106 protein-coding genes (1 of these 106 running past the window's edge) are annotated in these 115,343 nt (G+C 42.8%); 56 read left to right on the top strand and 50 right to left on the bottom strand.

Annotation, left to right across the window (positions count from 1 at the left end):
* Positions 1-52: 52 nt before the first annotated feature.
* The 3 genes from KXQ82_RS02485 to KXQ82_RS02495 all read right to left on the bottom strand — a co-directional run bounded on the left by KXQ82_RS02485 (position 53) and on the right by KXQ82_RS02495 (position 1,383).
* Positions 53-328, bottom strand: a complete 276-nt coding sequence (locus KXQ82_RS02485) for an ArsR/SmtB family transcription factor (RefSeq protein WP_219486474.1) — start codon at positions 326-328, stop codon at positions 53-55.
* A gap of 53 nt (positions 329-381) precedes the next feature.
* Positions 382-801 carry an RDD family protein gene (locus KXQ82_RS02490; protein WP_219486475.1) on the bottom strand — a complete coding sequence of 140 codons (420 nt, stop codon included), beginning with the start codon at positions 799-801 and terminating at the stop codon, positions 382-384.
* A 90-nt stretch (positions 802-891) separates the two neighbouring features.
* Positions 892-1,383 carry a cupin domain-containing protein gene (locus tag KXQ82_RS02495; protein ID WP_219486476.1) on the bottom strand — a complete coding sequence of 164 codons (492 nt, stop codon included), beginning with the start codon at positions 1,381-1,383 and terminating at the stop codon, positions 892-894.
* Positions 1,384-1,457: 74 nt separating this feature from the next.
* Here KXQ82_RS02495 and KXQ82_RS02500 point away from each other — a divergent pair, with 74 nt between their 5' ends.
* Positions 1,458-2,300: a ThuA domain-containing protein gene (locus tag KXQ82_RS02500; RefSeq protein ID WP_219486477.1), complete on the top strand. Its 843-nt coding sequence runs from the start codon at positions 1,458-1,460 to the stop codon at positions 2,298-2,300.
* 81 nt (positions 2,301-2,381) lie between these two features.
* Here KXQ82_RS02500 and KXQ82_RS02505 read toward each other — a convergent pair whose 3' ends face one another.
* From KXQ82_RS02505 to KXQ82_RS02560, 12 genes are all read right to left on the bottom strand, one after another.
* Complete coding sequence (locus tag KXQ82_RS02505; protein ID WP_219486478.1) at positions 2,382-3,575, bottom strand: glycoside hydrolase family 88 protein; 1,194 nt, start codon at positions 3,573-3,575, stop codon at positions 2,382-2,384.
* Positions 3,576-3,582: 7 nt separating this feature from the next.
* A complete protein-coding gene (locus tag KXQ82_RS02510) occupies positions 3,583-4,683 on the bottom strand; it encodes an alginate lyase family protein (protein ID WP_219486479.1) in 1,101 nt (366 codons plus the stop codon).
* 37 nt (positions 4,684-4,720) lie between these two features.
* Complete coding sequence (gene bglX, locus KXQ82_RS02515) at positions 4,721-6,961, bottom strand: beta-glucosidase BglX (RefSeq protein WP_219486480.1); 2,241 nt, start codon at positions 6,959-6,961, stop codon at positions 4,721-4,723.
* 149 nt (positions 6,962-7,110) lie between these two features.
* Complete coding sequence (locus tag KXQ82_RS02520; RefSeq protein ID WP_219486482.1) at positions 7,111-7,968, bottom strand: hypothetical protein; 858 nt, start codon at positions 7,966-7,968, stop codon at positions 7,111-7,113.
* Positions 7,969-7,979: 11 nt separating this feature from the next.
* Complete coding sequence (locus KXQ82_RS02525; RefSeq protein WP_219486484.1) at positions 7,980-9,620, bottom strand: RagB/SusD family nutrient uptake outer membrane protein; 1,641 nt, start codon at positions 9,618-9,620, stop codon at positions 7,980-7,982.
* Positions 9,621-9,630: 10 nt separating this feature from the next.
* Positions 9,631-12,825 carry a SusC/RagA family TonB-linked outer membrane protein gene (locus KXQ82_RS02530; protein ID WP_219486486.1) on the bottom strand — a complete coding sequence of 1,065 codons (3,195 nt, stop codon included), beginning with the start codon at positions 12,823-12,825 and terminating at the stop codon, positions 9,631-9,633.
* A 461-nt stretch (positions 12,826-13,286) separates the two neighbouring features.
* Positions 13,287-15,206, bottom strand: a complete 1,920-nt coding sequence (locus tag KXQ82_RS02535; RefSeq protein WP_219486488.1) for a 7TM diverse intracellular signaling domain-containing protein — start codon at positions 15,204-15,206, stop codon at positions 13,287-13,289.
* A gap of 242 nt (positions 15,207-15,448) precedes the next feature.
* Complete coding sequence (locus KXQ82_RS02540) at positions 15,449-17,191, bottom strand: cellulase family glycosylhydrolase (RefSeq protein ID WP_219486489.1); 1,743 nt, start codon at positions 17,189-17,191, stop codon at positions 15,449-15,451.
* Positions 17,188-18,654, bottom strand: a complete 1,467-nt coding sequence (locus KXQ82_RS02545) for a glycoside hydrolase family 30 protein (RefSeq protein ID WP_219486491.1) — start codon at positions 18,652-18,654, stop codon at positions 17,188-17,190. Before KXQ82_RS02545 ends, KXQ82_RS02540 begins: the two co-directional genes overlap by 4 nt.
* Positions 18,655-18,660: 6 nt before the next feature.
* Positions 18,661-19,830, bottom strand: coding sequence for an alginate lyase family protein (locus tag KXQ82_RS02550; RefSeq protein ID WP_219486493.1), 1,170 nt, complete (start codon positions 19,828-19,830; stop codon positions 18,661-18,663).
* Positions 19,831-19,832: 2 nt separating this feature from the next.
* Positions 19,833-22,286, bottom strand: coding sequence for a glycoside hydrolase family 2 TIM barrel-domain containing protein (locus KXQ82_RS02555; RefSeq protein ID WP_219486495.1), 2,454 nt, complete (start codon positions 22,284-22,286; stop codon positions 19,833-19,835).
* Positions 22,286-23,473 carry an alginate lyase family protein gene (locus KXQ82_RS02560; RefSeq protein ID WP_219486497.1) on the bottom strand — a complete coding sequence of 396 codons (1,188 nt, stop codon included), beginning with the start codon at positions 23,471-23,473 and terminating at the stop codon, positions 22,286-22,288. The genes KXQ82_RS02555 and KXQ82_RS02560 overlap by 1 nt, the downstream gene beginning before the upstream one ends.
* Before the next feature lie 526 nt (positions 23,474-23,999).
* On the opposite strand from KXQ82_RS02560, the gene KXQ82_RS02565 reads away from it, so the two are divergent.
* A complete protein-coding gene (locus KXQ82_RS02565) occupies positions 24,000-24,905 on the top strand; it encodes a hypothetical protein (protein ID WP_219486499.1) in 906 nt (301 codons plus the stop codon).
* Positions 24,906-24,948: 43 nt separating this feature from the next.
* Here KXQ82_RS02565 and KXQ82_RS02570 read toward each other — a convergent pair whose 3' ends face one another.
* On the bottom strand, positions 24,949-25,644 hold the full coding sequence (locus KXQ82_RS02570; protein ID WP_219486501.1) for an SGNH/GDSL hydrolase family protein: 696 nt from the start codon (positions 25,642-25,644) through the stop codon (positions 24,949-24,951).
* A 33-nt stretch (positions 25,645-25,677) separates the two neighbouring features.
* A complete protein-coding gene (locus KXQ82_RS02575; RefSeq protein WP_219486503.1) occupies positions 25,678-27,099 on the bottom strand; it encodes a family 43 glycosylhydrolase in 1,422 nt (473 codons plus the stop codon).
* A gap of 180 nt (positions 27,100-27,279) precedes the next feature.
* Here KXQ82_RS02575 and KXQ82_RS02580 point away from each other — a divergent pair, with 180 nt between their 5' ends.
* Both KXQ82_RS02580 and KXQ82_RS02585 read left to right on the top strand, forming a co-directional pair.
* A complete protein-coding gene (locus KXQ82_RS02580; protein ID WP_255563368.1) occupies positions 27,280-27,825 on the top strand; it encodes a peroxiredoxin in 546 nt (181 codons plus the stop codon).
* A 77-nt stretch (positions 27,826-27,902) separates the two neighbouring features.
* Positions 27,903-28,487: a carboxymuconolactone decarboxylase family protein gene (locus KXQ82_RS02585; RefSeq protein WP_219486506.1), complete on the top strand. Its 585-nt coding sequence runs from the start codon at positions 27,903-27,905 to the stop codon at positions 28,485-28,487.
* Positions 28,488-28,533: 46 nt separating this feature from the next.
* Here KXQ82_RS02585 and KXQ82_RS02590 read toward each other — a convergent pair whose 3' ends face one another.
* From KXQ82_RS02590 to KXQ82_RS02605, 4 genes are read right to left on the bottom strand one after another with little or no spacing between them, the layout of a single operon-like run.
* Entirely contained in the window at positions 28,534-29,697 is a 1,164-nt protein-coding gene (locus KXQ82_RS02590; protein WP_219486507.1) for a chromate transporter, read from the bottom strand.
* Positions 29,698-29,700: 3 nt separating this feature from the next.
* Positions 29,701-30,222, bottom strand: coding sequence for a hypothetical protein (locus tag KXQ82_RS02595; RefSeq protein WP_255563369.1), 522 nt, complete (start codon positions 30,220-30,222; stop codon positions 29,701-29,703).
* A 56-nt stretch (positions 30,223-30,278) separates the two neighbouring features.
* Complete coding sequence (locus tag KXQ82_RS02600; RefSeq protein ID WP_219486510.1) at positions 30,279-31,139, bottom strand: chromate resistance protein ChrB domain-containing protein; 861 nt, start codon at positions 31,137-31,139, stop codon at positions 30,279-30,281.
* A gap of 6 nt (positions 31,140-31,145) precedes the next feature.
* Entirely contained in the window at positions 31,146-32,789 is a 1,644-nt protein-coding gene (locus KXQ82_RS02605; protein WP_219486512.1) for a S8 family serine peptidase, read from the bottom strand.
* A gap of 441 nt (positions 32,790-33,230) precedes the next feature.
* Here KXQ82_RS02605 and KXQ82_RS02610 point away from each other — a divergent pair, with 441 nt between their 5' ends.
* The 7 genes from KXQ82_RS02610 to KXQ82_RS02640 all read left to right on the top strand — a co-directional run bounded on the left by KXQ82_RS02610 (position 33,231) and on the right by KXQ82_RS02640 (position 39,296).
* The gene (locus tag KXQ82_RS02610; protein WP_219486514.1) at positions 33,231-34,634 is read left to right on the top strand and encodes a tetratricopeptide repeat protein; all 1,404 of its coding nucleotides are present in this window, start codon (positions 33,231-33,233) and stop codon (positions 34,632-34,634) included.
* Positions 34,635-34,761: 127 nt separating this feature from the next.
* Entirely contained in the window at positions 34,762-35,523 is a 762-nt protein-coding gene (locus tag KXQ82_RS02615; RefSeq protein ID WP_219486515.1) for a phosphosulfolactate synthase, read from the top strand.
* A 60-nt stretch (positions 35,524-35,583) separates the two neighbouring features.
* The gene (locus KXQ82_RS02620; protein ID WP_219486517.1) at positions 35,584-36,384 is read left to right on the top strand and encodes a shikimate dehydrogenase family protein; all 801 of its coding nucleotides are present in this window, start codon (positions 35,584-35,586) and stop codon (positions 36,382-36,384) included.
* Positions 36,381-36,959 carry a gliding motility lipoprotein GldD gene (gldD, locus tag KXQ82_RS02625; protein ID WP_219486519.1) on the top strand — a complete coding sequence of 193 codons (579 nt, stop codon included), beginning with the start codon at positions 36,381-36,383 and terminating at the stop codon, positions 36,957-36,959. Before KXQ82_RS02620 ends, gldD begins: the two co-directional genes overlap by 4 nt.
* Positions 36,960-37,061: 102 nt before the next feature.
* The gene (locus tag KXQ82_RS02630; RefSeq protein WP_219486521.1) at positions 37,062-37,700 is read left to right on the top strand and encodes an MBL fold metallo-hydrolase; all 639 of its coding nucleotides are present in this window, start codon (positions 37,062-37,064) and stop codon (positions 37,698-37,700) included.
* Positions 37,701-37,707: 7 nt separating this feature from the next.
* The gene (locus tag KXQ82_RS02635) at positions 37,708-38,922 is read left to right on the top strand and encodes an FtsX-like permease family protein (protein ID WP_219486523.1); all 1,215 of its coding nucleotides are present in this window, start codon (positions 37,708-37,710) and stop codon (positions 38,920-38,922) included.
* A gap of 11 nt (positions 38,923-38,933) precedes the next feature.
* Positions 38,934-39,296 carry a hypothetical protein gene (locus KXQ82_RS02640; RefSeq protein WP_219486525.1) on the top strand — a complete coding sequence of 121 codons (363 nt, stop codon included), beginning with the start codon at positions 38,934-38,936 and terminating at the stop codon, positions 39,294-39,296.
* A gap of 29 nt (positions 39,297-39,325) precedes the next feature.
* On the opposite strand, the gene KXQ82_RS02645 is transcribed toward KXQ82_RS02640, so the two are convergent.
* Entirely contained in the window at positions 39,326-41,773 is a 2,448-nt protein-coding gene (locus KXQ82_RS02645) for a DUF5686 and carboxypeptidase regulatory-like domain-containing protein (RefSeq protein WP_219486527.1), read from the bottom strand.
* A gap of 129 nt (positions 41,774-41,902) precedes the next feature.
* On the opposite strand from KXQ82_RS02645, the gene KXQ82_RS02650 reads away from it, so the two are divergent.
* The gene (locus tag KXQ82_RS02650) at positions 41,903-42,079 is read left to right on the top strand and encodes a hypothetical protein (protein WP_219486529.1); all 177 of its coding nucleotides are present in this window, start codon (positions 41,903-41,905) and stop codon (positions 42,077-42,079) included.
* A 1-nt stretch (position 42,080) separates the two neighbouring features.
* Here the strand turns inward: KXQ82_RS02650 and KXQ82_RS02655 are convergent, their stop codons facing one another.
* Positions 42,081-42,908 carry an N-acetylmuramoyl-L-alanine amidase gene (locus KXQ82_RS02655; protein WP_219486531.1) on the bottom strand — a complete coding sequence of 276 codons (828 nt, stop codon included), beginning with the start codon at positions 42,906-42,908 and terminating at the stop codon, positions 42,081-42,083.
* A gap of 69 nt (positions 42,909-42,977) precedes the next feature.
* On the opposite strand from KXQ82_RS02655, the gene KXQ82_RS02660 reads away from it, so the two are divergent.
* The 19 genes from KXQ82_RS02660 (at position 42,978) to ppnP (ending at position 60,514) form a co-directional block, all read left to right on the top strand.
* Entirely contained in the window at positions 42,978-43,670 is a 693-nt protein-coding gene (locus KXQ82_RS02660) for a YjjG family noncanonical pyrimidine nucleotidase (RefSeq protein ID WP_219486532.1), read from the top strand.
* A complete protein-coding gene (locus tag KXQ82_RS02665; protein WP_219486533.1) occupies positions 43,667-44,191 on the top strand; it encodes a DinB family protein in 525 nt (174 codons plus the stop codon). Before KXQ82_RS02660 ends, KXQ82_RS02665 begins: the two co-directional genes overlap by 4 nt.
* 269 nt (positions 44,192-44,460) lie before the next feature.
* Complete coding sequence (locus KXQ82_RS02670) at positions 44,461-45,315, top strand: UDP-2,3-diacylglucosamine diphosphatase (protein WP_219486534.1); 855 nt, start codon at positions 44,461-44,463, stop codon at positions 45,313-45,315.
* A 40-nt stretch (positions 45,316-45,355) separates the two neighbouring features.
* Positions 45,356-46,339 carry a glycosyltransferase family protein gene (locus KXQ82_RS02675; RefSeq protein WP_219486535.1) on the top strand — a complete coding sequence of 328 codons (984 nt, stop codon included), beginning with the start codon at positions 45,356-45,358 and terminating at the stop codon, positions 46,337-46,339.
* 52 nt (positions 46,340-46,391) lie between these two features.
* Positions 46,392-47,378 (top strand): DUF6427 family protein, encoded by a 987-nt coding sequence (locus KXQ82_RS02680; protein WP_219486536.1) that lies wholly within the window; start codon positions 46,392-46,394, stop codon positions 47,376-47,378.
* A gap of 45 nt (positions 47,379-47,423) precedes the next feature.
* Positions 47,424-48,116 carry a phosphoribosylformylglycinamidine synthase subunit PurQ gene (gene purQ / locus KXQ82_RS02685; RefSeq protein WP_219486537.1) on the top strand — a complete coding sequence of 231 codons (693 nt, stop codon included), beginning with the start codon at positions 47,424-47,426 and terminating at the stop codon, positions 48,114-48,116.
* A gap of 1 nt (position 48,117) precedes the next feature.
* A complete protein-coding gene (locus tag KXQ82_RS02690) occupies positions 48,118-48,861 on the top strand; it encodes a type III pantothenate kinase (protein WP_219486538.1) in 744 nt (247 codons plus the stop codon).
* Positions 48,854-50,182 (top strand): BamG family beta-barrel-assembly machinery protein, encoded by a 1,329-nt coding sequence (bamG, locus tag KXQ82_RS02695; RefSeq protein ID WP_219486541.1) that lies wholly within the window; start codon positions 48,854-48,856, stop codon positions 50,180-50,182. Before KXQ82_RS02690 ends, bamG begins: the two co-directional genes overlap by 8 nt.
* 9 nt (positions 50,183-50,191) lie before the next feature.
* On the top strand, positions 50,192-50,776 hold the full coding sequence (gene lptC / locus KXQ82_RS02700) for an LPS export ABC transporter periplasmic protein LptC (protein ID WP_219486543.1): 585 nt from the start codon (positions 50,192-50,194) through the stop codon (positions 50,774-50,776).
* Between the two features lie 113 nt (positions 50,777-50,889).
* Entirely contained in the window at positions 50,890-52,989 is a 2,100-nt protein-coding gene (locus tag KXQ82_RS02705) for a peptidylprolyl isomerase (protein WP_219486545.1), read from the top strand.
* A 72-nt stretch (positions 52,990-53,061) separates the two neighbouring features.
* Positions 53,062-53,577, top strand: a complete 516-nt coding sequence (locus KXQ82_RS02710) for a DUF2480 family protein (protein ID WP_219486546.1) — start codon at positions 53,062-53,064, stop codon at positions 53,575-53,577.
* Positions 53,578-53,607: 30 nt separating this feature from the next.
* Complete coding sequence (locus KXQ82_RS02715; protein WP_219486548.1) at positions 53,608-54,378, top strand: DUF3108 domain-containing protein; 771 nt, start codon at positions 53,608-53,610, stop codon at positions 54,376-54,378.
* A 5-nt stretch (positions 54,379-54,383) separates the two neighbouring features.
* Positions 54,384-54,956, top strand: coding sequence for a DUF3109 family protein (locus KXQ82_RS02720; RefSeq protein ID WP_219486551.1), 573 nt, complete (start codon positions 54,384-54,386; stop codon positions 54,954-54,956).
* Between the two features lie 79 nt (positions 54,957-55,035).
* The gene (rfbA, locus tag KXQ82_RS02725; protein WP_219486552.1) at positions 55,036-55,908 is read left to right on the top strand and encodes a glucose-1-phosphate thymidylyltransferase RfbA; all 873 of its coding nucleotides are present in this window, start codon (positions 55,036-55,038) and stop codon (positions 55,906-55,908) included.
* Position 55,909: 1 nt separating this feature from the next.
* Positions 55,910-56,269, top strand: a complete 360-nt coding sequence (locus tag KXQ82_RS02730) for a Rossmann-fold NAD(P)-binding domain-containing protein (protein WP_219486553.1) — start codon at positions 55,910-55,912, stop codon at positions 56,267-56,269.
* Positions 56,270-56,326: 57 nt separating this feature from the next.
* Entirely contained in the window at positions 56,327-56,896 is a 570-nt protein-coding gene (locus KXQ82_RS02735; RefSeq protein WP_219486554.1) for a thiamine pyrophosphokinase, read from the top strand.
* Between the two features lie 69 nt (positions 56,897-56,965).
* Positions 56,966-58,780, top strand: coding sequence for a M61 family metallopeptidase (locus tag KXQ82_RS02740; RefSeq protein WP_219486555.1), 1,815 nt, complete (start codon positions 56,966-56,968; stop codon positions 58,778-58,780).
* Between the two features lie 7 nt (positions 58,781-58,787).
* Positions 58,788-60,128, top strand: a complete 1,341-nt coding sequence (locus KXQ82_RS02745) for a M20/M25/M40 family metallo-hydrolase (protein WP_219486556.1) — start codon at positions 58,788-58,790, stop codon at positions 60,126-60,128.
* Positions 60,129-60,226: 98 nt separating this feature from the next.
* Entirely contained in the window at positions 60,227-60,514 is a 288-nt protein-coding gene (ppnP, locus tag KXQ82_RS02750; RefSeq protein ID WP_219486557.1) for a pyrimidine/purine nucleoside phosphorylase, read from the top strand.
* A gap of 46 nt (positions 60,515-60,560) precedes the next feature.
* Here the strand turns inward: ppnP and KXQ82_RS02755 are convergent, their stop codons facing one another.
* From KXQ82_RS02755 to KXQ82_RS02765, 3 genes are all read right to left on the bottom strand, one after another.
* Entirely contained in the window at positions 60,561-61,079 is a 519-nt protein-coding gene (locus KXQ82_RS02755; RefSeq protein WP_219486558.1) for a DinB family protein, read from the bottom strand.
* Positions 61,080-61,188: 109 nt separating this feature from the next.
* Positions 61,189-63,735 (bottom strand): ligase-associated DNA damage response DEXH box helicase, encoded by a 2,547-nt coding sequence (locus tag KXQ82_RS02760; RefSeq protein WP_219486559.1) that lies wholly within the window; start codon positions 63,733-63,735, stop codon positions 61,189-61,191.
* 93 nt (positions 63,736-63,828) lie between these two features.
* Positions 63,829-65,289, bottom strand: coding sequence for an OmpA family protein (locus tag KXQ82_RS02765; protein ID WP_439650932.1), 1,461 nt, complete (start codon positions 65,287-65,289; stop codon positions 63,829-63,831).
* Between the two features lie 78 nt (positions 65,290-65,367).
* Here KXQ82_RS02765 and KXQ82_RS02770 point away from each other — a divergent pair, with 78 nt between their 5' ends.
* The gene (locus KXQ82_RS02770) at positions 65,368-66,660 is read left to right on the top strand and encodes an aminopeptidase P N-terminal domain-containing protein (RefSeq protein ID WP_219486560.1); all 1,293 of its coding nucleotides are present in this window, start codon (positions 65,368-65,370) and stop codon (positions 66,658-66,660) included.
* On the opposite strand, the gene meaB is transcribed toward KXQ82_RS02770, so the two are convergent.
* From meaB to KXQ82_RS02805, 7 genes are all read right to left on the bottom strand, one after another.
* Entirely contained in the window at positions 66,644-67,522 is an 879-nt protein-coding gene (gene meaB, locus KXQ82_RS02775; protein WP_219486562.1) for a methylmalonyl Co-A mutase-associated GTPase MeaB, read from the bottom strand. The two genes, KXQ82_RS02770 and meaB, sit on opposite strands and share 17 nt — an antisense overlap.
* Before the next feature lie 250 nt (positions 67,523-67,772).
* Complete coding sequence (locus tag KXQ82_RS02780; protein WP_219486564.1) at positions 67,773-69,563, bottom strand: acyl-CoA dehydrogenase FadE; 1,791 nt, start codon at positions 69,561-69,563, stop codon at positions 67,773-67,775.
* Between the two features lie 39 nt (positions 69,564-69,602).
* The gene (locus tag KXQ82_RS02785) at positions 69,603-69,959 is read right to left on the bottom strand and encodes a four helix bundle protein (protein WP_219486566.1); all 357 of its coding nucleotides are present in this window, start codon (positions 69,957-69,959) and stop codon (positions 69,603-69,605) included.
* Positions 69,960-69,994: 35 nt separating this feature from the next.
* The gene (locus KXQ82_RS02790) at positions 69,995-71,176 is read right to left on the bottom strand and encodes an acetyl-CoA C-acyltransferase (RefSeq protein WP_219486568.1); all 1,182 of its coding nucleotides are present in this window, start codon (positions 71,174-71,176) and stop codon (positions 69,995-69,997) included.
* Between the two features lie 3 nt (positions 71,177-71,179).
* Positions 71,180-73,585 (bottom strand): 3-hydroxyacyl-CoA dehydrogenase/enoyl-CoA hydratase family protein, encoded by a 2,406-nt coding sequence (locus KXQ82_RS02795; RefSeq protein ID WP_219486571.1) that lies wholly within the window; start codon positions 73,583-73,585, stop codon positions 71,180-71,182.
* Positions 73,586-73,639: 54 nt separating this feature from the next.
* Entirely contained in the window at positions 73,640-74,074 is a 435-nt protein-coding gene (locus tag KXQ82_RS02800) for a MarR family winged helix-turn-helix transcriptional regulator (protein ID WP_219486573.1), read from the bottom strand.
* Positions 74,075-74,205: 131 nt separating this feature from the next.
* The gene (locus KXQ82_RS02805; RefSeq protein ID WP_219486575.1) at positions 74,206-75,969 is read right to left on the bottom strand and encodes an AMP-dependent synthetase/ligase; all 1,764 of its coding nucleotides are present in this window, start codon (positions 75,967-75,969) and stop codon (positions 74,206-74,208) included.
* 226 nt (positions 75,970-76,195) lie between these two features.
* On the opposite strand from KXQ82_RS02805, the gene KXQ82_RS02810 reads away from it, so the two are divergent.
* Positions 76,196-76,684, top strand: a complete 489-nt coding sequence (locus tag KXQ82_RS02810) for a hypothetical protein (RefSeq protein WP_219486576.1) — start codon at positions 76,196-76,198, stop codon at positions 76,682-76,684.
* Positions 76,685-76,780: 96 nt separating this feature from the next.
* Here the strand turns inward: KXQ82_RS02810 and KXQ82_RS02815 are convergent, their stop codons facing one another.
* Positions 76,781-80,539, bottom strand: a complete 3,759-nt coding sequence (locus tag KXQ82_RS02815; RefSeq protein ID WP_219486577.1) for a S8 family peptidase — start codon at positions 80,537-80,539, stop codon at positions 76,781-76,783.
* A 164-nt stretch (positions 80,540-80,703) separates the two neighbouring features.
* Here KXQ82_RS02815 and KXQ82_RS02820 point away from each other — a divergent pair, with 164 nt between their 5' ends.
* Positions 80,704-80,967 carry a hypothetical protein gene (locus tag KXQ82_RS02820; protein ID WP_219486578.1) on the top strand — a complete coding sequence of 88 codons (264 nt, stop codon included), beginning with the start codon at positions 80,704-80,706 and terminating at the stop codon, positions 80,965-80,967.
* Between the two features lie 57 nt (positions 80,968-81,024).
* On the opposite strand, the gene KXQ82_RS02825 is transcribed toward KXQ82_RS02820, so the two are convergent.
* Positions 81,025-81,471: a DUF1569 domain-containing protein gene (locus KXQ82_RS02825; RefSeq protein ID WP_219486579.1), complete on the bottom strand. Its 447-nt coding sequence runs from the start codon at positions 81,469-81,471 to the stop codon at positions 81,025-81,027.
* Between the two features lie 148 nt (positions 81,472-81,619).
* Between KXQ82_RS02825 and KXQ82_RS02830 the strand changes: the two genes are divergently transcribed.
* Positions 81,620-82,096 (top strand): response regulator transcription factor, encoded by a 477-nt coding sequence (locus KXQ82_RS02830; RefSeq protein WP_219486580.1) that lies wholly within the window; start codon positions 81,620-81,622, stop codon positions 82,094-82,096.
* A gap of 102 nt (positions 82,097-82,198) precedes the next feature.
* The gene (locus tag KXQ82_RS02835; RefSeq protein WP_219486581.1) at positions 82,199-82,735 is read left to right on the top strand and encodes a DUF4199 domain-containing protein; all 537 of its coding nucleotides are present in this window, start codon (positions 82,199-82,201) and stop codon (positions 82,733-82,735) included.
* A gap of 332 nt (positions 82,736-83,067) precedes the next feature.
* On the opposite strand, the gene KXQ82_RS02840 is transcribed toward KXQ82_RS02835, so the two are convergent.
* Positions 83,068-84,729 (bottom strand): NAD+ synthase, encoded by a 1,662-nt coding sequence (locus KXQ82_RS02840; RefSeq protein WP_219486891.1) that lies wholly within the window; start codon positions 84,727-84,729, stop codon positions 83,068-83,070.
* 64 nt (positions 84,730-84,793) lie between these two features.
* On the opposite strand from KXQ82_RS02840, the gene gldB reads away from it, so the two are divergent.
* Both gldB and KXQ82_RS02850 read left to right on the top strand, forming a co-directional pair.
* On the top strand, positions 84,794-85,837 hold the full coding sequence (gene gldB, locus KXQ82_RS02845) for a gliding motility lipoprotein GldB (protein WP_219486582.1): 1,044 nt from the start codon (positions 84,794-84,796) through the stop codon (positions 85,835-85,837).
* Positions 85,812-86,630, top strand: a complete 819-nt coding sequence (locus KXQ82_RS02850; protein ID WP_219486584.1) for a patatin-like phospholipase family protein — start codon at positions 85,812-85,814, stop codon at positions 86,628-86,630. The genes gldB and KXQ82_RS02850 overlap by 26 nt, the downstream gene beginning before the upstream one ends.
* A gap of 8 nt (positions 86,631-86,638) precedes the next feature.
* Here KXQ82_RS02850 and KXQ82_RS02855 read toward each other — a convergent pair whose 3' ends face one another.
* Positions 86,639-86,830, bottom strand: a complete 192-nt coding sequence (locus KXQ82_RS02855; RefSeq protein ID WP_219486585.1) for a hypothetical protein — start codon at positions 86,828-86,830, stop codon at positions 86,639-86,641.
* A gap of 162 nt (positions 86,831-86,992) precedes the next feature.
* On the opposite strand from KXQ82_RS02855, the gene KXQ82_RS02860 reads away from it, so the two are divergent.
* On the top strand, positions 86,993-87,517 hold the full coding sequence (locus tag KXQ82_RS02860) for a YciE/YciF ferroxidase family protein (protein WP_219486587.1): 525 nt from the start codon (positions 86,993-86,995) through the stop codon (positions 87,515-87,517).
* Between the two features lie 10 nt (positions 87,518-87,527).
* Here KXQ82_RS02860 and KXQ82_RS02865 read toward each other — a convergent pair whose 3' ends face one another.
* Positions 87,528-88,208, bottom strand: a complete 681-nt coding sequence (locus KXQ82_RS02865) for a GNAT family N-acetyltransferase (RefSeq protein WP_219486589.1) — start codon at positions 88,206-88,208, stop codon at positions 87,528-87,530.
* A gap of 194 nt (positions 88,209-88,402) precedes the next feature.
* Between KXQ82_RS02865 and KXQ82_RS02870 the strand changes: the two genes are divergently transcribed.
* Positions 88,403-88,903 carry an FKBP-type peptidyl-prolyl cis-trans isomerase gene (locus KXQ82_RS02870; RefSeq protein WP_219486591.1) on the top strand — a complete coding sequence of 167 codons (501 nt, stop codon included), beginning with the start codon at positions 88,403-88,405 and terminating at the stop codon, positions 88,901-88,903.
* A gap of 10 nt (positions 88,904-88,913) precedes the next feature.
* A complete protein-coding gene (locus KXQ82_RS02875; protein ID WP_219486593.1) occupies positions 88,914-89,846 on the top strand; it encodes an FKBP-type peptidyl-prolyl cis-trans isomerase in 933 nt (310 codons plus the stop codon).
* Here KXQ82_RS02875 and KXQ82_RS02880 read toward each other — a convergent pair.
* The 7 genes from KXQ82_RS02880 to KXQ82_RS02910 form a co-directional block, all read right to left on the bottom strand.
* A complete protein-coding gene (locus tag KXQ82_RS02880; RefSeq protein ID WP_219486596.1) occupies positions 89,843-91,147 on the bottom strand; it encodes a cryptochrome/photolyase family protein in 1,305 nt (434 codons plus the stop codon). The two genes, KXQ82_RS02875 and KXQ82_RS02880, sit on opposite strands and share 4 nt — an antisense overlap.
* Positions 91,148-91,264: 117 nt before the next feature.
* Positions 91,265-92,611 (bottom strand): DUF4097 family beta strand repeat-containing protein, encoded by a 1,347-nt coding sequence (locus KXQ82_RS02885; RefSeq protein ID WP_219486598.1) that lies wholly within the window; start codon positions 92,609-92,611, stop codon positions 91,265-91,267.
* Entirely contained in the window at positions 92,592-93,158 is a 567-nt protein-coding gene (locus tag KXQ82_RS02890; RefSeq protein ID WP_219486600.1) for a hypothetical protein, read from the bottom strand. The genes KXQ82_RS02885 and KXQ82_RS02890 overlap by 20 nt, the downstream gene beginning before the upstream one ends.
* A complete protein-coding gene (locus KXQ82_RS02895; RefSeq protein ID WP_369412420.1) occupies positions 93,155-93,676 on the bottom strand; it encodes an RNA polymerase sigma factor in 522 nt (173 codons plus the stop codon). Before KXQ82_RS02895 ends, KXQ82_RS02890 begins: the two co-directional genes overlap by 4 nt.
* A 99-nt stretch (positions 93,677-93,775) precedes the next feature.
* Complete coding sequence (locus KXQ82_RS02900) at positions 93,776-94,309, bottom strand: AAA family ATPase (RefSeq protein ID WP_219486604.1); 534 nt, start codon at positions 94,307-94,309, stop codon at positions 93,776-93,778.
* The gene (pnuC, locus tag KXQ82_RS02905; protein WP_219486607.1) at positions 94,306-94,929 is read right to left on the bottom strand and encodes a nicotinamide riboside transporter PnuC; all 624 of its coding nucleotides are present in this window, start codon (positions 94,927-94,929) and stop codon (positions 94,306-94,308) included. Before pnuC ends, KXQ82_RS02900 begins: the two co-directional genes overlap by 4 nt.
* Positions 94,930-94,931: 2 nt before the next feature.
* Positions 94,932-95,174 (bottom strand): helix-turn-helix domain-containing protein, encoded by a 243-nt coding sequence (locus KXQ82_RS02910; protein WP_219486609.1) that lies wholly within the window; start codon positions 95,172-95,174, stop codon positions 94,932-94,934.
* Positions 95,175-95,622: 448 nt separating this feature from the next.
* On the opposite strand from KXQ82_RS02910, the gene KXQ82_RS02915 reads away from it, so the two are divergent.
* Complete coding sequence (locus KXQ82_RS02915; RefSeq protein WP_219486611.1) at positions 95,623-96,762, top strand: acyl-CoA dehydrogenase; 1,140 nt, start codon at positions 95,623-95,625, stop codon at positions 96,760-96,762.
* Positions 96,763-96,836: 74 nt separating this feature from the next.
* On the top strand, positions 96,837-98,081 hold the full coding sequence (locus tag KXQ82_RS02920) for a peroxiredoxin family protein (RefSeq protein WP_219486612.1): 1,245 nt from the start codon (positions 96,837-96,839) through the stop codon (positions 98,079-98,081).
* Positions 98,082-98,085: 4 nt separating this feature from the next.
* On the opposite strand, the gene KXQ82_RS02925 is transcribed toward KXQ82_RS02920, so the two are convergent.
* Positions 98,086-98,433, bottom strand: a complete 348-nt coding sequence (locus KXQ82_RS02925; RefSeq protein WP_219486614.1) for a phage holin family protein — start codon at positions 98,431-98,433, stop codon at positions 98,086-98,088.
* A gap of 101 nt (positions 98,434-98,534) precedes the next feature.
* On the opposite strand from KXQ82_RS02925, the gene KXQ82_RS02930 reads away from it, so the two are divergent.
* Positions 98,535-98,903 (top strand): hypothetical protein, encoded by a 369-nt coding sequence (locus tag KXQ82_RS02930; RefSeq protein ID WP_219486615.1) that lies wholly within the window; start codon positions 98,535-98,537, stop codon positions 98,901-98,903.
* Here KXQ82_RS02930 and rsmA read toward each other — a convergent pair.
* Entirely contained in the window at positions 98,900-99,679 is a 780-nt protein-coding gene (gene rsmA / locus KXQ82_RS02935) for a 16S rRNA (adenine(1518)-N(6)/adenine(1519)-N(6))-dimethyltransferase RsmA (protein WP_219486616.1), read from the bottom strand. The genes KXQ82_RS02930 and rsmA overlap by 4 nt on opposite strands.
* Positions 99,680-99,817: 138 nt before the next feature.
* Here rsmA and pdxA point away from each other — a divergent pair, with 138 nt between their 5' ends.
* The 3 genes from pdxA (at position 99,818) to KXQ82_RS02950 (ending at position 104,063) form a co-directional block, all read left to right on the top strand.
* Positions 99,818-100,873, top strand: a complete 1,056-nt coding sequence (pdxA, locus tag KXQ82_RS02940; RefSeq protein ID WP_219486617.1) for a 4-hydroxythreonine-4-phosphate dehydrogenase PdxA — start codon at positions 99,818-99,820, stop codon at positions 100,871-100,873.
* 63 nt (positions 100,874-100,936) lie between these two features.
* On the top strand, positions 100,937-103,261 hold the full coding sequence (locus tag KXQ82_RS02945; protein ID WP_219486618.1) for a TonB-dependent receptor: 2,325 nt from the start codon (positions 100,937-100,939) through the stop codon (positions 103,259-103,261).
* A gap of 4 nt (positions 103,262-103,265) precedes the next feature.
* Positions 103,266-104,063 carry a DUF4249 domain-containing protein gene (locus tag KXQ82_RS02950; protein WP_219486619.1) on the top strand — a complete coding sequence of 266 codons (798 nt, stop codon included), beginning with the start codon at positions 103,266-103,268 and terminating at the stop codon, positions 104,061-104,063.
* Between the two features lie 14 nt (positions 104,064-104,077).
* Here KXQ82_RS02950 and KXQ82_RS02955 read toward each other — a convergent pair whose 3' ends face one another.
* Complete coding sequence (locus KXQ82_RS02955; RefSeq protein WP_219486620.1) at positions 104,078-104,851, bottom strand: phosphatase PAP2 family protein; 774 nt, start codon at positions 104,849-104,851, stop codon at positions 104,078-104,080.
* 427 nt (positions 104,852-105,278) lie between these two features.
* Positions 105,279-106,325 carry a toll/interleukin-1 receptor domain-containing protein gene (locus KXQ82_RS02960; RefSeq protein WP_219486621.1) on the bottom strand — a complete coding sequence of 349 codons (1,047 nt, stop codon included), beginning with the start codon at positions 106,323-106,325 and terminating at the stop codon, positions 105,279-105,281.
* Positions 106,326-106,581: 256 nt separating this feature from the next.
* On the opposite strand from KXQ82_RS02960, the gene KXQ82_RS02965 reads away from it, so the two are divergent.
* From KXQ82_RS02965 to KXQ82_RS03005, 9 genes are all read left to right on the top strand, one after another.
* The gene (locus KXQ82_RS02965) at positions 106,582-107,109 is read left to right on the top strand and encodes a YceD family protein (protein ID WP_219486622.1); all 528 of its coding nucleotides are present in this window, start codon (positions 106,582-106,584) and stop codon (positions 107,107-107,109) included.
* 19 nt (positions 107,110-107,128) lie between these two features.
* Positions 107,129-107,320 (top strand): 50S ribosomal protein L32, encoded by a 192-nt coding sequence (gene rpmF, locus KXQ82_RS02970; RefSeq protein WP_219486623.1) that lies wholly within the window; start codon positions 107,129-107,131, stop codon positions 107,318-107,320.
* 14 nt (positions 107,321-107,334) lie between these two features.
* On the top strand, positions 107,335-108,273 hold the full coding sequence (gene plsX / locus KXQ82_RS02975) for a phosphate acyltransferase PlsX (protein WP_219486624.1): 939 nt from the start codon (positions 107,335-107,337) through the stop codon (positions 108,271-108,273).
* Positions 108,274-108,284: 11 nt separating this feature from the next.
* Positions 108,285-109,274: a beta-ketoacyl-ACP synthase III gene (locus KXQ82_RS02980; protein ID WP_219486625.1), complete on the top strand. Its 990-nt coding sequence runs from the start codon at positions 108,285-108,287 to the stop codon at positions 109,272-109,274.
* A gap of 64 nt (positions 109,275-109,338) precedes the next feature.
* Entirely contained in the window at positions 109,339-109,812 is a 474-nt protein-coding gene (gene accB, locus KXQ82_RS02985; RefSeq protein ID WP_219486626.1) for an acetyl-CoA carboxylase biotin carboxyl carrier protein, read from the top strand.
* 136 nt (positions 109,813-109,948) lie between these two features.
* Complete coding sequence (gene accC, locus KXQ82_RS02990) at positions 109,949-111,289, top strand: acetyl-CoA carboxylase biotin carboxylase subunit (protein ID WP_219486627.1); 1,341 nt, start codon at positions 109,949-109,951, stop codon at positions 111,287-111,289.
* Between the two features lie 81 nt (positions 111,290-111,370).
* Positions 111,371-112,234 (top strand): twin-arginine translocase subunit TatC, encoded by an 864-nt coding sequence (gene tatC / locus KXQ82_RS02995; RefSeq protein ID WP_219486628.1) that lies wholly within the window; start codon positions 111,371-111,373, stop codon positions 112,232-112,234.
* A gap of 13 nt (positions 112,235-112,247) precedes the next feature.
* The gene (gene rpiB, locus KXQ82_RS03000; RefSeq protein ID WP_219486629.1) at positions 112,248-112,679 is read left to right on the top strand and encodes a ribose 5-phosphate isomerase B; all 432 of its coding nucleotides are present in this window, start codon (positions 112,248-112,250) and stop codon (positions 112,677-112,679) included.
* Between the two features lie 27 nt (positions 112,680-112,706).
* Positions 112,707-114,239, top strand: a complete 1,533-nt coding sequence (locus KXQ82_RS03005; RefSeq protein ID WP_219486630.1) for a M28 family peptidase — start codon at positions 112,707-112,709, stop codon at positions 114,237-114,239.
* Between the two features lie 99 nt (positions 114,240-114,338).
* On the opposite strand, the gene KXQ82_RS03010 is transcribed toward KXQ82_RS03005, so the two are convergent.
* Positions 114,339-115,343: the 3' portion of a hypothetical protein gene (locus tag KXQ82_RS03010; RefSeq protein WP_219486631.1), read on the bottom strand. The gene runs 84 nt beyond the window's last position; the window shows 1,005 of its 1,089 coding nt (coding positions 85-1,089); the start codon falls outside the window, past its right edge; its stop codon occupies positions 114,339-114,341.

A 115,343-nucleotide genomic window follows, 5' to 3' on the forward strand; every position in this document is an offset into this window, starting at 1 on the left:
GTACGGCGGTAAATTTATAAATCGAAATATTTCGATTTATATGACATTCCGTTTACTTTCCTTCAAATGCTGCTAAAAATTGGATGTATTCGCTAAAAACAGGCTGATTGATCTGGTACTTATAATTACGGCCATCCTTATCTGCAATAAGCAGGTCGGCATCAACCAGCAGGTTAATATGGTGCGATATGGTTGATTGTGCCAGGTCAATATTATCAACAATGCAAGCGCATTGCATGGTACTTTGTTGTTTTACCATACCCATTATCTTCAGGCGGTAGGGGTCGCCCAAAGCTTTCGATATTTTCTCTACTTTCTTAATATCCATCTTCTTGTTATATCGCCACAAATGTATCGATTGTTTTCGATATGAGCAAGTGGCTAATATTGTCCCGACTGTGTCTCATCAAAAGGTACCTCCTCAAGTACAGTAACTACCCTGGTATCCGAAATACTGTCATGCCAGCCATTTGTCGCAAAAATAAATGATAGGGCATCAAAAGGTATTAACCTGCACAGGGTTCGTGTGGCAATTACCCTTGCTGATGGCATGTTCCCATTCACATCCACAACTAATGTTTTTGTAAGAAATTTTGCGGGCGTTTTTCCAAGAAAATATTCTGTTAAAAAATAGTATGCAAAGCAGATGATACCATATATCAATAAAACGGTGAAAGATTTTCCGGGTAGGATGAATGAGTATTCCTTAAAATTTATTGGACCCGTTGTGAAAAAGAGCCATAGTATAATTCTGTCTATTATGTAATTAAGGAATCTTTTCCCATCTGTGGCCTCAGTCATATAAATATTTTTTTACAATGTACAATATATATATTATACTATTACTTCACCACTAATCTCCCGCAATAATGCCCCGGTTAACGGTTTTTACTACTCCCTGCAAAGCTTGTTTATTATCCCCTCGTGCCGCGGATATTTCGCCAGCAACTCCTCCCGTTTCGCCATCTCAAACTCGTTAAAATCAAAAGCCGGCGCTACGGCACAACTTACCAGTACAAAACCATCTGCCGATGGTATTTCTGCCGCGAACCATTGCCCAGCTTCTATCACTACCGATAAGTTCCCCGTAATGGTATCTGATAACTCATGAACCACATAATTACCCTCCGTATCAATAGCATGGATATACAAGGGCACACCTTTATGAAAATACCAGATCTCGTCGGACAGGATGCGATGAAAGCCCGAATAATCTTCACCCTCCAACAAATAATAGATGGATGTGCAGGCCTGTTTTACGCCTTGTGATGTTGTTCGTACCACATCCATAGCCGACCGGAACACTTCTTTATAGTAACCACCCTCGGGGTGGGGTTGCAGTTGTAAATGTTTTATCCAGTATGCGGCGTTTTGTGTTTCCATTATACCAAAGTAATAAATACTTGCGGGATAATGCTGCCAATTTTGTAAATTACAAGCATAAACCTATCACAATTATGCACCATTTAAAACATATTGCAGTGCTATGCTGCGCTCTTATTTTTGCCTGCACGGTACACGCGCAAGCGCGAAAAAATAAACCGAAGTTTAAGGTGATCGCCTTTTATACCGCCAGGAACGACCTTGCCCATATCAGTTTTGTACACGAGGCCAACACATGGTTCCCCGCCATGGCAAAAAAGTATAATTTCGTTTACGATTCCACCCAAAACTGGGCCAACCTGAATGCCGGATACCTGGCACATTACAACGTGGTTTTGTTTTTAGACACCCGCCCTGAAGACCCTGCACAACGCGCGGCTTTTCAAACCTACATGGAGCATGGCGGCGCATGGATGGGTTTTCACTTTTCGGCATTTGCGCTCAAAACATCGGGTGTTGAGCAAAACTGGGATTGGTACCATCAAACCTTTTTAGGTTCCGGGCAATATGGCAGCAATACCTGGCGGCCAACTTCGGCCATACTAAGGGTAGAGGCTAAGCATCCCGCAACTAAAAACCTGCCGCAAACTTTCACATCTGCCCCAAACGAATGGTACCGCTGGCAAAACGACCTGCGCAAAAACCCGGATATCCGCATTTTGCTGGCTATCGATTCGGCAAGTTTCCCGGTGGGTACAGGGCCAAAGCAGTCAGAAATATGGCATAGCGGGTATTACCCCGTAGCCTGGGCCAACAAAAGTTACAAAATGATTTATGTGAATATGGGGCACAACGATATGGATTACGAGCATAAGTACGATAAAACCAACCGCACGCTATCACATACTTTCGATAGTGAGATGGAAAGTAAGTTTATTTTGGATGGGTTGATGTGGTTAGGGAGGGGGAATAAATAACAGCTTGGTACAAACCAAAGGCGCTAAGTGTATTTAATATCTTAGCGCCTTTATAGTTTTTGGGTGTAAAATGTTTTTAATTTATTTCATCCTTTTACTCCGCAACAAAGCTTCCAAATAATAATAATCAGCATAGGTTAATGGTACATCAACTTCGCTTTTAATAGGTTTGTGGCCTGTGCTGTGCAGTAAAATAAAATTGCCATTGGTATTTATGGGTGCTTTGTAGCTTTGGCTAAGGTTGTATAAAATTGTATTGGCCTTGGCCTTGTAACCGGTGTTTTTAGTATAAGTTGAAAGTTCTAATAAAGCCGAGGCGGTGATAGCCGCCGCCGATACATCGCGCGGGGTATTCGGGATAGCCGGGTCGTTATGGTCCCAATAGGGTATCAGGTCCTTTGGCATGGTTGGGCTGCTAAAAATGAATTTCTCGATCTTTTGCGCCTGCTCTAAATACTTTTTATCGTGCGTTTCACGATAGCAAACGGTAAAACCATAAAGGCCCCATGCCTGTCCACGTGCCCATGCCGATTCATCGGCATAGCCCTGTACAGTTATCTTCTTTATTACATTACCGGTTGCAGGGTCATAATCAACCATGTGGTACGAGCTGTTATCCGCGCGGAAATGATTCTTCATGGTAGTGTTAGCATGCGATATCGCTATTTTATAGAATGATGAATCACCTGATAATTTTGTCGCCTCGAAAAGCAATTCCAGGTTCATCATATTATCGATGATAACCGGATAGGTCCATTTATTATCCTTGTTATGATCCCATGATTTTATCACACCTGTCTTCGGGTTAAAACGTGTACTCAACGATTTTGCGGCCTGTATAATAATTGCTTTATAACGCTCATCCTTTGTTAGGCGGTAAGCATTGCCAACGCTGCAATACACCATAAAGCCTAAATCGTGTGTGCCTTTGTTAAACTGCTCTTTCTCAATTTTGGCAGTGTATATTTTAGCCTGCTCCATCCATTTGGTGTCTTTGGTATAATCGTATATATACCACAAAATACCGGGGAAGAAACCACTGGTCCAATCATTTGATTTTACCATTTTAAATTTGCCGTTCTCGAAAGTACGCGGCGATACCAGGGTTTTGCTGGTATCAACAATGTCTTTCACCTCGTTAAGCATGTACGATGTTTGCAGCTCAGCGCTTTTAAACTCTTTTGCTACATCAACTTTTTGCGCTGTAGCGGATGATGCGATGAGCACACCTAAAATGATAGCCGATAATTGGCCCTTTAAATTTTTAATAAGCATAATTGGTTTATTTGGTTTTGAATGGTTCTCTTACTTTGTTAAGTAATATTTGCCAATCGTTGTTGTATTGCGTTGCCGATACTGCCAGCACAGCCACCAGATACGTACCACTAAAGTACGAAGCCTGCTCCAAACAATAAACACCTGTTTCGGGCTTAAATTTTGCACCTGCCAGGTAACCGGCTTCGCCGTTTTTAGCGCGTGCCCTGTCAAAACCTGATTTGCTGTTTAAAAATTCGCCGTGTGTTTTTTCGCCGTTAACAAATGGCACTAAAAAGTCAACCGATTTTTTGACAGATGAACCCGTTGCCGATTGGTAGTTAAAATAATCCTTACCCGTAGCGCGGTAAATAGTACTTATCGCGCTAAGCAAAGGCTCTAAGGTATAAATGTGGTAGTGCAGGGCATCGCGCTCCTTAAAATCATGTCCCGAACCATCGGGGAACAGGTTGATGGCTATTTGCTTTTCCAACTCACGCTGCACCATGCTATAATTGCTTTTATTGTGTGTGGCATAACTTATCATCGTAATGATTTTTATGCGGTGTGAGTTCCAGTTATTAATGGCGGTTCCTTTATCGCCTTGAGCGTACTTGCTGTTAATTTCGCCATCAGCAATGCTGTTTAGCCATTCATCAGTGGTTTTGCGTACATCGGCGCTCACATCATCCCGGATCAGGTCGTAGCCCGAAAACATAGCTTCAAGTTTGGTTTCGTCAATCGGGTCGCCGTTGCTTTTGTTCACTTTGGCCCAGGCTAACAGGTACTGGCTTGCTTTATCCAGGCAGGCCTTGTTACCGGCCACTTTGTACACCAATGCCAGCGCGTATATCTTATCCGCGTCTTCCACCGCTTTAAGGCTTTTTACCTTGTCGGGATTTCCGGCCAATAAACCTTCCGATGTTATTTCTTCGATCGGGTTGGGCTGCTCGGTCATGGCCTTTGCGGCGGCAGCCTTAAAATTGCCAAATGTTTCTTTGGCCGATGCATTGGTATTGATCAGGCGCTTCAGTTTTACAATTTCATCTTTCGACAGACTCGAAAACTGTGCCTCCGCACTAAAAAACACCGTCGCCAAAACTGCGGTCAATAAAAGTGTTCTTCTCATCTTTTTCAATTACGGGGAAAATGGTTGTTATATTTATTTAGTCAATCAATTCAAAACTGCTTTCCAATACGATGTGGTCGGATGCATCACCTATCATCAGTTTAAACTCGCCGGGCTCAGTTATCCAATTCAGCTTCGAATCATAAAAAGATAATTTCTCTTTATCGATAACGAAGGTTACCTCCTTACTTTCGCCGGCTTGCAAAAACACCTTTTGGAAATCTTTTAGTTCTTTTACGGGCCGGGTTACGCTTGCCACCAAATCGTGCAGGTATAATTGCACTACCTGCGCACCTGCATAATTACCGGTATTTTTTAGCATGCAGGTTACCTGTAGCTTGCCGTCCTTTGTCATTTTCGGCTGGTTTATCTTCAAATCTGTAAGTGTGAATGTGGTATAGCTTAAACCATAACCAAAGGCGTAAGCCGGACTGTTAGGCATATCAATATAGGCTGATTTATAAACTATGTCGTTTAAGTCCTTAACGGGGCGGCCGGTGTTTTTGGCATTGTAAAATATCGGTATCTGCCCCTCTGCTCTCGGAAATGTGATAGGTAATTTTGCAGATGGGTTATAATCGCCAAACAGTACATTGGCCATGGCATTGCCTGCTTCGGTACCCAGCCACCAGGTATATAAAATAGCATCGGCATTTTGAGCGGTATAATTAAATATCAACGGGCGGCCCGCCATCATCATTACTATCATGGGTTTGCCTGTAGCTTTTAACGCTTTTATTAATTCTTCCTGTACGCCGGGCACATTCAAGTTAGCTCTGCTTTTGGCTTCGCCTGCCATATAGGCCGATTCGCCAATGGCAACAACAATAACATCGGCGTTCCGGGCAGTTTCCACAGCTTCGGCAAAGCCGGCTTTGCTGCTGTCGGTTATGCTGCAACCCTGGGCATAGGTCAGTTTTACGCTGTTACCTACTTTGTTCATCAGGCCTTCGTATAGCGAAACCAAATGGTCGTTTTCCCATGGCACGGCCCAGCCACCTTTCATATCATCGCCGGATTTTGCCAGCGGGCCAATAACGGCTATTGATTTTGTAGTTTTGGATAGTGGCAACACTTGATTCTGATTTTTAAGGAGTACGATGCTTTTCTCCGCAACTGTACGGGCAGCTATTTTATTTTTCGGATCGGATAAAACCTTTGTTTCGCGTGCGGCATCGCTAAAGCGGAAAGGATCGTCAAACAAACCCAACTCAAACTTTTTGCGCAGTACGCGCCTAACAGCATCATCAATTAAGGCAATGTCTACTTTTTTATCGTTAACCAGTTTTTTCAAATTATCAATATAAGCGTGCCCCTCCATATCCATATCCGAGCCTGCGGTAATGGCATATTTGGCTGCCTCGTAATTGTTCCTGGCAAATCCATGTGCTACCATTTCGCGTACCGATCCCCAATCGCTTACCACAAAACCGGTAAAGCCCCATTTGCCTTTTAAAATATCACGTTGCAAATAGCTGCTCCCCGTTGCCGGGATGCCGTTCAATTCGTTAAAGGAGTTCATAAAGGTGGCGGCGCCTGCATCGGCAGCAGCCTTAAATGGCGGCAAATAAGTCTCCCAGAGCATATGCTCGCTCATGTCTACAGTATTATAGTCGCGCCCGGCAATAGCGGCGCCATAGGCCGCAAAATGCTTTACACAAGCCATTATCGCATCAGTATTACCCAAGCCATTCCCCTGGAAGCCATGTACCCTTGCCCTTGCGATCAGAGAGCCTAAGTAAGGGTCTTCGCCGGCGCCTTCCATTACACGCCCCCAGCGCGGGTCGCGGCTGATATCCACCATCGGTGCAAACGTCCAGTGTAAGCCCGAGGCTGCGGCTTCCGTAGCGGCGATATGTGCCGAAAGTTCTATCGCATCCAGGTCCCAGCTTGCGGCTTCGGCCAAAGGTATAGGGAAGTGTGTGCGGTAACCATGTATCACATCCAAACCAAATATCAAAGGTATTTTAAGGCGCGATTGCAAGGCTATTTCCTGTACCATGCGGGTATCGGCAGCGCCGCGCACATTGAGCATTGAGCCTACGCGGCCCATTTTGATATCCTGAAATTTAGTGCTGTTGGCCGTAACCGGGCCGGTGGCCAACCTATCGCCGGTGTATTGGTTTAACTGACCGATCTTTTCTTCGATGGTCATCTTCGCCATTAAGGCATCTATCTTTTTTTCAATAACTACATTATCCTTTGCTTTTTGCTGGGCAAAACTTAACTGGCCAACCAAAAGCAAACAAACAAGCGTAAATGGTATTTTGGGTAACATATAGGCGTATAAAACTTTAAAAACAAGGATAGTAGGCGGGTATATCTCACTATAATACCGCAGGTTTTTAAAGCGGATTTTATATTAGTTAGATAATAAGCTGCCGCAATTATCGCGGCAGCTTATCAGTTATTGTTATTCGCAGGTTATCAATACCTGCTGGGGTAAACAGTTGTAGCGCAAACGTGGATCTGCCCGTTAGTGGCTATTAGTCCACCTGTGGCAACGTTGGTATTGTCATTAATTACCAGGGGAGTAAAATCGCCGCTGCCAAACTTAATGTTGAATTTGCCTTCAAGGTCAAATCCGTTACCTCCTGTTGTATAATTATACACCAATACACGCGCTCCCGAAGCATTCAACATCGGTGTAGAATTTACTACCAGGTAACCCATTTTTGATTCTTTACCGGCAACTGCACCTGCAGGTAGTAAAGACGCAAGGCTCGTATTAACGTAATTAGCATTGTTAAAGCCAACATCGGCCTGGCCTATCAGATACAGGAAATAGTTTCTTACGGTTGCTACCGAGTAATCGCTCCATGCTTTAGCAGGGTGGGTAACAGGAGTTACACCATCGGCGGCAAATTTTTGTGTGCCATCGGGGTTTTTATCCATTATCGGAAAATCGAACCAAAAACCTGCAGTGGGTATATTGCTTGTTGTGGTTACCACGGGCTTGCCGTTTACGGTAACCGTTGTTGTTGGCAATACCCTGATGGAGTTATTACTTAAAAATATGTAAGTGCGGCCCGGTTTGGTATATTCAGCCAGATCGATACCGGCATATTCTAAACCCAGTTGCATATACTTAAAAACGGTATCATTAGGTATGATGGGTGTTTTACCCCTGTCTTGCAAATATTGCGATGCCGTTTTATTGATCTCGCCATGCAGTTCGTTGCCGGATACGTATTGAAAGTCCTTTTGCATTTCAAGGCCGCCAATTTTACACGAAGCAAGCGCCAATATGCAAAGTGAGCTTATGATTATATTTATTTTTTTCATGATCTTTTAGTTTATTGACCGTTGTAAACCGGGTTTTGTACCAATAAATTATTCGAGTATAATACTGTGGACGCGATTGGCCAGTAGTAACGGCGTTTATCCGTTCCCCAACCTACCTGCGCGTTACCTGCAACAAGCTGGCGCGCTTTTAGTATCGGGTCCATTATGCTTGCCACACGGTCTGTTCTTACCAAATCAAACCATCTTACACCTTCGCCTATCAATTCCAATTGGCGCTCATCTAAAATGGCTAACTCCAATGATGCCTGGTCGGCAAACTGCGCGGTTGTAACTGTAGGTACGCCTGCACGTGCTTTTACCAGGTTTAAATATTTCACGGCATCGGTTGGATCGTTGGTTTTATTTAAAGCCTCGGCATATAACAGGTACATGCCCGAAAGGCGGTACATTGGGATGTACACGTTGGTTTGATCGGTTGCCGGTACGTTAGCCACCTGGCCACCATAGTTGGTTGATGTAAAAGTGTAACCAGCAGTAGCTGTAGCTGCAACAAAAGTACCCGGGTAAAATTTCCAAAAACTCCTGTCGCGTATTGGCTGGTTTGTAGATGAAGAAGTGTTATATGTTTGCTTTACGCGAATATCAGTAGTTGCAGTAGTTGTACCATACAAAGCTGTTGATTTTGTTGGCCATGCGGTCCACAACGGATCGGCCATCCTGATCAAAGGCTCGTTGGTGGTTTTTGATATACCGGCCATACAGGCGCAACCATTAGCGGTTGCATCCCAGTGAATGTTGAAGATACTTTCGGGACTGGCGGCTGGTGTTGCAAACTGTACATTCCAGGTTGGGCCCGATTGCAGGTCGGCAGCTGAGCCGCCTGAGCCTGTTACCCCTGTTCCGGCAGCATTGTATACTTTGCCTGTTGGCGCCTTAGCTGCAAATAAGAGCTTGAACCATTTTATGGCGTTGGTATAATCTTTATCCCACATATAAACATCTGCAGCAATGGAGCAAATGGCTCCTTCACCCAAATAGAATACTATCGGAGTTTGTCCTTTAATAGTCAGGTCATAAGCAGCCTGCAGGTCATCCTTACATTGCTGTAATATTTTAGCCTGTGGGTCTTTTGCCTGCTCGGCAACATCACCCGGATCGTAAACTGTTGTGCGTAACGGCGCATCACCCCAAACCCTGGCTATCCAGAAATAGCATAGTGCACGCATAGTTAAAGCTTGTGCTGTATAGCTTGCCTCCAAAGCTGGTGTTAAAGCTAATGTTGTACCCGGTGTGGTATAGTTTTTTATCAGCGGTAAATTGCGCAGCAATAAATTCGCGCGGCTTATGGTTCGGTATAACAGCGTCCAGTCGGCATATGTATTGGTACTGGTTAAGCCGTTAAAATCAATCTCATTTTGCGATGCAAGCGCGTAAACGGGCCTTCTCTCCCAGTTATCCGAGCGGGCTTCGCCCCACCAGGTAATACGGTTATTATACTGCCCGCCGCTGTTGTTTATCATTGTTATCTGGAACTCGGCATACATACCGGCTACGGCTGCATCAGCATCAAGCTTGTTATGAAAGAAGCTTGACAGTAGTCCCGAAGAAATTGGCTGTTCATCAACCAGCTTGTTACAGCTGCCCAAGGCTAAGCCTATCGTAATTATCGTTATCGAAAATATTCTTTTCATCTGTTTCTTATTAAAATCCAACGTTAATACCAAAACCTAATTCTCTTCTTTTTGGGTACCTGCCGGTGTCATCACCCGGTGTAAGTGGCGATGATGGTGAAAACTCAGGATCGAAACCTGTGTAATTTGTATAGGTTAAAAGGTTTACACCGTAGATGTATAAAGCCAGGTTTTTGGCAAATACTTTTTGTGCGAACTTAGGCTCAAGCCTGTAGGTAAACCTCGCGCTCGATAACCTGATGAAACTACCATCCTCCAGGAACATGCTATTGCTGCCAATACGCTGGCTGCCGCGGGTATCCTTATCGGGATAGTACGGGTATCTTGCAATATCGCCCTGTGTGGTCCATGCACCGTAGATTGCCTCGGGTAATGACGGGCCGCCGGTATTGGCAAAATTGGTAAGGTTTTGTTTGAATTGGTTATACACCTTACCGCCCAAAGTGGCGTTGATGATAAACGAGAGCGAGAACCTTTTATAAGTAAAGTTGTTTACAAAACCCAGGTATACATTTGGTTGTGCATTGCCTAATACCACACGGTCGGCATCGTCAATAACACCATCGTTGTTGGTATCCTGCCACTCCGTATCGCCACCTAAAAGCACCGCGCCTGCGCTCGATTTCTTTTTAACGATGGTGCCTGTGTAAGTATCGCCATTTAAAGTATAGCTTGTTGCTACGGTAGCGCCTGCTGTACCGCCACGGTTACTTGTTGTGGCCGTAATGCCTACCGGGGTTAATTTTTGCCCATCCGGCGTATAAGCATTCGATGCATCGTACTGGTAAACGCCCAGGTTTTTCCAACCATAAAAGTTACCTATTCTTTCGCCCGGTGCAACTAAAAAGCGCGCGTTGCCGCCGCTTACACCGCCACTGCCTGCGGCCACAAAGCTGTCGCCTTTGTTAAGCGATACGATCTTACCGCGCTCAAAAGAAATATTGGCATTAACCGTCCAGTTAAAGTTTTTTGAAACTACGGGCGTACCCGCTAATACGATCTCTAACCCTTTGTTTTCAATGGTACCTACGTTTACACGTTGTACGGTGTATCCAGTTTCTTTTGGTACCTGCGCGTTGTAAAGCAAGTCATTTGTAGTTCTTATATACGCGTCTGCTGTTAGGGTTAACCTGCTTTTTAACACGGTAAGATCAATACCTAAATCTTTGATAATGGTGGTTTCCCATTTTAACGTCGGGTTAGGCTCATTTGCTGTGGCCGATATACCTGCCACGCCGTTGTAGCTGTTCACCCCGGTTTCAACCTGAGGGATGGCATCATACGGGCCCGCGGCATCATTACCTCCGGCTCCGTAGCTAAATCTTAATTTACCATCATCCAGTGCTTTGTTGGTCCATTTCATAAATGGCTCATCGGTAAAGCGCCATGCTATTGATCCTGCAGGGAAACCGGCCGACCTGCTATCGGGGCCAAATCTCGAGGATGCATCGTTACGATAAACAAACTGCGCGATGTAACGGCTTTTATAATTATATCCCAAACGTGCGAAGTAAGATCCGGTAGATATTGCCGCGAAGTTTACCCTTTGTGCCAATACGTTGGTGATATTTCCGCCGGTAACGGTGTGAACGTTTTCGAGAACAAAGTTTGTACCTGATAAATTGGTGGTATCCAAACGCGCCCTATCACGCGATACACCTATAGTGGCTGTGATGGTGTGGTTCTTATTTATTACTTTGTTATAATTTGCGTAAGCCTGTGCCTCGTAAAAAAATCTTGATATAAAGCTGTTCCTGGCGGCATTGCTTGCCCCATCGGCAGCGTTTACAAATCTTGGTGAGAAAAATATACCCTCAGCATTATCATACTGCGCGTTTAAAGTTGTGGTAAATTTTAAATCTTTTGTAATATCAATGGCTAGTGTATTTACAAACTGCGTTCTGTAATCGTCGCGCGTATTTATCTCATACATGGAGTTGGCTATAGGGTTACGCTTACCGTTTATAAAACTGGCAAGGTCTCCATTCGGGTAATAGATGATATAACTCGATGGCCTGTCGAACGCCGGCCTGATCTGGTTACCGATGTTGCTGTAATTACCGGTTTGGCGCATAAACGACAAGTTAGTAGAGTATTTCATGAATTTTAAAAACTGGTAATCAGCATTGATACGCGATTGCAGTTTCTTGGTATAGGTATTGATCAGCGTACCCTGGTCATCCAAATAATTTAAGCTCATTGCATAGCTCAGGTCTTTACTGCCACCGGCTAATGATATCTTGGCGTCGCTTTTATGGCTTGTTGTTCCTAAAACCAGTTGCTCCAGGTCGTTATCAGAGTTTTGACCAGGGTTTAATGAATCTACCAGGGTAGAACCATAACCGGGGGTAAGGCCCGATTGTAAGCGGCGATAATAACGCAGATCGGCAGGGTTGGTTTCCTGTATCTTGTGCGCCATTTTTCCTATGGTATAAACAAACTGCGCGTCAATACGCGGTTTGTTTGGCACACCATGTTTGGTAGTAATTAAAATTACACCATTTGCAGAGCGTGAACCGTAAATTGCCGCTGATGCCGCATCTTTCAACACTTCGATACTTTGTATATCGCTCGGGTTGATGGATGCCGCGTTAGGCGTGATCACACCGTCAATTACATACAATGGGTTTGTGCTTTGCCCTTCATTCGAAAAGGTAGATGGCCCGCGTACGGTAATGCTACCTTCGGCACCCGGCTCACCGCCATCGTTCACTACCAAAACACCGGCAGCCTGCCCTTGTAAGGCATCAAAAAGATTTAAAGGTTGCCTTTCTTCAATTTCTTTAGCACTTACTGACGATATAGCACTTGTAAGATCGCGCTTTTTAACGGTTTGCCCGTAACCTGTAACCACTACCTCGTTCAGGCTGTTTGCCGCGTTCTCGGTAAGTGTTATATTCAATGTTTTTTGGCTTCCTACAACAACTTCCCTGGTAGTAAAGCCAATATAGGTAAATACTAAAACTGCCTGTGCATCGGGCACGCTGATGGTAAACTTTCCGTTCCCGTCTGAAGCGGTACCTGTTTTGGTACCTTTTAATAAAATGCTGACACCAATAAGCGTTTCGCCCTTGGCATCTTTAACTACACCGGTAACTTTAGTAGTGCCCTGCGCATGTACTGTAGCGCCGAACATCATCAACGCGGCAATAAGCATTGATAAAAGTTTAAGGGATAGGTTTAATTGCGTAATGATTCTCTTCATACTAATGGTTTAAAATTTAGTAACTAATAATTAGGTTTAATCTGTTTGCCGGTAATTGGTAGTACCGGCATAAATGATCGCGTAAGCAGCGATCATAAGCGATCACGCTGTCGATATTGGTTTCATCATGTTTTTTTAACTGCTTATGTTAATTGGCGATGTAAAGTACCATACATTAAATTGAAAAAACAAACGTAAAAAGTGCGATTGGAGAGCGTATTGGCAGTTTTTAAGTTTTTTTAATACGCTTACATACTTTGGTGCTTAAGCGTATTAAACTGCTTTAAAAAGCGTGATTGGGTATTATTGTGTAAAAGGGTGAAATTTGTTATACGGTTACATCGCAATCAAAAAAAAAGCATTTTTTTTTAACTTTTTTTTTCGATGCCTTTAAAAGTGCTGTAACGGGGCCGGGCGGGGAGTAAAACGTATAAATTATAAGCTTTATAAATGCTAATCAGTTAGTTATCTTTATCGGTATGCTCTAATACCAGCTTGCTCCAGCCTTCGGCACCTACGTTTTTAAGCTCTTTTTTACGCTCGTCCATTATCTTCTTTATCTTATCACGATAACTCCAGCAGGTACTTTGGCGTATCTCCAATATTTCTGATAACTTATTGGAGGTAATGCTGCCTTTTGAAGTATAAATAAGGAATAGCATATAAAAGCTTTTGGTGATGGGTATCTTGGTGTTTTGAAAAATGGTATAAGCAATTACCGATTCTTCATAACGGCATTTGGTGCAGCGGCGGCTATAAGGCAAATGCCCCGAAAGATAATTGTTGTTACCGCATTTGCGGCAGGTGTAGCTATGCTCCCATTTTAATTCGGATAAGTATTTAAAACAGCTCTCTCTATCCGGGTATATCTTACTGAACTCTTCAAAATCCACATCCTGCGACATTACACGTGCGCGTGTCACTTTTTCAATGTTTACCTGTAACTCATGGTTATCTAATTCTAATAAGCCATTCAGGTTTGATATGCTTTCCGCCTGCTCTTTCAACAGCAGATTCATCGATTGTAATTCATCGTTTTGCTGTTTGATTACGATGGCATTCTCAACCAATTCTTTGGTACGTTGCTCTACCAGGTTGCTTAGCTCGTTGTTCAGCGTATCTTTCAGGTCGTGATTGATCTGTAATTGCTGTATCATCCGCTTTTGTACATTGTCTTTCTTTTTACGCAGGTGGCGGATGCTGTCACCTATCGCGAAGGATACCAGTACCATCTCGATCACAAAACAAAAACTTAAACTGTAGTGTGTTAAAACGCCGTAGGGTATCCATAACACATCTAAAAACAGCAGTATTTTAATGCTAAAGCCAATGAGTAAAAACAGATAACCGGCCACAAAGAACCTTGCGGCTTTAAAGCCCCTCCTTAACACATATACACCTGAGCCAAAGGCAAATAACATGGGTATAAACTCGATCACCTTGTAGGTAAACAAACGCTGATCAAACAAACATGCGATATAAAACAGGCACCGCAATGTTATCAGTGCCAGCATCCAATTATAAAGCCTGGGTGCCTTTGTTTTTAGATAGAGAAAGTTCAATGTGAACAGCATTCCAAAAATACTGCTTAAAAATATGGCTGTACCTACGGAGTATTGGTTTAAAACCGGGGTATTGGGCCACAAGTACTGAAAGGCGATACCATCCTGGCACATTTCGTAAAAACCAATGCTGAGGTTGTATAAAACGTAGTAAAGGTAACGGCTTTGCCTGATGGCTATAAACATTAAAAGGTTGTATAGGCTAAATATCAGGATCATCCCGAAGAACAAGCCGAATATGAGATACTCGCTTAAGGCATACTCAATGTACCAGTGAATATCGCGTAGTACAATAAGCACATTAGCGGCTTGTGTAGCTCGTATTTTAACATAATAGGTACTTACCGTGTCCGATTTATTATCCAGATCGAGCGTGAAGTTTTTGTGTTTGTACTCACGTTGCTCAAAGTTGTATTTGTAGCCGTACTTATACGTTTTATAAGTATTATCAGCAAGGGGTACGTAAAGGGTGATATCGTTTATAGTTTGATCGAAAAACTCAAGGAGCCAGTGCTTTTTAGTTTGCGATGAGTTTTTGATCTTAAACTTATACCAAAAGTATGATTTGCTGTTATAGTATTTAGGTGTAAAGGTGGTAGACTTTTTGAACCTGGCCGCTACCTCCGGCTTCAGCACATCTGCAAAGCTGATGGTATTGCCCGGGTCGGGCAATGATTCGATCTCGCCGTACGAGAAAATATGCTGGGGTACATTGTCATCAACCTTGACAACATTCTGCGCTTTAACAGACTGGGCAATTATACACCAGGCTAATGTGATTAAGCAGTTGCGTACATTAATTAGCTTTAAAGCCCCCATTAACATAGGTAAAGTTCTCCCATAATTTATAAACGGTCAGTTTTATTTATAACAGCATTACCCAGGTACCTTCACCATGTGTTGTACTTGTGTTATTTACCTCAAAAAAATAGTCTTTGCGAATACCGGTCTGTCAAATTCAAAAATGTTCTTTTTTTGAATTAATTGGTTAGTGGTTGTTTGGTTAAGACTGTTATATCCGCAAATCTAATCCAGTTTTTCTTTTATTCACTAATATTCTTTTATTCCATGATGAATTGGATAGACTTAAAATTAAACCCACCCGTATTTGCCAGCACCCTGAGCTTATTTACACCTGCTTTGAGAGGCACATTTTTAATTTCGGCAGTTTGCCAGTTTTGTGCCCCACCTGTATTTGGTACAGGCACAGTTAAACCCAACTGATGGCCCTGCGCTAAAATACTTACCCTGCCATTTGCAGAAGGCGAAGCAACGCTCAGTTTTATGGTGTAAACCCCGCTCTTTTTAATGTTCAAGGTGTAATGGAGCCACTCGCCATCTTCTATACTGAAAACATAATAGCCATCGGCATCAGCTTCAATATCAACGCCGTCATTACGGTAGGCATGGCCACGGTTGCCAACAGTTTTTACACCCGGTGTATATTGATAACTGGCGGTATCTTTATCATAGTAAGCAACGCCTTGCCTGCCTAAGTCATAGTCAACCGCGTTTAGGGTAGTATTGGCAGTTATGTTATTCGATTTAAAGGGTTTGGCTGCTGCCGATTGTACCTGCCTGAACATAGCGTCGGTTACGTCCTTATGGTAAACATTGTTTTCTAATTTAAGGTTTTCAAGCAATTGGTTAAGTATCGTTTCAGCCTCGGTTGCTGATAGTTTCGATCCTTTACCGCTGATATGATCTAAAAGCTTTTGATAGCCGGCAGGTTCTTTTATTTCCAACGGATTATTTATTCCCATCTTTTTAAGCGGCCACCACGACCAGCCAATGTTATTGCGCTCTACCAACCCTATGGCTTCGGTAAACCATGTATTTGAGTTCTCGCCGGATTCGCCCATCCATAATGGGATGTTAAACTGATCGCGCAGGTCGATGAATTTTTGGATAGAGCCCTGGTTATTGAAGTTGCCGTATTTATGAAAACTCAGCACCATGTTATCATCCCATTTTGGTAAGATACCATTATAGTTATTGCCAAAGCCGTTCCCTTCAATAATGATTATATGGTTTTTATCCACCCGCCTTATGGCAGCGGTTACGTCCATCATCAGTTTTTTTAATGGTGAGTTGGTTTTTTCGGTTGTACCGCGTTTATCGGCCGGGTCTTCAAATCCCCAGTTTGGTTCGTTAATAATATCGTAGCCACCAATGTAAGGTTCATTCACATATCGCTCGGCAAGCTTTTTCCATAGGGCTATCATTTTTTGCCGGTTGGCATCGCTTTGCCAAAGTGAGGGCTTATCGGGGTTACGGTCGGATATCGCCAGGTCATTCCCCTGGCCGCCGGGCGTGGCATGCATATCCAGAATAAGGTATATTTTGTTGGCCGCGCACCATTTTAACAGGCTATCTGTTTGTGCAAAGCCTTTTTCAAGCCAGGTATCTTTCCCGGCAATGGGCTCCTCATCTGCCGGAAGGGTATAAAGTGCATAATGCATGGGCAGCCTGATAGAATTAAAACCCCATGCCGCCATCGAGTCGATATCAATTTTACGGGTATTGTTTGCCAGCCATTTATCATAAAAGCGCGCTGTTTTTTCGGCGCCGATGAGATTTTGAATGCCCGCTCTGATCTTGTATTGCTGTCCTAAGTTGGATAGATGAAACATATAACCTTCCTGCAGCATATCGCCGCCAAGGCCCATGCCACGCAGAATTACAGCTTCGCCTTTTGCATTTACAATGCGTTTGCCCTCCGTTTTTAAAAAGCCCTGAGCATTTGCCTGCCCGAAAGCCACAGCGGTGCAAAGGAATGCGATAAGTGCCGGTTTTACTTTCATTGTACCACTAATGTGCTGATGGAATGTGCTAAACTATTTACCGTCGCGGCTTTCCCTTTGATGCATAAGTTATAGGGAATATCAGTATCTGATTGATTCATTACGATGATGGCTAATTGCCCTGCCGGATTGATGAATGCTGTAGTTAGTAAACTTTCGCGGTTTGATGAGCTGATTACCCGCTTATCGCCCGGACGCACAAACTTTGAAAAATGACCCATGTACCAGTAAATATTGGTATAGATCAACTCGCCCGAGCGGGTATCGGCAATAACAGGCGAAAAGCAATAGTTACCCACGTGGTTAGGCCCGCCTTTTTCATCGAGCAGGATATTCCAATCGGTCCAACCTACGGTGCCGTTATTAAAATCGCGGATGATGGATTGCCCGTATTTTTCGCCAAGCGCCCAATCGTTCACTCTTGCCATATCAAATTTCTCAATACAGCCTTCTGTAAACAACAGGTTTTTACCGGGGAATGCTTCGGCAACATTTTTTACATTACCAAATAGCATGGGGCTGCCTGTCCAGGTCTCGTACCAATGATAGCCTACACCCCAAACGTATTTGGCGGCTTCTTTGTCTTCTAAAATGGTGCTGGCGCGCTGGTAAACCTGGTCGCGGTTATGGTCCCAAACTATTAGCTTTTTATTGGCCATTCCGTTTTTGTGCAGCGTTGGGCCAAGGTAATTCTTTACAAAATCGCGCTCTTCGGCTGCGGTAAACACACATGATTCCCATTTTTGTATGGCCATGGGCTCGTTCTGTACAGTCAATCCCCAAACCGGTATACCTTGCTTTTGGTAAGCGTTTATAAACTTCACATAAAAGTTGGCCCAGCTTTGGTCGAACTCTTTTTTTAGCTTTCCGCCATGCAGCACATCGTTATTATCCTTCATCCAGGCAGGTGGGCTCCAGGGCGAAGCAAACAACGTTAATTTACCACCTGCCGCAGCAATAGCTTGTTTAATGAACGGCACTCGGTATTTCATATCATGCGCGATATCAAAGGTTTTTAAACTTTTGTCGTTATCCTGCACATAGCTGTATATATCGCTCGAAAAATCGCAGCTTTGAATATTTGTCCGCGCAAGCGAGTAGCCTATTCCTTTTTGCTGATCGTAAAAGGCGGTTAAAAATTCCTGCTGTTTGGCTTTGGGGAGTTTATAAAAAGTTTCGGCAGATGCATCTGTTAGGGCGCTGCCAATTCCCAACAGGCTTTGGAATTTTTTATCGGCGTCCACAAATATGCAAACCTCGCGCTCGGTGGGTTGTACTTTATCTTCAAACTTTAAGGTTGCGGTTTTGCTGAGTTTATAACCGGTGCCTTTAGCGGTGGTATAAACCTCCACATACTTATTACCAACCGAAAACGGCTTAGAGGGAACAACGTGCTGGGCCCTTGCGGACCCGGCTAACAACGTTGCGAGGCATACTGTGATAGGTATGTATTTTGTTTTCATAATGATTTAGTTGAGCCAGATGAGCGGGTGGCGCACGGGTAAATTCCTGATGATCTCGGCATTGGTTGGCGCGTGGTTTAACGCAACCCATGCTTTTAACCAATCTGTGTTGTTTGCCTCCAAAGCACCAAATACTAATGATGGCTGTGCGGCAGGCCATTCATCCCAATACATTACATCGTGGGGGTATGGCCAGGCATTTTTATCTTTTAAATAGGGGTATAAAAAGGCAATACCTTTGTTTATTGAACGGCCATCGGGTGTTTCAAACTTCCACAGGTTGTCGGTTGCTGTACTCAGCAACTGGCAAATGGTACACATGGCATCCAGGTCAAAAATAGAATAGCCATAAGGTTTAGTGCGTTTCAGCTCCAATGGAAAACTACCATCGGCAGCCATTTGCTCGGGCAGTAAAACAGTTTTGTACCTGTTCCTGCAAAAGCTAAGTAATTCTGCATTATTGGTGAATTTGGCGAAGCAGGCCACCTGCATTGTCCAACAAGTGCCGTGGTTGTTTTTGGCATTCATCTCGTCAACACCGTATTTGTGCGTGGTTACCCAGGTGAGGTATTTTGAAAACCAGGCTTTAACGCCCTCCAAAGTTTGCTTGCTTAGTGCAGACGAGGTTTGCATGGCCTCGGTACCCTTAACCACTTCCATCAGTTGTATGGCATCAATAACGCCAATACCACGGCCGGTTGCCACGCCTTTTATAGCCTGCGAATACAGCAGGTTAGGGTTCATCATCGTTTCGGGGTTAATAAACCAGGCGTTCAAATGTTTTGAAGCCTGTTTCACATATTTGTTATCACCGGTTAATTTGTATGCCGATGCCAGCGCACCCATTAAACGGCTAAAACGGATCATGGCCAAACGGTGCGCCACAAAGTTTTGCGGGTTGGTTAAGCCATCGCGTTGTACGTACGGGCTATCAGGGCTTTTGGGGTTTGGCCACCAATAGTCCCCTTCCGAATAAAAATCATGCTTGCCGCCCGCGCTCCGGCTGCAGCTTTCGGTGGTAATAGTGATTGGCTTTTCCGTCATGGCTAAGGCCGCTTCCGTTAAAACATAAGGCCGTAAAGTTGCGGTGATTTCCTTTTTTATTTGCTGGCTATGAGCTGCGTTCGCGATAAGCAAAACGGCAAACAGCAGCGGGTATATTAGTTTCGTTCTCATGCTTAATTCAAATTAAAAAACACGGTTTGTATGCCCGCCGATTGTACGCCTGCCACACTTTTACCGCCATTGGTTTTGATGCTGATAACAGCTCGCCCGTTAATGAGCTGCAGCTTACGCGAACCTTTCGAGGTGCCCATATCATCTAACAAGGTACCATCTCCAGTTAAAGAAAAATTAACCCAGTTTACCGCATCAAGGCACATTACGCCTTTGCTATCGGTTAAGGTGGCTTGTATGGTGGTAGTGCCATCCTTGTCGGCTATCTTTTCTAAATTTAATTTAGCAGGCTTACCCCATTTTTCGGTTTGATAGGTTTGGGATATGGTATCCATCACTATTACTTTTCCGGTACGGGCTTTTAACAGTAACTCGTTTTTGCCGGTGTTGTAAGGCACCATCCAACGCAAACCTGCCGCCGGGAAATCCTGGCTGTTGCGCTTTTTTACACCGTAGCTTTTGCCATTTACAAACAGTTCGGCCTCATCGCAATTGGAATAGGCTTTTACCATTTTCAGTTCGCCGGTATCGCCCCAGCGTACCGACCAGTTATGCCCGTAAATATGTGCCATTGGTTTATCAGACCAATACGACTGTACCAAATAAAACAATTCCTTTTTTGTCAAATCGCGTTCCACTACGCCCTTTTGATTCATATAAGGAAGCGGGTTATCAAACCGGATAGGAGTAGAAAAATCCTTGAACGTCCAAAATGCCGTGCCGCTTAACCAGGGCATGGTATCCTGCTCCTTCAACGTCCAATCGAACAGGTTGCAGGTGGCATTCTCGCTCCAATCGCCATCCTTTAGTAATTTGGCCGATTTACTAAACAAGGCTGTATCGATAACGCCATTGGTACGGATATTCTCCAAAGCTTTATCAGCTTTCTCCGAGTTTCTGCCCGAATAGCTATCGCCGCCCCACTCGGCGTGGAAAGCGTATTTTACTTTTTTAAACTCATCCTGCGTTAACTGCTTGTATTGGGTGTATTTCCCTTTGTACCAACCGGCCCAAATGGTAGGCGAGTAAACATCCGGTATATCGCTCGCAAAATCGCAACGGCGGATAACCGTTTTACGGGATGGATCGAGCTGATGGCTGAGGTTGTTTTGCTCCGTCATAAACGCGCGGATCTTGGCCTTATCAAATTCCGGGAAATCACCGTCCCAATCGTTCTCATTACCCAAACCCCAAAGTATGATAGAAGGGTGGTTGTAATGTTGTTCTATCATGTTGGTCATCATGCGGCGGGCTTGTTCTTTATATATATTGCCACCCAAACCTCCGCGGCACCAGGGCTCTTCTTCCCAAACCAACAGGCCCAGGCTATCACATAAGTTCAAAACCTGGCGCGACTGTTGGTAGTGCCCTAACCGGATAAAATTGGCACCCATATCTTTTATCATCTGCATTTCGCGGATGGTCATGTCCTCGGTCATAGCGGCAGCTACACCTGCGGCATCTTCATGCCTGTGTGTACCGCGTAACAGCAGGTGCTTGCCATTTAAATAGAACGGCCCCTGCGCCGAAAACAGGAAATCGCGGAAGCCAATTTTTTCCTTGCGGGAATGGATATTGCCGTTTGCTTCGGCGGTAATCTCAACCGTGTATAAATACGGATCGGATGGTGTCCACAAGTGGGGCTTGTTGATATTGAATTTACAGATATCATTTTTGCCATCAGCGATGGAGGCTAACGTATACACGGCTGATTCAACGATCTTTCCCGAGGCATCGGTAACGGTTACTTTTCCGTTCAGTGTTTTCACCTTGTCGGGATCATAAAAAGATGACTTAATGTCTATCGAACCTGTTTTATAACCCTTATCCAAAACCGCGCTGGCAAATACATTTCCGATAGCGACGGCGGGTTGGTACACCAAATTCAGATACCGGTAAATCCCACCATACACATTAAAATCCGACATTTGAGATGGTATACTTTCCGCATCGCGGGTGTTATCGCAACGGATCTCAACAGGTACTTTCCCTTTAAAGCGTTTGGTAAAGGCTTCGGTCTTTTTAAAATCGGCAACAGCCTGTGTAATATCAATCCACCACTCATCATACCCGCCAATATGTGCGCCAACCTTAGTGGTATAAATATAAACCTCAGTTTTTTGGCCTGCACCCTCAAAATGCAGTATGGTATGGCCGTTTAAGTACGGGTTGCTAATATTTAGTTGTGTACGGTACCAGCCCGGCCCCTGGTAATAGTTTACATCCGGATCAACGGCATCGCGGGCGTTAAAGCAATGCGGCAAAGTTACCTTTTGCCAGATGGGATAGGTTTCGGGGCCATCTTTGGTAAGGGGGCGCACGGTTTCCCAAATGCTGCCCAGATCTTGCTTAACAAACTCCCAATTATCATTCAGGCGTATTTTTTGTTGCGCTGCGGCGATGTGGCCGGATAGTAAAACCAGCGCCAAAACAAAGTATCGTTTTATATGCTGCATTATTGCCACGGTTGGGTTTTTGGATACATGGCAAATGCTGTTTTAAAATCGATAGCCGGGTATTTGCCGTTCGCGGCAGTGCAAATACCCAGCATTTCGCTGTAGCCAATGGGTTCAATTTGCTTGTATTCCCATTGTTTTTGTTTTAGTAAGTATGGTAGGAGGTAGGTAATGCATTTTTCGATACCGCGGCCGTCTTTGGTGGTGGTATGCCATAAATCTATGCCGAGCCTGTCGCCAAGGATGGCTAATTTGCACCAGCCATCAAGGTTCATGCAGCTGTAGCCCCAGCTTTTTGTACGGGCCAATTCTAATGGCTGCTTGCCTTCAAGTGTGAATTGAGTATCCATGCGCAATACGGTTTGCTTTTTCAGCATATCATGCGCGAACTTTGTATCGCCGGTAAAAATGGCAAAATCAATAACCTGCATATCGTAAATGGTGCCATGGTTATTTTGGGCATCATGTTCATCCTTTCCGCCTTTACTTGTGATCAGCCATTTTAAATATTCGGCAAACCAGGTTTTAACACCGGCTTTCACATCATCGGTAAGGGCTTTGCTACCCGCCATCATCGCAAAAGCATCAGGGATATTGGTCAGCGCGCGGCTTTCTATAATACCTGTTCCCCTGCCATCATTTACACCGGGAACATATTGGGCGTAGTTGAGGTTAGGGTTCATACGTGTGGCCTCGTCAATAAAAAATATTTTTAACTGGTAGTTGGCCTTTTGGGCATATTCCTCTTTTCCTGTAAAGTAATAGGCAAGGCCTAACTTTTTCACATCAGTACACAGGTCATTTAGTTGCGTGTCATCGTGCAACTGGTATATTTCGGGGTTACGTTCCCCATCTTTACGAATGTATGGTTTGCCATCGGGTTTTGATGGATCAGCCCACCAATATGGTGCCTGGCTCATGTAATCATGCGGGTTGCCGCTTGGGGCCATGCGCGTTTTGCGGAGTGTTACCGAGTATGGTTCAGCTTTAAGTGCTTTATCGGCAGCGGTTAATAAAGTGGCTACAGCTTTTACAGCATCAGCATCGCCGGCCTGGTATTGCTTTTTAGCATTGGTCAGTTTTTGCTCATCCTGCAAAATGTAATTGCTTTGCGCAAAGGCATGGGATGCCATATCAACTAATAATACAACAAAAAGGTATTGAAGCAATGTAACATGCTTTAACATATGGTATAATTTAGATCAATAAGAAAGCGGGTTTAACGCTTTGGTTTATATTGGTGTGTAAAGATAAGTGATAAGAATCCGGAAAATCAAAAACATTTTTTCATAAAATACTGATTAATAGTTAATTACATTAGTTTTTATACGCTTTAATCACAATGCGAACAGCGCTTAAAGTATTGATTATTAACAGGCTAACATTTTGCCCCTCATTTTGCCATTACGCTATAATAATAATCGATATTTTTATGCGTGTAGCACCTGTTGTGGTAGCTTTTATAGGTTGGCTTTAAACTACACAGGTGCTTAGCAAAAAAAAGTTTTTATTAGCCGAATTGATAATTAGTATTGCCTTACTTGTAAATGATATTGACATGTGTTACTATAAAACAGGCCATCACTTATAATGAGACAGATGGTATTAGGTCATTTTAAAATACCTGCTTTGACCAACCCTGGCTTAACAAAAGGATTTGGAGATATTTAATAAATAGTTATAATTTTATGATAAATCCTAACCTGTTATTTTATGTACACCCAAACCGAAAAACGTAACAGTGCTGCAGCTCAGCAACATGCTAATATTGCGGGGCCGCAAGGTAAAGTACTCCCTGCGGTACCTGTGCAGCGCAAACAGGCAGTATTGCAAATGGCAGCGCCTCCGGCTGGCGAAATGAACGCGGCTGAAGGACACCTGGATGCGAGCCTTGTGAGGAAACAGATAGTTGACCTTGTGTACTCGAAGATAAAAAAGGAAGGGACCCAGTATAAGCTAACATCGTTGGTAGCAGCCAAGCGTTACCTGGTGGAGGAAGCCGACGGAGCAGCTTTCAGAAAATTTCAGGCAGCGGATGATGGCGAGCAAACCGCCATGACAAAGGAGCTTATGGCGCGACTTTATCATGATGCGGAAGCCGTAAAGGAAATTACACCCGAAATGCGCGATAACCTTGGCCGCGGGCTTGACGCCACAACCGGCGAGGGTGAAATAAGCGACCCGGATATTGCGGCATCAACAACCACGAAGGGCGCCGTGGCCAGTAACATGACTACAGGTAAAGCTTGTGTAATTACTGCCCTCATGTTTGCCGAAGGTGGCGGTGTATTGGGTGCACGGAGCGTTGAAGAACTGCACTTTATATTATCTACCCGCTTTAAAAGCACCTGGAGGCATTATAGCGAAGATGCGGTGTTTAAATCGTTATACGAGCATTTGGGCTATACCAAAACTACACCACCCCTGCAACGGAGTTTAGAAAACCTGGGTACAACCGTAGGTGCCGTTACAGTGGGAATGGCATCAATTGGCGGGCATATGGTTGGCTTCAAAAAGGATGGTACAGACCTTTACATCCGTGATAATGATGAGGGCCTGAAAAAAGTTGCAGCACATAACCGAAAAACTGAGATAGTTGTTGATTACTGGCACAAATAGGCTGTTTGACAATATCGCCTACCTAATTAGGTATATTCCTGTCTTATTTCAACATAACAGCTACCACCACTTCTATCAATTTGCGGGAGGCAGCCGCGTCAAGGTGCAGACCATCCGGCGTCATGGTTTCAATATCCAAACCAGGTATATCTAAGCCATTCACAAATAAGCATTTGTTTTGTTTTGCTATCTTTCTAAAAGCTTCGCTCATGGCCTTTACGCGTGCGCTGCCGCCTTTGTATTTTTCGGTTATCTCGGCCTTGTTACCGTAGGGCGTTGGCGAAATAATGACAATTTTAGCTTTATTGATGGTTGCGTATTTGCAGGTTTTTATGGTAGTGATGAGTTTTTGATAGTTTACCGGAACGTCCTGCTGTCTGTCGGCAAAAACAGCTTTGCCATCGTTCGTTCCAAGGTCGAGAATGATATAGTCGTAAGGTTTGTCGCCCGTGGCATCCGCGGCTTTTTTAAGGTTTTCGTTTATCACCGAAAGGGAGTTAAGCGTGCTATCGCCATTATTTAAAAAACCAACCGTGCGGCCCGATTTGCTGATGTTAAAAACCGTTGCATTGGGCAACGCCAGTTGCAGTTGTTTTGGCCAGCTCCAGGCAAAGGTGCCGTTGCTGTCGCCAAGGGTAAGAATATTGAGTTTCTTGTTGGACAGGGCAGCGGTTTGAGCGTAGGCAGCAGAGGTTGCCAAAAGGATGAATATCATAGCGTATTTAAGCAGTGCTTTCATATATCGATGTTTTTTAATTCAGTATTATGTTTACTACTCAGTGATCACAATTTTATCTATTGATACAAAGTTGCCTTTGCTACCGTAAAGGCTTTTTCGCTTGTCCGACCAGTTGCCATGTTCGCCTGCTACTGTAACGTTTAAAATGTAATTATCTTTTGGCAAAAGCGGGCTGATAAACTTTAACGAAGTCACCGGGTTTTTGCTGTACATATCGATGAGTGCGGATAGGATGGTTTTTCCTTTGCTGTTAGTTATGGTTACCTGCGCGTAACCACCATCGGGGCGCGATACACCAATAATACCGATCTGTTTACCATTAAACTTTATCGAAAAGCTGTCGCCCTTAACATCCGAATTGCTTGTTGTGGCCTGCTCTGACGTATTATGTTGCCATTTTCCGGAATAGGTAATGAGTTTTTGATCGGAATCATCAACGATTTTTTTGCCGGTTGATGAGATTGTGGCTATGCCAGTCTTCAGATCGATCTGCCAGGCATCACGATATGTGGGGATGGAGAGGGACGTCCCGGAAACGGTTAATGGCTGCCACACGTAAGTAGCTGCCGAGTATTGTTTTGGGTACGACCACCTGTCGCCCATAAACATATAAGTAGTGTCTTTTATGCCTTCTATCGGCAATACAAAAGTAGTTTGCGAGCCCCAGGTTAATGTTTCTTTTGGCGCGAAGAGCCCTCCTGCTATCCAGGGGCCATGTAAATTAGTGGCTGTAAAATAATAATTATCGTTACGCTCCCAACTGGTACGGTTTGACGCGAGGTAATAATAGGTATTGCCTTTTCTGAATATTGAGGGCGATTCGCCATCGGCTGCTATATCTTTATAAACCTGTTCGGTAATGCTTTTATAGTCGTCGCTTAGCTTAAAAATATTGCCACCATGAACCAGCAGGTAGCCGGAGCCATCTTTATCCTGGAAAGAACCCATATCCCATTTTTTGATGGGCTTGCCGTTAAACAGTATAGGTCCGCGGAAAGTATATGGCCCCGTAATGGTGTTTGATGTTGCATAGCCTATAAATTGATCGGTATAACCAAGCGTGTCGGCATGCATGAGCATAATGTACTCGCCGGTTTTGGGGCAATGCAGCACTTTGGCACGTTCGCCAACACGGTTTGGGCCAAGTTTGCCGCTGGCTTGCAGGGGCAGTGCCACGCTTTCAAATTTCCAATTGTAAAGATCGGGCGATGAGTAACAATTGAAACCTGCGAAGGCGTTGCTGGTATCGGTATGTGCTTCGCCAAAAAGGTAAAACCTGTTTTTATCCTTTACAATATTGGCTGCATGGGCGCTAACATTTTTCCCGCTTTGATCGAACAGCGGTATGCCCGAATAAATGGCATTATAACTACCCGGGTTTTGAGCGACCACAACATGGCTGATGGCAATAAAAAACACTATGGTTAATAATGAAAGAGCTGATTTAGTATCCATTAAACAACTTCAAAAATTGATTATCCGGTAAAGTTAAATAATGCTGTTTAAACAATGTATTTGCCGGCAATAACAATCCTGTTATCTTATCAATTTCCTCTATATGCTATCAATATTTACAATAGCGTAAGGGCTTTTAATTGTGTATATTTGCATCATACCATTAAAAAAATTATAAATATGTTAACTATAGGACAAAAATTCCCTTCATTTAGCAAAACAGCAGTTGTGAGCATTGAAAAAGGAAAAGAATTTGAAACATTAACTTCTGATTACTTAGTAAATGACGATAACGTTTGGACTGTAATGTTCTGGTGGCCAAAAGATTTTACTTTTGTTTGCCCTACCGAAATTGCTGAGTTCAACAAAAACTTTGGCGAGTTCCGTGATCGTGATGCACGCCTGATCGGTGCATCTACCGATTCTGAATTTGTACACGCTGCCTGGAGAAGAGATCATGCCGACCTGCGCGATCTTAAGTTCCCGATGCTGGCTGATACTTCAAAATCATTAGCTGAAGATCTGGGTATTTTAGAGCCTAACGAAAAAATTGCTTACCGTGCTACTTTTATTGTTGACCCACAAGGTATCATCCGTTGGGTTAGCGTTAACGACTTGAGCGTAGGCCGTAACGTTAAAGAAGTTTTACGTGTATTAGACGGTTTACAAACTGACGAACTTTGCCCTTGCAACTGGGAAAAAGGTCAGGAGACATTAACTGTTTAATTTCCCCTAATTAATTTAGTTATGAAGTCCCGGTACTTAGTTGTGCCGGGCTTTTTTATACCATAATAACATTTGCCATGAGCGAAACTACAGATATTATACAAGAGCTTTTACAAGGAGTAGGTTTAGCAGCTGATTACCGCACTGACAGCCTGACATTATTAGAAAAAGGCGAATCTCGCTATGTGCGAGACCTTAAATTGAACTTTACCAGCACCCTCACATCAGAACAATTAAGCAATAAAGAGTGTGCACTGTTGGGCTTATCTACAGCTATCAATAATAACAACAAACCACTAACGGTATTCTTTACTAAATATGCCGAAGAGCAAGGCTGTACACCCGAAGAAATTGCCGATGCCGTAGGTTGCGCATCGCTGCTGGCATCAAATAATATATTTTACCGTTTCCGTCACTTTACACAGAAGGAGAAATATACGCAGATACCGGCCCGCATCCGTATGCAGATCATGATGAAGCCTGCTACCGGCAAAGAATTTTTTGAGCTGATGAGCTTAGCTATATCAGCAGTGAACGGCTGCGAAATGTGTGTAAACGCGCACGAAAACTCATTAATACAAATGGGCACCACCGAAGAACGTGTTTTTGACGCTGTGCGTATCGCATCGCTGGTTACAAGCATGGGGAAGGTGGTTTTTTAAACCCTTTTTATAAAGGTTTGACAGCTTTTAAAAAGTTGTCAAACCTTTAAATAGCTTTAAGTATCACTCCTAAAATTGCAGCGGCAAGTATTACATGCGGCTCCTGTATTTTTTTAACGAAAGTTAATAATAACATACCGCCAAGGGCAATGAGCGCCGTAGGCACATCAACAATTGAACGACTTGCGATAATAAAAACAGAACCTACCAATGCGCCTATTACAGCCGCGGTAATACCATCTACAAATGCCTTAATGCTTGTGTTTTTGGCTATCTTTTTAAAATAGGGCGCTAATATTACTGTAAATAAAAAGCAGGGTAAAAAGGTAGCCAAAGCGGCCACCGCCGCTCCGGGGAAGCCATTTACCAAATAGCCAACAAAGCCAACGGTAATTACTACCGGGCCCGGTGTTATCATGGCTACAGCAACAGCATCAACAAACTGGTTTTCGGTAAGCCAATGGTAATCCTGTATTACGCCGGCATGCAAAAAGGGAACAATAGCAAGGCCGCTGCCAAAAACAAAGGTGCCGGCCTTCAAAAAAAACAGGCCAATCTGCCAAAGGGTACTTTTACTAAATGTCCAAAAGCCTGTTCCGGCAAGTAGCAGTACGGGCAGGGTACTTGGCTTGCGTAACCATGCAGGTGGTGCTTTTACGGCCATGTAAAGCAAACCACAACCAATAAACAACAATATTTGTTCCTGTTGGGTAATTACGGTGATGATAATGGCGATGGAATAAAACAGCCACAGCATCCAGTTCTGTTTAACAGAAGCCAAATTAAGCTTACCGACAGATTTTAACGTCAGTTTATATGCACTGATCGCAATAATACCTATTACGCCTGCCCCAACTCCGTAAAATACATCGCGCATCCATGAAAGTCCGCTGTAAAGCCGGTAGGCCATCCCCAACAAAAGCACCATAATAAATGACGGCAGTACAAAGGCTAAACCTATCAATGTTGCCCCTAACAAACCGTAATGCACAAAGCCAATATAAATACCCAATTGGGCCGCCAGGGGGCCGGGTGCTAATTGCGCCAGTGCAAGGCCTTCTTTATACTCATCTTCAGTTAGCCATTGTTTGCTTTCAACAAGGTCGCGGTGCATATAGCCTACTAATGCCACCGGCCCGCCAAAACCCCATGTGCCAAGTTTGAGAAAGTAAACGGCGAGCTGATATAAAGTATATTTCCTGTTTTCCATCATTTAAAACGCTATGCCGAATTGAAAACCAATGGTTGCCGCAGTTGGCTTATCGTTACCAAAGCGTACTGGTAATGGCACCGCCACAAAATAGCTGCAATCTTTATTTTTGATTACAGTTTTATTAAATACCGGTGTAAACCCATAACGACCTGAAGTTTCGAAAGCGGCGCGCCCGGCAAATGTAAAACCCTTGCCCAAAGAAAGTAATACACCCGGGTGGAAAAGAAAGTTATTCATTTTGCTACTACCGCTCTCCGCACGAACAGTGGGTACAAACTCCATCGAAAAGCCAATTTTAGGACTTTTCCACAGGTTAATGCCCACAGGCATTCCAACAGTGTAATACTTATCAAAATTAGCTTCAGTACCGGCGCTGCTAAAAGTAACCAATGGGTGTAAAATTCCTACGTAGGCGGTAACTTTAGGATAAGTTTGCGGTGTAGCGCTTTGAGCGTTTACTTTGGCAGCAACGCCTGCCTGTAAACAAATAGCGGTAATAAAAAGTATCTTTTTAAATAACATGGGCAGAAATTTTCTGCAATGTTATACTGCATATAGCTATTTAAATAGAACATTCTTTACGCATTTGTATCCTTTTTACCTTTTTGCGATGCTTTTTTATAATGAGAAGGATTTTGCCCGGTTTGCTTTTTAAAAGCCCGGTTAAAATGGCTTTGATCGGCAAAGCCTGTAAGGTAGGCTATTTCGGTGAGCGAATAGCTTTGGGTTCCCATCAGTTGTATGGCTTTGTCTATGCGCTGTTTGCGCATATAATCACCAAAGGACAAATTATCGAAATGCTTGGAAAACTCGCGCGAAAGATAAGCCGGGTTGATCTCCAGTTCTTCGGATGCCTGCTGCAGGCTAAGCGTCATATTGGTATCTAACTGGTCCTGTATCATTTCACGCAGTTCTTTTGCCCATACCGGCGCTTTTTTGCCCTTTTGTTGTTTAAGGTATTGGTTATAAACCTGCAGTAACATTTGCTCCGCCGGTCCGGCTTGTGTATGCTTTAATCCATATAAATGCGTTGCCCAATTGTATAAACCATCGTATATGATGAGGCCGGTCTTAAGCAGTTCCTGGTCATCTTTAATAGTGTAAGCCAAGCCGGCAAATACAGCCTCCAGGCCTGCCGATTGCGGTGCAAAATCATGCCGGTCGGTATCGGCACCACGCACAATCAGCGCCAGCCTGTCTAATGCGGCATCTTTTAACTGGTGTTTTTTTATGAAGTAATCAAAAGTACATTGGTCTTTATAATGTGTATATTCAACACCGGGAATATCAAAAGGGGTTGCACCAAGTTGTTTTGCCTTGCTCAAAACATCCTCATACGGCACATAAATAATTTCGGCATCCTTATCAATAAAACGTTTAATAAGCCAGGGACAGGCCAAACGGTCAATTTTCGGTCGCTCTCTGGTTATCCATTTCATAATGGTTTATTTCAATTCGCCCTTCATTTTCGATGCAATGAGTAAGGCCTGGTATGCATTTACAATGCCACCTGTTTTTGACAGGCTTGTAAAATCAACCATTTTATCGGCGCTGCCCGGTAAAAGCACCTTAACACCAACTAATGGTTTAGCTGATTGCAGTATTACCTGCTTTACCTGCCTGGCGCTCAGTTTGGGGTAGTACTCCATTACTAAGGCCGCAATGCCTGCCGTAATTGGCGATGCAAAGCTGGTGCCATCGGCAGTGTTAAACTCTGCGTCTTTATCTATAGATGTTACTTTTACGCCAGGAGCAAACACATCAACCCCTTTTTTGCCATAATTGCTAAAGCTTGATGCCATGTCCCGGTCGAGCTTACCGGCTGAAGCGCCAACACAGATCACGTTGGCCGCATCGCTACCTGAGCCATCAGCAAAAGTATCATTAGGGTACTCGGGCTTTAGGTCTACGTTTTGGTTATCATTGCCCGCGGCCTGTACCAACAGTACATTTTTAGCGGCAGCATATTTAAAGGCGGCGTCAACCCAGTCTTTATGCGGCGATATTTTTTTGCCGAAGCTCATATTAATTACGCGTGCGCCGTGGTCAACCGCGTAGCGTATGGCGTTGGCAATATCCTTATCATATTCATCCCCGTTAGGTACAGCTTTAATAGGCATAATGCGCACGTTATCGGCAACACCATCAATACCATAACCGTTACCACGTACAGCACCAATTAGTCCGGCCACGCCTGTTCCGTGCGATGCATCTTCCCATTTTACATTGTTGTTACCGTAATGGGGGTTGGTATTATCATCAGGGTTATCGCCAACAATATTTTTGCGGGCATCAAGGTCGGGGTTAATATCGTTATTATCTTTTGTCAGTTCCTCAGTTAATTCACTCAATATTTTAGAGCTGTTGCTACCGGGTTCCTGTTGAAATATCATCGACCAGATGTTTTTGCTTTGAGCAACAGTATCATTGGCTGTCTGTAACTTATCCAGATCGGCCTCATTAAAGCTTCCGTTAGCCGAGATATTTAAATTGCGTTTAACAACGGCGCTGGTAACCTCCAGGGCGTTCATCATCGGTGTAAGCTGTTTAATTTCTTCTGCCGATTTTGCAACAGTCGAATCATGCACGGCCTGCACCTTTTGCCAATAAGCAAATTCTTTTTTGTTGGTAGCGGTAGCAGCGGTCAGGGTGAGGTATTTATCTTTCAGTTTGGCGTATTCGCGTATTTCCTCGGTAGTTTCGTTATAATCACATTTGTTGTTGGGTCCTCCTAAAAAGTTCCAGCCGTGTACGTTATCAACATAGCCATCATGGTCGTCATCAATACCGTTACCGGGAATTTCTTTGGGGTTTGTCCACAGCACACTTTTCAAGTCGGTTTGAGCAGTGTCGCAACCACTGTCAATGGTGGCTACAATAACCGTTTTACTTTTTTTACCTTGTAAAAACTGGTAGGCCTGCTTTAAGCTGATGCCGTAATATCCATCGGTTTTATAATCTAACTGATGCCAGTTTTTGGGTGGCGGGTTAACAACGGTTATGGCTGCATTTTGCGCATTTGCGGCAAAACTTAATAACAATGCTCCGGCAAGTGCAAAGCAAGGTACTTTATTAAACAGGTTATTCATTAACTAAAAATTTGGTACAATATATTACAAATCACACTCACATTAAACTGAGTAAGTCATAAAATGTTATTTCGGTATGGTTAATTATAATGTACCAATGGTATGACATACTTTTACAGCAGATATAAACAGTAGCAATAAATAAGTACGTTGCAACGTTTATAAGTATAAATGTATTGCCTATGGCTTTAAACGGAGGTTAAAAATCCTCTTCAGTTTATCGGAAGCCCTAAAAAACACCGCTCCCTCTCAACTTAAAAAACAGTATTCTTTTCAATTTACAATCAGGTAGTTAGCTGCTTTTTTGTTAGACATTAGGGATATGTTGAAAACTAAATGAATGGGTGGGATGTATTTATGGCTAACTTAAACACAGTAAAAGCCCCGGGTTGATACTATATTTAATAACAGGCTAAGCAGAAGTTCTGCAAACACAATTGAATGGAAGAAGAATTTGAATTTGATTTTACCGAAGACCCCAAATTTTCGGTAGAACGATACGAAGAGATGATCCGCAACCATGATCAGTACTTTTTTGATGCACAGGCGTTTGAGAACATCATCGATTACTACATTGAAAAAAACGATCCGGTTAAGGCATTACAAGTAGTAGAATACGCACGCGCCCAACACCCTTTCGCATCTGTTTTCCTGATCAAGCAAGCGCAACTGTTTGTGGTAACCAACCGCATCAGCGAAGCTTTTGCCGCCTTGGAAAAGGCTGAAACATTTGAGGCCAGCGATGCCGATATTTATATCATCCGCGGTAATTTATACGAAAGTATAGAGCGTTACCCTGAAGCTTTGGAGAACTACGAAAAAGCACTCGGTATGGCCGAAGAGATAGATGACATATTGTTGCATATTGCCTACGTTCATCAAAATATGGGCGATTATGAAACAGCCATAACCCACCTGAAACTGTGCCTGGAGCAGAACATGGAAAATCAGGATGCCCTATACGAACTGGCTTTTTGCTATGATGTAATGGACAACCAGCAGGAGAGTATCCAGTTTTACCAGCAATATATTGATAACGAACCTTACAGCTACGCCGCGTGGTATAATTTAGGCAACGCTTATACTAAGTTGAGCTTGTTTGAAAAAGCAATAGATGCTTACGATTATGCCATACTGATAAAAGATAGCTTTGCATCGGCATACTTTAATAAGGGCAACGCTTTGGTTAACCTCGAAAAATTCGCGGAAGCCATTGAAGTGTACCGCCAGACGTTTGAATACGAACAACCTAATGCCGATACCTATTGTGCTATTGGTGAGTGTTATGAAAAGCTGGAGCAGATGGATGATGCCCGTGCTTTCTATAAAAAATCGGTTAAAATGGATCCTAAGCTGGCCGATGCCTGGTTTGGTGTTGGTGTAACGCTTGATTTTGAAGAACGCTATTTTGAGGCGCTGCACTTTTATAAAAAGGCGCTCGACCTGGATATATCAAACGCAGATTACTGGTTCGCCATTGCCGATGCTGAATACAAGCTTGGCCATTTAACCGAAGCTGAGTTCGCCTACGAAAAGGTGGTTGACCTGAACCCCCTGGATACCGATGCCTGGCTGGATTACTCATCGATTTTATACGAACAAAAGAAACTGGAAACGGCTATCGAGATTATTGCCGAAGCGATAAAGAACAATCCGGATGCAGCTGAACTGTATTACCGCATGGTGGCTTATTTATTTGCCAAAGGTGAGTACAATGAAGCTTTGGTAACGTTAGAGCAGGCGCTGAGCACCGACCCGGAAAAGCATTTTATTTTGTTTGATTACCTGCCGCAACTGCAGGAAAACAAAGTTATTATCGATATTATAAACAGATACACAAAATAATTGTTGTCACATTGTTGAAATAGTATGATCCAAAGCTTTTATAGTTTTGGATTTTTTATGATATTTGCATTAATACTTTTAGTTATAGACTATAACTAAAAAGAATAATAAAAAACACATCGTTTAAATGAACTACGAATTAAACAACATTCCGGCACGTACAGTAAAACCCCGCACAAACGGGCTAACCATGGTAATGGATAAAGGCTTAAGCTGCCGCCAGGCCGAAGATTTTATAGATGTTGCAGGCCCGCACAGCGATATTATTAAGTTGGGCTGGGCAACATCCTTTGTAACGCCTAAACTGCAGGAGAAATTAGATATATACAAAGCAGCCGGTTTGCCGGTTTACTTTGGTGGTACCTTATTTGAAGCCTTTATTGTACGTAACCAGTTTGATGATTATTGCCGCATACTGGATAAGTACAAAATGGAATATGCCGAGGTGTCGGATGGGTCCATTACTATTGAGCATGATGTAAAATGCGAATACATCCAAAAGCTAAGTAAACAGATCACTGTTATATCAGAAGTAGGATCAAAGGATGTGCAGAAAATATTTGCTCCTTACAAATGGATTAAACTGATGAATGCCGAAATTGAGGCTGGTGCCTGGAAAGTAATTGCCGAAGCCCGCGAAAGCGGTAATGTAGGTATTTACCGCGATTCGGGAGAGGTAAGGCAGGGTTTGGTTGACGAGATATTAACTCAAATACCACAGGAAACCATTATATGGGAAGCGCCGCAAAAAGCGCAGCAAACCTGGTTCATTAAATTGTTGGGTACCGATGTTAACCTGGGCAATATTGCCCCAAATGATGTGATCCCGCTCGAAACTTTACGTTTGGGATTAAGGAGCGATACTTTCGATTATTTCTTAAACCAATAATTACATTTGCACGTTAATGTTTTATAAGCGTTATTTATCGCTTGTTAATATGCAAATACAATGAAAAAATTCGGACTGATAGGATTCCCGCTTTCGCACTCTTTCTCCAAAAGGTACTTTACCACAAAATTTGAGAATGAAAAGATAGACGGACATAGCTATGAGCTTTTTTCGCTGGAAAATATTAAAGATTTTCCGAAACTGTTGGATGAGCACGAAGGTCTTTGCGGCATAAATGTAACAGTACCCCATAAGAAGAATATTATGCCTTACCTGGATTGGATCAGCCATGATGCCAAAGAGGTAGGTGCTGTAAATTGCATCCGTGTAACTTCCGAAAGCCCGGTACAGGCGGCCTTTGATGGTGAATTAGGTGTAAAGGGCCATAACTTTAAATTAGAAGGTTACAATACCGATATATACGGTTTCGAAGAATCGCTAAAACCGCTACTTACCAATGCGCATACAAAAGCATTGATATTAGGTAATGGCGGAGCAGCCTGCGCGGTAAAATACGTGCTTGGGCAATTGGATATTGAATACCAAATAGTAACCCGCAGGGCAGAGGAGGGCTGCATTTTATTTGGCCAGCTTACGCCCGAAATGGTAGCCGGGCATAAACTTATTGTAAATACCACACCGGTAGGTACAAGCCCCAATGTTGATGAATGCCCGCACATACCATATGAAGGTATTACGCCGGAGCATTTATTGTATGATTTGATCTACAACCCCGCGCAAACCCTGTTTCTAACAAAAGGTATTGAGCAGGGATGCATGACAAAGAACGGCTACCAGATGTTGGAGTTGCAGGCCGAAAGATCATGGGAGATTTGGACATCAAAAACCAAGCACCCATGAAAAACCTGGTATGCTGCTTAGTTATCATATTCTTATTTTCAGCTTGTGGTAACCGCGATTATTCGCCCAAGCCACGTGGATATTTCCGGATCAAATTTCCCGAAAAGGCCTACCGGGAGTATTCTGGCGGTTGCCCCTTTACTTTTGATTATCCCCAATACGCACGTGTAGTGCCTGATACCGAACGCTTTGTTAAACCTTGTTGGCTTAATGTACAATACCCTCAATTTAATGGCACGCTGCATTTAAGCTATGAGCATATTACATCCAAAAAACTTTTTGATGAGTTAATTGAAAAATCGCACACGCTGGCATTTAAACATACCATAAAAGCCAGCTCAATTGATGAAATGCGATTGATATATCCCGAAAAAAAGGTGTATGGTATTTATTATATTATTGATGGCAACGCGGCATCATCGGCCCAGTTTTTTTTAACGGATAGTACCAAAAACTTTTTACGCGTATCGCTTTATTTTAACAGTCCGCCACGGCTCGACTCGATACAGCCCGTACTCAATTTTGTAAAAAAGGATATGGACGTGATGATAAAAAGCTTTAAGTGGAAGAATTAATGAAGTCGGGAGTTCTGAGTCGAAAGTCTTGAGTCTTTTTAATCGTGTTTGACTTTAGACTACCGACTCAAGACTTTGGACTTAAAATCTTATTTTTGAAACATGCTGCAATTACAGATATTTCCCAATAATCCCTACCAGGAAAATACCTATATCCTTTTTGATGGTTCGGGTGATTGCGCCATCATTGATCCCGGTATGTATACTGCAGCCGAGCAAAACGTGGTGACGAACTTTATTAAAGCTAATGGCCTTAAGCCGGTTTTGCTACTTAATACCCATTGCCATATCGACCATGTTTTGGGTAACCATTTTGTTTTTGAACAATATGGCTTAAAGCCGCAATTTCACAAAGGTGAATTGGATGTGCTTACCGCCGTACCGGCTTATGCGCCACAAATGGGTATGCGCTATGAAGTATCGCCATTGCCCGATACGTTTCTACCCGAAACAGGCACCGTTACTTTAGGCAACAGTAAATTGGAATTAATATTTGCTCCCGGCCATTCGCCTGCACATTTGTGCTTTTATGCCCGTGAAGAGAATTTTTTGATAGGTGGCGATGTGCTGTTCAGGAACAGTATTGGCCGCACTGATCTGCCCGGTGGTAATTTTAAGCAGCTGATAGATAACATCGAACAGAAACTGTTTACCCTGCCTGATGACTGTGTTGTTTATCCCGGACACGGCCCCGAAACCACCATTGGTTACGAAAAGCAACATAACCCATTTTTAAATTAAGCTGATTTTGAATACTTCGGTTTACATAGCCAGGCGGTACCTGTTCTCGCGCAAAAGCACACATGCCATTAATATCATTTCGGGGATATCAACATTAGGTGTTTTTGTAGGCAGCGCGGCACTGATTATTATCCTTTCGGGATTTAATGGTATGGAAGACATTATTGTAAAAATGTACAATAACTTTACTCCACAGCTAAAAATTGAACCTAAACAGGGCAAAACCTTTAACCCTAATACCACATATTTTAACACGCTACATAAAAACAAAGCATTGGTGTCGTTTACTGAAGTATTGGAGGAGCATGCCCTGGTAAAATATGGCGACAGGCAGGTGATAAGTACTTTAAAGGGAGTTAGCGATGAATTTTTAAACAACAAAGCGTTAGATAGTACGCTTGATGGTGGCGCATTTGTACTTAAAAAGGATAAGCAGCCTTTTGCCGTGGTTGGCTCAATAGTTCAGGGTAATTTATCTGTTAATGTAAAAGATAGTTTTACCCCGCTACAAATTTTTACGCCAAGCCGGGCTAAGTCAGGTTCGGTTATCCCGATAGATGAGTTTAAATCGAGATTCATATATCCATCGGGATCGTTTACTATGCAACGTGATTTTGACGATCGCGTAATTACCCCACTCGACTTTGCCCGCGACCTGCTCGATCAGCCCGTAAACATATCAGCCATTGAGCTTAACTTTAAGCCCGGAACAGATATTGACGCCATACAGCATGAAATTAAGGATAATATAAACACCCAATTTACGGTGCATAACCGTTCTGAGCAAAATACCCTGTTGTATAAAATACTGCACCTCGAAAAAGCATCAACCTTTTTAATACTCGCGTTCATACTTATTATAGCAATATTTAATATAGTGGGTTCGTTAACTATGCTGGTAATGGATAAACAAAAAGATATTGCCATACTTGCCAGCCTTGGCGCGGCAGGCAGAGTAATACAAGGGATTTTTTTTGTGGAGGGTATGCTAATTACCTTATCGGGATGTATTGCAGGTATGGTTGTAGGCTTTATATTCAGCATTTTGCAAAAGTACTTTGGCATGATAAAAATGGATGTGGATATGCCTTTCCCGGTTCAGTTTAGGATTACCGATTTTTTATTGGTATTTTTAACTGTTACCGTAATAGGTAGCATTGCATCGGCCATTAGCGCCCGCATAAGTGTAAAAGGTTTAGACGAAATAAAACAGGATTTGTAAATTTGGAGCGCATGAAACTAAAATACCTTTTACCCGCCCTGTTAATTACCGCAGTTTTTGGTTGTAAACATAAAGATAAGCCGGCAACACCTGCGGTATACAAAGGGTTATACAGTTTTGGCCCCGAGGTAAAATCGTTTAAAGATTGCGAAACCGGCAGTGAGTTTTGGGCTACCGATAGCTCAGCAACGCTCGAACTACAATACTCGCAGCTAAATTTTGCCAAGCCTTATGAGCCAGTGTATGTTGAGGTTGAAGGCGATAAAGTTAAGGCATCAAAAGCCGATGGCCTGGATGCGCAATATGACAGCATATTGGTAGTGAAAAAGTTAGTTAAAATTACCAAGGTTATCCCGCCGGATATGTGTAATTAGTACGGATAGATATTTTCTCCCCTTTACAATTAAAAATTATACGTAAACCTGAAACCTTGTATCACAGGTATATCGCGGCCGTAGGCAAAGCCATAATCTAAACGAACAAAGCTACGTTTTAAACCCACATAATACTCTTTATAACCGGGCAAAAGCTGCTGCGTTAAAAAGGAGCCGCCTATTATTTCTTCAATGTTTAACTTGCGTATCAGCGGCAGCTTGTTTAAAAAGAAACCGGCAAAATTATGTTCGTAGTGCGCTTCAACATATTCTTTATCGGTACTGTAAGTATAAAAGTTGAGGAAGTGGAAACTGCCCAGGTCTGAGCTGAAAAAGAAACTCTGGCCACCGCTAAAATGTTTAAAATCGGGGTAGTACAAATTTTTGGTATCGAAAAACTTACCTGCCGATATAAAGTAAGAACCAAAACCATAAATGCCTGTTTTGATCTGATCCTGGAAAAAATCTACTGAAATAAAGTTGTAATCAATATCCGACCCTAACCAATTTAGTCCTTTACGGAAGTTGATACGCAAACGCGGATAACGTGTAGGCTCAATAAATTTGCCTTCGGGGTTAATGGTATATTGCTGGTTAAAAGTAAATGTTGCCGAGGCGCGGAGTGTAAGCGCCTGGTGATTAGGGAATAATGATGGATTATTAGGATCGATAGGGTTGTTTGATGTAAACTTTATGCTATCTTTTGTGAGCGCGAAATTGGTGGTATTATTAACCGATTCGCGATAAGCATATTCTATCTGCCCGTTCAGTAAAATACCATTATGTACCTCACCTTGCGCCCCTGCCATAGCAAAATCTGATTTGTACAGCTTAACGTAGTTATTACCCAGGAATAAACTGCTCAACGAGTTTAAAAACAAACTGATGGTGCCTGAATTGTTCAGATCGAGGAAATCAGAACCGAAACGTCCGTAAACTGCCGCTTGTTTTAATGGGTTATACCTGTAATTAATGGCCGTATTAAAGGTGAGTATCTTATCTGATGTACCGTACCTTAATTCGGGGTTAATGGTTAAGGTTTTACTGCGCTCATACTCTTTTTTAAATTCGGGCCGTAAATCGGTACTCCAGCCCTCAACGGTATTGTAAAAAAACATTTTTAACGGATCGGGTACGCTTACGGTTACTTTTTTATACGGATCGTGGTATTGGTATCCCTTTAAAAAGTATGGTATTACCCTGAATTTATTATTATTGCTTTTAACCGAATCGGTTATGGCTTTATTGCCCTTGTCTTTTTCGGCAGCATCAAACAGGCTATAATATCGCTTTTCATCAGGTAGCAAGGGAATGGCCCGGTTGGTATTCCAAAAAACAGAATCGCGTTTATTGGTTTCTTTTCCTACCTCAAAAACTTCGCCGTTAAAAAAGTTAGGTTTAAAATTTGGTTCGGTATCGTAATTGTTGGCTACGCCTAAAAAATAGCCAACATATTTAAAGCCCAGTATTTTCCCGGTAAAGTTAAAGTTTACAGATAGTGGCATCCAAATGCTATCCTTAACGGGGATGTATTGCTCCTGTATATTCAGTGTATCCACAAAATCTATTTGCGCGCGTTTGTATAAATGAAGGTCAACACCGTACAAGCGCCAGTCTTTTTCAACAATATAAATTACACCATGAAAAACATGTTCGTTTTCGTGCCTCGGTTCAACCTGTAGTACATCAATGGTTTTATCATCATCGGTAAAACGCTCAAGCAGGGTATATTTATAAAACCGCAAAGCATTATCGGCAATTGGCGATACATACTGTCTATTGCTCAAACCATCCCACGATAGCAGGTTAGCGTACATATTGATCTGCATATCGGTAGCGCGGTTAAAATTAAAAGGATTGTCGCCCCCGGCACGTTTAAGCCCCTGCATTACCTCTTTTACCTTGCCCGGGTTTTTATAATTGAATTGCGATATCGATTCGAACAGGCTGATAATGCCGCGTCGCTGCGGATCGAGGTTAAGCACTTTGGCCACATCTTCCTTTAAAAAGGTTTGCGGGGCATTCAGTAACTTTTGAACAGCTTTAAGATATATCTGGCAGGAGTATTCGTTTACCTGGTCATGATAAAATTTGCGTTTAGCAATTACCTTGCGCATAATGATGGTGGCGCTGTCCAATTCAGTATCCTGTGGTAAAAAAGTTTCGAGTGTGTAGTTTTCAGGTTCGAGGGTAATGTTCAACTTCGCATTCTTATTATGCACTGTAACATCGCCTGTTTGCTGCTGATAGCTGATAAACCTGAACACTACCGTATAGCTGCCGTTGGGTACTTTTAACTGATAAAAACCATGCTCATTTGCAATGGTACCATTACTGGTGCCATGAATATAAACCGGAACAAAGGGAATAGGGTGATCGCGGTTATCGGTAACAACACCCTCAATAATATGTTCCTGTGCGCTGGCAGCGTTACAGCATATAAATGTTAGTAATAAAAACGCTGCAATTAACCGCATATAGAGCAGTGAGATACTGGTGTGATCATAAAAATATAAAGCCGCGGCATTATTTCCAAATAGATTTAAACGCTCAATTATTGCAGAACGGTATCAATATCAGGCTATTTTTTTAATTTCACGGCCTCAATGAAAAAAATACACTACTTACTGCTCGGTTTAATAACCATTTCATTAAGCAGTTGTTTTGCTTCTGTTTTAGGTTCGGCTATCAGATTAGGATTTAAAATGGGCGTTTACTCAATCCTGATATTGTTCGGGCTGCTATGCTGGGTAATTATAAAGCGCGGTAAAAAGAAACGGTAGCTTAATATTTGCGATATAGATTATACAGCACATCCATTTCGGGCCCCGAAAACTGCGGGTCGATATTGGTTTGGATAAAGTGCCTTTTAAAAGCGATGATGGCCGATTTAAGGTCGCTGGTATCATAACCTACAATGCGCAGCGCCATTATAATATCCATATCATCAGGGCAGGGTATCAGCGTATCATCATACCATAAACCGAAGCCTTTTTTAGCCAGTGTTTTCCATGGGAAATACACGCCGGGATCCTGCTTGCGCGGCGGGGCAATATCCGAGTGGCCTATAAAATTTGCCGTAGGGATATTGTAAGCCTTTTTCAATTTGGTTAATAAAGCCAGCAGGCTGTTTATTTGAGCTGGGGCAAAGGGCTCCTCACTGGTATTATCCAGTTCAATACCTATTGATGAGCTGTTTACATCAGTATTGTTGCCCCATTTGGCCACACCGGCATGCCATGCGCGCAGGTAATCATTCAGCATGTGGTATATTTTGCCATCGCGGCCAATAACGTAGTGCGCGCTTACCTCTCTTTTGGGATCGGTAAAAGCAGTAAGGGTTTCTTGGGCTGTTTTTTGTGCGGTATAATGAATGATGACATAGTTAGGTTTACGTAAACCAAAATTTACGGTACCCACCCAGTCTGACGGTATTACCGCCGCTGCCGAATCTGTTAAAGTAACCGGCTCGGTTAACCGGATGGTTTTGGTTAGGGCTTTAGCTTGCTTACGGTATTTTTTATTAGTAATATCATAAGGAGTACGGGCACACGAGGTGATGGTAAGGATAATGGCAACAAACAAACAGGTTTTGCAGAGATAGCATTTCATTGACCTAAAGATAATAATTAAACACATAAATTTGCCCTGCACATAAACAAACACATCTTCCATCAACAAATGAAATACCGCCACATCTTTTTTGATCTTGACCACACCATTTGGGACTTTGATAAAAATGCTGAAGAAACCTTACAGGAATTATTTGTTACCTACAAACTTGCAGCATTGGGCTTAAACTCAGCCGATGCTTTTATAGAAACCTATACCCGCAACAACCACCAGCTTTGGGCTGACTACCATGTGGGCAAGATCAGCAAAGAAACCCTGCGCGAAACACGCTTTAAAAAAACATTCTTGGATATGGGTTTAAGCCCGGAGCTGATTCCCCTGCAGTTTGAAGATGATTACGTTACGCTTTGCCCCACAAAAAACAACCTTTTTCCTGATGCGCACGCCACTTTGGAATACCTGTATAATAAATACCCCCTGCACCTGATATCAAACGGCTTTTTGGAATCAACAGAAATGAAGATCGGTAAAACCGATTTAGGTAAGTATTTTCAAAATGTTATCATATCCGAAGTTGTAGGCGTTAATAAACCCGATAAAGCAATTTTTGAGCATGCACTTAATTTGGCAGGCGCGGTAAAAGAGGAAAGCATTATGATAGGAGATAGTATTGAGGCCGACATACGCGGCGCATTAAACTTTGGTATGGATGCCATTTATTTTAACCCGGCCGGGTTACCCAAACCCGGTGATGTGCCTTTACAAATAACTCATTTAAATGAGTTAACTTTGATATTATGAGCATAGCCGCCGATAAAAAGAATATTGAAAATACCCTGCTTGTTTACCGGCAAAAACTTGACCAAATACCCGACGACCAGTTTAATGTTACCCCGCCCGGCGGTGGCTGGAGCTATGCCGAAGTGTATTCGCATATTATGCAGGCAACCGTTGCCTCATTTATCGCGGTAGAAAAATGTAGCAACGGCACAGGTAAAACAGATACAAAGCGCATTAACTGGCTGGCATGGTTGGTTTTGGTAGCCGGTGTTTTTCCGGGTACTAAGTTTAAAGCGCCGGCATCCATTGCCGGTATGGTAGCCGATATCAGCAAAGAAGATGCCCGCAACCTCATCATTAAAGTAAAAAAACGGCTGGACGAAGTAATTCCCAACATATCAGGTTCATCCGCGTTTTGTAAATTGAAACATCCCCGTTTTGGTATGCTTAACGCTAAGCAATGGCTTCGCTTTACCGGCATCCATTTAACGCACCATATTAAACAACTTAAACGCATCGAAAAAAAATTTCAGAAACGTTAAACATTTAACAATTAACGTTGTCTTAATATTCAGATAATCTATTAGTTGGATATTTGCATTTAATACAGATGAATACAGAGTTAGTACATGTTTTTGAAGTGGGTTTGTTTTTGCTTGCACTTGGTGCATTTTACCTCAGCCCCTTTGAATTGAGCGTTAATGAGGACGAAGACGACGAGTAAAAACAGAGCACGCTGCCACAATTTAACCGGCTTAAATAGCCGTACCGCAAGGCTCACCTTCAAAAACTGCAAATCCCCCGTAACCTTATGGTAAAGCGCGAAGTAGATATTGCGGTAATAAGCGATGTGCATTTAGGCACATACGGCTGCCAGGCAAAAGAGCTTTTAAAATACCTGAAAAGCATAAAACCCAAAATTCTGATCCTGAACGGCGATATTATTGATATATGGCAGTTCAGTAAATCATACTGGCCTGAGGCACACATGAAAGTTGTGCGCCGCATACTCAAGTTTGTTACCGATGGTATTCCCGTTTATTACCTTACCGGCAACCACGATGAAATGTTGCGTAAATTTGCCGATTTTGACCTGGGCAGCTTTAAGCTCATGAACAAAGTATTGCTTAACATTGATGGTAAAAAGGCCTGGATATTTCACGGCGATATTTTTGATGTAACCATGCAGCACTCCAAATGGCTGGCAAAACTTGGTGCTGTTGGGTACGATACGCTGATCATCATTAACAGTATGGTAAATAAGGTGCTTACCGCAATGGGCAAACCCAAAATGAGCTTTTCGCAAAAAATAAAGGGCAGGGTAAAAGAAGCCGTTAAATTTATTAACCATTTTGAACAAACCGCCGCTGATCTGGCGATTGATAAAGGGTACGATTATGTGATATGCGGGCACATACACCACTCCGAAATACGCGAGATAAAACACTCGGATGATACAGGTTCGGTACTATATCTTAACTCGGGCGACTGGGTAGAAAGTTTAACCGCACTTGAATATATGAACGGTAAATGGGGTATATATAAGTATGATGCCGAGCAGTTTAAAACTGAGGCTGAAGACGACGATAAGACCGATGCTGAGGATCTTGACGCTAAGATGAATGTTATTGACCTGTTAGCACGCTTTAAGCAGGAAACCCACTAAAAGATATGCCCTAAGTGGTTATATTTGCTAAATAACATTTATGAAAATACTTTACGCTATACAAGGAACAGGCAACGGGCACATTAGCCGTGCACGCGAAATCGTTCCGCTGCTGCAAAAGTATGGCGAGCTTGACCTGGTAATTAGTGGCACCGAGGCCGAAATGAAATTACCGCAAGCGGTTAAGTATACTTTTCATGGTTTTAGCTTTGTTTTTGGCAATAAGGGCGGTGTTGATAAATGGGCCACTTACAAGCTGATGGACCTGAAGCAGCTTTGGAAGGATATGCATGCCATCCCGCTAAAGGAATACGACCTGATCATTAACGATTTTGAGCCTGTTACCGCATGGGCGTGCAAGCTGCAAAAGATAGAGTCTGTTTCGCTAAGCCATCAATGTTCCTTCGTATCGAAAAAAACACCACGGCCACGCTGGAGCGTAGCCGAGTTATTATTGAAATACTACGCGCCGACAAACCATTGTATCGGTTTCCATTTCGACAGGTATGATACCTTTATCAATACCCCGGTCATACGCAGTGAGATACGTAACCTCGAACCTAAAAACTTAGGGCATTATACCGTTTACCTGCCTGCCTATGATGACAGGACGCTGGTGAAATACCTGTCGCAGATAAATGTGCCCTGGCAGATATTTTCAAAAAGACAAAAAAAGGCTTATACCGAAGGCAACGTACAGGTAAGCCCGGTAAACAACGAAGCCTTTAATTTAAGCGTTGCCAATTGCGAAGGCTTGCTTACAGGCGGCGGCTTTGAAGGCCCCGCCGAGGCATTGTTCCTGCAAAAGAAATTGATGATGGTACCCATGGCCTACCAGTATGAGCAGGAATGTAATGCTCTTGCCGCATCAAAGTTAGGTGTACCCGTTATTAACGAGATAAATGATAGCTGTATACCTAAAATTCGCGAATGGGTAGAGAGCAGCCACCGTGTTAAAGTAAACTTCCCCGACGAAACCGCCGCCATTATTGATGATATGGTGCACAGGTATGCAAGGAAATAAATTGCCTGTCGGTAGTTTTTAGTAATATTGCACCGCTATTTAACAGACTTACATGATAAACGCTTTCAGGGCGCTTAACCCGCTTAATATACTATGGCTTGCTGTATTTTGTATTGCCCTGCGCCTCGGCTATATGGTGCAGATGCCTGCGCATATCGAGTTTGTTTTTGTTGAATCGTTTACCAGGAGCATTATACCCATCTCTATCGAGAGCGCTTTAACACCTATTCTTAACGTTTTTATAGCGGCCATACTGGTATATGCCCAGGCCATATGGCTCAACCAAATGGTAAACAAATATAACCTGTTGGGTAAACCCACTTTTTTACCGGCCTTAATGTACATTACCGTATCGGCCTTGCTGGTGCCTTTTTTGGTGATGAGCCCGCCGCTTATTTGTAATTTTTTGGTGCTGCTGATGATAGATAAGCTGCTCAGCTTTTATAAAGATGAAAATGCCAAAGCCACGGCTTTTGATCTGGGTATGATCGTAGGGATTGGTACACTCATCTATTTCCCCTACATCTACATGTTTTTAACGGTTTGGATAGGTTTGATCATTTTCAGGGCGTTTAACTGGCGCGAGTGGGCAGGGGTATTGGTGGGCTTTGTTACCGTGTTTTTCTTTTTGGCGGTATATTACTTCTGGAACAACCGTATCGAGCAGTTTTATGCCATATGGTTGCCACTGGGCCATAGTTTTCCTAACCAGATCAGATTTAACTACTATAATTACCTGATGCTGATACCCGTTATTGTTATTTTTGGTTTGGGGTTCATCAGCTTAAGGCAAAACTACTTTAAAAGCTATGTCCAGATCCGCAAAGCATTCCAGATGATCAGTATTGTTTTTGTTGTAGCGGCCTTGTCGTTTTACGTAAAAACAAACTTCAGGGTAAGCCATTTTTTATTGTGCGCTATACCCGCAGCCATCATATTTGCTTACTATTTTTTGTATGCAAGCACACGCTGGTTTTATGAAATATTGTACGCTATACTTATCGCAGGCATCATTTATTTTCAGTTTAACACTTTTTAACTTTTAGTTTCGCTGATATATGGCATCTTGTGTTAGTTTTGTAGCATGAAATTTGGCGTAGTTATTTTCCCGGGTTCCAATTGCGATGAAGACATCATACATGTATTGGAAAAAATTATGGGCCAGCAGGTTGTTCGCCTGTGGCATAAAGACCATGATCTGCAAAATGTTGATTTTGTAATTCTACCCGGCGGGTTCTCCTTCGGCGATTATTTACGTTCTGGCGCTATCGCGCGTTTTTCGCCCATTATGCAAGAGGTAATTCAATTTGCAGCAAGGGGCGGTTACGTATGGGGTATTTGTAACGGTTTCCAGATACTGGCCGAAGCCGGTTTGGTACCGGGAGCATTACTGCATAACCAAAGCCGTAAATTCATCTGCAATAACATTTACCTTAAAGCTCAAACCCAAAACTCGTTGCTTACCGCGCAGGTTGATCCGGCAAAGGCATTAAAAATCCCTATCGCACATGGCGAGGGTAATTACTTTATTAATGCTGATGGTTTAAAAGCCTTGAATGATAACGATCAGGTATTGTTCCGCTATTGCGATGCAGCAGGCAACATCACTGTCGAAGCTAACCCTAACGGAGCTTTGGATAATATTGCAGGTGTTTGTAATGCGGGCCGTAATGTGTTTGGTATGATGCCGCACCCTGAGCGCGCAGCCGATTCGCTTTTAGCTAACCAGGATGGCGTTGCCATTTTTGAATCGATATTATCGCTTGTAAAAGCCTGATATGGCTAACCTGGTTATCGATATTGGCAACTCATACATTAAAACAGCAATATTCAGCTTTGATGCGATAACGTGGATACAGAGCCACACCAGTATTGATGAGCAAAGGATAAGTGAAATTTTAGCTGATCATAAACCTGAAAAAGCAATTGTATCATCGGTAAAAAAACATGCTGAAAGCTGGGAGGCGGCTATCAGCAAACAAATACCGCTCATAAAGTTTAATAACAGCATGGGCAAAATGGTTAAAAACCATTACCGCACGCCGCATACTTTAGGAGCCGACAGGCTTGCAGCAGTAATAGGGGCCTATACTACTTATCCCGGCAAGGCAAACCTGGTTATTGATGCCGGTACCTGTATTACGTATGATGGTATTGATGCCGGTGCCAATTATTACGGAGGCAGTATATCACCGGGGCTAACAATGCGGTACAAGGCATTGAACCATTATACCGATGGTTTACCTGTAATTGATGCCGATACTGCATTTATTGATGATACGGGATACGATACAGCCACCGCCATACGTTCGGGAGTACAAAGCGGGATGAAATTTGAGATACTGGGGTTTATACAAAGCTATTTTGCCAAACACCCTGATACTAACGTGATACTAACCGGGGGCGACTCGATTTTTTTTGATACTCTATTGAAAAATAGCATCTTTGCCCCTCATATAAAAATTGAACCTCATTTGGTTCTTAAAGGATTAAACGCAGTTATACAACACCATAATGATTAAGTACATCAGGGTTTTTATTATAATTATATTATCGGTTACAGCATTTGGTGCATTTGCTCAAAGTTCGGCTACTACAAGCTCTCCATATTCACAATTTGGCATTGGCGATTATAATGACCCTACATTACCGCAATTGCGTGCTATGGGTGGCATTGGTACCGGGGTGGCACGCAGCACCGATGGTCTGAGCTTTATCAATATGGCTAACCCTGCAGCGTACAGCAGTATTAATTTAACTACTATTGATATTGGCGCGTTTGCAAATATTGTTAGCTTGAGCAGAACAGGTTTTGGCTCCGAAACAAGCAATAACTTTAGGTTGGGCCATATTGCCTTCGCGGTACCTACCAGTAAACACTCTGCAATAAGTTTTGGTTTAATGCCTTATACCAACCTGGGTTACAGCTACAGGCAAACCAACAAAATACCATTAAACAGGGCACCTGTTGGTATTGATACCACTACAGTTGAAGATAACGTATACTCCGGCGAAGGTGGTTTTTCAAAGGCATACCTTGGCTATGGCATTGGTTTTGGCAACTTTAGCATAGGCGCAAATGTTGCCTACATTTTTGGTAAAGAAAAACTGTTAAGGCAAACAGAATACCCGCAATTGCCTGCTGCATTCTCAACGGCAATAGAGAACAGCGTAAGTGTTGGAGGTGTTAGCTATGATTATGGTGTACAATATAACTTTAAACTGAGCGAAGTAAGCAGATTTACAGTAGGCTACTCAGGCTCGGCAGGTACAGACCTGAGCACTACCAACAATTTTGTAGTAAGCCACTACCTTATCAACTCAGACGGTTCGCACTCTTCGGCTATTGATAGTACCCGTTACCAGCAAAATGAAAGTAAACTAACCTTACCCACCATGCACAGGTTTGGCATATCATACTCAAAAGATCTGAAATATATGATCGGGGCTGATTTTAAAATGGGCCAATGGTCGGATTTGAGAGTAAACGGTGCTAACGCGGGTTTACAAAATAACCAAAGCTTTGCTGTGGGCGGTCAAATTACCCCTAATATTAACTCATTATCAAGTTATTGGGCAGTAGTTGATTACCGTTTAGGTTTTAACTATGATAATACTTACATCACAACTAATGGTGTAAACATTAAACAATATGCAGCCACAATTGGTTTTGGCTTACCAATACCCAACCAAAGCCGCACAAACTATTACAAGGTTAACATAGCTGCCGAGTTTGGCCAACGTGGTACCCTTGATAAAAGTTTAATAAAAGAAAGCTTCATCAATATCCACTTAGGCTTTGTTATTAACGAAAAGTGGTTCCAGAAGTATAAATTTGATTAATTACCCCCTATGCTGATGCAGGCAAAATGGTTCGCTCATTATTTTTTGCCGGTAATGCTGATAGCAGCTTTGCTATTGCCCGCCTGCGAAAATGATTTGAACCAGGTAAAAAAAATATCGCAGCAGGAAGCCAATAATAAAATTGACAGCTCAAAAGTTGTTGATATCATTTACAGCGATTCGGCTAAAGTTAAGGCGCGGGTTTTAACGCCTTTGCTGCTTACTTTTAATACGGTTACACCACCTTATCATGTAATGCCTAAAGGCGTTAAGATCTATTTTTATGACGGTAAATCGCCTGAGCCATCAAGCACCGTGGTGGGCGATTCGGCCATTACAAAAAATGGCGATAAAATAATCGAGCTGCACGGCAATGTGGTAGTGAGCAATGCAAAAGGGGATACCTTTAAATCGAACGAGTTGATTTGGGATCAGTTAAAAAAGATACTCTACTCACACCAGCGCTGGCAGTTAAATAAAGCCGATGGTACCATGCTTAACGGTATGAATTTTCAGAGCAATGAAACTTTTACCAACAAAACCGGCGATGATGGCAACGGCGTAATTGTAACTAAAGAAGGCGTTGGAAATTGATTTTGCAGCAGGTTAGCTTACAGTAAATTACACTATTTAAAATAGTGTTATAAATTTTTATCAAAAGTTGTATCTTGCGCCTCTTTTTGAAATAAATATAATATAGATATAGTATGGCAGTAATGGGTTTTTTACGCGATAGGGGCGGTAAAATAGTAGCAATTACTATTGGTCTTTCGCTTTTTGCGTTTATAGTTGGTGAAGTTATGCACTCGGGCAGCTCGTTTTTTAGGGATAGCGCAGCCAATGTTGGCGAGGTTGACGGAGAAAAAATTACAACAGTTGATTTTAACAAAAAGGTTGAGATAAATACTCAAAACTTTAAGCAGCAATCCGGGCAAACCAATATCAATGCCCAAATTACTAATTACATACAGGCAACTACCTGGAATCAGATCATCAGTAAAACTATCCTTGATAAAGAGATTGACAAGTTAGGTTTAGCCATTGGTTTGAATGAAACAAAATCAATGATAAGTGGCCCTACGCCTAACCAACAAATTGTGCAGGCATTTACAAACCAGCAAACCGGCCAGTTTGATAAAGACCAGTTAAACACTTTTCTGCATAACCTGGAAAGCGCTAAAGCGAACGATCCTATAAAAGATAAATGGAATGATTTTGTTGCCCAGATGCAGGAAGCTAAAAAAGGTGAGAAATATTTAAACCTGGTAAAAAACGGTTTATATGTTAACAGCCTTGATGCTAAAGACGACTATGAAAACAAAAACAAGCTGGCAAACTTTAAATATACCGGCCTGGATTACGCATCAATACCTGATAACAAGGTAACCCTTACCGATAATGATTATCAAAACTATTATGATGAGCATAAAAACGAGTTTAAAACCAAAGAAGAATTAAGAAGTTTTGATTACGTTGTTTTTGATGCATCGCCAACGCAGGAAGACTCTGCCGTTGTTAAAGAGCAGGTTGCTAAATTATTGCCTGATTTTAAAGCCAGCACAAATGATTCGCTTTTTGTTGCGATAAATGCGGATACAAAAGCACCACTGGTATTCCAGAAAAAAGGACAGCTTGAACCTAAATTAGATACTTTAATGTTTAATGCCGCTCCGGGTTTTATTTACGGTCCGTATTTTTCTAATGGCGCTTTCAAATTAGCTAAATTGGTTGATTCACGCATTGGTCCTGATTCGGTTAAGGCCCGCCATATTTTATTGGCTCCGGGTACACCGTTAAAAACAGCCGATTCATTAAAAACATTATTAGCAAGCGGCAAAAAAACCTTTGCAGAACTGGCTACAGCCAATTCGATGGATAAAGGTTCGGCAGCAAAAGGTGGCGATCTGGGCACCTTTGGCCGTGGCGCTATGATACCAGTATTTGAAGACGCGGTATTTAACGGCCATAAAGGCGATATTAAAATTGTACAATCGCAATATGGTATCCACATTATTGAAATACAAGAGCAAAAAGGTTCATCAAAAGTTGTTAAGGTAGCCGTGGTTGATAAACCATTAACCCCAAGCAGCAAAACTGAAACTGCTGCTCACTCAAAAGCACAGCAATTCTTAGCATCGTTAACCAAAGGTAATTTTGATGCCGAGGTTAAAAAAGAAGGCTTGGTTAAGAAAACTGCTGCCGATGTTTCGGGAGTTGCAGGCTCATTGCCGGGCTTAGATAATACCCGCGACCTTGTACGCTGGGCATTTAACAAAGCCAGCGTAGGCGATTTTACCGATGAGGTGTACGAATCGGGCTACCAAGGGATTGTTGCAGTATTAACCGAAGTTAAACCTGTAGGTGTACTATCGCTTGATGCGGTTAAAAAACAAATTAAACCTGCTGTATTAAACAAAGTAAAAGCAAAACAACTTTCGGATAAATTAGCGGCAGCATTGAATGGTGCAGGCTCTATTGACCAGGTTGCCCAGAAAGCCGGAACTACAGTAATGCCGGTACAAAATGTTGTATTTGCAAATCCGGTAATACCGGGCGCTTCGCAAGAGAATAAACTGATAGGTGCTATCTTCGGCTCAAAGCCAAATAAATTATCAAAACCTGTTGAAGGTGAAAAAGGGGTTTTTGTTTACGTAGTTGATGGTTTTACAACCCCGACACCGTTAAATAACTCATTACGCCAAAAAGAACAATTAGGCCAGGCCATTGTACAACGTGCCGAAGGTGGTGTGTTAGAAGCGCTGAAAGATAAGGCGAATGTCAAAGATTACCGCGCCAAGGTGCTTTAAGGAATATAATACATAACTTTACATCCGGAAAGGGCAATTAAACCTTTTCCGGATTTTTTAGTTTATAGAGCAATGGATATTCAGGAAGTTATAGTTAATAAAGTAGCGCAAAGCGGCCTGGTAAGTTTAGATCCCGCAAGTTTTTATCCGGAAGGCGAACGTGTTATTTATGATATAAAAGACAATCTTTTTCATGGCCTTATTTTGCGCGAAAAGGATTTCAGGGATTTTGTTAAGGAGCACGATTGGGCACAATACCAGGGTAAAAATGTAGGAATTACCTGCACAGCCGATGCTATTGTACCAACCTGGGCATATATGCTTTTGGCAAATCGTATGACACCTTTTGCCCGGGAGATCGTCTTTGGTGATATGGCTACTCTTGAGACCGTATTATTCGAAAAGGCGCTGGCTGGTTTAGATGTAGAACAATACCGTAACCAGCGCATCGTTATAAAGGGATGTGGCGATGTAGAGGTACCCGCCTCTGCATATGTTGAGTTAACCAGGAAACTTACACCGGTAGTAAAAAGCCTGATGTTTGGCGAACCCTGCTCAACTGTACCCATATATAAAAAGAAAGAATAAAATTGGATTACTTTTTGTAATAAGTGCTGTATGAAATTTACCTATCTAACCCTAATACTGGCACTTATCAGTATAACCTCCTATTCGCAAGAGCTGGTTAAAGACCTGCAGGCACCATTTCAGCCGGGAGAGCACCTGCACTATAAGTTACATTATGGCCTTTTTACAGCTGCAGAAGCCGACCTCCGTTTGGAAGATTCGCCTGTAAAATTTGATGGTAAGGCTGCTTACCACATTATAGCTGATGGAAAAACCAACGGCACTTTCGATTTTTTTTATAAAGTGCGTAACCGGTATGAGTCGTTCTTAGATATAAACACTTTGTTGCCTTACCAGTACAAAGAAAATCGCCGCGAAGGTAAATACAGGCACACCGATGATATTACCTTTGATCATGATAATAATAAAATAACGGCATCAAAAGGTGTTTACCCTTTCACCGGGCAGATATTTGATTTCCCTTCGGCCTATTATTTTGCGCGTTGCCTGGATATGTCGAGGATAAAGGTTGGCGATAAGCTGGTGTTCCATTACTTTTTAGAAGATAAGATAGAAACGCTTACAATAACTTACTTGGGCAAAGAAGTTGCAGAATGTAGCCTGGGTAAATTTGAATGTTTAAAATTTACACCATCAATTATTCCCGGAAGTATTTTCAGAAAGGATAGTAAGTTTTACCTTTGGGTAACTAACGATAAGAACAGGATACCTATAAGGGCACAGGCCGAAGTAATATTGGGAAGCCTTACCATGGAGCTGTCTGATGCGAAAGGCTTAAAATACCCCTTAAACAAGCAATAATATAAATGATCGAAGTTCAGCATACATTAGTGCACGAAGATGTAGTTAAAGAGAATTTTGTATGCAACCTCAATAAATGCAAAGGTGCCTGCTGCCTTGAGGGGGATTCGGGTGCGCCGCTTGAAGCCGCTGAGCTGGATATTTTGAATGAGATATATCCAAAAGTAAAACCTTACATGACAGCCAAAGGCATCGCTACCATTGAAAAAGTAGGTACCTATGTTAAAGATTTTGAAGGCGACCTGACCACCCCATGTGTTGATGTAAACAAAGAATGTGCTTACGTAATATGGGAGAATGGCATTACCAAATGTGCTATTGAAAAAGCTTATGAGCAAGGCGATATTGCCTGGCAAAAACCTATATCCTGCCATTTATATCCCATCCGCATTACGGCATATCCTGAGTTTGATGTGCTGAATTACGACAGGTGGAGCATTTGTAGCCCCGCATGCAGCTTTGGTGATGAATTGCAGGTGCGAGTGCATGAATTTTTAAAAGGCCCGCTGATCAGGAAATACGGCGAGGAATGGTATGCTGAGTTAGAAAACCAGGTAGCCAGTCCACCGGAGGGTTAACTATTTTTTCTTTCCATTATACAACTACAAACTATTTATTAATAATATTGTACCTGTATTCAACTAAAACAAATACACTTTGAAAGGAATTATATTAGCCGGCGGATCGGGCACCAGGTTGCACCCGCTAACTTTGGCGGTAAGTAAACAATTGATGCCTGTTTACGATAAGCCGATGATCTATTACCCGCTGTCTGTTTTAATGCTGGCAGGTATAAAAGAAGTATTGATCATCTCAACCCCGCACGATTTGCCCCACTTTAAAAAGCTGCTTGGCGACGGCGCAAGCTTAGGCTGTAAGTTTGAATATGCCGTACAGGCCGAACCAAATGGTTTAGCGCAAGCTTTTGTTATTGGTGCCGATTTTATAGGTACTGATAAAGTAGCGTTAATATTGGGCGATAATATTTTCCACGGCGATGGGCTTTCGAACCTGTTGCAGCAAAGTAACGATCCACAAGGCGGAATGGTATTTGCCTACCAGGTAAGTGACCCGGAGCGTTATGGCGTGGTGGAATTTGATGTGAATAACCAGGCAATATCTATAGAAGAAAAACCTGTTGAGCCAAAATCAGATTACGCGGTGCCGGGATTGTATTTTTACGATAACTCGGTAGTTGAGATAGCCAAAAACATTAAACCATCGCCGCGTGGCGAATACGAAATAACTGATGTAAACAAAGAATACCTGCGTCAGGGTAAACTAAAAGTAGGAATATTGAGCCGTGGTACAGCCTGGTTAGATACCGGTACTTTTGCATCGTTAATGCAGGCAGGGCAATTTGTACAGGTAATTGAAGAACGCCAGGGTCTTAAAATTGGATGTATTGAAGAGATCGCCTATCGCATGGGCTTTATTGACGACGCTCAGTTAGAAAGCATTGCCAAGCCATTGGTAAAAAGCGGCTATGGCCAGTACCTGCTTAAACTGCTAAAAAAAAGAAAGAAGTAAATTGGTTGATGTTGCCGATATAACTGCCAATATTGCCCGTGTTGCCTTGGGCAGGCAAGTATGTGTGTATATACCCGACCTTTCGGCCGAAAGTGGTTATGCCGCTGATATGACGGCTGTTTTAAAAGTAGTTCGGCAAGATGGTGTAGTATCCGGAACGGCTATGGTGGAAGAATCTGTTAGCCTGCGCGAGTTTGTGCGGCAATGTTTTTACGAACTTGGTATTACCATTGAGTTTAGCGGCAAAGGCCTGTACGAAAAAGGTGTTATTATTGATACCGACGAAGATACCATAAACGCCATGTGCCTGGATACTGATATCTTTAGGTTTGGCGAAACAGTGGTAAGGGTAAAGGTATAGGCGGATAGCCCTTTATACCGATCAACCAATGAACTAATCACCCAATAAACCAATTCAATGTCATCACATCACATCGTTCGCGAAAAGCAGGAACCGGCCCTGTTGGTTTTAGGTTTAGCCAACTTTACTGATGAATTGCTGGGCCAGCTGTTGGAGTGGAGCCCTACTGTTATGGTTACCGCGGATACTGCAGAGCAACTTAATGCGATGGGGATAAAAGTTGATGTAGTGATAGAAGGGGATAATGCCGAACTGCAATCAGACATTAAAACCATCCCGGCAAAGGGCGATAGCCTTGCCGTAGCAGCGTTACAATACCTTATAGGCAATAAATACCCGGCGGTTAATATAATTACTGATGAGTTTGCTGTGGGTGACTATTTGCCTTACATCAGCAATATTAATATTGTGATATACCATAAGGGGCAAAAAATATACCCTGTACATAACGGTTTCAGCAAATGGAAACCTGCAGGGGAGACGATAAACGTATTAAACAATACGGGCAGGCTTAACGTAACCGGCTTGGATCCCATCAACGAAAGCGAATACACTACCACCCACGATGGTTTTTTTACCCTGCAGTTTGATGCTCCTTTTTTGCTGATCAGCGAAAGTATCCTGTAAAGCTTATCCAAACAATCTTTGGCAGTAAGGGCTATTTTTTATAAATTGAGCCATCTTACAACATTAACTATGAAAAAGCTTATCCCGGGCATATTGTTGCTGCTTGCCGCGACTTGCAGCTTTGCACAAAAGCCCATCTTTTACGAAATAACTTTCCCGAATGCTGCCCACCATGAGGCCGAGATCAGGATGACGATACCTGAATCGCCGTCAGGGACGATCAGGGTGCGCATGAGCCGCTCATCTGCCGGTAGATATGCTACACACGAATTTGGTAAGAATATTTATAATGTACGTGCTTATGGCGCAGATAGCAGCAAGCTGGATATTAAACAGGTTGAAGGTGATGTATACGAGATAAAAACCCATGAGGCGACAGTTAAAATAAGCTATACCCTTTATGCTAACTATGTTGACGGTACCTACTCAGGCATTGATGAAAGCCATGCACACCTCAATATGCCTGCTACCTTTATGTGGGCCCCTGGTTTAGAGGGTAGGGCAGTTAGGTTCCAGTTTAGCGATATTGACGCTCACGGCTGGAAGGTAGCTACGCAATTGAAACATGAGGGCGCTACCATTTACAGTGCGCCTAACCTGCAATATATGATGGATAGCCCTACCGAACTTTCTAATTTTAAACAAAGCACCTGGACGGTAGTAAATACTGATGGTAAAACAGAAAAGATCATACTAAGCACCCACTCTGACGATGCACAGAGCGTGGTGGATGGTTATGCCAAAATGGTACAGAAAATGGTATTGGAAGAGAAAGCTGTTTTTGGCGAATTGCCTGCGTATGATTACGGAGAGTATACTTTTCTGCAGGATGTTTACCCCACAAACTCGGGCGATGGGATGGAACACCGCAACTCTACCTGTATTGTTACTACGGGCGATAAGGTGGCCGGGAACGAAACAAGGTTGTTGAGCACATTCGCGCATGAGTTTTTTCATAGCTGGAATGTGAAACGTATACGGCCTAAAAGTTTGGAGCCCTTTAACTTTGAGCATGCCGATATGAGCGGCGAGCTTTGGTTTGCCGAAGGCTTTACGCAATATTATGGAGAGCTGATGCTTGTACGCGCGGGCCTCCATGCCCCGGCGGAGTATACGCGTATCTTAAGCGGTTTAGTAAACAGTGTGTTGAACAGCCCCGGCGCGGCAAAATACTCGCCAATACAAATGAGCAATTACGCGGTATTTGCTGATGCAGGTGTATCTATCGATCCGACAAACCAGGCTAATATTTTTACATCATACTATTATTACGGCGGCGCTACCGCCCTGGCGCTGGATCTGCGCCTGCGCAGCGAGTTTAACCTTACACTTGATGATTACATGCGCCAGGTTTGGCTTGACTGGGGCAAGCCTTACATCCCGTACACGGTAGCCGATCTGGAAAAATCGTTAGCCAAGGTAACAAAGAGCAAGGTTTTTGCCTATGAGTTTTTTAAGAAATACATATACGGTTTTGAAAAAAACAACTATAAAGACTTGCTGGCTAAGGCAGGATATATTTTACGTAAATCGCAGGATGGTAAGGCATATTTAGGTTTGCGTATAGATGTGGTGGGCGGCAAGCTTGTTGTACTGTCAAACTCGTTAATAGGTACAGCAGGTTACAGGGCGGGCTTAGATAAAGGCGATGTAATATTAAAAGCCGATGGCGCCCCGCTTACAGATGCATCATCATTAAATACCTTAGTGGCGGGCAAAAAACCGGGCGACAAGATCACGCTAACTTACCATAACCGCAGCGGCGACCATGATGGTGTTGTAGTGCTGGACGAAAATCCATTCCTTGAAGTCGTATCTGCAGAAACTTTAACTGCCGAGCAGCAAACATTTCGTAACAATTGGTTGTCATCAAAAGTAAAGTAACAACAACATGAAAAAGTATTTAGCTATATTAATGCTCCCGCTTGCAGTGGCGGGTTGCGCGTTGCCAAACGTAAACAGGATAAAGCAGGATGATGTAAAGCGCATTATAGCTACGCTTAGCGCCGATGATATGGAGGGGAGGGCTACATTTTCGCCGGGTATTGAAAAAGCGGCTAAGTTTATTGAAAATGAGTTTACCGATATTGGGTTGAAACCATTGCCGGGTAATACATCCTATCGCCAAAACTTTACCATGCTGCGCACCAGGCCCGTTAAAACAGCGGTAACAGTAAATGGTAAGGCAATAGCAGCCGATAGCGTTATTGTTTCAACCACGGCCCCGGCTATTGATTGGGCAAACAATGCAGATGTACAGGTAGTTAGCCTTACTGCCGCAATGGATTTTAATAAGCAATATGCTGCATATACATCCGGCGGGAAGAAAATGCTGGTTGTTGTTGATCCTAAGTTTACCGCTAGTTTTAAAAGGATAGCCGCTCGCGCAAGCCGCGGCAGCACTACTTTTATGGGTGGTACGGGTAGCACGCAATCTGTAGTAATGGTACTGGGTAGTTTTGAAAAAGTAAACTCATTCGCAGTAAAGTATGAGGGGAAATCGGAGCAGTTGCAGTTATGCAATATTGCAGGTATGATACCGGGCAAGTCAGAAAAAGAAGAGTATGTGGTGTTTTCGGGCCATTATGATCACTTAGGTATCATTAAACCAACAAAGCTTACCGGCAAACTTGCCGACATGGTAGTAAAGCCAATGGCCGGTGATAGTATTGCCAATGGCGCCGATGATGACGCATCAGGTGTTACTGCAATGATATCGCTTGCCAAATATTATAAGCATGGCCCTAAGCCGCAACGCACCCTTATATTTGTTGCCTTTACCGCTGAAGAGATTGGGGGATACGGCTCAACCTACTTTGGCCAACATGTTGACCCTGATAAAACCGTTGCCATGTTCAATATTGAAATGATTGGCAAGCCATCAAAATTTGGACAGAACTCGGCATTTATTACAGGTTATGAGCGGTCGGATTTTGGTGAGATACTGCAGCGCAACCTTGCAGGTACGCAATTTAAATTTTATCCCGACCCATACCCGCAACAAAACCTGTTTTACCGCAGCGATAATGCTACCCTTGCCCGCCTTGGTGTACCGGCGCATACCATATCAACCGACCAGATAGATATTGATAAATTGTACCATACCGTTGGCGATGAGCTAAGCTCGCTTGATGTAAATAATATTACGCTGACCATACGTGCCATCGCGTTAAGCTCCCGTACAATAATTAGCGGCAAGGATACACCGAAACGGATACCAAAGCAGGAATAACAAGTTTTTCGCGAATTGAGTTCGGGATTGTAAATGCCGACCAAATAAAGTACGCTAAATGTTGTTTTATTATATATTTGCGGCCTAAACTTTTTATAATGAGTGATACAATTTCGCACAATTCATATTTTGAAGGTAAAGTGCAAAGCCTGGGTTTACAAACTACACAAGGCAAAGCTACGGTAGGTGTTATGCTGCCGGGTAAATATAAATTTGGCACAAACACGCAAGAAACTATGGTGATTGTATCAGGTGAACTGAATGTTAACCTGCACGATGCCGAGTGGAAAATATATACCGCGCAGGAAAGCTTTATTGTTGCTGCCGATACTTCGTTCTATGTATCGTGTGATGAGGATGTGGCTTATATTTGCTATTACGCTTAAAATAAAAGATCCGGCATGAGTGTTTTACTTATGCCGGATCTTTTTATTATGCCATCATTTCTTTTTGCAGCTCAAGCTCATCAGCACTTGGGCCGTAGCTTCCCGGGATAGGTACATTTAGTAACCTTAAAAATACACCTAATTGGGCACGGTGATGTATGGTTTGGCTTATCGACATACGAATTACCTCAGCTTTGGTGTACTCTTGTATAATGTAATCGCCGTTACGTAATACCCATTTATCGTCCATTGATATTTCCTGTTCGGGTGTTAGTTTAGCCAGTGCGTTCGCTAAGTTTTTTTCCAGATCAGCTAATGCCTGGGCATTGTTGGTTGCAAATTCGGGTTCGTAGGGGTTGGCAGCAAAGTCAAGTTCATCAGTTACCATGGCCATGGCTACCCATTCAGGTAATTCGGCAATATGGGTTACCAGGCGGCCAATGGTCATGCTTTTTGGGTGTGGCTGCCAATCGTATTTATCATTTGGTACAGCGGCTAACATTTTACGGGTAATTGCAGCTTCCTGCTCTAATTCTGTTCTGAAGATCTCGGTGAATGTTTTCATAATAATTGCTTTTTTGTTTGTTGATGTAAAGGTGCGATGGGAGAGTGACAGCCCTATGTCAACAGGTTTTGGATTATTTTTTTGAAATAAAAAAAGCAGCAATTATTAATCACAGCCCACGTTTTCGTACACTAAAACGGCTGGGTTTTTTAGTTTCAGGTTCTTCGGCCGGTTGGTATTGGCGGGCCATTTTGGCAACACGCTCTTCCAATGTTTCGGTGCTTAGCTTTTCCCGGCCAAGGCTGTCAACCAATATGGGGAAGGCAAAAGGGGTAGGTTGTGTGGTGTGTTTTATAATAAGTTTTTGTTTGGCTATACGCTGCAAAGCTTCGCGGAGCCTAAACTCTTCTAACTGGAAAGCCAATGCCTCGTTATAAGCCTGGCGCACCAGCAGGTTGTCGGGCTCGTACTCGCTAAATACATCGAACAATAAAGATGATGATGCCTGCAGGTGCCTGTTTTTTACCGGTTGCCCGGGATAGCCTGTAAACAGTAAGCCACCAATATGTGCAATATCCCGGAAGCGGCGGCGTGCCATTTCATTCGCGTTCAGGCTTTGCAGGATATCATCCAACAAGTTATCGAGTGTAAATAAATTATTCTGCAAGGCTTGTTGCAGCGGTACATCATCTTCGGTGAGTAATTCAAAACCATAATCATTCATGGCGATAGAAAAACTGGCACTTTTAATTTTAGAGATACGGTAGGCAATAAGTGAAGCCATACCCTCATGCACCAAGCGCCCTTCGAAAGGGTAAAACAGCAGGTGGTGCCCTTCTCGGGAATGCAGCGATTCGATAAGAAACTCATGCTCACGCGGGATGATAGACTCTTGTTGCTGAATAGCCAATAATGGTTTTAACGCCTTCATTTCAATATCCTGCTCCAAGCCACGGGCAGCATCGTCTAATTTATCACGCAGTACAGCAGATAGCTGTGATGACAGTGGCATGCGCCCACCCATCCAACTGGGTATCATCCCTTTTTTCTTGTTTGATTTTTTTACGAACGCCGACATTTCTTTCATCTGGATAAACTCCAGGCTCCTGCCCGCGAACCAGAAATTATCACCGGGTTTTAAACGTGATATGAACGACTCCTCAATAGTACCTAAGCTGCCGCCGCTTAGCCATTTTACCCTGATGCTTACATCGCTGGTAATGGTGCCTATACTGAGCCTGTGGCGCATGGCTACACGCCGGCTATTCACTTTATAGAGGCCGTTCTCAACCTCAACTTTTAAAAACTCATCATATTGGGCAAGGGTTTTGCCGCCGCGGGTAATAAAATATATCAGCTCATTAAACTCTTTTAAAGTAAGATCAGCGTAGCTAAAAGTAGTTTTCACTTCTTTGAACAAGTCATCGGCGCGAAAGCCATCAGATACTGCGAGTGTGACCATATATTGTATCAGTACATCCATAGCCAGCAGTATAGGGTCGCGGCTTTCATACACGCCGTTCTTAAGCGCTTGCTTTAACGCGGCACCTTCCAATAGTTCCATGGAATGGGTAGGTACAAAGTAAGCTTTTGATATAGCGCCTGGGTGGTGGCCGCTGCGCCCGGCACGCTGCATAAAGCGCGCTACGCCCTTGGGGCTTCCTATTTGTACCACGGCATCAACGGGGCGAAAATCTACACCCAGATCAAGGCTTGATGTGCATACTACTACCTTGAGGGCTTCGTTATGCAAGGCCTGCTCAACCCAGTTACGTAAATCATTATCTAACGAGCCGTGGTGCATGGCCATAATGCCCGCATATTCGGGGTAATTATCCAATATGGCATGATACCAGATCTCTGATTGTGAACGGGTATTGGTAAAGATAAGCGTGGTTTTACTTTTGGCTACAATATCCATTACTTGTGGTAAAAGCCTGATACCAATATGACCAGCCCATGAGTATGTTTCTACACTTTCGGGGATGACAGATTCGATAACGATCTTCTTCTCCAGGTTGGCGCGTACCATTTTGGTACGGCCGGCGGGCATATCATTACCTAATAAAACCTGGCCGGCTTGTTCTAAATTGCCTATGGTAGCACTAATTCCCCATATTTTAAGTGGCGAGTTTTGGGTTGTGGATTGTGGGTTGATTGTATTATTTAGGAATTTTAATTTAGATAACGCCAGCTCTACCTGTACGCCGCGTTTGGTACCCAGTAGTTCATGCCATTCATCGGTCACTATTACATGCAGGTTTTGGAATATTTTGGGGTACTCTTTTTGGGCCAGCATCAGGTGCAGGCTTTCGGGAGTTGTGAGGAGTACTTCGGGCAGTTTGCGTTTAAGGGCGGCCTTTTCGGCAGCAGAGGTATCGCCGGTACGGGTTGCTATTCTCCAGGGAAGTTCAAGGTCATCGCAAACCTCTTGCATGGCTTTTCGGATATCGTTAGTGAGGGCGCGCAAAGGGGTTAGCCAAAGCATCATCAAACCATTGTTTTTCCGGGTTTTATAATCATTAGGATATTTATTGATGTACGCGGCCAGGAATGGTAAAAACATGGCGAATGTTTTACCGCTACCTGTGGGAGCATTTAACAGGCCTGAAAAATCATCAAGGTAAGCTTCTTCCATCTCAAGCTGAAATGCAAACTGTTTCCACTTTTTGTTTTGGAACCACTGCCTGATCACTTTTTGCCCGGGAGTTTGCATGTATTAGCTATAGGTAATTAAAAGTATAAGGTACAAAAAAAGTCCTGCCGTTATTGGCAGGACTTTCTATTTTGAATTTGTATTTGCTACAAATTATTTTTTGAACTCAACACGACGGTTTAATTCGCGACCAGCTTCAGTAGAGTTATCAGCTACCGGGTTAGTTTCGCCTAAGCCTTTAACTTTAAGTTTTTTAGCATCAACACCAGAGTTAACTAAGTAAGTTTTAACTGCGTTAGCGCGATCTTTAGATAAACGTAAGTTGTGAGCTGCAGTACCTTCTGATGAAGCGTAACCTGAAATAGTTACAGCTTTTTTAGAAGCCCTTAAGTCAGCTGAAGTAGCATCTAATACAGGGAATGCAGTTGGACGTAAACCTGAGCTATCAAATTCGAATTGGATGTTAGAATAAGCTGTTGGAGCAACAGTACCACCACCATTCATTGCAGTACCTTTTCTAACGAATAATGAAGTATCGATAGTTGGCATTTTCAATGGGCAACCAGCACCGTCAACTACAGTACCTGCAGGAGTGTTAGGGCATTTGTCAAATTGATCAGCAACACCGTCACCGTCAGAATCTTTCTTCAGGTCATCAACTGCTTTTTCAACATTTGTAACACGGCCTTTTAATGCCTGAACTTCTTGACGTAAAGTTGGATCGTTCAATTCATCATACATCATAGCAACAGGGTTAACCCAGTCTAAGTTAGGTTTAGCACTTGAACCTAAAGAGAACTCTAAACCACCGTAAGCGTAAGAGTATTTGTCTTTGTGGAATGGATTTGATGAGTTCTTGATGCCATCAAAATAATCATTATCAATAAAGTTAGCAGTGTAACCGAAGTTTAAAGCAACACGGTCGCTTAAACGGAATTTAACACCAACACCTACAGGGATAACTAATTCTTTAACGTAATCAGTACCTCCATTGTGTTTTCCTTTGTTGTCAAGAGTTTGGCTACCTGCAACCGGTGTACCCCAAGTAAGAACTGGGTTGAAAGCAACTAAACCAGCACCAGCTGATACGTAAAAATTAATTGCATTTTTACGACGTAAATAATCGATAGTAGCAACATTAACAACACCACTTAAAGTAGCTTGGTAAGCGATTGTAGTTTCGAAAGATTTAATGTTGTTACGTGGAGTTGAGTTAGAACCACTAACTTTACTTCCGTAACCAACAACATCAAGTTGCGCACCGAAAGAATGAGCTAATTGTTTTCTAACAGAGATACCATAAGCAAATCCAGCAGACCAATCAGTAGTACCATTAGTTCCGCCTATTGCAAGGAACGGAGAAGTAACACCTGCATTGATACCGATGTTCCAAGTTCTGTACTGTCCACTACCACCAAATACCTTGGCAGCAGTTCCAGCCTTAGCCGTTGTATCAGATGATGATTGCGCATTAACTGCAGCAACGGCCATTAATGATACAAATGACAAAGCGACTGTTTTCTTTAATGTAGAATAATTCATAATTTTAAGATTAAACAATTTTAATTGTGATTTTTTTTCAAATTTAGTTAATATGTTTGAAACGTTTACCAAACACCGTTCCAAATTTTATTATTATTTCACAAAAAAAATAAAAAAACGGTTTAATAAATTTTAAATACGCTCTGTAAAATGAAATACTTACCTATTAGTCCTGATTTATTTATTAATAATAGAAATAATTTCGTTTCGCGATTGAAACCACGATCAATAGCCATATTTAATTCAAGTGATGAGTTTCCAAGAAGTGGCGATCAGACCTTTATTTTTAAGCAAAACCCTGACTTTTTTTACTTAACGGGCATAGATCAGGAGCAATGTCGGCTTATTTTGTTCCCGGATTGTCCTAATCCTGTATACAAAACAGTACTTTTTTTAAGACAAACCAACGAAAATATTGCAGTATGGGAAGGACACAAATACACAAAAGAGGAGGCATTGGCCGTCTCGGGTATTACAGCTATCTTCTGGACGGACGATTTTGAGAATATTTTGCACAGTATTATACACTACGCCGAAAATGTGTACTTAAATACAAACGAAAATGACAGGTATTCGCACAAGGTTGTTTATAATGATTTGCGTTTTATAAAAAAGATGCAGGAAGACTACCCCTTGCATACCTACCATCGGGCTGCTACAATTATGCGCGATCTGCGGGCTATCAAATCGCAACCTGAAATTGAGTTGACCCAAAGAGCTTGTGCCATAACACGTGATGCTTTTGTACGCGTGCTTAAATTTGTTAAGCCCGGCGTTGCCGAGTATGAGATAGAGGCTGAGATCATCCATGAGTTTATCAGGCAGCGTTCAACGGGACATGCATATACACCCATTATCGCCTCAGGAAAGAATGCGAACATCCTACATTATAACGATAATAACCAGGTTTGTAATGATGGCGATGTGATATTATTTGATTTTGGTGCCGAGTACGCTAACTATAACGCCGACCTGAGCCGCTCTATCCCGGTAAACGGCAAGTTTACACAACGGCAGCGCGATGTTTACAACGCTGTTTTACGTGTTATGAACGAAGCTAAAAAAATGCTGGTTGCCGGAACAATATGGAATGAGTACCACGAAGAGGTTGGAAAAGTAATGACCAGCGAATTGATAGGCCTTGGCTTATTAACTAAACACGATGTTGAAAAACAGAATCCTGCAATTCCTGCTTACAAGAAATACTTTATGCATGGTACATCGCACCACTTAGGTATTGATGTGCATGATTTTGCCAGCCGCTACCAGGCTTTTGCCGAAGGTAACATATTAACCTGTGAGCCGGGTATCTATATACCCGAAGAAGGCCTGGGTATCCGTTTAGAGAATGATATACTGATAACCAAAGGAGGGAATATTGACCTGATGGCTGATATACCTATCGATGCTGAGGAGATAGAAAGTATTATGAATGCCCATTAAAAGTTTCGGCAAACTGATAGATATTAAAATTAGTATCAAGCAAAGCTCCGGCAATTAATTGTTGGAGCTTTGTTTTATTTACCGATGCCATTTTATGATGTTGTATTAACCTGTACACTTTTTCGGTCAGCAGGTACACTTTTTTATTGTTGATTTTACTGTTTGCCGCAACAAGGTAATTGGCTACTTCATCAATACCAATATTATTTAAGGCATTGGTTTTAAAAACAGGAATGGCACCATGTTTTTGGCTCACCATTTTTTTTACGTTACCGGCAAAGGTATCGGCACCATCGCGATCGCATTTGTTTACGATGAATACATCGGCAATTTCCATCAGTCCCGATTTGATGTGCTGTATCTCATCGCCGGCTTCGGGTACCAGTACAACTATGGTAACATCGGCCAGGCCCGCGATATCAATTTCTGATTGCCCAACACCTACCGTTTCCACAAAAACATAGTCAAAGCCACCCGCGCGTAAAACATCAGCCATTTCAATGGTTTTTATACTGAGGCCGCCAACTGCGCCGCGGGTTGCAATGGATCGGATAAAGATATTGGGGTTATTAAAGTGGGTAGCCATGCGTATCCTGTCACCCAGCAGCGAACCAAGGTTAAAAGGCGAGGTAGGATCGACTGCCAATACCGCTATCTTTTTTTGTTGTTTAAGCAAGCCGGTTATTATGGCATTTACCAGTGTGCTTTTGCCAGCACCGGGAGGGCCTGTTATACCAATAACAGGTACATCGTTTTCAAACCGCAACGCTTTCAAAATATCAGCCGAGCCGGGCAGGTCGTTTTCAACTAAAGTTAGCTGGCGTGCTATTTTTTTAAAATCAATGGGCGTACCGGTTGTCATCAATTATTTATACCTTATATATATGGTGTAAAAACAGGAGCAAAAGCTGGCATGATCAGCCGTCCCATTATTTAAGTAACCGCTAAAATAACAAAAATCAAATAAGCCTGCCCGGGCAACACCCCGAAAAAATAAGCCGCTATCCTTTTTAGGGATAACGGCTTTGCATTAATTATTAAGGGTCAGTCAATAATAGTCTCTTTCATATTCGCAAGCCTGCTGGCATGCGTTTCAATATTTACTTATACGGTTAAAAACAATATTTGTTTGCCTCTATCAATTGTTTGGCAACACGCTGCCTTGCATCTTTAATATTGTATGGCTGTGTTTTGGTAAAACGTTTTAAACCCATCATCATGGCGGTAAACTCATCACCTTCGGCAAACGAGTTTAGGGCTTCTTTACCTTGTATATATACAATATCTGTGGCTTGGTGCAGATATATGCGCATCATATCCAATTGGCCGGCACAAGCTTCTTCGCCGCGCTGTTTTACCAGCTTTTCGGTGCGTAGGATGGTCGATTCTGCAATATAAACTTCTCCAACCATATTTGCAATATTCATCAGTATCTCCTGCTCTTTGCCCAAAGTGGCCATCAGTTTTTGTACAGCGGCACCTGCTATCATTAAGCCAGCTTTTTTCAGGTTCTTTAATATCTTTTTCTCGTAAGCAAACAAGCTGTCATCTTCGGCAGCAAAATCAGGTATCGCCATTAACTCGCCGGCAACGGCCATGGCAGGCGTCATCAGATCAAGCTCACCTTTCAAAGCGCGTTTCAATAACATATCAACGATCAGCATTCGGTTAATCTCGTTGGTGCCTTCAAATATCCTGTTGATGCGGCTATCGCGGTAAGCGCGTTCCATTGGCGCTTCGGCGCTGTAGCCCATACCACCATAAACCTGCAGGCCTTCGTCAACGGTATAGTCCAGCATTTCAGATCCCCACACTTTTAGTATAGCGCATTCAATAGCAAACTGCTCTACCGATTTCAGTTTTGCTTTTGCCGGATCCATGCCGCCGGCCACTAAATGATCATAAGTATCATCAATATTTTGCCCTGCCCTGTATGCCGCGCTTTGGCAGGCATAATTGCGGGTAGCCATTTCGGCTAATTTATAACGTATAGCACCAAATTTTGAAATGGGTAGTTTAAACTGCACACGTTCGTTAGAATAGTTAATGGCATAGTTTAAAGCCATACGCGCCGAGCCTATGGCTGCAGCACCTAATTTGATACGGCCAATATTTAGAATATTTACTGCTATTTTAAAACCGTTTTGCCTTTCTGATAACAGGTTCTCTACCGGTACAGGGCAGTCGTTAAAAAATATCTGGCGGGTTGATGAGCCTTTGATACCCAGTTTATGCTCTTCGGGGTTCATGGTAATACCTCCAAAATCCTTTTCAACAATAAAAGCGCTCAGATTCTCATCGTTATCAATTTTGGCGAACACCACAAATACATCGGCAAAACCACCGTTGGTGATCCACATTTTTTGGCCGGTGATGAGGTAATGCTTTCCATCACCACTCAAAACGGCTTTAGTACGACCAGAGTTTGCATCAGAACCAGAATTAGGTTCGGTTAAGCAGTACGCCGCTTTCCACTCTCCCGAACCTAATTTGGGTATATATTTTTGTTTTTGCTCTTCATTACCATAATACAGTATCGGCAAAGTACCAATACCTGTGTGCGCCGATAAAGCCACTGCGAACGAAAACCCAGCGCCAACAGCATCAGCCACCAGCATGGATGTATTGAAGTTTTTGCCAAAACCACCGTACTCTTCGGGGATGGATACGCTTAGCAGGCCCAACTCGCCGGCCTTATCCATCAAAGTCGGCATCAAACCTTCTTCCTGTGCGTCAATACGCTCCAGGTTTGGTAATACTTCGGCAGCCAAAAAATCCTCGCAGCTTTGTTTTATCATCTGCGATTCCTCGTCAAATTCTTCGGGGATGAAGATATCGTCCGCTTCTGTTTCGCGGATAATGAACTCGCCGCCTTTAATGGTTTTCTTTTCTGTAGTTTCCATCGTGTTTTGATAAAAGAACAAGGAGTAAGGATTAAAGACCTATGCCTTATTCAAAGTTTTTCTAAAATTTGTTATCATCTTTTGCAGGATAATTATCTCTGCAATTAGTACTTCAGTATCCTCTTTAACTATAAATTCAAAATCATTAGCCAGTATAATTTGAGTCTCCAATTCAAACAATGAACCAATTGAAATCGATAAAAAATGCATAAACTCTTTATCCGAACTACGGGAAGAACCTTCAGCAATATTTGAAGCGACAGATACAACCGACCTGTTAATTTGAGAAGTTAAACCATACCTTTCGTTAGCTGGAAAGGTAGCTGTCAATCTATAAACAGACTTTGCCAGCTTCATTGCATCCTTCCAAATGTTTAACTGTCTAAAATTGTGCATTCTCCTGTCTTTGTTCCTTGCTCCTTATTCCTTTATCAAAGAAGTTCGAAGATTCCCGCAGCTCCCTGACCTGTTCCCACGCACATCGTTACCAAGCCGTATTTTTGCTTTCGCTCGCGCAATTCGTTCAAAAGTTGTACAGTCAGTTTAGCACCGGTACAACCCAAGGGGTGACCGAGCGCTATCGCGCCGCCGTTTACATTTAGTTTACTTTGATCGATTCCCAATTCCCGCACTATCGCTAATGATTGCGATGCGAAGGCTTCGTTCAGTTCGATCATATCTATCTGATCTAGTTTCATACCTGCCTGCGCCAAAGCTTTCGGGATGGCATATATCGGGCCTATGCCCATAATGCGTGGCGGTACGCCTGCAACGCCGTAGCTAACTAAACGGGCAATGGGTTGCACGTTCAGTTCCTTCAGCATCTTTTCTGATACGATGAGCACAAAAGCTGCCCCGTCCGAAGTTTGCGATGAATTGCCTGCTGTTACCACACCATCAGCCATAAAAACAGGCTTCAATTTGGCCAGTTTATCAACGCTGGTATCAGCACGCGGGCCTTCGTCGGTATCAACAATGTACTCGCGGGTTTTCTTTTTCATGTTCTCATCCAGGTAGGTTTCCTTCACGGTGATGGGAACCACGCCATGTTTCAGGCTGCCGTTGGCTAAAGCCTTTATCGCTTTTTGATGCGATTGATAAGCAAACTCATCCTGGTCTTCGCGGCTAACCTTATATTCCTTTGCTACTTCTTCGGCAGTGAGGCCCATATTCCAGTACCAGTCGGGATGCGTTACGGCAACCGCTGGGTTCGGTACGATCTTCCATCCGCCCATTGGTATCATCGACATGCTTTCCACGCCACCTGCAATAATACAATCGGCCATACCGCTGCGTATCTTTGCCGTGGCGGTAGCAATGGTTTCCAACCCCGATGCGCAATAACGGTTCATGATAACTCCCGGCACTTTATCAGTATCCAAACCCATCAGTGATATTAACCTTGCCACGTTCAAACCCTGCTCCGCCTCGGGCGATGCATTGCCTACGATCACATCGTCTATGCGTTCTTTATCAAGTCCTGGAACTGATGCGACTAAATGTCTTATTACGTCTGCTGCAAGATCATCCGGACGAGTAAAACGGAACACGCCTCTCGGTGCTTTACCAACTGCTGTACGATATCCTGCTATTATATATGCGTCTTGTCCCATTTCTTAGTTTCTTAAAGGCTTACCTTTTGTTATTATCGACTGGATTCTTTCAAGCGTTTTTCTTTCTCCGCACAGCGAAAGGAACATCTCACGCTCCAAATCGAGTAGGTATTGCTCGCTTACCAATGTTGGTGCTGACAAATCACCACCACACATCACATACCCCAACTTTTCGGATATCTTTTTATCGTGTTCCGAAATATAATGGCCCGAATACATGGAGTTTGCACCGATATAAACCATACCTAAACCTGCTTTGCCTAATACCTTAATATCCTTACGGTGCGCGGGTTGGGTATAGCCTGCATCTGCCAATTCCAATGCTTTCTCTTTGGCGTCGGCTATCAATCGGCTTTTATTCATACTGATGGAATATTTGTCTTTCAGCAAATAACCCAGGTCGAATGCTTCTTGTGCCGATGTGGACACTTTTGCCATGCCTATGGTAAGGAAGCGGTCTTTTAATACATTTTGCTCTATTTGTCCGTCTTTAAACTCATCGGATGCACGCAGGGCAAACTCTTTGCTGCCACCACCGCCGGGGATAAGACCTACACCAAACTCCACCAAACCCATATAGGTTTCGGCGGCTAATTGCACATGGTCGGCATGGAGGCAAAACTCGCAGCCACCACCTAAAGCCAGGTCGTGTGGGGCAACCACTACGGGGATGGACGAATAACGTATCCGCATGGATGTGTTCTGGAACATTTTGATGGCCATGTTAATCTCGTCCCATTCCTGCTCAACGGCCATCATAAATATCATACCCACATTGGCACCTGCCGAAAAATTCGCTCCATCGTTACCGATAACCAAACCGCGATAATCTTTCTCGGCAATATCAATAGCTTTATTAATGCCTTGCAAAACCTCGCCGCCAATGGTATTCATTTTGGTGTGGAACTCGAGGTTCAAAATACCATCACCTAAATCGGTTAAGGTTGTACCGCTATTTTTCCAGATGGTTTTGTTTGCACGGATATTATCCAGCACAATAAAATTATCCGTTCCCGGGATAGGCTTGTATGTTTTGGTCGGGATATCGTAGTATTGCTTTACACCGTTATCAACTTTGTAAAAAGATTCGTTTCCACCGTCCAACATCTCGTGCACCCATGCAGCGGCTTCGTTGCCTTTTTCTTTCATGGGTGCAACGGTGGCTTTTACACCCAGCGCGTCCCAAACTTCAAACGGACCCAACTCCCAGCCAAAGCCGGCACGCAAGGCATCATCTATACGATATAACTCATCCGATATTTCGGGTATCCTGTCGCTTACATATTCAAACAAACCGTAAAACGAGGTGCGGAAAAACTCACCTGCTTTATCAGTGCCTTTAGCATAAACGCGCATGCGTTCGCGCAGGTTATCAACCGGTTTAGTAGCTTCCAGCGTTGCCGATTTTACTTTTATCTGCGGCTTGTATTCCAGCGTCTTTAGGTCCAGCGCTAAAATTTCGCTGCTGCCGTCGGCATTTTTTACTTTCTTATAAAAACCTTGTTTTGTTTTGTCGCCCAGCCATTTGTTCTCGGCCATTTTCTTTACGTATTCAGGCAGCACAAACAGGTCGTGCGCCTTATCGTTAGGCAGGTTATTGTAAAGGCCGTTGGCCACGTTTATCATGGTATCTAAGCCCACAACATCGCTGGTGCGGAAGGTGGCCGATTTTGGCCTGCCTAATACCGGGCCGGTAAATTTGTCCACCTCCTCAACCGTCAGGTCCATTTTTTCCACCAAATGCAATAACGACATGATGGAATAAACTCCAACACGGTTAGCAATAAACGCCGGGGTATCTTTACATAAAACAGTTGTTTTACCTAAAAACTTATCGCCGTAGTGCATTACAAAATCAATCACCTCGGGGCTTGTTGCCGGGGTGGGAATGATCTCCAATAAACGTAAATATCGCGGCGGGTTAAAAAAGTGCGTTCCGCAGAAATGGGCTTTGAAATCTTCGCTGCGCCCTTCGGCCATTAAATGGATGGGGATGCCTGATGTATTTGATGTGATGAGTGTACCCGGTTTGCGAAATTTTTCCACCTCGTCGTACACCTTCTTTTTGATATCTAAATTCTCAACCACCACCTCTATCGTCCAGTCGCAACCGGCGATGTCCTTCATGTTATCGGTAAAGTTACCTGTAGTAATGCGGTTAACCACCGCTTTGGTAAATATGGGCGATGGGTTTGATTTGACAGCGGTTTCGAGCGCGGCGTTTACAATTCGGTTCGTCACTTTAGGGTTATCTAAAGTGAAGCCTTTGGCTTGCTCATCGGGCGTTAATTCTTTTGGAGCGATATCCATCAGCAATACCTCAACGCCAATATTGGCGAAGTGGCAGGCAATGCGCGAACCCATAACCCCTGAGCCTAAAACCGCTACTTTTTTTATTATTCTGTTCATTTGGCAAATGTTGAGTCTCTTTTAAATCCTCCCCTGAAGGGAGGACTTAAAAGGCTACTCTGGTTTATAATCAATGGTCAGTTGGTTAATCTTTTTCAATGTATCAGTAAGCTGTTGTTTGTCAGCTTCGCTGATATGGTCGTTCAGGTAATCGTTAAACTTGCGTACTACAACCCTTGCCAGGTGGCGTTTCTCTTTACCCAGCGGGGTTAAGTAAATTTTCACCGAGCGTTTATCGCCTTTGTTCGACTCGCGGTAGATCAGTCCTGATTCTTCCAGGTTGATCAGCATGCGCGACAGGCTGGTGGATTTTAAGCCGAGCAGTCCGGCAACTTCGCTAACAGTTGTGCCTTCGTGTTCATCGATATTAATGAGCAAATAGCCGATGGATTGGGTAATGCCAAACTCGGATGCTAATTGGTTATACCTGTTGGCAACGGTTTGCCATACTACCTTTAAAAAATAATCTATGGTTTCCTGGTGGTTCATTATTTACTATGCAAGCATAACAAATGTAAGTAATGAAAATTTACTATGCAAGCATATTGTTCAGGAAAATTTCAGGATGATACAATAATGACGAATACGGTAGAAAAGAGTATAAATTAAGTTGAACGCGTCTATACCGTCCGATATATCTCTTCCACCAATTTCTCGTACTTTTTCAATATCACTTTCCGTTTCAGGCTTAGTTTGGGGGTCATCTCGCCGGTAGCTATGCTCCATTCATCGGCAATGAGTTCAAATTTTTTAACCTGTTCCCAATGGCCAAAGTTGTCGTTATATTTATCCAGTTCGTTTTGGATCTTATCAATAACGCGGCGGCTTTTAACTGCTTCTTCGCGGGTGGTGTATTCAAGGCCTTTTTTAGCGCACCAATCTTTTACGGCGTCAAAGGCAGGGATGATCAATGCCGCAGGGAAACGCTGGTTTTCGCCAATCACGATGATCTGCTCAATAAATGGCGACTCCTTAAACTTATTCTCCAATGTTTGTGGCGCGATGTATTTGCCACCCGCGGTTTTAAATATCTCTTTTTTGCGATCGGTAATGCAGAGGTATTTGTTATCCAGCATTACGCCAATATCCCCGGTGTGGAAATAGCCGTCGGCATCAATGGCTTCGGCAGTAGCATCGGGGCGGTTATAATAGCCTTTCATTACGTTTGGCCCTTTTACCATGATCTCACCATCCGATGCGATTTTTAAATTTACGCCTTTTACTATCGGGCCAACCGTACCAAAACGGGCCTCGCCGGGCTGCGGTGCGTTCACCGCGATAACCGGCGATGTTTCGGTTAAGCCGTAGCCTTCCAACACTTTAATACCCGCGGCCCAGAATACCCTGGCCAGCCTTGGCTGCAAAGCCGCCCCCCCGGATACGATAGCGATAATTTCGCCACCCAAAGCGTCCTTCCACTTACTGAATACCAACTTTCGGGCGATCTTTAATTTCATTTCGTACAAAAAGCCATTGCGGCCATTCATTTCGTAACGTAAACCTAATTGCAATGCCCAGTTAAATATATTCTTTTTAGCACCGGTGAGCTCGGCACCTTTGGCTACTATTTTATCATAAACTTTTTCGAGCAGGCGGGGCACAGTGGTAAAGCAATGCGGTTTTACCTCCTGCATATCAGCAACAATAGTATCCATACTTTGCGCATAGTAAATAGAAATGCCCAGGTACAGGTACATATATATAACCATGCGTTCAAATATGTGGCACATGGGTAAAAAGCTTAAGGCCCGGTTAATTTCGGCAGGGTATAGCTTTGAGCATTCCAATACATTGCTTACCAGGTTGGCATGCGTAAGCATAACCCCTTTAGGCGTACCTGTGGTGCCGGATGTATAGATGAGCGTAAGCAGGTCATCGGGCTGTACTTTATCGCGATATTCCTGCAGGTTGGGCTGGCGGTTGTTTTTACCGGAATCTAATATTTCGTTCCAGTTTTTTACGCCTTCAACATTCTCGTAACTGTATACCTGTAAGTCTTGTTTTGTTTTTTGGGTAACCTCGCTTATTTTATGGCATATCTCCTTATCAGCAGCAAAAATGATCCGGATACCGGCATCTTTTAAGATATGTTCTATATCGGCATCGCTCAGGGTAGGGTACATAGGTACCGATACCGCGCCTATTTGCATAATGCCGAAATCGCAAAAGTTCCACTCGGGCCTGTTGTGCGACATGATTGCTATCTTATCATCTTTTTTTACACCCAGCGCCAATAAACCGTAGCTAACATCATCAATAGTATCGGTAACCGCCTGTGTGGCATATTTTGACCATGCGCCCGATTGTTTATAGGCAAGCATATCGGCCTTGGGGAAGTTCTGTAAATTGTAAGGGAGCAGATCAAAAACACGTGTTATAGCCATTGTGCTTCGGTATTTGTATAAAAAAGGAACTGGTTATTAAAATTGGTTGGCTTTAATACCATCAACCCAAATATATGAAATTTATTGCCCGTTAAATAAAAATACTATGCATGAATAGTATTTTTATTTTTTGTGAGAACCATATAAATACTTTAGGCTATTATCTGTCGTTTTAAGCGTGTGGCACTAAAATTGATAGGTTGCCACATATAATTTAATTACTGATATGAAAAAGATTTTGCTACTTACCCTTATTACTGTGTCTACTTTATTTACAAATCGTTTATTCGCGCAAAGCTACCCCGTTGCTGTTGGCGCTAAGTTTGGCGGTTATGAAAACGGCCTTTCTGTTAAATACTTTATGCAAAAAAATGCTGCCCTTGAGGGGATATTAGGTTTCCGTTCGCATGGTGTGGTGTTAACCGGCCTGTACGAAATACATCAAACAGCCTTTAACGTACCCGAATTGAAATTTTACTATGGCGGCGGCGCGCATATTGGTTCGATAAATGGCGATTACAGCCGCTTTGGGTCCGACAGCCAAAAATATAATGGCAGTACACTTTTATTAGGTGCCGATGGTGTAATCGGGTTGGAGTACAAAATACCTAACGCGCCTATCGCGATAAGCTTAGACCTTAACCCACGCCTTGAACTGGCCACCGGTCCGTTTTTTGACCTTGCACCGGGATTAGGATTGAAATATACCTTTTAGAAGATAGTAAGTGGTTGGTAAAGTTAATTAGTTAAATAGTGCGTTGTTCACTCACTATTTAACTTTACTAACCACTCACCTAATCAACTCTATTCACTATTTTAAAATAGTGAACTGTTTTGAGTACACTTTGTCGTCAATTTTTAGTTTGATGAAATATGGGCCATCGGCAAAAGCTGAGGTGTTGATAATGGTATTGAAAGGCCCCGTGCTTAGCGTTTTTGTATCATCATAAATATGCTGCCCTATTGAATTTAATACAGATATAGAGAGTACCCCGTTTTTTGCAGCATTGAACGCGATATTTAGCTGATTGGCGGCGGGGACCGGGAATACAGCTAATGAAATATCTGATCCTAAGCCGGTACCCGTAACCGGTAATACAAAATTAAAATCGTCTGATTTGGAAACGCAGCCGTTTGGCGCAATAATATCAACCCGGTAAACACCGCTCCTTAACGGGGTATAGGTTTGGCTGCTTGCACCTGCAATCAGGTTGCCGTTTAAATACCATTGATTATTGGTAGTAAAATTTGAAGTAAGCACCGTTCCATTTAACGTAATGACAGGTTTTACAAGGGTTACCGCCACCCTTGAAGGTGATGGGCAACCCAAACTTTTTACATGCATGTTGTAAAAATAATAGTAAAAATTACGGTAATACGTGGTATCGGTTGGTGTGGCGGTTGATGTGGCATTGTTATTCACAATATTAAATAATCCGTTTAAACTAAAAGGATAGCCAGTAACGCCGCCATTGTTGCGGTACAAAGTAGCTCCATCAGGGTATGATACCGATATGGTGTAAAAACCCGCCGCGGGCAATGCTAAATTCAGATTGTATATTTTTCCCTGGTCGGTAGGGTCATCGGTGAGAGCGCCGGCTGCAGGATTGGCACGTGTAGCGGTTACATTAATGGTAGTGCTTGATACAGGCTGCCCGTTTGGCGTGGTAACTGTAAATGTTATTTTACCGGAGTTACCAATGTAAAGGCGTGCGCTTTCAATAAGCAAAGGCACTTTTGTGTATACCTTAACGCGTGGCGTAAACTGGTTATAGGCACCCGCGGCAAATGTATTTTTGGTTGCCGGGCCAACGTTGCCGCTAAAATCATTCAGGCTGGCGTAGTAGGTGTTATTTATGGGGGCCTGTGCTGTAACAACGCTATTGCCGAATGTAAACGGAGCTACATCGCCAATGTTTTGGTACCAGAATACCTGGCCGCTGCCTGTCGCGTTTAAGCTGTAGGTTTTGGCATCGGTACAATAAAATGCCGATAAGTTGGTAGGGAACGGTGTATTGCTGATAACAGATGTTGCTGTAACCTGGTTATTTGTTGTAACTGCATCGTTAGCTAATTGTGTCGCGGCTGTAATTGTGTAGCTGCCCCCTGCAATAGCGTTAAATGTTCCGGTGAGAATAAGGTCGTCTTCGGCTAACGGTGCCAACGTACCCGGGTAGCTTTCGTTAAGGGTAGTTATGTTGCCAGTAGCTACCGAGGTAATGGTTACCGTTATCGGGACGTTGCTGATAGCGGTACTTCCAAAGTTTTTCAACCTTACCGAAACACTTTCGTTAGTGGCCGGGCAACTGCCTGTTACCGGGCTGTTTATGGCGATGGTGCCTGCATCAAGCGTTGTTTTTATAAACTTAACACGGTAGTCCTGCGTTTCGCCTTTGGCGTAAGTGCCACAGGCCGTTATTGTATTAGGGTCGGTAGTTTCAACCAGCACTACACGCATCAGGCTGTAGTTATCCGGTATAACGGTTGGCGGTACTGTAATATTTGTGCTGTAGGTACCTGTGGCGGCAATTACGCCCGATGTGGCAACCAACTCATTGGCATCAAAAACACCGTTGCCATTCCAGTCGATATAAACTTTGGCTATTTTACTAAAGTTAGCACCGCAAGTGCCTAATGTAAGGCTTAAAGGGTATGTTTTACCTTGCTCAAGGGTAGCGGTTAAGGTAGTGTAATTTGAGTAGGTGGTACAGCCCCCCGGAGCAGTAAAATTCAGGTCGGATAAAGTGAGGTTGTTCACCTTCGAATCGGCATTTGATGAGGGTGCCGAAGCACAATAAGCTACACCGCCTATGCCGGTAACTACCAACGAGAAATCCTGCGACGCGTTGGTTAATATGCCTTTATGGGTAACGGTAATGGTATAGCTTTTACCCGGTACGGCACCGGCTATATAAACCTGCTCTACATTGTCCCTGATGTTATCGCCGGTGGTGGCGTTAGCCCCCGGAGCAGTTGGATCTAACACCCATGGCCTGAATGTTGTAGAGCCATCGCTTACGCGGATATCAAGATCATTAACTAATTTGGGCGTACGGTCATTAATAGTACCAAGGGCTGAGGGTGTGCCTGCAGGATCTGTCCATACAATACCTGCCACCAGTGGGCCGTTGCCCGATGCCGTTACGGTAAATGTTTGCGTTTGGCCCTGGCCCAAAGTTTTTTCGGTTATCAGGCTTTTGGTATTGTTATCAGTTATGGCCTGGGCGGCTTTTGCCACATCAAGCAAACCCCAACCATAAATATAATCGGGCCCGGGCCTGCCTGCATCTAAAGCGGTATTGCAAACCAGTGCTTTTAAAGTAGCTGAGCGCATAAAATTACCCGCGTTTTTTTGCGCGTAATATTCCTGCAACAGATACAGAGAGCCTGATACGTTAGGTGAGGCCATAGACGTGCCCGATTCGTACAGGTAGGCATCAGGCGCGGTACTGCCGGATGATAGTACATTTACCCCATCGCCACAGATATCCGGTTTGATACGCCCGTCATCGGTAGGGCCAAAGCTGCTGAAGTAGGCTATGCTTATATCACTGCCGGTTGATGGCCCAAAGGGGAGGGGATTAACTGCGCCAACAGATAAAATGTTTTTTGCCGTGTTGCTTGCGCTGATCACATCATATCCTCCATTTGAACTGATGGTAGCCGGCCGCGGGCCTTTATTTACAATGGTTTTATCTGTTCGGGTATTATAGCCATAATAGGTTGTGCCAACATTGGGGCCTGTTTCGCCACGGTGGTTACCAGCCGCAAAAACCATCAGGTATTTTGGAGCATTATAGGATATCTGATCGTATGATTGTGCATAAGTATCGTAGAAACCGAAACGATAATCTACAGTATCACCAGGCAGGCCATCCCATTCCCAACGTGTTTGGTCCGTATCGTAATACCAACCACCTCCATGATCGTATGAGTGGTTTGAGAGTATCAATCCGGCTGCGGCTGCGGTTGCCATTTCGTTTATATCATTGCTAAAATCGTAGGATAGCAAGCTTGTAGCACCAAATGCCATGCCTTTTGCCGGGGCATAGGTACCTGCTGCTATCATGGTGCCGGCAACGTGCGCGGCGTGATCGATATAAATTAAGGGTGTTGCGTCTTTAAACTGAATGTTTTTGCCCGCAAATTCCTGGTGTGCTGCGTATACGCCCGAACCATCCCAAATGGCAAGCTTATTTACCAAAGCGCTGCTGGATCCGGTAAGGTTTAAGCCTAACAAGCCGCCGGGCTGTACGGTATTGGTGCGGGTTGATGCTGCCGCGATGATGTTGTTAACTGTTTTAGCATAAATGGGGAAGCCCAACTTATCCACCCCCTGCAATACCACGGCACCCCCATTTGCATAACTTGAAATGGTCCACCCGTTTTTTTTTGCCAGTGCAATTAACTGCTGGCGGTTAGCATTATATTCGGTATCGGCCTTTGCTGCAATTGCGGTTAATTGTTTACTTTGGATTGTACCTGTAGCCGGCACTTGCTGCGCTTGTGTGCCTATGGTAAAAAAGCCAAGTAATAGGGTTATAAAAACAGTTGGGTAAAATCTCTTCATGTAAAGCAATTAGAAGCGTAATATAATTCAAATGGTAACTATAAACAAACGCATTACCTTAATAAATTGTATGAAGACGTTTGCATTTATGTTAATGTTTTGCCATTTTATGCCTTAGCGCAAACAAAACCAGCAGTAAAATATATCTAAAACAAGGGAAAAGTATGCCCGTTCCGGGCCGGAAAATGGGCAACGGAATAGCTGTTAGCCGCAACGTGTATGTATACGAATTAACTACTACAGCGCAAACCGTACAGCAGGCTACTTTTTTTACTGTTATTAAAACCAAACTGATAGCCAAAACACAAAGTGATGCTAATGGCAATTACTCGATGTCATTACCTCCCGGTGATTACACTGTTTTTTTAGAGCAAAAAATCGCATGTATGCCAATAGCTTTGACGGGAAAGGGAATATTTGCCCGGTAAAGGCTAAAAGGATAGCGTGAGCAGGAAAGATATTATTATTAACGACAGTGCGGTTAATTAACTGTTAAACTGCCTGAGGTGATGATCGAGGTGTTTATAGGCCAGATAGCCAACCTGTTCTTTGGTCATGGGGCCAAAAAACCAGTGTACAAAACTATCGTTCGAATAGTTGGCATATCCGTTGATTAACGTTATCAGTTTATCTTTTTCGGCGGCAATATCACCAACGGTTTGCTGCACTTTAAAATCGTTACCGGTAGGAGCGTTTTTACCCATGGGGGCATCATCCTTAGTCAAACTTTTCAAAGCCATTTTGCCTAATATGCGGCCAATGAACACGCGTTTGTATTGTTTATTGCCCTGATACATTTCGTCCGACAGGGTGCAATGTTTAAGCATTTGGTAAACATTCATTTTACCCCATAGCGGAGTACTTGCCTGGTTCAATGTTTTTATCCTGCCGATCAGTTGCGCGCGTGTACCCTCGTCAAATATTGTATTCATTTTACTTTGATTGTTTTATACAAACCTAAACCATAAATGAGGTAAATTAAAGGGCATATCAAGACCAATTACGGGGTAAATACGACAGGTGTATTTTTACCAATTGCTAATTTGTAGCTATTTCTGTATTTTTATATATCGATCAGCAATGAGCATGTCCCTGAATTATTTTTCGAAATTTAGATCTGTATTTATTTATGGTGTTTCGCTGGCGGCTTTGTTGTTTTTATTGAAATGGCTGGAGTGGCGTTTTATTATCGTAAATTATACATTCGAGATATACGCCGGATTTATCGCCGTTATTTTTACCGGGCTGGGTATCTGGCTGGCACTTAAACTAAGCAAACCTAAAACCACCATTGTAACTGTAGAAAAAGAAACGGTAATAACCAATGATGAATTTGTGCTGAACGAAAACGTACTTGACGAAATGGGTATCAGCAAACGCGAATTGGAGGTACTCCAATTAATAGCGCAGGGTTTGAGCAATCAGCAAATAGCCGAGCAACTGTTTGTATCGTTAAATACCATTAAAACACATTCATCAAAAGTATTTGAGAAACTGGAGGTGCAACGCCGTACGCAGGCGGTTGAAAAGGCAAAGCGGTTGAGCCTGATTCCATAATACTTTGGTATGAAAGCGGTACATTGCTGTAAAATCACCCGAAAGTATGAGGGTAAAGATGTAGCAAACGCTCAACTTTGAACCGAACTAAAACTAAAAAACATGAAAAAGAATGTACTTGTTTACGGATTGATCTCGGGGGCTTTGATCTCGGCTTTTATTGTTATTTCTATGAACGTTTGGGGCTGCGAAGGCAACGCTTCCAGCATGTATATTGGTTATGCCGCACAGTTGCTGGCCCTTTCGCTTGTTTTTGTAGGCATTAAAAACTATCGTGATAATTATAACGGAGGTGTGATATCATTTGGTAAGGCATTTACCATGGGCCTATATATTTCGCTCATTGCCTCAACCATGTATGTAGTGGTTTGGACGATAGATTACTATTATTTTATGCCCGACTTTATGGATAAGTTTGCCGCAAGCATGCTTAAACAAGCCCAGAGTAGCCACTTGTCGCCCGCCCAATTAGCCTCCAAAACGGCCGAAATTGCTGAAATGAAAAAGATTTACGCAAGCCCGATTATGGTTTTTTTGTTTACCTATGTAGAGATACTTCCTACAGGATTGATCGTATCGCTGATATCGGCTTTGATATTGAAGAAGAAGGCTGGTGGTGATGGAGTTGTGGTGGCGTGATTATTCGAAGTTGGAAATTTCGAACATCAAAATAGGCGAATCCGTTAACGCGCTTTTGTTTATCAGGTCAAAATTGCGTATATTGTAGTTGTCGGGCTTGCTCTTGCATTCGTCGGTGAGCATACCGACGAAGAACTTGAAAAATACCTGTTTTTACCTGTTTTTTTTATTATGTCATTGCTAGGGGTGCTTCTATCGGCACGACGTGGCAATCTCTGAGAAAGGCTCTCAAACATGCAGGGCGGGAATGTCCGCAGAGATGGCCACGCTTTGCTCGCCATGACATGGTGTAGAATACCTGTTTTTACCTGCTTTTTTAAGACGGTATTTTACTATGACAGGTACTTGCCTACTATTGGCATCCTGCGGCCCATGCCGAATGCTTTTGGCGATACGCGGAGGATGGGCGGGGTTTGGTAGCGTTTGTGCTCGGCCCCGTTCACCAGTTTCATTACGCGTTTAACTACGGCCTCATCATAGCCCAGTGCGATAATTTGGGCGGATGATTTTCGGTGCTCGATGTACTCCATCAGGATGGTATCGAGTATGTCGTATTCGGGCAGCGAGTCGGAATCCTTTTGGCCGGGACGCAACTCGGCAGATGGTGGCTTTACAATGGAGTTTACCGGGATGATCTCCTGCGCGCGGTTAATGTGGTGGGCAAGCTCATAAACCTGTGTTTTGTACAGGTCGCCAAGTACAGATATACCACCGCACATGTCGCCGTAAAGCGTGCCATAACCGACAGCGGCTTCGCTTTTGTTGGAAGTGTTGAGCAATATATAGCCAAACTTGTTGCTCATGGCCATCAGCAATACAGCACGACTGCGAGATTGGATGTTCTCTTCGGCAATATTAAATGGCAGTCCGCTGAATTGTGGTTGCAAAGCGGTTTCAAATGCTTCGGTGATATTTTTAATGGCTACGGTCTCGCTCAGGCAGCCAAGGTTCTTCACCAGGTCTTCGGCATCGCTAATGGAATGGTCTGATGAGAAGCGCGATGGCAGCAACACAGCCATCACATTTTTAGGCCCTAATGCCTCGGCAGCCAATGCGCAAACCACGGCAGAATCAATACCGCCCGATAAACCCAAAATGGCTTTGCTGAAACCGGATTTATAGAAGTAATCGCGGATGCCGAGAATTAGGCCCTGATGGATCTGCTCGATATCGCTGGTATGGGCCGATTTGATGGTATGCTCGTGATCGAAGGTGATGGCTGATTTACCCGCGGCATCCTTATCCAAAGTATAGTAGGATATGTGCTCTTTGAAATACGGCATCTCATCAACCAAAGTGCCCGCGGCATCAAATACTAAGGAGCCGCCATCAAAGATGAGTTCGGTTTGTGCGCCAACCTGGTTTACATAAAACAGGGGTAGGTTATATTGCTTGGCATTATTGCTCAGGATATCGATACGCTCCTCATCATGGTTATACGCGAAAGGCGATGCCGCAATGTTGATCATCACATCAGGATTCTGGGTGATGAGTTTATCCATTGGGCGGGTAATGTACAGCGGGTTTTCAATGGTGTTCCACAAGTCCTCGCAAATGGTGAGGGCTATGCGGTGCCCCTTAAAATTGATACAGTTAAAATCGGTTTCGGGCTCAAAGTAACGGTACTCATCGAACACATCGTAGTTGGGTAGCAGGGCTTTGTTTACGATGGCTTTGATCTGTCCATCTTCAATAAAATAAGCAGAGTTGAACAAGTCCTTGCCTTCATCCTTTAAATTATAGGTTGGCAGGCCAATAATACAAGCTATGCCTTTGCAAACTTCGGCTATTTGTTTTGCCGCTTGTGCGCAATAATCAATGAACTCGGTAAACTCTAAAAAGTCGCGGGCGGGGTAGCCACAAACGCACAGCTCAGCAAATACCACTAAGTCTGCACCGTTTTGGCGGGCCTCGTTAATGCTGTCGATTATCTTTTTGGTGTTCGATTCAAAGTTACCAATATGGTAATTACGTTGGGCAAGGGCAATTTTTATCATATATATACGTAGTACTTCGAATAACATCCGAAATACAATTTTAAAAAATTAATTTTACTGCATGATACCGGTTCTGCAATATAAGCGTACAAGGCAAATTTATCTTTTTTTTTCAATCGTAATGCTCTTATCGGCCTGCGGACGCAATAAAAAAGTTGATGTGAGCAATATACCAGTTCATATTGATATTGCCCGCTTTGACCATGATTTTGATGATATGCGCCGAAAGCCGATGTATGAGCAGGCGCAATTTCTGCAAAAAAAATACGGGCTTTTTTACCAGGACTATATTGAACGAATATTGCAGGCCGGTAGTACACGCGATACAGGTTATTTTAAAACCCTGCGGATCATCTTCGGGAATGCTGATTATGCCGCACTTAAAAACGAGGTAGACTCGGTTTATCCGAACCTAAACCTGCAGAGCGAGCAGCTTACCGATGCATTCAGGCGTGTTAAATATTATTTTCCTAAAATTAAGATACCCGAAGTGTATGCTTACTTTTCGGGTTTCAGGGCGCAAACTACGTTGGGAGATACTTATTACGGGATAGGGCTCGACCAGTTTTTGGGAGCTAATTCCAAGTTTTATCCCGCTATAATTGAAGCTTTTCCGCATTATATTTCGCGGCGGTTTACACCGGATAACATAGCCCCGCGCGTGATGGAAGGCTTTATCCGCGAAGATATGTTCCAGGAGCCTGAGGAAGATAAATCGTTGCTGACGCAGATGGTGTACAATGGTAAAATAATGTACATGATGGACCAGGTTTTGCCCGATATGCCAGACAGCCTGAAAATTGGCTATACACCGCAGCAATTAAAATGGTGCGAAGATTTTAAAGGGCAGGTTTGGGCCTACTTTTTAGGTGAGAATTTGCTGTATGAAACCGACAATCAAAAAATAAGCAAGTACATAAACGAAGCTCCCTTTACACCGGGCTTGGGAGAACATAATGAATCGGCACCAAAATTGGGGGTATGGACAGGCTGGCAAATTGTGCGCCAATATATGGAGCGGCACCCCGAAATAACTTTGCCGCAATTAATGGCTAATAACGATGCTCAAAAAATACTAAATGAATCCAGGTACAAACCCAAATAACCCGAAGAAGATAGGCCTGGCTATGTCGGGTGGTGGTATACGCGGCGTAGCCCACTTAGGTATTATGCAGGCGCTTGTTGACAGGGGTATTCAATTTTCGCGGCTAAGCGGCACCAGTGCAGGCGCTATTGCCGCGGCATTTTTTGCGCAAGGGTTTTCGCCAAAAGAAACACTGGACATTATTAGCCAGGCGCATTTGTTTAAGCTGTTGCGCCCCTCGTTCGGGCATACGGGTTTGCTCTCTATTTTAAACGTGGAACATTTGCTAAAAGAGTATTTTCCGGGAAACTCATTTGCTAAACTAAAAATACCCATCACCATTACCGCGGTAGACCTTGGCGAGGGTAAACTGGTTTACTTTAACGAGGGCGACCTGTGCAAGTGCCTGCTGGCATCATGTTGCTTACCGGGGCTTTTCAGGCCGATTATTATGAACGAACACATGTATGTGGATGGCGGTATATTGAATAACTTCCCGGTAGAGCCGTTGATAGGTGAGTGCGATTTTATCATCGGGTCATCATGTAACCATTTGTCTGCTGTAACCGAGATCGGCTCGTTCGCGCAAATGGTTGACAGGGCTGCTATGCTGGCAATAAACAGGAACGTAGAGGCCCATAAAAGCATGTGCGATGTATTGATAGAACCGCAGGGCTTAGGTAATTATGGCATATTTGATACCAAATATGCCGAAGAAATATTTTGGCTGGGCTACGAAGAAGGTTTGAAAACCATTAAAGGCAATACCGTAATGCAGGGCATTTTACCTGGCATACAGAAGCCGAAAGAATAGGCAGAACCTTACTTCATGATGGTGAATACCGCTTTAAGGGCGATAATTACACCAATAACCAGGATGATGTTAGCAAGAATGTTGTATATCGGCGCATCGCCTGCAAAACGCAGATATACACCAACTATACCTATAATAATAGCAACAGTTAACAGGATGTAGTGGCGGGGCGCGTTAGCTTCTTCAATTGAGTTATTCATTTACCAGATTTTTTGATGCCCAAAAATAGTAATGTTTTTGTGAAAATGGAACGACAGATGAAGATTTGTATAAGCCATTGTAATTAATTAGGTTATCTGTTAAACATATTTACATTGTTAACGTTGTTGAGGTAGTTAAAACTTTGTAAATCAACCTTAATCATGGAGAAAATTGTCACATCGCCTACATCACGCGATATACATCTGGGCGATAGCCGGCTGCACACTTTTTTTATTGACCACCTTAATCATATTTATTGTGCCAAGGCGCATATTGTGCAAAGCTTTCCGAACATAGCCGCGCATGCCCATTTTACCGATCTGAAACATGCCATTATTGAAACGATGGAAAATGTGGAGAAGCAGATAGCGCGTATGGAGCAGATATTTAAAATATTGGGTACCAAAATGTCGGTAGCTGCCTGTACCGGTTTAACAGCTATGCTGGAAGAAGCAATTAAAGCGATAAAACACCAAAGCAGCGATGGGGCTTTGCGCGATATGAGCATTTTGTTTTACCTGCAAAATATTGAAAGTGTTGAAATGGCATCCTTTAAAGTACTACAGGTAACGGCGGCTAAGTTAAAAAACAAAGAGATCATCCAGCTATTAAGAGAAAGCTACGATGAAGCGAAGGAAGATCGTGCTTTATTATTGCTGATATCTAAAAAGTATATATCGAGTTAAATACCGGTAGTTAAGCTTTTACCAATACATAAAAATATATTGGTGTGCGGGTTTCAAAACCTAAGCTTTTGTAAACATTAATAGCACGTTCATTATCTCCGCGGACATGCAAGAACGGCGTTTCGCCTTCGGCGTTAATGCGGTGTATCTGGTGCAGCATTAGTTGTTTGGCGTAACCACGGCCCAGGTGATCTGGATGTGTACATACAGCGCTTATTTCGGCATAGCCTTCAGGGTGCAGGCGTTGCCCCGCCATAGCTACTAACTTATCCCCATCAAAAATACCGTGGTAATGCCCAAAATCTATGGTCCGTTCATCAAATGGGCCGGGATTGGTAAGCTGGGTAAGCGCCAGCATTTGGGGTACATGGTGCATCGTCAACGGCATCAGTTCGTGGGGATTGATATCCGTTACAATATTGCCGGTATGTACCATTTGTAAGCCGCTCATAAAGCGTATTGCCTTCCACCGGGCCGGTATCTGTGTTTGGGTGTTGGTAACAAGCAATGCAGGGCCTGTATGCGGTAAAATATCATATAATACACGAAAATTCTCTTCCGAATTTTCGCTAAGCCCGAAGAAAGGCGAAACCTCTTTGGTAAAGTACTTTACATTGCTGTTACCGTATGCCAGGTTACTGTTATTGGTGTTCAGCGCGTTCCATGCGGGACTATCTAATACATGTTCCATTTTGGCAAACGTAAAAAAAGTGGGTTTAAAAGCTGTTACACATTTGTCACATTTATAAATGTGCGATCAGGAGGAACGCTAAACACTTAATCTATTCTTAAAGCGTTTGATAACTGTATTTGTAATTAAAATGTGTTAAATAATGTTAACGTTCTGTTTTTGTGTTTTAAAAAGATAAATTTGCGTTTTATTATATGGGCAGGATACTGTTATTTGTTTTGTTTTGTGCCGGCCTGGCAAGCTGCGGTAAGGTAAATACCGATTTGCAACTGGCGCAGCAACAGCTTGGTGTTGATACCCCCTTGATAAGGAAATACATTAACAGCAATAACATTACAGGCTTTTTACCGGATATAACATTAGGTGTGGCTACAGGTGTTTATTATAAGATAGACACTTTAGGAACAGGGAACGCATTGTTTACCAACTCTACTTTAATAACAGTAGGTTATAAGAGTAGTTTAATGGGCAGTAGTGTGCCATTTGCACAAACCGGTACGTTTCACCCGTCGTTTTCGTACGGGCAGATGATACTGGGTTGGCAATATGGTATTAAGCATATAAAAAAAGGTGGTACTGTAAGGTTGCTGGTACCATCGGGCTTAGCCTACGGGCCTTATGAGCAACCACAATTAGGTTTACCCGCTAACGCGATACTTGATTTTACAATAAAACTATACGATATTAATAATTGAATACATTTAAATGAAGAGGATATTTTACACGCTGATCATATTACTTGCTGTTGGTTTATCATCATGCAAAAAAGGTGCTGAAAACCAAACGATAAAGGAATTTGATGAGAACCAGATACAGGGCTATATTTTACAGAACCACCTGACTAACATGCAGCGCGATAAATCCAATGGTGACACCACAGGGATATATTACGAGATATTAAGTAAGGGTACAGGCCCTGTGATAGATTATCCTGATAAGGTATCTTATGTTTATTCGTTCCATACATTCGACAATGAATATTCGACAACTGACACCATTGCAAACCATACCAATGGGTTTTTGGGCCATGTTACTCCAAATGCGATACAGCTTAGTCTTAAAAACATCGCTCAAACTAAAGGAACTAAAGTAAGGTTGTTAATACCATCAAGGTTAGCTTTTGGCCGCGATGGCTACTTTGCAGGCGCGATACACATTAATGGTAACGAGTGCCTCGATTATACAATTAACCTGATAGATCAGGATTATGACCCTGTTAAAAAGATAAACTATCAGAGTTTGTATGACGATATCAGCATACAAAAGTATATGGCTGCAAATAACCTTACCGGTTTTACAAAATCTACCAAGTCGGGTTTGTGGTATAAAGAAACTACGGTAGGTACAGGTGTTGTACCAACCATAAATTCGGTTGTTGGGGTACAGTACACAGGCTACTTATTTAACAATGCCATATTTGATCAGCAGGTGAATGATGATGCGACGGTAGCGGCGTATTCAACTTCGCTGTACAGTGTTATTACCGGCTGGCAGGAAGGTTTAACCCATGCACATGTTGGCAGCAGAATTACATTGCTTGTGCCTTCGGCATTAGCTTATGGCGATCCGGCATCGAGCTCTATACCTGCTTTCAGTTGCTTAAGGTTTGATATTCTGCTGGTATCTGTTACCAATTAAGCTAAGGCTGCTTTAAACGCTTTTAAACAACGGTCGCGTGCAAAAACGTGATCAACAATGGGTTTTGGATATGTGCTGAAATCGGCATATTCCGGAACCCATTTTTTTACATACTCCATTTTAGGGTCAAAGCGTTTTAGCTGCAGTTCGGGGTTAAATACCCTGAAATAAGGTGCTGCATCATTACCCGAACCGGCTGCCCATTGCCAGCCACCTACATTGCTTGCCATTTCGTAATCCAGCAGTTTACTGGCAAAATAATGCTCGCCCCAACGCCAGTCTATCAGCAGGTGCTTGGTTAAAAAGCTGGCTACAACCATGCGTACACGGTTGTGCATATAGCCTGTAGCATTCAGCTCGCGCATGCCCGCATCAACTAACGGATAACCGGTTTGCCCATTACACCAGGCTTTAAACTCGGTTTCGTTATTGCGCCATTTAATACGATCGTAATCCGGCTTAAATGCTTGTGTTGCCGTATGTGGGAAATGGTTCAATATCATGGCGTAAAAATCGCGCCATATCAGTTCGTTTAACCATGTTTTCTCTTCAGCTTTATAGGCATCTGCCGCCAGCTTACGTATACTTACCGTACCAAACCGTAAATGTAAACCAATATGTGATGTCCCTTTTACCGCCGGGAAATCGCGTTTATCTGCATAATCATCAATAATGTCCCTGTATTGTTTAGGCGGAAACTTCAGTACGCTTTCTTCAAACCCCATCAATTTGAGGGTAGGGACCGGGATGGCTTTGGTTTGATGCAGGTTGCTGAGGTACTTTGTAGTGGGGTATGATCTGAGATAAAACGGCTTCAGCTTATCATACCACTTACGTTTATATGGGGTAAATACAGTGTATGGCTTTTTATCGTCTTTAACTACCTCATCTTTTTCAAATATTACCTGGTCTTTAAACGTATGGAAAGATATTCCTTTCTGATCAAGCTTGTGTTTTATATGATCATCCCGTTTAGCGGCATAAGGTTCATAATCATGGTTGGTATAAACCGCTGCTATATTATAATCTTTAAGTACTTCATCCCAGGCATGGGCAGGCGTTGCATATTTAACCAATATGCCCGAGCCATGCTCTTGTAATTCCTTGCTTAGCGCGATGATGGTTTGATGGATAAAGGTTACCCGCGCATCGGCTTTATCTTCCAGTTTATCCAATATTTCGGGATCGAAAATAAAGAGTGGCAGTACGGGCAGTTCGCCTTTTAAGGCATGATATAAACCGGCGTTATCTTCTAATCGCAGATCACGGCGGAACCAAAAAATATTTATTTGTTGTTGCATTTAGTATTGTTGAGCAACGCATAGTTAATTAAAAGGTTTTAAAGCATGAAATACGACTTAAATAAAAACCCCTGCCTGTTGGCAAGGGTTGATTGATGTATGTTTGATGTTTGTTGCTTAATCGAACTTTACGCTGCCGTAGCTGGTTTTGATAGAAATAACCTTATCAGCATTGCCTTTGCCCAGGTGCCCTTTGTAGGTTTTGGTTGAGCTGTATCCACGCTCGTCGTCGGCCGGGGTTTTATCGGTAACGGTAATGCCATGGTCGCCATATACAAAGCTGCCGTAATGTACAGATACATCAAAATTGAAATTTTGATCGTTATTTAAACCTACCTGCACACTTGAGTAAGTTGAATTTACCGATAGTGCTTTCAGGTTTTTATCCAGCTCGGCAATTTTTAGCCCGCCACCGTAGCGCATATTGATAGTTCCCGAGGTTTTTATCGAAGCTATTTTGGCTGCGCTATAGCTAAGCTCGGCATTGATATTATCGCAGGCGCCCAGGTTAAGGCTGCCATAAGCAACTTTTAGCGCGCTGCCTTTCAGGCTTTCTATAGCCGCGCTGCCATAGCGCGAACTGATCTCGCTTGATGGGTTAGTAAGGTTTTTAGCAGTAAAACTACCGTATGAGCTGTTTATGCTCAATTTACCATCAAAGTTAGGTATTACCGTACCACCGTAGCGGTTAGTAATGGTGAGCGGGTTTTTTGATGGCATGTAAACTGTATAGTTTATCTCAACTTTGTGTATTGTGTATTTGCCATTACTCGAAAATATGCTCCACGAACTGTTATTATCTTTAAAGGTGGTTTTGAATGAAACATCCGAGCCATCTTTGCTATCATTGATGGATACACCATCTAAAATCTTTTGTGCTTCATCCTGTTCGTTGGCATCGGCTTTGATCTGTACCTCAACTTTAAACTCGTTTTTGTTCCAGGTGTTTACTACCACCTTGCCATATTTATTATCAATAGAGAGTACATCATCCTTATCAATATTATAACTTTTAGTGTAGGTTTTGGTTACTTCCTTTATTTCGCCGCTTTTTATTTTTTCCTCTAATTTTTGGTCATGCGAATCAATCGTTATCTTATCAAAACTTGAGAATGCCTTATCAAAACCAGAGCCAAGGCTAAAGGTACCTTGCGAAGAGGAACCTGACGAATAGCTTTTGGGAGCAGGCGTACGTTGTATAATAATTTTACGCGGCTCGGTAGCGGGTGTTGGCGCTGCCGGGTATGTTATAGTGCTGCCTGATTTTAGTACGGATATTCTTTTTTGCGATGTTTTTAAGCTATCCATTTTAGATTGCATCGCATCCATTTTTAACTCCAGTGCCTTTAGTTTTGCTTCAAGGTCTTTTTCTTTCTGTGTTTGCTCCTGTGCCATGGCAATGCTTTGCATGCCTGCTACTATTAAAAGTGTATATAGTATGGTTTTAAATATTTTTGCTTTCATGTTGTTGCTTCTGCTCTTTTTTCATTTGATTAAATTGTTCTATTACTTGTAGTTGTTGATTAAGCACCTCTGTTTGCATTTGCAAGTTCCGGATCATTGCACGTAAAACAAGGTCCTGGTTAGGACTGGTGGCTAAATCTTTAGTCAGTCTTTTATAACTCGAATCCATTTTGGCTATCTCGCCGCTAAACTCATTGTATAGCTGTGGGTCGGTTTTGGCAAGCACTTTAAGCTCGCTGCGTTTATTTTGTACCAGCGATGCATAATGCATTTGCTGTTTTGCATATTCGGGGTTAATGGCGGCCAGGTTTACCACGGGCCTTGATATTTTTAAATAAAACATAAACCCTACGGCCATTACTACCATTACTATTGCGGCCACCCTTAGTACAAAGGCCAGGGTAAATGTTTTTGCTTCCCGTTTGGCGGGGATAACTTCCTTTGTGTTTAACTTTTGCTCAATGTTGTACCATAGGTCAACTTTCGGCTCTAACTCATCAAACTCAGCACGGTTCTGTTTGATGAAATCCTCTAATCGCTTGCTCATACTACTATTCCTTTCTGTTTCAATATTTCAATTAACTTTCTTTTTGCCCTTAAAAACTGCGTACGCGATGTGTTTTGATTAATGTTCAAAATCTCCCCTATTTCTTCATGGTCATAACCTTCCAGTAAGTAAAGCGATAACACTATGCGGTAGCCTTCGGGCAATAACTTTATAGCGGCTTTTATTTGTTCAACTTTATATGTTGTTTCTTCTCCGTCATCATAATCTTCGTCAGCTATTTCAATCTGTTCATCATCAATGCTTACCAGTTCCATTTTACGCTTGCGCAATAAGTTGATGGAGCGGTGTACAACAATTTGCTTTAGCCAAAGGCCAAAGGTTGTTTCCTGCCTGAAATCGTTTATGCGGGCAAAAGCATCCAGGAAAGCTTCCTGCAATACATCCTGAGCTTCATCCAAATTATTAACTATCCTGAAGGCGGTGTTCAACATCGCTTTCGAGTATAGTTTATATAATTCGTAATGGGCTTTTTTGCTCCCTTGCTTACATTCAACCACCAGGTTGTAATGCTTGTCTACATAAACAGATTCCAAATTTTATCAGCTTTCGAATTAAATGACACCACGTTTTTTTAAACGTTGCACCAAAGCTTAAATTTAGTGAATAGATTTTAAGAAAGTGTTGATTGCGGTAACCCCGTTTTGGTAACGGTCTTGTCCTAAGCCGGATATGAGGGTGTAGTTGGCATTGATCGCATTAAGTTCCTTAACCCACACATCCATAAAATGTTCGCGCAGGCCGGGGAAATCACGCAAGGGGTCATCTTCCCAGGGCAGGTCTATATTGAGTAGCAAATAACAATCGTAGTGGTGGTTATTTAACTCTTCTATCACCTCGGGTGGTGTATGGCCAAACATATGGTCGCTCCATATTTTTATAGTAATAAAGGTGGTATCGCATATCAGAATTTTATTGGCCTTTGGTAAATGCTCTTCTTCTAATGCTAACTGCCCGTGAAACATGTTTAGCTCGTCCTGTAAAGTTGGTGGCCCGGTTAGCGCGGCACAATAATCGCGGGCAAACTCGGGTACCCAAATGGTATGGTAGTGCTTTGCCAAATGTGCAGACATAGTTGATTTACCGGTTGACTCGGGCCCAACAATAGCTATTTTTAAAATGGGGCTGCTCATGCAGGTACAGTTTGCTTTTTATATTCCTTACGCCAATCTATATGGCCCATATAAGCCAGCACCAATAAAACAATATACAAAAGCGATGTAAGATACAGGCTTTTATAGATGTAAAGCGGTACATAACATATATCAACAAATATCCATAGCGCCCAGTTTTGTAAAACTTTGCGCGTCATTAAAATCTGGGCCATAAAGCTTACTGCAGTGCAAAAGCCATCAATATAGGGTACGTTGGTAGGTGTAAAAGTTTGCAAAAATAATCCCAGCATATATGATAGGGCTACAGTGCCTAATAAAACAATAACGATATCTCCCCATGGTAAACTCACAATTGGTTTTTCCTGCGCCTTATCTTTTTTAAGCCAAAAGTACCAGCCATAAACAGATGTTCCGAAGAAATAGATTTGCAGGGCAGCATCGCCAAACAACTGGCTTTGGTAATAAATAAAGCAATAAGTTGTAACGCTGATGATGCCTACAGGCCAATTCCAGATGCTTTGCCGGGCAGCCAGGTAAACACAGGCTATGGTAGCGGTAAAGCCAACCCATTCCAGCGGGCTGATATTAAAAAACTCTTTAACAATATGTTGCCAGATGGTAAGGGATAACAATACCATGATCAATATATCCCCTGGAAAAACCCCGAAAGGGAGACATCAAAATAATAACATATTTTACGCAGCGTATCCAAGCGGATATCTACTTTACCTGATTCTAAACGGGCGATATTGATATTGGTTTCGCTGTAAAATTTTTCCTGGCTAACCTGGTTTTGCCTGCGAAGTCGTTTAATTTGCAGCGCTACCTTTTTTTTAAAAGCTATTTCGGAAGTGTTTAGATATTCAAAATCGGTTAATAGCATAACTTACTCGGGTGATAAAAAGCTAAAATAGCTAAAAAACATTATTAATAAAACAGACATGAATTTTAAATAAAAGCCTGCTCACTATTATTACTTGCAACTATAATTAATAGTTGTTAAAAAAAGATGATTAATCCTGACGTATTAGTAGTTGCGTTAAGTATGTTCTGCCGTTACCTTTGAATTTATAAAATCTTCATAAGCAATATAAAGGTTTCTACATCTACCTGTGAAGAATTTTTTTGTTTTGAGTTCTCAGACGCCCAGGCTGAGTGATTTGTGTTCTTTGTTTTGGGTTTAATCAATAGTTTAAATTAATTAGGGGAAAGGGAGCTTCAAAAGAGCTCTCTTTTTTTGTTTTAATATTTTTACTATGCATGCATATCATTATATTTGATTCGATTTAACTGATCAGAATTTCATTATCTTTAGCTAATAACGCTGTATTATGTATTTTAACTTATCCGAAGAGCAATTGATGATTCGCCAGGCGGCAAGGGATTTTGCCCAAACCGAATTAAAACCCGGCGTTATTGAACGCGATGAACACCAGAAATTTCCGGCCGAGCAGATCAAAAAATTAGGCGAGCTTGGTTTTTTAGGTATGATGGTTGACCCCAAATACGGCGGCAGCGGCATGGACAGCATCAGCTATGTACTGGTGATGGAAGAATTATCAAAAATTGATGCGTCTGCATCGGTAGTAGTTTCGGTAAATAATTCGTTGGTATGCTACGGCCTGGAGCACTTTTGTAACGAAGAACAAAAACAAAAATACTTAGTGCCATTAGCCAAAGGTGAAAAGATAGGGGCCTTCTGCCTGTCGGAACCGGAAGCAGGATCAGATGCTACATCGCAACATACAACAGCTATTGATATGGGCGACTATTACCTGCTCAATGGTACTAAAAACTGGATAACTAATGGCGGCACAGCCTCCACATACATTGTAATAGCCCAAACAGATGCCAGTAAAAAAAGCCACGGCATTAACGCCCTTATTGTTGAAAAAGGCATGGAAGGCTTTACCGTTGGCCCAAAGGAAAACAAGCTGGGCATCCGCGGATCGGATACGCACTCTCTGATGTTTACCGATGTTAAGGTGCCCAAAGAAAACCGCATTGGCGAAGATGGCTTCGGCTTTAAATTTGCCATGAAGACTTTGGAAGGTGGCCGTATCGGTATCGCGTCGCAGGCCTTGGGCATTGCTTCAGGCGCTTATGAATTAGCTTTGCAGTACTCCAAAGAACGAAAAACCTTCGGCAAACAATTATCAGAGCATCAATCCATCCAGTTTAAACTGGCCGATATGGCTACCGAAATTGAAGCGGCACGCCTGCTTTGCTTAAAAGCAGCCTGGTTAAAAGATAACGGGCAGCCCTACGCGCAGGCCAGCTCGATGGCAAAACTATTTGCATCCGAAGTGGCGATGAAAACTACTGTTGAAGCGGTGCAGATACACGGTGGCTATGGTTTTGTAAAAGAGTTTCACGTTGAACGCTTAATGCGTGATGCCAAGATCACCCAGATATACGAAGGAACATCAGAAATACAGAAGATTGTGATATCGCGCGAGGTGTTGAAATAATAGTTACATACTACTGACCATAATATGCGGTTTTAAACCTGTTTATCTATATTTTTGTTAATAAGCAAACATGTATGAACAGGTTTAATATTTTCTTCTCCATTATATTTTTATTCTTCGCATCGTCCTCCTTCACGCAAAGTAAATTGCATACAGGTATTTGGCACGCAGGTATCAAAACGCAATCAGGTAAAGAGATCCCATTTACATTCGAGGTAACCAATAAATACATCGCGTTAAGCAACCACGATACCATTGTAAAAAAGCAATTAGTTATTATTAATGGCTCAGAGCGCTTTAAAGTGAATGACGTTAAAGCATATGGCGATTCGGTGCTGATACACATGCCGCTTTTTGATGCCGATATTAAAGGCAAATTTGATGGCAACACATTAAAGGGCCAATGGATAAAGCACCTGCCCAACCGCGAGGCCACGGCTGATTTTTACGCTGTTGCCGGTAATTACAGGTTTTTTAAAGCACCCAAATCCACTCATAATGTACAAGGGCGCTGGAGCGCGATATTTGCCAGTGGCGATACTACCGTTGCCGAGTTTAAGCAGGTAGGCACCAAAGTAACCGGCACCTTTTTAACCACCACCGGCGATTACCGCTTTCTGGAAGGTGTAGTAAATAAAGACAGCCTGTACCTTTCCACCTTTGATGGTACACATGCATACCTGTTTACCGCAAAGATCAATCCGAACAATACATTAACCGATGGTAAACAATATGCAGGCTATGCCGGTACAGATAAATGGACGGCCGTTAAAAACGCCAAAGCCAAACTACCCGATGCCTACTCGTTAACCTACCTGAAACCGGGTGCCAAAAAGATCGATTTTACTTTTACCGACCTGGATGGCAAAAAAGTTTCGCTGAGCGATGACAGGTTTAAGAACAAGGTGGTTATCCTGCAGATCATGGGCTCATGGTGCCCTAATTGTATGGATGAGACAGCTTACATGGTTGATTTTTATAAAAAATACCATGCCAAAGGGGTTGAGGTTGTAGGATTGGCCTACGAACGCAGCATTGATTTTAACCGTTCGAAAAAAAGTGTAGAGCAGTTAAAAGACAGGTTCAACGTAACTTATCCTTTATTGATAACCGGTTATACCAGCGACAAAAAGGAACTCATCAAAAGTTTGCCTGTGCTGGCAAATTTCATGGGTTTCCCAACTACTATCATTATTGATAAAAAAGGCGATGTACGTAAAATACACACCGGCTTTAGCGGCCCGGGAACAGGAAAGTACTATACCGACTTTACCACCGAATTTGAAAAGCTGAACAACGAATTACTGGCCGAAAAGTAAAAGCTTAGTCGCGTTTCTTTTTCAACTCTTTGTGGAATATCATTTTAAATATGGCCAGTACAATGGCAAACAGCGCGGCATTTAAAAAGCCATGTACTTTAAAGTTATCCATCCAGTTACTTACCAGCAATACCATGCAAACGCTGATGATAAAGGATACCAACCCAAGCGTAAGTATGTTTAGCGGAAAAGTAAGGATGCGCAGTAATAAGCCGACTGTAGCATTAACCAATCCCAAAACAATGCCCGCCAAAACAGCGGTGCCATAACCATCAACATATACGCCGGGAATAAGGTAGGCTGCTATCATAATAGCAACGCCTGTTAACAATATTTCGAGTATGAAACGCATAGCTTTATATTTGATGATACAATTTTAGCAAAACCCTTTTGAATATGCGTTTATGGACGGCCTGTTTTTTTGTTATTGCTTTTGGGGCCTGTAATTCCGCAGTGAAAAAACAAGAGGTTGATATTCGCCTGTCCAAAGATTCGCAGTCAGTTTGTTTAACCGGACTGGAATACGCCATCCTGCATGACCTGAAAACAGATACCCTAAATACAGAAGCCTGGCAAAGCCTGTTCGCGGTATATCGCATACCTGCTGATACGGATATGAAGGACCTGCAAAAACCACAGCCGGGCAACTACATAGTTACAGATACTTCGATCGTATTTAAACCTGATACAGCTTTTGCCAAACATCAAAGCTATTTCGCTCATTTTTACGGCGGCCCATTAGCTGCCGGTAAATTAGAACTGGTACAAGCTAAAACTAAATTAGAGGGGCAGCACTATAAAGAGGTAGTATTCAATTTTTAACGTTCCGCGCTTATCTTTTTGGTGAGCGCCACAAAATCGGCAACGCTAAGCCGCTCTGCACGTAGCTCAAGCAGTGGGTCGTCAGTAATTTTATCTTTAGGTATGAGTGATGATACGGCGTTCCGCAAGGTTTTGCGGCGCTGATTGAAGCCCGCTTTTACTACCTGCCAAAATAGCTTTTCATCGCAATCCAGTTCAATCGTTTCATTTCGCGTTAAGCGGATTACCGCCGATAGAACCTTTGGCGGTGGGTTAAACACGCCTGCCTTTACAGTGAACAAATACTCTACTTTATAATAAGCCTGCAAAAAAACGCTGAGTATGCCATACTCTTTGCTGCCCGGTTTGGCCGCGCAGCGCTCAGCTACTTCTTTCTGGAACATGCCCACGATCTCAATTACCTGAGCACGGTTATCCAATACTTTGAACAAGATCTGCGATGAGATATTGTATGGGAAATTACCGATGATGGCGAAAGGCCCGCTGAAGTGTTTAGAGAAATCCATCTCCAAAAAGTCATCGTTTATCAGGCGGGTACCTAATTGTGGATATTTCTTTTGCAGGAACTGGTAACTCTCTGTATCAATATCTATCAGGAAAGTTTCATAGTCAGTTTTTTGGAGCAAAAAATCCGACAGGATACCCATGCCGGGGCCAACTTCAAGCACCTGGTTGTACTTGTCGGTCAGTTTAAGGCTATCAACTATTTTCGATGCGATATTTTTATCGGTTAAAAAGTGTTGGCCTAAATGTTTTTTTGCTCTAACAATGCTCATTTATAAACTTTATATTTCACACAAATAACGTCATATTTGTGCTTTGTTTAGATAAATTTTAAAGCCGAATGCTGAAAGCCAAAAGCTGAAAGCCAAATCGGTGTAATCATCACCATAATCGGTGAAATCAAAACCAATATGAGCGATAAACTAAAAATAGGTATTAGCATAGGCGATGTAAACGGAATAGGCCTCGAAGTTATTATTAAAACATTGGCCGATGCCCGCATACTCGATTATTGCACCCCCATAGTTTATGGCCATACTAAAGTTGCCTCGTTCCACCGCAAGGCTTTGGATATGGGCGAATTTAGCTTTAACGTGATCAACTCACCTGCCGAAGTACAAGGCAAACGTGCCAACATGATCAACTGCTGGGAAGAGGACGTGAAGATAGAGCTTGGCGAAACTACCGAAACCGGTGGCAAGTATGCCTTCCTATCTTTAGAACGTGCTACTAACGATCTTATCGCAGGCCAGATAGATGCCCTGGTTACCGCGCCCATCAACAAACACAATATCCAAAGCGAGAGCTTCCACTTCCCCGGCCATACCGAATATTTACAGGAACGCGCCGGAGGACAGGATTCACTGATGTTTTTGGTAAGCGAAGACCTGCGCGTGGGCGTGGTTACGGGCCATGTGCCGGTAACCGAGATCGCATCCAAAATATCCCAGGAAAGCATCATCTCCAAACTCAAGCTGATGAACGATAGCTTGAAAAAGGACTTCTGGGTGCGCAAGCCAAAGATTGCGGTGCTTGGCTTAAACCCTCACGCGGGCGATAATGGCCTCATCGGTAACGAAGAGCAAACTACCATCATCCCGGCTATTGAACAAGCTAAAGCAAGCGGCCTGTTGGTAATGGGCCCATACGCTGCCGACGGCTTTTTTGCCAATGGAGCTTACAAAAACTTTGATGCCGTACTGGCCATGTATCACGATCAGGGTTTGATCCCTTTTAAACACATAGCTTTCGAGAATGGCGTAAACTTTACCGCAGGGCTCAACATTGTGCGCACTTCGCCCGATCATGGTACCGCTTATGATATCGCGGGTAAAAACCTTGCTTCCGAAATATCCTTCCGCGAAGCTATGTTTGCCGCCATGCACATCGTAAAAAACCGCCGCGAATCAGCCGAACTCACCGAAAATACCCTGGCATTCGGAAAATTAAGCAGGGATAGGGATTAAGCTATACCTTATTGAATAAAATTGCGTTATAGCGCTTTCGCCTTATCACATAAAATATAATTAATGAGGACAGTAGTATTATTTGCCCTTTTTTCGCTTGTCGCGCTTTCATCAATAGCGCAAAAAAAACTAACCATTAGCGGTACCTTAAAAGATGAAGCCACAGGCGAACAGCTCATTGGTGCCACAGTTAAAATAAAAGAGATTCCGCAAAGCGGAACCATTACCAATAGCTACGGGTTTTACTCCATATCTGCTCCTGCAGGAGATTATACCTTGCTATATACTTATGTAGGCTACCAAACCGTTACGCGCCAGGTATCCTTACATCAAAACCAAAGCATTAATATCGCGCTTCCTGTTAAAAGCTCATTAAAAGAGGTGGTTATTAATGTAAACCGCCCCAATAATGATAACATCGCCTCGCCACAAATGGGAGTGGAGAAGCTCAATATGGCACAAATTAACAACGTGCCGGTACTGATGGGCGAAAAGGATATCCTCAAAACCATATCGCTGTTGCCGGGTGTAAAAGCCGCCAGCGAAGGCAATACCGGTTTTTATATTCGTGGCGGTAGTTCTAACCAAAATCTTATTTTATTGGATGAAGCAACGGTTTACAACGCTTCGCACCTGTTTGGCTTCTTCTCCACTTTTAACTCCGATGCCATAAAGGATGTTAGCCTCTACAAAGGCGGCATGCCTGCCGAATATGGCGGACGTTTATCATCGGTACTTGATATTAAAATGAACGAGGGCAACAACCAAAAGTTTACCGTACAGGGCGGACTTGGCCTTATTTCATCAAGGCTAAAAATAGAAGGCCCGCTGGTAAAAGACAAAGGCTCGTTTATGGTGAGTGCCCGCCGTACTTATATCGATCTGTTTTTAGGTGCATCATCAGATACCACAATTAAAGGGAGTACACTCTATTTTTATGACCTGAACGCCAAAGCCAATTACCATTTTAATGATAAGAATGCTATTTATCTTTCAGGCTATTTTGGTAAGGATATTTTGGGACTGAAAAACACTTTTGGTACAGAGTGGGGCAACGCCACCGGAACGGTAAGGTTTAACCATATATTCAGTAATAAACTGTTCTCAAACACCTCGCTCATCTTTAGTAACTATAGCTATACCATCCAAAGCTTCAGCAACACCAACGATTTTAAGGCTACATCGCAAATAACAGATGTAAACTTTAAAGAAGACCTGCAATATTCAATAAGCGATAGTCATTCGCTTAAGTTTGGGGTGAATGTGCTTCATCATACCATAGCACCGGGCGAAATCTCATCATCACAATCATCAAGCATCAACACCCGGAGTATTGAGGATCGTTATGGCTATGAAATTGCCGCCTATATAAGCGATGAATGGAAAGCCACCGATAAACTGACGTTACTATACGGCCTACGCCTTAGCGATATGTTTTTACAAGGCCCCGGTACATTTAAAACCTACGATGCAGCGGGCAATACCGCTACATCAAACACCTATAACTCAGGCGCGGTGGTGCAAAGCTATGTTAACCTTGAACCACGATTATCTGCCGGTTATGCGTTTAACGATGAAAACTCCGTAAAGCTTTCCTATAACCGCAATACGCAAAACGTTCACCTCATCAGCAACTCAACCAGCAGCACGCCTACAGACTTGTATGTGATGAGCAGCAACAACATCAAACCCGAAATTGCCGACCAGGTAGCTACCGGCTTCTTCAAAAACTTTAAGGATAATACTTACGAGTTTTCGGCCGAGGTATACTATAAATGGATGCAGAACCAGATAGATTATAAAGACGGCGCGCAACTGATCGCTAATCAGGATGTTGAGTCGCAATTAACCTATGGTTCGGGCAGGGCGTATGGTATCGAATTATTCTTAAAGAAAAAATACGGGCGCTTTAACGGATGGATAGGTTACACGCTATCGCGTACCGAGCTTCAATTTGCCGCCATTAACAAGGGTAACTACTATCCCGCAAGGCAAGACCGCACCCATGATCTGTCGGTAGTTGGCATCTTCGAATTAAATAAACGCTGGACGTTCTCCGGAACCTTTATTTATGGTACAGGCAACGCGGTTACCTACCCAACCGGTAAGTACAATATTGGCGGCTTAACCACCTTCTCCTTCTCAGAACGTAATGGCTACAGGCAGCCTGCTACTAACCGTTTAGATATTGGCGCCACCCTTGAAGGTAAAGAGCATAAAAAGTACCACTCAAGCTGGACGTTTGGTATTTACAACGTTTACGGATACAAAAACCCATATGTTATCACCTTCCGGGATAGCAAAACAACCCCTAACACTACCGAGGCGGTACAAACAAGCATTTTTGGTTCGGCCATTCCATCTGTTACCTGGAACTTTAAATTTTAAGCGTATGACACTCACTATAAAACATTGGTTTATCATTTTGCTTGCTGTATCGGTAACAGCATCCTGTACAAAAGTGATCCAATTACAATTGGCTGATGATACAGGCAAGCTTGTCATCGAAGGTAATATTGTTAATTCAGTTGGGCCACAAACGGTTAAGCTGAGCCGGAATGTGGCTTTTACCAATACCAATACCTACCCGGCTGTAACCGGTGCTACCGTAACCATTACCGATAATGTGACAGGCAATAATTACCGCCTCCTGGAGGCAAGCCCCGGCACCTACACCATTATACCCATGGTTGGGACGGTTGCTAAAACATATACCCTGAACGTTTTAACAGGTGGCCAAACCTATACAGCTGCTTCTGTTATGCCGGCGTCGGTTACGCTCGATTCGCTCACGTCAAAACCATCTACCTTCGACGTTAAAAAAAGGCAGGTAACGCTTCACTTCCTTGATCCGGCGGGTGTAAGTAACCAATACCGTTTTGTGATGTTTGTGAACGGTGTACAGGTGAAAAGCGTTTTTGCTACCAATGATGATTTTACTGACGGACGCTACGTTCATTATGATCTGAGGCAAAACGATATTGATGTTTACGCAGGCGATACCGTAACTGTTGAAATGCAATGCATAGATAAAGTTAACTACACCTATTGGTATACCCTGGCAAGGCAACAGGTAAACGGACCCGGCGGTGGCGTTACGCCAACAAACCCGCCTAATAACATTAGCCCCGATGCATTGGGCTATTTTAGCGCGCATACCACGCAAAGCCGAACCATCGTAGTAAAATAACACACTACACCATGCTATAAGCTCATCGCAAAAGCCAAGCCTGTAGCGCCGTCTTGATATGTAGGTACTAAGTATGCCTTTTTACCCTTTTTAGTATCGTGGGTAAGCGCATTACGAATATAGGGGTATACAAAGTATCCGGCCTTGGTAGCCAGTATACCAAAGCCCGCGCCCGCAACCACATCGCTAAACCAATGGTCGTGATTGTACAGCCTGAAGATACCCGTTGTGGTAGCAATGGCATATCCGGCAACGCTATACCAAACGGATTTGCCGCCAAACTCCTGGTTTAAAAACTCGGCACCCAAAAAGGCGGTAGAGGTATGACCCGAAAAGAACGACAGGTAATCGGAGCCATCGGGCCTTAACCTGTGTGTTGTTTGTTTGGTAACGGTGGCTGTAAGGGCTAAAATACCGCCCGATAAGCCTAATACCACTGTACGGTCAATAAATGTATTTTTGCCTGATATACCGGCAAGGTTTAGTCCGTACACTATAATAACCGGGGCAAACTGGAAATAGTTTTCGGCCTTGCTGCTATTAAAATTAGGATCAGTCCGGGTGATGGCATCGTTAACTGAAAAGTCGAGGTTACGCACCGGTGTAAACGCAAATGATGATACACCGTAAGCCGCCAGTACAACAGGAGGTATCAATGCGTATTTTTTACTGTGCAGGTGTTGTACCGTATCCGGCGCGGTAAGCAAATCCTTTTTAACACTGTCTAATACCTGGGCATTAACATTAAGCGAGGCAATACAGCTTATCAGCAATAATAGTCTTTTCATAACACGTAGTAATAGTAACCCTTTCGGATATTCCAAAACCACATAACGGCAGGCACGCGTTTATGTTTCGATGAATACATAATAACTTAACTTTATTTTAACATTCCAAAAAAACCAATTTTACTACAGAATTGGATTTTAACTTACTTTGTTTTTATATACCCTTTCCCCCTTGGTTATCATAGCGTAATTTGATGAATTTCGAATTTTTCAAATTTTTTACCGCAGAGTTAACAGAGGTTTGCACAGAGGAACGCGGAGAAGAAATAGTTCCCATCGCCTAAAGCCTGCGATAGCGATCGCAGCGGAAATCCCGGAATGAGGCTTCCATCAACCGAATGAGGAATTGCAGCGTAGAGCGCGGGCCGCAGGCATCGCCCTAATCCTTTACAATAAATTATATAGACAACAGCGCTCGAATATCAATTTATTTCTCAATCCTTTTATCCATTCTCACCCTTTCGAGCCAATGTCGAAACAAATGTCTTGATTCTTTAATTAATATATAAGCCTCTTTCGATTCCCCATAAAACTCTCGTGTGAAAGGGTGAGATAGCATTTCTGTAGCCCGGTCAAAAGTCCGCAGCAGTTTTTCTTTTTCTTGGATAGTTTTGGCAATTTTTAAACCGCGATAGGTTTCCATCCCGATTTCATAAAACCAAGGCAACTCATCTCTATAAAGGCTAATAAATATTAGTAGACCGATACCAGGTTCTTCCTCTTCAAATCCGAAATGCATCATTTCTTCAAACATCATTGGATGAAATTTTCTACGCTTTCTGCGAAATTCCGGATCAAGTCTATTTTCTAATCGGGCAGGTAAGCTATCAAACATAATTTTGACCTCTTCAAAAAGTTTAGCAGCGGAATTTTGATCTGCTACCGCTGATTGTTCTGCTTCGCCATTCACAGCTTTCATATTGCCTGTGATTTCCGTCACTTTTGCTACAAATTTATCTACAAGCATTTCAACCATGCTTCTGTCTGGGTCAAGTCCTGGGACTTTAACGACCATATCAATCACCAATTTGACTAAAGAAGCTGCATCACCATCATTGTTTTGGAATAATGCGAATGGCCCTGAAATCGCTTTACTTATCGGTATTCCAAGAGTTATGCCTATAACTTTTTTATCTACAGCTCCTTTTGCAACTCCTGCTTCGTATAATATCCATGGACGATCTATACTATGTTGAGTTAACAAGCAAACCACATCGGTTGCAGCTTTTATCTTCTCCATTATAGTAGGATACCATTCCTGCCCATATTCGATCCCCTGTGCTCCTTTTTTGTCAGAAGACCGAAATGATTTTAACGCTCCCGCACTTGCACTTTTTAATAAATTACTAAATTCTTCTGCAAGTTCTGCATCTCTGGTATCATGGCTAATAAACACCAAGGGTTGATTATGGGTAATAGATTGTTCTTCGGTGTTTGTTTGGTGAGCTGATAAACTTTGCTTTTTTGGAGGCATGATTAATGGTTAGGTTTACGAAGATAATTATAATATCTACAAATAAATATTTCAATATTCCACAAGATTTCCCTATCACAACATATAATACACATTTATAACTAACTGAGAAGGTTTCAAATAGTTGCTATTTCAGAAATATTAGAAATAAATAAATCTATCATTTATCCTCCAATAGCCCCCCTCTACCACTATTTCCAAAAAACTCTTTCCACTTGTATAAATTTTCCTAAATTTGCGGGCTAATTAACGCTCATTGAAATCGCTAAAGCAATACTCAATACCCTTTACGGGACTCAAGCTTGGAAAACACCGGTTTGATTTTGAGGTAACAGATGTCTTTTTTAACGAATTTGAATATTCGTTAGTTAAAAAAGGCGACTTAAAATGCGTGGTGGAGCTCGACAGGCAAGAGACCATGCTGGTGTTGAATTTCGACATTACCGGCACTATCGACCTGGCTTGCGACCGTTGCTTATCCAGCTATCCTCAATATATTGAGATAGCCGAGCAACAGATAGCCAAGTTTAGTGAGCAGGATATGGGCGATGATGAGGATATGATGTTGCTTACGAAGAACGATAACGAGATCAACGTAGCGCCGTTAATATACGAATACATAAACGTTGCAGTGCCGTTTGTTGCGGTTTGCACCGATGAAGGAAGAACACAATACTGTGATAATGATATGCTTGACAAGTTAGAAAAATTGGCAGGCGGTGGCGAAGAGCCCGATGATGAACAGGACGACCCAACGTGGGACGCCCTCAAAAAAATTAAATAAATAGTAACAAAAAAGAGTTATGGCACATCCAAAACGGAAAATATCCAAATCAAGAAGAGACAAGCGTAGAACACACTACAAAGCTGAAGCTCCAACGTTAACTACATGCACCACTACCGGCGCTGTTCACTTGCCACACCGTGCATACACAGTTGATGGTAACGTTTACTTCAACGGAAAGATCCTGATCGAGAAAGCTGCAGTAGCCTAAGTTTAATTTTCTATATGAAGATTGGCTTAGACATTATGGGCGGTGATTATGCACCGAAGGCAACCGTATTGGGTGCTATTGCTGCTTATTCAGAATTGTCGCCATCAGATACTTTGGTGCTGATAGGCGATAAGGATGCTGCTACAGCTATTCTGCGCGAAAATGATTTTAACCCTGATCACTTCGAGTATGTACATACTACCGAAGTGATTGGTATGGGTGAGCACCCTACCAAAGCGGTTGTTCAAAAACCAAACTCGAGCATAAGCGTTGGTTTCCAATTGCTTAAAGAAGGTAACATCCAGGCGTTTTCATCGGCGGGGAACACAGGCGCTATGCTTGTGGGGTCGCTGTTTAGCGTAAAAGCTATACCGGGTGTACAACGCCCTGCCATGACGGCCATTTGCCCTAAAATTAAAGGTGGTTTCAATATCCTGCTGGATGTTGGCGCCAATGCTGATTGTAAACCAGAAGTATTAGTGCAGTTCGGTGTTTTAGGCAGCCTGTTTGCCGAGTCGGTTTACGGCGTGCAAAACCCGCGCGTTGCGCTGATGAACATTGGCGAAGAAGAAGAAAAAGGTAATATTTTATGCCAGGCCACTTACCCTTTGATGAAGGAAAGCGGCCTTTTCAATTTTGTAGGCAATGTTGAGGGGCGCGACCTGTTTAGCGATGGCAGCGATGTAATAGTTAGCGATGGCTTTACGGGTAACGTAATGCTTAAAATGGCCGAGTCTTTTTATGTAGTAACATTAAAGAAAGGCTTTAAAGACGAGTTTTTCGACCGCTTTAATTATGAGCAATATGGTGGCAGCCCTATTTTGGGTGTTAATGCCCCTGTTGTGGTTGGCCACGGTATATCAACCCCGCTGGCTATAAAAAACATGGTACTTCTTTCTAAAAACATGGTCGATACGGGCCTTGTTGATAAAATAAAGCAGGCTTTTCAATAAACCCTAATTAAATGAGTAAAATTCATGCCGCTATAACGGCTGTTGGTGGTTACGTACCGGATTATGTGTTAGATAACCATGAACTGGAAACCATGGTAGATACCAATGATGAATGGATAACCACACGCACAGGTATTAAAGAACGCAGAATTTTAAAAGGTGAGGGCTTAGCCACATCTGATATGGCGGTTCACGCGGTGAACCAGCTGTTAACCAAAAGAGGCATTTCTGCTGCCGAAATTGACTTAATTATTTTTTGTACCACTACGCCCGATATGCCTTTCCCGGCAACGGCAAACGTATTGGCCGATAAAATTGGCGCTATCAATTCATGGGGATATGATCTGCAGGCCGCGTGCTCAGGCTTTATTTTCGGTTTAACTACCGGTGCCCAGTTTATTGAAAGTGGTAAGTATACCAAGGTTTTGGTTGTTGGTGGCGATAAAATGTCGTCTATCATTAACTATGAAGACCGGGCTACCTGCATTATTTTTGGCGATGGCTGCGGCTGCGCTTTGTTAGAACCCAATACAGATGGTTATGGCATACTTGATTCTATCTGCAAAACAGATGGTTCGGGCCGCGAGTTTTTAAACCAGCAAGCGGGTGGCTCATTACTGCCGGCATCGCACGAAACGGTTGACGCTAAAAAGCACTTCGCTTTCCAGGAAGGTAAAACAGTATTCAAATTTGCCGTTACCAATATGGCCGAAGTTGCTGTTGAGGTAATGGAGCGAAACAATATCACTGCCGATGATGTTACCTGGTTGGTACCCCACCAGGCTAATAAACGAATTATTGATGCAACCGCTGCCCGTACAGGTGTGCCCGATGAGCGCATAATGAAAAACATTGAGCGTTACGGCAATACTACTAACGGTACCATACCCCTGTGTTTATGGGAATGGGAAAGTAAATTGAAAAAAGGTGATACCCTGATATTAGCTGCCTTTGGCGGCGGGTTTACCTGGGGCTCCATTTATTTGAAATGGGCATATTGATTTACAACAACATTTTATAACTTAGACATCTAATTTTATCCAATAAACCACACTACGCAAACTAATGGATATTAAACAAATACAAGAACTGATCCGCTTCGTAGCCAAATCTGGCGTGAACGAAGTTGCCATTGAGCAGGAGGATTTTAAGATCACGATAAAAACAAACCAGGTACAAACAGTAGTTAACGCTACTATACCTGCTGCCGCACCGGTATATGCACCTACGCCAGTTGCTGCCGCCCCGGCACCAGCCGCCGCTGAACCGACCGCTGCTGCCGGACCTGATACCTCACATTATATTACCATCAAATCGCCAATGATCGGTACGTTCTACCGTTCATCATCACCTGATAAACCTTTGTTTGTTAATGTTGGTGATGAAATAAACAGCGGCGATGTGCTTTGCATTATCGAAGCCATGAAACTTTTCAACGAAATTGAGGCCGAAGTATCGGGCAAAATTGTAAAAGTATTGGTTGATAATGCTTCGCCTGTTGAGTACGATCAGCCTTTATTCTTGGTTGATCCATCGTAATTAGTTGACTGGTTGAATTGTTGATTAAGTGAGTAGGGTTTACTCATTTTATTGTCATTCAACCCAATTTATTTGAGTTGTGAATAGTTGAACCTAATCAACCATTCATCTAATCAACTACTTAACTTTAAAAACAATGTTTAAAAAAATATTAATAGCTAATCGTGGTGAAATTGCCCTGCGGATCATCCGTACCTGTAAAGAGATGGGTATTAAAACCGTAGCCGTATATTCTACTGCCGATCGCGATAGCCTGCACGTACGTTTTGCTGATGAGGCCGTATGCATTGGCCCGCCGCCAAGCCGCGATTCATATCTTAACATACCCAATATCATTTCGGCTGCCGAAGTAACTAACGCCGATGCGATCCATCCGGGATATGGTTTCTTATCAGAGAATGCTAAATTCTCAGCTATTTGTGCCGAATACAATATTAAATTTATTGGTGCTACTGCAGATCAGATCAATGGCATGGGCGATAAGGCTTCGGCTAAAGCTACCATGAAAAAGGCCGGTGTGCCAACGATACCGGGATCTGAAGGTTTGTTAGCCGATGTTAAAGAAGGTATCAGCATTTCGAATAAAATTGGCTACCCCGTTATATTAAAAGCAACTGCCGGTGGCGGTGGCCGTGGTATGCGTATTGTTTGGAAAGACGCCGATTTTGAGAATGCATGGGATTCATGTCGTGCCGAATCTGGTGCCGCTTTTGGTAACGATGGCTTATATCTCGAAAAATACGTTGAAGATCCGCGTCACATCGAAATACAGGTAGTGGGCGACCAATACGGAAAAGTTTGTCATTTATCTGAACGTGATTGTTCGATACAGCGCCGCCACCAAAAATTGGTGGAAGAGTCGCCATCACCTTTCATGACAGAAAAGCTGCGTAAAAAAATGGGCGAGGCCGCCATTAAAGGTGCCAAAGCCGTTAAATACGAAGGAGCCGGTACGGTAGAGTTTTTGGTGGATAAACACCGCAATTTCTACTTTATGGAAATGAATACCCGTATCCAGGTAGAACACCCGGTTACCGAAGAGGTGATCAACTTTGACCTGATCAAAGAGCAAATTAAAGTAGCTGCCGGTATTCCTATCTCAGGTAAAAACTACGAGCCAACCATGTGCGCCATTGAGTGCCGTATCAATGCCGAAGATCCGTTTAAAGATTTCCGCCCGAGCCCGGGTAAGATCACTAATTTCCACTCACCGGGTGGCCATGGTGTTCGTATAGATACACACGTATACACAGGTTACGTTATCCCGCCGAATTACGATTCGATGATAGCTAAGGTAATATGTACCGCGCAAACCCGCGAAGAAGCATTGAATACCATGCACCGCGCATTATCAGAGTTTGTGATAGAGGGTGTTAAAACAACCATACCGTTCCACTTAAAACTATTGGCCGATCCAAACTTCAGGGCAGGTAACTTTACCACCAAGTTTATGGATACGTTCGATATTTCGGAATAAAGCATGAAACTGATATAACAGTTAAACCGTAAGTACCATTCTAAGTTATAAGAATGGTACTTTTGTTTTTTTAAATATACAATGGGCAAACTATTAGATTCGATAAGGGGTAAAACAAAGAGTCTGGAAAGCGAAATGTCGTTTTTTGATCACCTTGAGGTATTAAGGTGGCATTTAATGCGTGCAGCTGTAGCCATTGTAGTTTTTGCCTGTTTTGCTTTTTATTATTTCGATACGATATGGCAAAACCTGGTAATGGGCCCCAAGCACGGCGATTTTTTAACCTATCGTTTGCTTTGTAAACTGGGTGCCTTATTAGGTAGCAGCGGCATGTGCATTAATAAGGATCTTCCCGGCGAATTGCAGAATACCGAGCTTGCAGGCCAGTTTTCAATGCAAATAAACGCGTCTATTATTATCGCTTTAATATTAGGTTTTCCGTATCTGTTATGGGAAATATGGCGGTTTGTTAAACCTGCTTTGCGCGAAAAAGAACAAAAGGCCACCAGTGGCTTCGTGTTTTATTGTTCATTACTTTTCGGTACAGGGATACTTTTTGGATACTATGTGGTAGCTCCGCTGTCACTACACTTTCTAACCAACTATACATTCAGCGCCGAGGTTAAAAATATCTTTACTATTGATTCATACCTTACCTCGGTAGCCACTTTAACACTGGTTAGCGGCCTGGTATTCCAGTTGCCAATCATTGTGTTTATTTTGGCCACTATCGGGATACTGACCCCTACCTTTATGCGCGAGAAGCGCCGCTATGCCATCATCATCATCATGATCATTGCCATGCTGGTTACACCAACGCCCGATGTTACCACTATGCTGGTGATAAGCGCTCCGTTGTTTTTATTGTACGAATTAAGTATTAAAGTAGCGGCACGCGTAGTTAAGCGCAAGCAATTAAAAGAACAGGATTTTTTAAACGCCTAACAGTATAATTTTAATGCACAATTTAAAAATTGCTATCGGCGGCGATCATGCCGGCTTTAGCTATAAACAACAATTTTTACAAAAATTAAAGGTAACAGAGCTAAAAGACTTTGGTACCCACAGTACTGATTCAGTTGATTATCCCGATTTTGCTCATCCGGTAGCATCAGCGGTTGAAAGTGGTGGGTTTGATCTCGGTATCCTCATTTGCGGTAGCGCCAACGGCGTAGCTATTACCGCCAACAAACACCAAAACATACGTGCCGCCATTTGCTGGAACGAAGAGTTGGCCGCCTTGGCACGTAAACATAACAATGCCAATATTGTATGTATACCCGAAAGGTTTATCTCCTTTGAGCTGGCCGAAAAGATAGTAGAGACATTTTTTACTACCGAATTTGAAGGCGGCCGCCATGCTAATCGTGTAAATAAAATTTCTTGCTAACTTAGGGCAACATTAATTAACTCATCAATGAAGATATTTTGCTCAACAGCCCTCGCGCTGACCTTTTCGACCTGTCTTTTTGCGCAGGATCCGATTCAAAAAAAATACGCGGCTCTAATAACCGCCGAAGATGCCAAAAAACATTTAAGTATCATCGCGTCCGATGCCTTTGAAGGCCGCGAAACCGGTAAACCGGGTGCCATGATGGCGGCTAATTATATTGCAGCAGAGTTTAAACGCCTTGGGTTGCAGGCACCGGTAAATGGTTCATATTTTTTAGATGTGCCATTAGTAGGTAAATCATTCGATGTAAAATCATTAACCGTAAACGGCAATGCTTTTGCTTATCGTAAGGATTTTAACGTTTCATCGGTTTCGGGCCCAACCGGCGACAAAACCATAGCCGTAAACGAGGTGATGTTTTTGAGCCATAAACCTGGTGGCGACCCTGCCGCCGAGTTGGGTAACACTGATATTAAAGGTAAGGCTGTTTTCATTATTTCCGATGGTGAAACCCCGCAAAACTCGGCTAAACGCATCCTGTTTTTGCGGTCTAAAAATCCATTGCTCATTATTAATTGCAGCGCCAATATAGGCGGTAATAGTCGTGGTGGGGCAGGTAATGCTATGCGTTTATCAATAAAAGAAGATAAGCCGGCACCGGTGGCAGCGCCTGTTTTAACAATAACAACCGAGGTGGGTAACCAGGTGTTTGCAAACTCGGGCGAAACTTTTGAGACCTTCAAAGCTTCGGCCGACGCGGATGGTATGCAGCCAAACCAGGCCATTAAAACCGATTTGAGCCTTGTGGTAAGCACAGTGAGTACTGACGTTAAAGCTGTTGATGTTTTAGGCTTTTTGCCGGGCACCGACCTGAAAGACGAAGTATTGGTATTCTCTGCACATTACGATCATATCGGTTTAACTACATCCGGAACTGATAAAGTAAATAACGGTGCTGATGATGACGGATCGGGCACTACAGGTATTTTAGAAATTGCACGTGCCTTCGCGCAAGCAAAAAAAGATGGCCATGGGCCGCGCCGCAGCATTTTATTTTTAGCCAACGTTGGCGAAGAAAAGGGTTTGCTGGGCTCTGAATACTATACAAGCCACCCGGTATTCCCGCTGGAAAAAACCGTTACCGATCTGAATATTGATATGATAGGCCGTGTGGGTTTTGATATGATAGGCAAACCCGATTCGTTAAACTATGTATATGTTATCGGTTCGAGCATGTTAAGCACCGATCTGCATAAGATCACTGAAAAGGTAAACAGCACTTACACCCATATGGTGCTCGATTATAAATATGACGACCTGAACGACCCAAACCGCTTTTACTATCGCTCAGATCATTACAACTTCGCTAAGCATGGTGTACCCATCATTTTCTATTTTGACGGCGTGCATGCCGATTACCACAAACCAAGCGATGAGGTTGATAAGATCGGCTTCCCGATGCTGGCTAAACGTGCGCAACTGGTATTTTACACCGGCTGGGATATTGCCAACCGCGATAAACGCCCTGTGGTTGACGGGAATACAGGTAAACAGTAAAATTAATAAAGCAACTTTTATAAAAATGGCCAACTTTTACGTTGGCCATTTTTGTTATTTTGAAGAAGTGCCTATCGTGAAACTTTGTGTCAATATTATTTATTTTGATGTAGTAAATTCAGACCATAATTTATCAAAAATGGTTTTAAAATGTGGCCCAAAGAAAGTATAACGTTTAGAGTTTAGAATATTTTGTAGGTCACGCCACACTTCTGACTCTTCATGTATTTCACTTTTATCTAAAGTAATTAAAAAAACTTTGGCTTCTTTTTCAAATAATTCATGGGATAATGTTTTAGATACTCGTTCAAGCAGGAAATCTTTTCCAAACTTATTGTAAATATGTTTATGTTGATTAGATAGGTTATCCGGATTTCCCAGTGTGAGATTTTCGTACTCTTCGGTAGATAGATTGACATTGCAGAAGGTATCAATAATTTTTGCATATGGCGCAAAATTCCCTTCACAATATTTAGAATAGATATAATCAATAATTTGATACTTGTCGTTTAAATTTGAGTTCGGTAACGTTGTGATGTTTTTTGCAACTTCTTCATCTTTAAGTATTTCATCAAATTTATAATGTATAAAAAGTAGATCTATAGCACAATATCTTGCATTCGGCGATTTTTTAGCCATATTCATTAGTGGTTCGAAATATACTTTCGATAAAGCTGGCCTTGAATATAATTTTTGAGTGTAAAATTCAACAAGATTAGGATCGGGATTGTTTGTTAAAATATTTATTGTCTGAATGAGTTCTTCGTCTTGTAGTTTAACATACAAATCACCTAAATTATTATTGATTGTATCGGATAACGATTTAACATTATCTTGTATTTCGATAGTTTCATTTCTACTCCTTTTGGTTTCTTCAAGAACCAAACGATTATCTCTTAGAATATGTGAAGCTCGATTAGTTAAATATGTTATTGCTATTCCAATTAAAATTCCCAATAATGAAAATAAAACGGTAAAAACGCTTAAATAATGTTGACTACCTGATATTGAGTTGGCTATACTTCCATTACTTGTCTGAATTAATGAGTTAAGTCTGTCAATTTGCGCTTGTTGGTCGATTATTTTGCTATTCAGCATTTTAAT

It is taken from the genome of Mucilaginibacter rivuli (assembly GCF_019391655.1).
GTDB classification, from domain to species: Bacteria; Bacteroidota; Bacteroidia; order Sphingobacteriales; family Sphingobacteriaceae; genus Mucilaginibacter; species Mucilaginibacter rivuli.

Coding starts and splice junctions, on each gene's coding strand:
- KXQ82_RS02920 (WP_219486612.1), top strand. CDS start 96,837: ATGAACAGGTTTAATATTTTCTTCTCCATTATATTTTTATTCTTCGCA.
- KXQ82_RS02640 (WP_219486525.1), top strand. CDS start 38,934: ATGAAACTAAAATACCTTTTACCCGCCCTGTTAATTACCGCAGTTTTT.
- KXQ82_RS02510 (WP_219486479.1), bottom strand. CDS start 4,683: ATGAGAAGAACACTTTTATTGACCGCAGTTTTGGCGACGGTGTTTTTT.
- KXQ82_RS02825 (WP_219486579.1), bottom strand. CDS start 81,471: ATGAATACAATATTTGACGAGGGTACACGCGCGCAACTGATCGGCAGG.
- KXQ82_RS02805 (WP_219486575.1), bottom strand. CDS start 75,969: ATGGCTATAACACGTGTTTTTGATCTGCTCCCTTACAATTTACAGAAC.
- KXQ82_RS02790 (WP_219486568.1), bottom strand. CDS start 71,176: ATGGGACAAGACGCATATATAATAGCAGGATATCGTACAGCAGTTGGT.
- KXQ82_RS02600 (WP_219486510.1), bottom strand. CDS start 31,139: ATGAAATGGATAACCAGAGAGCGACCGAAAATTGACCGTTTGGCCTGT.
- KXQ82_RS02745 (WP_219486556.1), top strand. CDS start 58,788: ATGAAAAAGTATTTAGCTATATTAATGCTCCCGCTTGCAGTGGCGGGT.
- KXQ82_RS02580 (WP_255563368.1), top strand. CDS start 27,280: ATGTTAACTATAGGACAAAAATTCCCTTCATTTAGCAAAACAGCAGTT.
- KXQ82_RS02705 (WP_219486545.1), top strand. CDS start 50,890: ATGGCAGTAATGGGTTTTTTACGCGATAGGGGCGGTAAAATAGTAGCA.
- KXQ82_RS02660 (WP_219486532.1), top strand. CDS start 42,978: ATGAAATACCGCCACATCTTTTTTGATCTTGACCACACCATTTGGGAC.
- purQ (WP_219486537.1), top strand. CDS start 47,424: ATGAAATTTGGCGTAGTTATTTTCCCGGGTTCCAATTGCGATGAAGAC.
- KXQ82_RS02505 (WP_219486478.1), bottom strand. CDS start 3,575: ATGCTTATTAAAAATTTAAAGGGCCAATTATCGGCTATCATTTTAGGT.
- rsmA (WP_219486616.1), bottom strand. CDS start 99,679: ATGAGCATTGTTAGAGCAAAAAAACATTTAGGCCAACACTTTTTAACC.
- gldD (WP_219486519.1), top strand. CDS start 36,381: ATGAAAAACCTGGTATGCTGCTTAGTTATCATATTCTTATTTTCAGCT.
- plsX (WP_219486624.1), top strand. CDS start 107,335: ATGAAGATTGGCTTAGACATTATGGGCGGTGATTATGCACCGAAGGCA.
- KXQ82_RS02925 (WP_219486614.1), bottom strand. CDS start 98,433: ATGCGTTTCATACTCGAAATATTGTTAACAGGCGTTGCTATTATGATA.
- KXQ82_RS02485 (WP_219486474.1), bottom strand. CDS start 328: ATGGATATTAAGAAAGTAGAGAAAATATCGAAAGCTTTGGGCGACCCC.
- KXQ82_RS02720 (WP_219486551.1), top strand. CDS start 54,384: ATGATCGAAGTTCAGCATACATTAGTGCACGAAGATGTAGTTAAAGAG.
- KXQ82_RS02560 (WP_219486497.1), bottom strand. CDS start 23,473: ATGTTAAAGCATGTTACATTGCTTCAATACCTTTTTGTTGTATTATTA.
- KXQ82_RS02960 (WP_219486621.1), bottom strand. CDS start 106,325: ATGCCTCCAAAAAAGCAAAGTTTATCAGCTCACCAAACAAACACCGAA.
- KXQ82_RS02785 (WP_219486566.1), bottom strand. CDS start 69,959: ATGCACAATTTTAGACAGTTAAACATTTGGAAGGATGCAATGAAGCTG.
- bamG (WP_219486541.1), top strand. CDS start 48,854: ATGATTAAGTACATCAGGGTTTTTATTATAATTATATTATCGGTTACA.
- KXQ82_RS02525 (WP_219486484.1), bottom strand. CDS start 9,620: ATGAAAAGAATATTTTCGATAACGATAATTACGATAGGCTTAGCCTTG.
- rpmF (WP_219486623.1), top strand. CDS start 107,129: ATGGCACATCCAAAACGGAAAATATCCAAATCAAGAAGAGACAAGCGT.
- KXQ82_RS02670 (WP_219486534.1), top strand. CDS start 44,461: ATGGTAAAGCGCGAAGTAGATATTGCGGTAATAAGCGATGTGCATTTA.
- KXQ82_RS02545 (WP_219486491.1), bottom strand. CDS start 18,654: ATGAAAACAAAATACATACCTATCACAGTATGCCTCGCAACGTTGTTA.
- KXQ82_RS02585 (WP_219486506.1), top strand. CDS start 27,903: ATGAGCGAAACTACAGATATTATACAAGAGCTTTTACAAGGAGTAGGT.
- KXQ82_RS02740 (WP_219486555.1), top strand. CDS start 56,966: ATGAAAAAGCTTATCCCGGGCATATTGTTGCTGCTTGCCGCGACTTGC.
- KXQ82_RS02500 (WP_219486477.1), top strand. CDS start 1,458: ATGCACCATTTAAAACATATTGCAGTGCTATGCTGCGCTCTTATTTTT.
- KXQ82_RS02820 (WP_219486578.1), top strand. CDS start 80,704: ATGCCCGTTCCGGGCCGGAAAATGGGCAACGGAATAGCTGTTAGCCGC.
- KXQ82_RS02630 (WP_219486521.1), top strand. CDS start 37,062: ATGCTGCAATTACAGATATTTCCCAATAATCCCTACCAGGAAAATACC.
- KXQ82_RS02910 (WP_219486609.1), bottom strand. CDS start 95,174: ATGCTATTAACCGATTTTGAATATCTAAACACTTCCGAAATAGCTTTT.
- KXQ82_RS02955 (WP_219486620.1), bottom strand. CDS start 104,851: ATGAAAAGACTATTATTGCTGATAAGCTGTATTGCCTCGCTTAATGTT.
- meaB (WP_219486562.1), bottom strand. CDS start 67,522: ATGACAACCGGTACGCCCATTGATTTTAAAAAAATAGCACGCCAGCTA.
- KXQ82_RS02575 (WP_219486503.1), bottom strand. CDS start 27,099: ATGGATACTAAATCAGCTCTTTCATTATTAACCATAGTGTTTTTTATT.
- KXQ82_RS02535 (WP_219486488.1), bottom strand. CDS start 15,206: ATGGGGGCTTTAAAGCTAATTAATGTACGCAACTGCTTAATCACATTA.
- KXQ82_RS02815 (WP_219486577.1), bottom strand. CDS start 80,539: ATGAAGAGATTTTACCCAACTGTTTTTATAACCCTATTACTTGGCTTT.
- KXQ82_RS02620 (WP_219486517.1), top strand. CDS start 35,584: ATGAAAAAATTCGGACTGATAGGATTCCCGCTTTCGCACTCTTTCTCC.
- KXQ82_RS02540 (WP_219486489.1), bottom strand. CDS start 17,191: ATGAAAGTAAAACCGGCACTTATCGCATTCCTTTGCACCGCTGTGGCT.
- ppnP (WP_219486557.1), top strand. CDS start 60,227: ATGAGTGATACAATTTCGCACAATTCATATTTTGAAGGTAAAGTGCAA.
- KXQ82_RS02795 (WP_219486571.1), bottom strand. CDS start 73,585: ATGAACAGAATAATAAAAAAAGTAGCGGTTTTAGGCTCAGGGGTTATG.
- KXQ82_RS02780 (WP_219486564.1), bottom strand. CDS start 69,563: ATGGAAACTACAGAAAAGAAAACCATTAAAGGCGGCGAGTTCATTATC.
- KXQ82_RS02870 (WP_219486591.1), top strand. CDS start 88,403: ATGGGCAGGATACTGTTATTTGTTTTGTTTTGTGCCGGCCTGGCAAGC.
- KXQ82_RS02800 (WP_219486573.1), bottom strand. CDS start 74,074: ATGAACCACCAGGAAACCATAGATTATTTTTTAAAGGTAGTATGGCAA.
- accB (WP_219486626.1), top strand. CDS start 109,339: ATGGATATTAAACAAATACAAGAACTGATCCGCTTCGTAGCCAAATCT.
- KXQ82_RS02810 (WP_219486576.1), top strand. CDS start 76,196: ATGAAAAAGATTTTGCTACTTACCCTTATTACTGTGTCTACTTTATTT.
- KXQ82_RS02680 (WP_219486536.1), top strand. CDS start 46,392: ATGATAAACGCTTTCAGGGCGCTTAACCCGCTTAATATACTATGGCTT.
- KXQ82_RS02610 (WP_219486514.1), top strand. CDS start 33,231: ATGGAAGAAGAATTTGAATTTGATTTTACCGAAGACCCCAAATTTTCG.
- KXQ82_RS02565 (WP_219486499.1), top strand. CDS start 24,000: ATGTACACCCAAACCGAAAAACGTAACAGTGCTGCAGCTCAGCAACAT.
- KXQ82_RS02850 (WP_219486584.1), top strand. CDS start 85,812: ATGAATCCAGGTACAAACCCAAATAACCCGAAGAAGATAGGCCTGGCT.
- pdxA (WP_219486617.1), top strand. CDS start 99,818: ATGAGCGATAAACTAAAAATAGGTATTAGCATAGGCGATGTAAACGGA.
- gldB (WP_219486582.1), top strand. CDS start 84,794: ATGATACCGGTTCTGCAATATAAGCGTACAAGGCAAATTTATCTTTTT.
- KXQ82_RS02885 (WP_219486598.1), bottom strand. CDS start 92,611: ATGAAAGCAAAAATATTTAAAACCATACTATATACACTTTTAATAGTA.
- KXQ82_RS02550 (WP_219486493.1), bottom strand. CDS start 19,830: ATGAGAACGAAACTAATATACCCGCTGCTGTTTGCCGTTTTGCTTATC.
- KXQ82_RS02835 (WP_219486581.1), top strand. CDS start 82,199: ATGAAAAAGAATGTACTTGTTTACGGATTGATCTCGGGGGCTTTGATC.
- KXQ82_RS02595 (WP_255563369.1), bottom strand. CDS start 30,222: ATGTTATTTAAAAAGATACTTTTTATTACCGCTATTTGTTTACAGGCA.
- rpiB (WP_219486629.1), top strand. CDS start 112,248: ATGCACAATTTAAAAATTGCTATCGGCGGCGATCATGCCGGCTTTAGC.
- KXQ82_RS02715 (WP_219486548.1), top strand. CDS start 53,608: ATGAAATTTACCTATCTAACCCTAATACTGGCACTTATCAGTATAACC.
- pnuC (WP_219486607.1), bottom strand. CDS start 94,929: ATGGTATTGTTATCCCTTACCATCTGGCAACATATTGTTAAAGAGTTT.
- tatC (WP_219486628.1), top strand. CDS start 111,371: ATGGGCAAACTATTAGATTCGATAAGGGGTAAAACAAAGAGTCTGGAA.
- KXQ82_RS02755 (WP_219486558.1), bottom strand. CDS start 61,079: ATGAAAACATTCACCGAGATCTTCAGAACAGAATTAGAGCAGGAAGCT.
- KXQ82_RS02865 (WP_219486589.1), bottom strand. CDS start 88,208: ATGGAACATGTATTAGATAGTCCCGCATGGAACGCGCTGAACACCAAT.
- KXQ82_RS02770 (WP_219486560.1), top strand. CDS start 65,368: ATGAAATACTTACCTATTAGTCCTGATTTATTTATTAATAATAGAAAT.
- KXQ82_RS02615 (WP_219486515.1), top strand. CDS start 34,762: ATGAACTACGAATTAAACAACATTCCGGCACGTACAGTAAAACCCCGC.
- KXQ82_RS02900 (WP_219486604.1), bottom strand. CDS start 94,309: ATGAGCAGCCCCATTTTAAAAATAGCTATTGTTGGGCCCGAGTCAACC.
- KXQ82_RS03005 (WP_219486630.1), top strand. CDS start 112,707: ATGAAGATATTTTGCTCAACAGCCCTCGCGCTGACCTTTTCGACCTGT.
- KXQ82_RS02980 (WP_219486625.1), top strand. CDS start 108,285: ATGAGTAAAATTCATGCCGCTATAACGGCTGTTGGTGGTTACGTACCG.
- KXQ82_RS02655 (WP_219486531.1), bottom strand. CDS start 42,908: ATGAAATGCTATCTCTGCAAAACCTGTTTGTTTGTTGCCATTATCCTT.
- KXQ82_RS02890 (WP_219486600.1), bottom strand. CDS start 93,158: ATGAGCAAGCGATTAGAGGATTTCATCAAACAGAACCGTGCTGAGTTT.
- KXQ82_RS02555 (WP_219486495.1), bottom strand. CDS start 22,286: ATGCAGCATATAAAACGATACTTTGTTTTGGCGCTGGTTTTACTATCC.
- KXQ82_RS02675 (WP_219486535.1), top strand. CDS start 45,356: ATGAAAATACTTTACGCTATACAAGGAACAGGCAACGGGCACATTAGC.
- KXQ82_RS02880 (WP_219486596.1), bottom strand. CDS start 91,147: ATGCAACAACAAATAAATATTTTTTGGTTCCGCCGTGATCTGCGATTA.
- KXQ82_RS02830 (WP_219486580.1), top strand. CDS start 81,620: ATGAGCATGTCCCTGAATTATTTTTCGAAATTTAGATCTGTATTTATT.
- KXQ82_RS02490 (WP_219486475.1), bottom strand. CDS start 801: ATGACTGAGGCCACAGATGGGAAAAGATTCCTTAATTACATAATAGAC.
- KXQ82_RS02945 (WP_219486618.1), top strand. CDS start 100,937: ATGAGGACAGTAGTATTATTTGCCCTTTTTTCGCTTGTCGCGCTTTCA.
- KXQ82_RS02710 (WP_219486546.1), top strand. CDS start 53,062: ATGGATATTCAGGAAGTTATAGTTAATAAAGTAGCGCAAAGCGGCCTG.
- KXQ82_RS02860 (WP_219486587.1), top strand. CDS start 86,993: ATGGAGAAAATTGTCACATCGCCTACATCACGCGATATACATCTGGGC.
- KXQ82_RS02950 (WP_219486619.1), top strand. CDS start 103,266: ATGACACTCACTATAAAACATTGGTTTATCATTTTGCTTGCTGTATCG.
- bglX (WP_219486480.1), bottom strand. CDS start 6,961: ATGTTACCCAAAATACCATTTACGCTTGTTTGTTTGCTTTTGGTTGGC.
- KXQ82_RS02495 (WP_219486476.1), bottom strand. CDS start 1,383: ATGGAAACACAAAACGCCGCATACTGGATAAAACATTTACAACTGCAA.
- KXQ82_RS02520 (WP_219486482.1), bottom strand. CDS start 7,968: ATGAAAAAAATAAATATAATCATAAGCTCACTTTGCATATTGGCGCTT.
- KXQ82_RS02530 (WP_219486486.1), bottom strand. CDS start 12,825: ATGAAGAGAATCATTACGCAATTAAACCTATCCCTTAAACTTTTATCA.
- KXQ82_RS02650 (WP_219486529.1), top strand. CDS start 41,903: ATGAAAAAAATACACTACTTACTGCTCGGTTTAATAACCATTTCATTA.
- KXQ82_RS02855 (WP_219486585.1), bottom strand. CDS start 86,830: ATGAATAACTCAATTGAAGAAGCTAACGCGCCCCGCCACTACATCCTG.
- KXQ82_RS02760 (WP_219486559.1), bottom strand. CDS start 63,735: ATGCAAACTCCCGGGCAAAAAGTGATCAGGCAGTGGTTCCAAAACAAA.
- KXQ82_RS02605 (WP_219486512.1), bottom strand. CDS start 32,789: ATGAATAACCTGTTTAATAAAGTACCTTGCTTTGCACTTGCCGGAGCA.
- KXQ82_RS02735 (WP_219486554.1), top strand. CDS start 56,327: ATGTCATCACATCACATCGTTCGCGAAAAGCAGGAACCGGCCCTGTTG.
- KXQ82_RS02590 (WP_219486507.1), bottom strand. CDS start 29,697: ATGGAAAACAGGAAATATACTTTATATCAGCTCGCCGTTTACTTTCTC.
- lptC (WP_219486543.1), top strand. CDS start 50,192: ATGCTGATGCAGGCAAAATGGTTCGCTCATTATTTTTTGCCGGTAATG.
- KXQ82_RS02915 (WP_219486611.1), top strand. CDS start 95,623: ATGTATTTTAACTTATCCGAAGAGCAATTGATGATTCGCCAGGCGGCA.
- accC (WP_219486627.1), top strand. CDS start 109,949: ATGTTTAAAAAAATATTAATAGCTAATCGTGGTGAAATTGCCCTGCGG.
- KXQ82_RS02645 (WP_219486527.1), bottom strand. CDS start 41,773: ATGCGGTTAATTGCAGCGTTTTTATTACTAACATTTATATGCTGTAAC.
- KXQ82_RS02665 (WP_219486533.1), top strand. CDS start 43,667: ATGAGCATAGCCGCCGATAAAAAGAATATTGAAAATACCCTGCTTGTT.
- KXQ82_RS02570 (WP_219486501.1), bottom strand. CDS start 25,644: ATGAAAGCACTGCTTAAATACGCTATGATATTCATCCTTTTGGCAACC.
- KXQ82_RS02875 (WP_219486593.1), top strand. CDS start 88,914: ATGAAGAGGATATTTTACACGCTGATCATATTACTTGCTGTTGGTTTA.
- KXQ82_RS02690 (WP_219486538.1), top strand. CDS start 48,118: ATGGCTAACCTGGTTATCGATATTGGCAACTCATACATTAAAACAGCA.